The organism is Streptomyces sp. JLBJ103 (assembly GCF_058215575.1).
This window is the reverse complement of sequence record NZ_CM177089.1, coordinates 4810172-4922543: the sequence shown is the minus strand read 5'-3', so window position 1 is coordinate 4922543 and position 112372 is coordinate 4810172. Positions and strand designations below refer to the sequence as shown.

The following is a 112372-nucleotide window of genomic DNA, read 5'->3' as shown; positions in this document are numbered from 1 at the left end:
CCGCGCTGGCCGCGCCCGTCTACGCGCGTTCGCTGTTCGACACCGTACTGCGCCGCAAAAGCCGCTTCGTGGTGACCCCCAAGGGCGACTCCTCGAGCCCCGACACCCTCTTCGGCACCTTCCGGATCCATCTTTTCTTCCTGGTGGTCTTCGGCGGGTCGCTCGCCTCTTCCTTCTACTTCGGCCACAGTCATCCAGCGATGACCGTTTGGGCATCACTTGCCCTGGCTGTCTCAGCCGCGCCGATCATCGCCTGGCGGTGGACCGTCCGCCAGGAGAAACGGAAAACGCAGCCCGCCCTTGGGGGACGATAAGAAGTGAAGTACCGACCGAGTCGCCGCACCCGCCGCTTCGGGTTCGGTGCGGCGGCTGTCATCGTGGTGGCCGGGATGAACGGCCCGGCCCTCTACCGGTTCAGCTCCGAGAAGTACCACAACTACAAGATCAACCAGCCGGAGTACAAGGCCGACAACGGCCACTGGGACGTGGTGAACGTCCCCGACGAATACCGCATCAACACCATCCACGCCGCGCTGCTCCACACGGGGAAGGTGCTGCTGGTCGCGGGCTCGGGCAACAACGCCAAGAACTTCGCCGCCAAGTCCTTCCGCAGTGTGCTGTGGGACCCGGAGAAGAACACCTACAAGAACATCCCGACCCCCAAGGACCTCTTCTGCTCCGGGCACACCCAGCTTCCGGACGGAAAGCTGCTGGTGGCGGGCGGCACCCAGCGCTATGAGAAGCTCCAGGGCGATGTCGAGAAGGCGGGCGGACTGATGTTCGTCCACAACGAGAACCCGGACAAGCCCAAGACCTTCCCGGCCGGTACCCGCTTCACCGGTAAGGAGAGCGGAAAGACCTTTGTGTCCAAGGACCCGGTCCTGGTCCCGCGCGCCAAGAAGACCAAGAGCGCCAGGACCGGAAAGGTCCGTGTCACCCCCAGCACCGCACGCGTTTATGTCGAGGCGGTGCGCAAGGGCAAGAAGTACCAGACCGGCACCGAGGACAATTTCCGGATCGCCGGGCTCGAGGGCAAGGACAAGCAGAACTTCTACGGCATCGCCCAGAAGCTCTCGTTCGACAAGAAGGACTTCCAGGGAATCAAGGAAGCCTATGAATTCGACCCGGAGTCCGAGCGCTACATCTCGGTCGACCCCATGCACGAGGCCCGCTGGTACCCCACGCTGACCACCCTTCAGGACGGCAGGGTGCTCTCGGTCTCCGGTCTGGATGAGATCGGCCAGGTCGTCCCGGGCAAGAACGAGATCTACAACCCGAAGACCAAGAAGTGGAAGTACCTGCCGAAGAAGCGGTTCTTCCCGACCTACCCCGCGCTCTTCCTCACCGACAAGGGCCGCATCTTCTACACCGGCTCCAACGCCGGATACGGCCCCGACGACAAGGGCCGCACCCCCGGTGTCTGGGATCTGAAGAGCAACAAGTTCGACGTGGTGCCGGGGATCAGCGACCCTCAGCTGCTGGAGACCTCGATGTCCGTCCTGCTGCCCCCGGCACAGGACCAGCGGTACATGGTGCTCGGCGGCGGCGGGGTCGGCGAGGACTCCCGGGCCACCGCCAAGACCCGGATCGTCGATCTGCACGCCAGCGCGCCGCGCTTCAAGGACGGCCCGGACCTGTACGCCAAGGCCCGCTACCCCAGCAGTGTGATCCTCCCCGACGACACGGTGCTGACCACTAACGGCTCGGGCGACTACCGCGGCCGCGGCGACAGCAATGTGCTCAAGGCCGAGCTCTACGACCCGGGGACCAACTCCTCCCGCGGGGTGGCCGACCCGCTGGTGGGCCGTAACTACCACTCCGGTGCGCTACTGCTGCCGGACGGCCGGGTGATGACCTTCGGTTCGGACTCGCTCTTCAGCGACAAGGCCAACACCAAGCCCGGAGAGTTCCAGCAGCAGATCGACATCTACTCGCCGCCGTACCTCTACCGGGACTCGCGCCCGAAGCTCACCGACACCGGGCCCCGGACGGTCAAGCGCGGCGGCACGACGAGCTACGCCACCTCCCGGCCCTCGGCGATCGAGAAGATGCGGCTGATCCGACCCAGCTCCTTCACCCATGTCACCAATGTGGAGCAGCGGTCGATCGCACTGGACTTCAAGCGGAAGAAGGACGGCATCACGGTCCGGCTGCCCAAGGACTCCTCGCTGGTGCCGCCCGGCTGGTACATGCTCAACGCGGTCGACAAGCAGGGCACCCCGTCGGAGGCGGTGTGGGTGAAGGTGCCCGGAAAGGCCACCACGAAGTCCCGGGCCGCCGCCCAGGACTGAGCGGGACCGCTATTCGGCGTTACGGGCGAGATCGAGCGCGTACCGCGGCCACCACTGACCCGCCTTGGGGCCGCCCTTGCAGGTACCGTCCGACTCGCCCGGACGCTTGATCCACAGATAGGCGTCGACCAGCCTGTCCCCGGTGTCGGTGGTCGGCGTCTCGCCCAGCGCGCGGCCCTTCGGATTGCACCACGCCTGCGGATCGTCCTTGCCCGGGGCCGGGCCGTTTCCGTTCCGGCTGGTGTCGATCACGAAGGGCTTGCCTCCGACCAGCGCCGACAGCTTCCTGCCGTACGCCACGTTCTCCTTCGTCGTCTGGTAGTTGGAGATGTTGAGCGCGAAGCCGTCGGCCTTGGCGATGCCCGCACGCTTCAGCGGCTGTGCCATCCGGCGCGGGTCCTTGATCCAGTGCGGGTTCCCGGCGTCCAGATAGACCTTGGTGTGCGGCAGCCCCTTGAGCTTGTCGACGGCCCCGGTCAGCAGGTCGTACCGCTCCTCGTGGAACTGCTCGGGCGTACAGCCGTCCACGAGGTGCGGCAGCGCGTCGGGCTCCAGGATCACGGTCGCGGGGCGGTTGCCGATTCCGCGGACCGCCTTGTCCAGCCAGGCGCGATAGGCATTGCCGTCGGCGGCACCGCCCTTGCTGTACTGCCCGCAGTCGCGGTGCGGGATCTCGTAGAAGACCAGCAGCGCGCTGCGATTCGCCTTCGCGGCGGCCTGGGTGAAACCGCTCGCCTGCCCCTCGGGGTCGTCCAGCCCGAGCCACTCCGCGGCCGGCTGGTCGGCGATCTTCTCTATCAGCCTCGCCTGGTCCCGCTCGCCCTTCTCGCGGTACGCCGCGACCTGCTTGGCGGCGCTCCCGTCCGGGTTCACCCAGTACGGCACGGTGGCCTTGGGCCGCTGTCGGGGCCGCTCGGCCGCGGCCGCGTGATCGCCGTCGCCGCTGCTGGAAGAGCCGAAGCAGCCGGAGAGCGTCACGAGCGACAGCAGGGCTCCGGCGGTGGAGACCGCGCGGGTACGGCCACGGGCACGACGGCTGCGAAGACGGGCAACGTGCTGCCGACGGCCGGTGTAACTGCCGTACATCCACTCCCCCTTGGGTGCACGCCGCGAGGAACACGCCGTGGTCCCCCGGCGGGACAAGACCGGTCGAATCAATCCTTACACAACGCGCCGGAGGCTCGGGGCGCATCGGCGACCCCGGCTCGCGTTTTCGCCCCGCCGCACTAAGCGCTCCGCGGGAAGTGCCACGAGGTGCCGTCGTTCGTCTGCGGCTGCCCCGTGGCTGGTCGCACCACGCGGCGGAGCCGCACATCGACACAGCCCCACCGCCTCTTCGGGGCAAGAGTCCGCTCGGTCAGCGGCCCGGTGGGTGGCGGGTCTCACATCCGGCGGCACGGCGCCGAGGGGTGCCCGTCCACAGGTGAGCGCGCGTCAGCCGGAGTCGTGGCCGCTGGAGTCGTGGCGGCCGGAGTCGCCGCCCGCGGCGCCCACCGGATGCCGGGGCTGTCCGCTGGTGCCCGTCAGATACGCGGAGACGACCACATTGGCGGTGTACGACCGCGTCGCCTTGTCGAACCGTCCCCCGCAGGTGATCAGCCGCAGTTCGGCGCGGTTCGGGGCGTGTGCCCCATACACCCGCCGGGCGTCGAACCGCTCGGTGGCCACCACTTCGACGTTCTCCACGGTGAACTCCGCCGTGGTGCCGTCCGTCCGCGCGATCCGCACGGTCTCCCCGCGCTTGAGGTGGCTCAGCCCGTGGAACACCGCGGGCTTGGACCTGGTGTCGAGGTGACCCACCAGCAGCGCGGCGCCCGCGGAACCGGGTTCGGGGCCCGCGCGGTACCAACCGACCGTACCGGCCCGCTTGTACGACGGCGGCTTGAGCGCGCCCGCACTGTCCAGGCCGCTGGCGACAACCGGGGCGCGGACGCGCGCCGCCTCGATCTCGACGCTCTTCGGCCGCGCGGACGGCAGCGGGGCGTGCGCCGGGGGCAGCGGATGCGCGGGCGGGCGTCCGACCGCGGCCACATCGCCGGTCATCGGCACCGATCCGCCCGTCCCCTCCGTGCTGTCCCGGCCCCACATCCACAGGCCGAGCAGCAGCACCGCCCAGGCGACGCCCGTGGCCAGCCGCCCGGCGCCGCGGAACCTCCGGGCGCCGCCGTCCTCGTCGCCGGGCCCGTCGGCCCGGCCGCTCCCCAGTCCGTACCCGTATCCGTCCATGGCGCTCAGCTCGAACCCGCGCCGGTGGGACGGCGGCGGCGCCGGTGCACCGCGAGCCCGCCGACGGCCAGCGCCGTACCGCCCGAGAGCACCAGGCCGTACGCCTCCGCGCCGCCGAAGTCCTGGTGCATCCGCCCCTCGGCGGGTGCGCTGCCCCCGCCGCCCGCGTGGACCGGGGCGATGGGTGAGGGCGGGCTCTCGACGGCGACGAACACCTTCTCCCGCGGCTCCACGGCGCTCGCCCGGTCACCGCAGTCCACGGTCACCCGGTGGGCGCCGCTGGCCGCGGTGGAACGGATCGTGGCCTCACTGAACAGCCCGTCCCCCTCCGGTGTCAGCTCGGCGTCGTCCACGAACACGGCCGACGAGGCGGTGGCCACCTTTCCGGGGCAGCCGAAGGCCCGTACCTCCACCTCGGCGCCGGGGGGAATGGCGAACGGGCTCACGCGGATCGTGGCGGTGCCGTCGTGCCGCTGGTCGGCGAGGGCCGGAGCGGCGACGACGGGACAGAGAGTGACCGTACCCAGAGCGACAGTACAGAGAGTGAGGGCGACTGAGCGCATGGTGAACCTCCTCCATCAACGAGGCTCACGCGCCCGACCGGGGCCCGCATCCGCTGCGGACCACGACTGGGCCGATCGGGTCGCTGAGCGGAGCTCAGAGAATGCGCTCGACCAGATCGGCGATGGACTCGACCACGGTGGACGCCCGGTAGGGGAACCGGTCGACCTCCTCGCGCTGGGTGACACCGGTGAGGACGAGGAAGGTCTCCATACCCGCTTCGAGACCGGCCCGCACATCCGTGTCCATCCGGTCGCCGATCATCGCGCTGGACTCGGAGTGCGCGCCGATCGCATTCAGCCCGGCCCGCATCATCAGCGGATTGGGCTTGCCGACGAAGTACGGCTCCTGGCCGGTCGCCCGGGTGATCAGCGCGGCCACCGATCCGGTGGCGGGCAGCGCTCCCTCGGCGGAGGGGCCGATCTCATCGGGGTTGGTGGCGATGAACCGCGACCCGTTGTTGATGAGCCGGATGGCCTTGGTCAGCGACTCGAAGCTGTAGGTACGGGTCTCCCCGAGCACGACATAGTCCGGCTCCACGTCGGTGAGGACGTAGCCGATGTCGTGCAGGGCGGTGGTCAGTCCCGCCTCACCGATGACATACGCGGTGCCCTCGGGGCGCTGCTCGGCCAGGAACTGGGCGGTGGCCAGCGCCGATGTCCAGATGTTCTGCTCCGGCACATCGAGCCCGATACGGGACAGCCGGGCCTGGAGATCGCGCTGGGTGTAGATGGAGTTGTTGGTGAGCACGAGGAAGGGCGTCTCGGTCTCCCGCAGCCGCTTGATGAAGGCGTCCGCACCGGGAACCGGTATCCCCTCGTGCATCAGCACGCCATCCATGTCGGTGAGCCATGACTTGATCGGCTGGCGCTCTGCCACTGATTGCTCTCCGCTCGGTTTGACCACTGAGGGTCGGCACGACCCTGGGATCGCGCCGACCGGCTGGCGACGAGCTCAGCCTAACCGGGCAGGGCGGCGGCGGAACCAGACGTGTCACCGCAGGATGCGGCGGTCCAGCGCGACAGACCAGCACAGGTGTCCGATGCTGAGGAGAGGGTGGCTTCCGCCCCGCGGGGGCTTTCGCCCCTGGAACGAGCCGGACCGTAAGGAGACCGTCATGGGCATGATGGACAAGCTGAAGGGCGCGCTCGGCAAGCACCCGGACAAGTCACGGCAGGCGGCGCGCAAGGGGGCCGACACCGCCGACAAGAAGACCGGCGGCAAGCACTCGGAGCAGATCCAGACCGGCTCGGACAAGCTCGACGACGAGCTGCGCCGCCGGGGCGAGGGGCCCCGGGGCCAGTAACCGCCGTATCGCCGCCGCCCGCTCTCACCGCCCCGGGCGGCGGGACTTCACCAGGAGGACGGTGCCGCCGGTCAGGAGCGCGACGCTGAGCACGCCGAGCCCGGCGAGCAGGGCGTTGTGGCCCGTCTCGGCGAGCTCGCGCGGCCGGTGACCGGACTGGTGGCCGCCGTCCTCCTGCTCGCCCTTCTCCTCACCCCCGGCATCGGATCCGGGGTCGATGGTGCCGGGGTCCTCGGTGCCCGGGTCTTCCGCACCGGGGTCCTCGGTTCCGGGGTCTTCCATGCCCGGGTCCTCAGTGCCGGTGCCGGTGCCGGGGTCAGTCGTACCCGGGTCCTCGACTCCGGGGTCTTCCGTGCCGGGCTCTTCGGTACCGGGCTCTTCGGTACCGGGGTCGACGTCGACTCCGGTGTCCTCGTCGGCGCCGGTGTCCGTACCGCCGGTGTCATCCGTGCCGGTGCCGGTGCCCGTGTCCGTCTCCGGCTCCGTCTCCGTCTCCGCGCCGGAGTCCTCCGGTGTGGTCTTGAGCTGGTCCTCGGTGTCGGCGCCCGGCGGCACCGGGACGGGGCTGCTCTCCTTGAGCCCGGTGCCGGAGGACGACCGGGACGGACTCGGACTCGCACTCGGAGACGGGGGCTTGGCCCGCGGCGGGGTCAGACTCCGGGTCGACGGCGCGCTCGGGGCGGCCGTGCCGCCGGTGCCGTTGGTGTCCTTGGGGCGCGCCGTGGCGGAGGAGCCCGTGTCGTCCGTACCGCCCGCGCCCACACCGTCCGTCGCGTCCGGACCGACCGAGGCGTCCGTCTTCCCTGACGCGTCCGTACCGCCCGTCGCCGTATCCGTGGGCTCCGTCTCCGGCGTCTGTGTCCCCGCGTTGTCGATGCTGAACTCGTAGTCGTTGGACTGCCCGACCCAGTCGCCGTCGTCCTCGCGCCGCTGGACGGCGATGGCGTTGGTGGTCACCTTCCCGCGCGGCGCGTTGTCCGCGAACCGCGTCCGCAGCTGTACGTCCACGGCCTTGCCCGCGGGCACGGTGAAGCCCTCGAATTGGTCGTCGAAGACGCCGAGGTTCTCATCCTGGTCGGTCGTCTCGAAGGAGACCGGTCGCCAGGTGCCGCCGTCGGCGGCCGGGTCGAGGAACTCGAAGCGGATGTGCTCGGGCCGCAGCGCGTGGGCGCGGTCGACGAACACCGCGATGGGGTGGATGGCGCGGCAGCCGGTGTCCGTGGTGTTGCGCAGCTCCAGGTGCCAGGTGCGCCAGGCGCCGCCGCGCGCGTAGTGGTCCGGCCCGCCGTGGAGGCGGGTCGCGATCGGGAACTCCGTACTGTCCTGACTGCCGCAGACCGGTGCGGCCACCGCTGTGGACTCCGGTCTGGTGTCGGATCCGGGATCGGCCTCCGTATCGGCCGCGTCGGCATGGGGCGCGAGCCCGTAGAGAGCCGGGGCGAGCGCGATCGCGGCCGCCGGGAGGAGGGCACGCAGGGACAGTGCGGTGGACAGGCGCATGAGTGAACCTCTGGAGTGCTACGGCGTTTCCCCGAGCACTCAGCTCCCTTCCACCTCCGCACGCCGACACACCGCACAAGCCACCGATTGCCCTCGTCTGGCCCTCAACAACCCACGCGATCGGCCTAGTCCGACCCGCCTCGGCTCGCCCGCCCGCCGGTCCGCACCCGTCAGCCGCGGGCGAAGAGCGGCGCGAGCACGAGTTGGGCCGCGCCCTCGACCACCGCGCGGTTGCCTCGCTCCACGACCTCCACAGGGATGATGGGGCGGCTGGCCCGTGCGGAGTCCTCGGCCAGCATCATGGACACCCCGTGGACGTACGGCTCGGGGTCGGCGAGCACCACCCGGCCGCCGAGCAGCACCCGGTCGATGTCGAGCAGCCGCACCAGATTGGCCGCGCCGACGCCGAGCAGCCGGGCCGCCACGGCGGTCTCGCCACGTCGGACGGCGGCCAGGCACAGCGCTTCCAGACAGCCGCGGTTGCCGCAGCCGCACCGCGGGCCTTCCAGCTGGATCACCTGGTGGCCGAACTCCCCCGCGTCCGTCCGCGAGCCCCGGTACACGTCCCCGCCGAGCACGAGCCCGGCGCCCAGACCGGTGCCCAGGTGCAGATACGCGGACGACTCCGTGGTCACCAGGCCGAGCGCGGCGGCGTTGGTGTCCTTGTCGAGGACGACGGGGAGGCCGAGCCGCCGGGCGAGCGCGTCACGCAGCTGGAAGCCGTCCCACTGGGGGAAGCCGGTGACCCGGTGCAGCACCCCGGCGCTGTGGTCGAGCGGGCCGGGCGCGGCGACACCGACCCCGAGCAGTCCGCCCTGGGCCGCCTGGCCCCCGCTCTCGTCGTCCGCAGCCGCGGCCAGGTCCACGGCCGGGGCCAGCAGCTCGCCCGCGTCCTCGATCAGGGCCCTGACCTGGGTCGAGGCGGCGGTCAGCGCCCGCTCGGCGCCCGCGCCGAAGTCGAAGTCGCCCGTCCGTACGGCCACTGGGGTGCCCGCGAGGTCGACGAGGACGGCTGTCATCTCGTCGCGGTCGAGGTGGAGGCCGATGGCGTGGCGGGCGCCGGGGACCAGCCGGAGCACGGTGCGCGGCTTTCCGCCGGTGGAGGGGCGGCGCCCGGCCTCGGTGGCCAGGCCCTCCGCCCGCAGCCGGGCGGTGATCTTGCTGACGGCCTGCGGGGTGAGGCCGGTGCGGTCGGCCAGCTCCAGCCGGCTGGCGCCCTCCTCGCCCGCGTCCCGCAGCAGGCCGAGGACCAGCGCGGCGTTATGGCTGCGCAGGGCGGACAGATTGGCGCCGAGCCCGGTCGGGCCGGAAATGGAACCGTTCACTCTTCCATTGTGGCGCTCGCTTGCTCTTTCGCAACAGCGTTGTCAAAGTGGTTCCATGGACGACCACCACAACAGCGCCTTCCGCGTAGCACTGATCGGCTACGGCCTGGCGGGCTCCGTCTTCCACGCGCCCCTGATCGCGGCCACCGACGGCCTCGTCCTCGACACCGTCGTCACCTCCAGCGCCGAGCGGCAGCGACAGGCCCGCGCCGGGTACCCGGACGTCGTCCTGGCGGACTCCGCCGACGAGCTGTGGGGCCGCGCGGACGAGCTGGACCTGATCGTCATCGCCTCCCCGAACCGCACCCATGTGCCGCTCGCCCGCGCCGCCCTCGAGGCGGGGCTGCCGGTCGTGGTGGACAAGCCGCTCGCCGCGACCGCCGCCGAGGCCGAGGAGCTGGCCGCGCTCGCGGACGCGCGCGGACTGCTGCTGAGCGTCTTCCAGAACCGCCGCTGGGACAACGACTTCCGCACCCTCGGCAAACTGATCGCCGATGGCGCACTCGGCCGTGTCCAGCGCTTCGAGTCCCGCTTCGAGCGGTGGCGGCCCCAGCTCAAGGGCGGCTGGCGGGAGTCCGGCGACCCGGCCGAGGTCGGCGGACTCCTCTACGACCTGGGCAGCCATCTGGTCGACCAGGCGCTCACCCTCTTCGGCCCGGTGGTCTCCGTCTACGCCGAGGTCGACGTACGCCGCCCCGGCGCACAGACCGACGACGACACCTTCATCGCCCTCAGCCACGCGAGCGGCGTCCGCTCCCATCTGTGGGTGAGCGCCATCACGGCCCAACTCGGCCCGCGCTTCCGGGTGCTGGGCAGCGAGGCGGGCTATGTGAAGTACGGTCTGGACCCCCAGGAGGCCGCCCTTCGCGAGGGCCTGCGCCCGGCCAACGGCACCCCGTGGGGCGCCGAACCGGAGGGCGCCTGGGGCCGGCTGGGCTCGGGCGAATCGCCGCTGACCGGCGGTGGTCTCCCCGTACCGACCCTGCCCGGCGACTATCCGGCCTACTACGCGGGCGTGGCCAACGCCCTCCGCGACGGCGGCCGCCCGCCGGTCACCGCCGCCGAGGCCGCGGCGGCCCTGCACGTCCTGGAGGCGGCCCGGCTGTCGGCCGCCGAGCGCCGTACGGTCCTTCTGGAGGCCACGGCATGAGCACCGACTCCACCGTTCAACGCGCCGACGCGGCGGGCGATCTGATCGCCCGGCTGGAGGAGCAGGAGCGCCGGCTGCGGCTGCCCCGGCTGGACAACGACGACGCCTGGCGGCTCGGCTGCCTGATCGCCGACCTCGCGCGGGAGCGCGGCGCGGCCGTCACCATCTCGGTGCGCCGCGCCGGACAGCGCCTCTTCCACCGCGCGCTGCCCGGCACCAGCGTCGACAACGACGCCTGGCTGGACCGCAAGTGCCGGGTGGTGGAGCGCTACGGCGCCGCCTCGTATCTCGTCGGCGCCCGCTTCCGGGCCAAGGGCACCACCTTCGAGGAGTCCTCGCGCCTGGACCCGGACCGCTACGCGGCCCATGGCGGCGCCTTCCCGCTCCATGTGACGGGCACCGGCGTCATCGGCACGGTCGCGGTCTCGGGCCTTCCGCAGGCGGAGGACCACGCGCTGGTGGTGGAGGCGCTGGAGCGCTATCTGTCGGCGACGGCCTGAGCCCGCCACGGCCTGACCGGCGTACGGCGGGGCCGCCGCGCCCCGAAGGGGCGCGGGGCTGTGTCGATGTGCGGCTCCGCCACGTGGGCGCGACCAGCCACGACGCACCCGCAGACGACGCACCCGGAGGGACACGTGTGCCCTCACCCCGCCTCCCGCAGCGCGGTAGGCGCTACGCGTCCTTCAACTCCTGGCGCTGGCGGCCCAGTCCGTCGATCTCCAGCTCGACCACATCGCCCGCGCGCAGATACGGCTTGGGTTCGGGACGGCCCAGGGCCACCCCCGCCGGGGTGCCGGTGTTGATGATGTCGCCCGGGTAGAGGGTCATGAACTGGCTGAGATAGCGGACCACCTGGGCGACCCCGAAGATCTGGTCGGCCGTGGTGCCGTTCTGCTGGAGCTCGCCGTTGACCCACAGCCGCAGGCCCAGCGACTGCGGATCGGCGATCTCGTCGGCGGTCACCAGCCAGGGGCCGAGAGGGTTGAACGTCTCGCAGTTCTTGCCCTTGTCCCACTGGCCGCCGCGCTCGATCTGGAAGGCGCGCTCGGAGACGTCATGGGCGATGGCGTAGCCCGCGACCGCGGCGAGGGCCGCCTCGTCGGAGTCGAGATAGCGCGCGGTACGGCCGATGACCACGGCGAGTTCGACCTCCCAGTCGGTCTTCGCGCTGCCGCGCGGGACCAGCACGGTGTCCTGCGGGCCGACGACCGTGTCCGGCGCCTTCATGAAGAGGATCGGCTCCTGCGGGATGGCGGCGCCGGTCTCGGTGGCGTGGTCGTGGTAGTTCAGCCCGATGCACACGATCTTGCCGATACGGGCGACCGGCGGGCCGATCCGCACCCCGCCGTCGTCGATCGCGGGCAGCGCCCCGGCGCCCTGCGCCGACGCCGCCTCGCGGATCCGGGCGAGGGCGGCGTCATCGGCGAGCAGAGCGCCGTCGATGTCCGTGACCAGGCCGGACAGGTCGCGCAGGGTGCCCGAGGCGTCCAGCAGTGCCGGGCGTTCCGCGCCCGCCGGTCCCACACGCAGCAGCTTCATCTCACGACTCCCGTGGTCGAAGGGGCAAATCCGGGGGACGGCCTGGTCGGACGATCCTCCAAGAGCCCTGTCCACTCCGCAAGACCTTGTTCACAGACCGGACCGGAGGCTGTCGGCCCGGCCGGGCCGGGGCGTCAGCTTCCGCCGCGGTGCAGCAGCGCCCGCTCCACCGCCGTCCATGTCGTACTGGTCGCGAGGTACAGACCCGCCGCCAGCGGGACCACGGCGGCGGTGACGAGGGTGCCGAAGGACAGCAGCGGCAGCACCCGGGCCACGCCGGGCGCGCCGGGCACGACCGTCTTGCGGGCGCGCCACCAGCTCCACGTCGCCACCGCCGCGATCAGGGTGAAGAGGGCGAGGTGGACCAGCCCCTGCGAACCGTCCAGCGCCCCGTCCCACCGGCCGCCGAGCGGGGCGCCCGCCAGAGTGTGGTCCAGCAGGTCACCGGCGCCGCTGCCGGTGGAGAAGACGTGGTACATGACGAAGAAGACGGGGAGTTGGACGAGGGCCGGAAGACAGCCCGCCATCGGGGAGGCACCCTCCTTGGCCCGCAACTCGCCCAGGGCGTGCCTCATCCGCTCGGGGTCGTCCCGGTGGCGGCGGCTCACCTCGGCGAACTTCGGGGCGAGCCGGGCCCGCGCCTTCTCACCGCGCACCGCGGCGCGGGTCAGCGGATGCAGGGCGGCGCGGACGCAGAGGGTGAAGACCACGATCGCGGCGGCCGTCGCGGACGCCCCGAACAGCGGGTCGAGTTGATCGGCGAGGGTGGACAACAGGGTGCCGAAGCAGGAGAAAAGAGACATGAGAGAACTCCGCGGATCTCGTCGTGCCGGACGGCCGGGTGGCCAGATGACCGGATGACCGATGACCAGTGACCGGATGACCGGTGGCCGGACGGCCGGACGGCCGGGTGACCGGATGACCGGTGGCCGGGATGGGTGAATCGGCGTGACGAACCGCGTGGCGTGGCGGTACGGGTGGAGATGCCCCGGTGCGTAAGGCCCGTGCGGCCCTGCGCGTTACGCCTGTGCGGCCGTCGGCAGACGACGGCCCGGCGCTCGCGGCCTCGGGCGGCCCGAGGCGTCCGGATCCCGCTGGGGCAGAAAGGCGGTACGGCGCTCCCGGTCCCTGATCGCGGTGCGGATCCGGCCCGGCGGGGTGGGCACCCGGCCGTGGGAGGCCAGCAGCGCGCAGGTCAGCAGCGCTCCCGCGACGGCGGCGGTGGCGGCCGTGGTGGCGGCGAACGCGACCGCGCTCACCAGACCGGTCTGGGTCAGCAGGGCGCCGGTCAGCAGGAACAGACACACACCCAGGTGCATCCGCAGCCGCTCGAACCGGTGGGTCATCCCGACGTTCCCCCCTGCTTTCCCGTCACTCCCCCGTCACTTCGCTCCGTTCAGTGTAGGCGTCCCCGCGCCCTACTCGGCCGTGCGCGGTACCGCCGTCTTCAGCCGACCCCACACCACCAGCCGGTAGCGGGAGGTGAATTCGGGGGTGCAGGTGGTCAGGGTGAGGTAGTAGCCGGGCGCGGTGTAACGCTGCCGCGGATGGGCCGAGCTGTACGGCACCTTCGCGATCACCGTGCCGTCGGACGGCGAGGTCCGTGGCAGGGTGCGCTCGACCACATAGGTGTAGCGGGCCTCCGCGGTGTCGATGCGCACCGTGTCCCCGCGGCGCACCTCGTCGAGCTGCCGGAACGGCTCACCGTGGGTGTTGCGGTGCCCGGCGAGCGCGACGTTCCCCGCCCGGCCGGGCTGGGCGGTGCCCGGGTAGTGGCCCACGTACCCCTTGTTGAGCACGGCGGACCGGCTGACGCCCTCGGCGACCGGGGCCGTCAGGCCGATGCGCGGGATGCGCAGCACGGCGTACGACTGGTCCCGCCGCGGCGTGCGGACACCACCACCGGTCCCCGGGCCGGTGCGGGCCGTGGTGGCGCGGTCGTGGTCCGGGCCCCGCCCCGGGGAGGAGTCCCGCGGGCCCGCGTCCGGTGCGGTGGTGTCGTGGCCCCCGGTACGCCACTCCCGCTCCAGGGCCGCCACCGCGCGCTGGGCGCCCTGCCGCGCCTGACGGTTGGTCCACCACAGCTGATGGACGACGAAGAGCAGCACAACAAGCCCGAGGGTGACCGCCATTTCACCCGCGGTCCACAGCACCCGGGCGGCCACCGCACGCCGCCCTCGCCGTACCCCGCTCCGCCGTAACCGCCGCTTCCGCGGCCTCTGGCCTCGTTGACGTCGCACACCGGTCTCCCTCCGGGGAGGGGCACCATAGGCCCTGCCGCTCACACCTGCCAGAGACGCGGCCGAGGTCAACCGCCCAGCGTGCGCGAGACCGTGTAGATGACCAGCCCGGCGAGCGCGCCCACCACGGTGCCGTTGATCCGGATGAACTGGAGATCCCGCCCGATATGGGCCTCGATCTTCCGTGAGGTGTGCTCGGCGTCCCACCCCGCCACCGTCTCGGTGATCAGCGAGGTGATCTCGTCCCGATAGGTCGTCACCACATAGACGGCGGCGTCTTCCAGCCAGCCGTCGACCTTGCCGCGCAGCCGTGGGTCCGTCATCATCCGTGTGCCCAGCGACAGAATGGCCGTCCGCGCCCTGCGCCGCAGCTCACTGCGGTCGTCCTCGGCCGCCGCGACGATCATCGAACGGACCGAGGCCCAGGTCGAGGCGATCAGATCCTGCACCTCGGCGCGGCCCAGCACCTCCCTCTTCAGCCGCTCGACCCGCGCCCGGGTGTCGGTGTGCGTCTGGAGGTCCTCGGCGAAGTCGGTGAGGAAACGGTCCACGGCGCCGCGCGCCGGATGGGCCGGCATGTCACGCATCTCACTCACAAAGCGCAGCAGTTCCCGGTAGACCCGCTCGCCCACCTTGCGGTCCACGAACCGCGGCGTCCAGCCGGGGGCGCCGCCGGTCACCGCGTCCATCACCGATTCGTTGTGCTCGACCAGCCAGTCGTGGGCACGCAGACACACCAGGTCCACGGCACGGTGGTGACCGCCGTCCGCGACGATGTGCGCCAGCAGCTTGCCGAGGCCCGGCGCGATCTCCTGGGCGTCGGCCCGACGGGTGATGGCCTCGCCCACCACCGCCTGCACATCGGAGTCGCGCAGCACCGTGAGCGCACCGCGCAGCGCGGTGGCCAGCTCATCCGTCACCCGGTCGGCGTGCGGGGGTTCGGCCAGCCAGGTGCCGAGGCGTTCGGCGATGCCGACCGAGCGCAGCCGCATCCGGACGACATCGCCGGAGAGGAAGTTCTCCCCGACGAACTCGCCCAGGGCGCTCCCGAACTGGTCCTTCTTGGTGGGAATGATGGCGGTGTGCGGGATGGGCAGCCCCATCGGCCGCCGGAACAGCGCGGTGACCGCGAACCAGTCGGCCAGCGCACCGACCATGCCCGCCTCGGCGGCCGCGGCGACATATCCCGTCCAGCCGCCGACCCCGGAGGACGCTGCCCACTTGGCGAGGATGTACACCAGCGCGACGGCGAGCAGCAGACCGGTGGCGAGCGTCTTCATCCGCCGCACACCACGCCGACGCTCCTGGTCGAGCGGGGTGTCCGCGATGAGGCCGCCCGGACCGCCGCCGGGCGGTCTGTGCGCCGTATCACCCGCTGTTGTCCGGTTCATTCGCTCCACCCGGTCGCGCTGCCCCTCATGCATTGTCTCTTTCCTGTTTCGGTCCCCCACTTGTGGAACGAACGGCGAGTTCCCGTCGTCTGTCCGGGGTAGCGACCCCGCACACTGGGGAGAGGCCGACGGGCGGACCCCTAGCCCGCCGTGGGATCATGGGGGGACCGACCGGACCCTTTCGGCGCTGCTGACACACTCGCAGTTCCCGTCCACGTATCGGAGCCCCGGGCTCCGCCGCCCGAGGAGACAACCCGCCCATGAGCGTGCCCTCTATGCCCAGACGCACGGGCTATACCGTGCTCGCTGCGCTGGCGGCCGTGGTGATCCTCGTCTCGACGGCGATATTCGTCGGGCTCAGTGGTGACAAGGGCGACATGGACACCGATGCCCGGACCCGCGGTTCCGCCGACCCGGCCTCGTCCGGTTCCTGGGTCGGCACCTGGTCCACCTCGGCGGCCGCCGCCGAGCCGAGGTCCACGCTCCGCGGGCTGTCCGGCATGTCGATACGGAATGTGGTGCGCAGCAGCGTCGGCGGCTCCAGCGCCCGGATCCAGCTCTCCAACTTCTACAGCGCCCGCCCGCTGACGATCACGCATGCCTCGCTGGCGCTGGCGGCCGCCCCCAGCAACCCCACCGCCGCGGCCGGTACGATGCGCCGCCTCACCTTCGGCAACCACCCCTGGGTGACCATTCCGCCCGGCAAGGCGGCCACCAGCGACCCGGTCCGGCTCACCATCCCGGACGCCGCGGATCTGCTGGTCACCACCTACGCCCCGCAGACGTCCGGCTCGGTCACCTACCACCCGCACGCCCGCCAGACCTCCTACATGGCGCCCGGCGACCGCACGGAAGACACCGCGGGCGCGGCGTACACCGAGCAGAGCCCGTACTGGCGCTATCTGACCGGCGTGGACGTGTGGTCCAAGGAGGCGCAGGGCTCGGTCGCCGTGATCGGTGACTCCATCACCGACGGCATCACCTCCACCGCCGGGGCAAACCGCCGGTGGACCGACTTCCTCGCCCAGCGGCTGCGCACCGAGCCCGGAGCGCCCCGGCTGGGCGTGCTCAACCAGGGGATCAGCGGCAACCGCGTACTGAGCGACGGCACCCAGTACCCGCCCAACAACCCCAGCGGACTTTCCCGGTTCAACCGCGACGTACTCTCCCGCACCGGCGTGAAGGCCGTGGTCATCGAGCTGGGCATCAACGACATACTCCGTATCCCCCATCAGACCGACCCGAACAAGATCGTGGCCGGGCTGAAGCGGATGACCGAGCAGGCCCACGCCCGGGGTCTGCGGGTCGTCGGCGCCACCCTGACGCCGTTCTACGGCCACCGCGGGTACACCCCGCGGCTGGACGCCGTACGGGAGCAGATCAACGCCCAGATCCGCTCCGGCAAGGTCTTCGACGAGGTCGTGGACTTCGACAAGGCGCTGCGCGACCCGATCAGCCCGCTGCGGCTGCGGCCCGCCTACGACTCGGGCGACCATCTGCACCCGAGCGACATGGGCTACCGGGCGATGGCGCGGTCACTGAACCTGGACCACCTGAAGGGCACGGCGGCAGCGGAGCTGTAAGGCGCCCCCCTTCTTCGGGGCTCGGTTCGCCTCCGGGGCGCCAAAGCCCCTGCCGACAGTCGACCGTGCTCGACCCTTCCGCGCGGCGGTAGCCGCATATCGATTGCAGCCTCAGGGCCTCCGCGCGCTCTCCCTTACGACAGGGTCGCGCCCCTTCGGCTCACTCGCCGGGCCTCGGGAAGCGGTCTGCCGGGACGCGGGCGTACCCTGCCCCGCCGGAGCGCCTCAGCCCCTGTCAACGATCCACCGTGCTCGGCTCATTCGCCGGGCCCCGGGCCCCGGGAGGTGGTCCGGCGAAACGCGGCGTACCCTGCCCCGCCGGGCCCTCAGTCCCCGTCCTCCCGCCGCGGCCGGTCCTTCTCGAAGGACACCCGCCGCCCCTCCTTGCGCTCCCGCCGCTCGGCCCGCGCCAGTTCCTTGCGCTCGGCCTTGAGCCGGCGGTGCTCGGCCTTCAGGCGCCGCGACTCCGCCTTACGGAGCTTGCGCTCCACGCTGACCCCGCCGAAGATCGCCAGCCCGGTCACGGTCACCCGGGGCGCACCGGGGTCGCCGTCGGCCTCCCCGCTCTGGTCGAAGCCGCCCATGATGCCGATGCCGCCCACATGCGTCTCGACGTCCGGCGGGACGATGACCTGTACCCCGCCCATGAGGGCGAAGCAGCGGATCACCGTCTCGCGGTCTTCGAAACGGGCCTCGCGCAGATCGATCTCCCCGCCGCCCATCAACGTGAAGGCGGTGAAGCTGCGCGGTGCGGTCCAGTTGCCCTTGCGCTGGAAGCCACCCATGATCGCGACGGCCATGCGGGAGGTGGGCGTGCCCCCGATCCGCCCGTCCCAGTCCGCACGGCCCTCGGGCGGGGACAGCGCGCCGTGGGTGGTGCCGGGAGTGGTGCCGGGAGTGGTGCCGGGCACCGGCAGGTCGCGGACCAGCGGCTCCAGCTGGGCGTGGGTGCGCGCCTTGTAGGCCGCGTCCAGCCGCTCCTCGAACTCCTCCATGTCGAGACGGCCCTCGGCGACGGCTTCCCTGAGCACCTCGGCGATGCGCTCGCGCTCGGCGTCGGAGGCCCGCATCTGGGGTTCGCCCGGGATGTCGGGGCTCGCCCCCTGGGAAGAACCAGCGCTTGTCATACGCACAGCGTAATGGCGGCCGCCCACCCCGGTTAGGTGTCCGTGGCATCGGCCGCCGCACGGCCGGGGATCAGCATGCGCGCGATGACGTCCTCGATGTCCGGCTCTCGCAGGGACAGATCCACCAGCGGATAGCCGTCGGCCACCGCCGCGACCACGGGCGCCGCGCTGCTGGTCGCCGGGAACGCCAGCCACTGCCGAGGCCCTTCGACCCGTACCGTGCGGGCGCCGGGGATCTCGATGGGTGGCATCTCCCGCTCCAGGTCGACCACCAGCGTGCGTTCGCTCTCCCCCACCGCGTGCAGCGCGTCGAGCCCGCCGTCGTGGACCAGCCGACCGTGGTCGATCACCATCACCCGTCGGCACAGCTGTTCGATATCGGTGAGGTCATGCGTGGTCAGCAGCACGGTGGTGCCGCGCTCGGCGTTCAGATCGCGCAGGAACTCCCGTACCTTCGCCTTGCTGACCACATCGAGCCCGATCGTCGGCTCGTCGAGGTACAGCACCTCAGGATCGTGCAGCAGCGCCGCCGCGATATCACCGCGCATCCGCTGGCCGAGCGAGAGCTGACGCACCGGCACCTCCAGCAGCGCGGCGAGGTTCAGCAGTTCCACACAGCGGTCCAGGTTCTCCCGGTACCGGGCGTCCGGGATCCGGTACATCCGCCGCACCAGGGCGTAGGAGTCACGCAGCGGCAGATCCCACCACAGGGTGGTGCGCTGGCCGAAGACCACCCCGATCCGGCGGGCGAGCCGGGTCCGCTGCCGCGAGGGATCGATCCCCGCGACCCTCAGCCGCCCACCGCTGGGCAGCAGAATCCCCGTCAGCATCTTGATGGTGGTGGACTTCCCGGCGCCGTTGGGCCCGATGTAGCCGACCATCTCACCGCGCCGCACCCGGAAGCTGATGCCGTCCACGGCACGTACCTGGCGCCGCTCACGGCGCAGCAGCCCGGCGCGGCGCCGTACCTCGAAGACCTTCTCGACGCCGTCCAGCTCGATCAGGACGTCACCGGAGCCGCCCGTACCGTCCACAATGCCCGTCCCGCCCGTACCCTCCACAGCGCCCGTACCGTCCACAGCGTCCGTCCCGTTCATCGCTCAGCTCCCCGTGCTCTGATACGCCCGCAGCCCCGCCCGCCAGGCCAGCCCGGCCAGCGCACCGCACCCGGCCGCGACCAGCGGCGCGCAGAACCCGATCCAGCCGGGCAGGCCCAGTGGATCGGGGCGGCCCAGGATGTGCAGCGCGGGCAGCCAGTTGACGAAGGCCAGCGGAATGACGAAGGTGACGCCGCGCAGCAGCTCCTTGGCGAAGATCGTCGGCGGATACTGCAACAGCGTGTTCCCGCCGTACGTCACCGAGTTCTGCACCTCGCTCGCGTCCGTGGCCCAGAACTGGAAGGCGCCGCCGAGCACAAACACCGCCCCGAAGATGGCACCGCCGCTCAGCAGCATCACCGGCACCAGCAGCACCCGGTCGACCGTCCAGTCGATGTCCAGCCGGACCAGCGCCCAGCCCAGCAGCAGCGCCCCCTGGCTGATCCGGCCGAGCCTGCGCAGCGCGAACCGGTCGGCGGCGACCTGGGCCAGGATCGGCACCGGCCGCACCAGCAGGGTGTCCATCGTGCCGTCCCGCACCCGGCGGCCGATCCGCTCCATATTGCCGAGCAACAGGTCGGCGAGGCCGAAGGCGGTGCTGGTGGTGCCGTAGAGCAGGGCCACCTCCGGCAGGGTGAACCCGCCGAGGCTGCCGATGTGCGAGAACATCAGCGCGATGGCCACGAAGTCCAGTCCGGTCGCGGCGAAGTTCCCCAGCGTCATGAGGAGGAACGAGGTGCGGTACGCCATCGTCGAGCGCACCCACATCCCCACGATCAGCACATAGGCGCGTAAGCCCTGGAGCAGTACGGAGCCGTCCGCCCGGTCGGCCGTACGCTCACCCACCCTGGACCACCACCTTCCGGGTGGCGACCGACTGGAGCAGCCGCCCGGCCGCCAACAGCACTACCGCCCACGCCGTCTGGAAGCCGAAGGCCCACAGCAGCCCGGTGCCCCGGTGCCGCTCCAGGAAGACATCGGCGGGCACCTGGAGGATGGCCGACCAGGGCAGCGCGCGGGCCACTTCGCCGAGCCACCCCGGGAAGACATGCAGCGGCAGGATCATCCCGGAGAAGAACAGGCACAGCAGTCCGCTCAGCATGCTCAGCCCCGCGCCGTCGAGCAGCCAGAAGGCGGCGAGCGCCACCAGATAGCGCACCGCGAACCCCACGCACACCCCGAGCGTCACCGACACCAGGAACCACAGCCAGGTCAACGGCGAGACGGGCAAGGCAAGTCGGAAGGCCAGCGCGCCGAGGAGCATCGGCACCACACCGCGCCCGAGCAGCTGGAACAGCACCCGCCCCAGATCCCCCGCCAGCCACCACAGCTGGAGGTCGACCGGGCGGTAGAGGTCCACGGCGATGTCACCGGAGCGGATCCGCTCCTGGAGCTCGTCCTGGAAGCCGCCGCCCATCAGCGCGGTGGCCGCGACCAGCGCCTGCCCCAGCCAGACGAAGGTGAGCGCCTGGGAGAGGTCGTAGCCGCCCAGATGCGGGCGTTCTTCCCACAGCGCGGTGTAGGTGTACGCGATGATGAAGCCGAAGACGGTGTTGGTGAACACCCCGGCGACGGTGGCGATCCGGTAGGTCGAGTAGCGCTTGAAGCCGCTCACCGCGACGGCCGCGTACAGCCGCATCCGCCCGTTCCCCCTCCCTCCCTTGAGACCCCTCGAGATCCCTTGAGATCCCTTGAGATCCCTTGAGATCCCTTGAGATCCGTTGATCCCTTGAGACGCTCCCCCCGTTTTTCTGCCTGGTCCGCCCGGCACCCCCCGACTGGCCCCACCGGCACCAAAGTTCAGGAGCCTAGCCCGGCTGCCGGACAAGTGGCGAGGGATTTTTCACCGAAAGGTGTGAGGGAAACCATCCGTTCAGCCGGTCACAGACCCATCACGGGTGCGTGCCAAGGAAGCGGGCCGGAACGGATGATGCGACAGTTCTTTATGGGGCGTACAACGCGAATCGCCCGACCAGGTAGGATTCCGCCGCGGCGCAACCCTCGGCGGCGGCCGAGGAGTCTCAGGAGACATGAGCGACGAGCCCCAGCTGATCGTCGGCAGCGCAGCCCGCACGGGCGCCCCGAGTGGCAGAGGCAGTAGCAGCGGCAGATCCGGCAAGGGCGGAAAGAACCGTCCCCAGCGCACCGGATGGCGTCGGCTGATCCCCACCTGGCGGATGGTGCTGGGCGGCTTCCTGCTGATCGTTCTACTGGTCGCCGGCGGGCTCGTCACCGGCTATCTGCTCGTCGACATCCCCCCGGCCAACAAGGCCGCCCTCGCCCAGAGCAATGTGTTCACCTACTCCGACGGCACCCCGCTGGCCCGCGAGGGCAAGGTCAACCGGGAGAGCGTCCCGCTCAGCCAGGTGCCCAGGAACACCCAGCACGCCGTGCTGGCCGCCGAGGACCGGGGCTTCTACTCCGAGTCGGCGATCAACCCCGTGGCTATGGTCCGGGCCGGGTGGAACACCGCCACCGGCAAGGGCAAGCAGTCCGGCTCCACCATCACCCAGCAGTACGTGAAGAACTACTACCTGGACCAGGAGCAGACCGTCACCCGAAAGGTGAAGGAGTTCTTCATCTCGATAAAGCTGGACCGCGAGGTGAGCAAGGACAAGATCCTCGAGGGCTATCTCAACACCAGCTACTTCGGGCGCAACGCCTACGGCATCCAGGCCGCCGCCCAGGCGTACTACGGCAAGGACATCGGGCAGTTGGACACCGCCGAGGGCGCGTATCTGGCCACCCTGCTCAACGCTCCCAGCGCCTATGACGTCGTCTCCCACCCGCAGAACAAGCGACAGGCCGTGGCCCGCTGGCACTACGTCCTGGACGGCATGGTCAAGAAGGGCTGGCTGAGCCGGGCCGAGCGGCAGAAGATGACCTTCCCCGCGCCCACTGCGACCCGCGCCCCGTCCGGTCTGTCCGGGCAGCGCGGCTATCTGATCGAGGCCGTTCAGGACTACATCACCAGCAACGGGATCATCGACGAACAGACCCTGGCGCGCGGCGGTTACCGCATCACCACCACGATCGACCCCGAGCGGCAGCACGCCTTCTCCGCGGCCGTGCGCGAGCGGCTGATGAGCAAGCTCAGCAAGGACCGGAAGGTCGACTCCTACGTCCGCGCGGGCGGCGCCTCGATCGACCCGAAGACCGGCAAGGTGGTCGCGCTCTACGGCGGCATCGACTACACGAAGCAGTTCGTCAACAACGCGACCCGCCGTGACTACCAGGTGGGCTCCACCTTCAAGCCGTTTGTGTTCACCTCGGCGGTGCGCTACGGGTCCACCACCCAGGACGGCCAGACGATCACGCCGGACACGCTCTACAACGGTGACAACAAGCGCGAGGTGATCGGCCGGGACGGCCCGACCGGCTACTCCCCCGAAAACGAGGACAACGTCGACTACGGCGACATCGACGTCACCTCGGCCACCGACAACTCGGTGAACTCGGTCTACGCGCAGATGGCCGAGGACGTCGGTCCGGGCAAGGTCAAGCAGACCGCCCTCGACCTCGGCGTCCCCGAGAAGACCCCCGATCTGCACTCCTCCCCCTCCATCGCGCTGGGCCCGGCCACCGCCAGCGTGCTGGACATGACCGAGGCGTACGCGACCCTGGCCAACCACGGCAAGCACGGCCACTACTCGCTGGTCTCGGAGATCACCAAGGACGGTGAACCGGTCGGGCTCCCGTCCCGGGACACCCGGCAGGCCATTCCGCGCGTCGCCGCCGACACCACCACCCAGGTGCTCCAGAGCGTGGTCGACGGCGGCACCGGCACCGCCGCCCAGGCCGCCGAGCGCCCGGCCGCGGGCAAGACCGGCACCGCGGAGGAGGACAAGGCGGCCTGGTTCGCGGGCTACACCCCGGATCTGGCGACCGTCGTGGCCGTGATGGGCCAGGACTCCAATACGGGTGTGCAGAAGCCGCTGTACGGGGCGACCGGGCTGGAGCGGGTCGCCGGCGGCGACTACCCCGCGGAGATCTGGGCCGAGTACACCGCGAAAGCGTTGAAGGGGAAGCCGCCGACCGAGTTCGATCTGCGGCTGGAGGACGGCAGCGACACCCCGGAAGACGTCCCGACCACCCCCGAGGCGCCGGCCACCCTGCCGCCGGTGGTGACCACGCCCCCGGTGCCCACCCCGCCGGACACCTCGGTCCCGACCCTGCCCACCGACGTTCCGGACGTGCCGACCGACCTCCCGACCTTCGAGGCGCCCACGGGGCTCCCGACCGGGGAGCCATCGGTGGCGGACCCCGGTGACGGAGAGGGCGACGAGGGCGGGGGCGAAGTACCGGATCCCGGCGGCGCTCTGGACGGCGTCGGCTGAGGACCGCCGAAAACATGACGGAGGGTGGTGACGCGGTCACCACCCTCCGTCGCTGCGAGAGGTCTCCGGGCAGCGCTACAGACAGCGCTACAGACAGATGGCGCTACAGATGGCGTTACAGATACAGCCCGGTGGAGTCCTCGGCGCCCTCCAGCCGCTCGGCGGCCACCGCGTGCAGATCGCGCTCCCGCATCAGCACATAGGCGACCCCGCGCACCTCGACCTCGGCCCGGTCCTCCGGGTCGTAGAGCACCCGGTCGCCCGTCTCCACAGTCCGTACGTTCTGCCCGACCGCGACCACCTCGGCCCAGGCCAGCCGCCTGCCGACCGCCGCGGTCGCGGGGATGACGATGCCGCCGGTAGACCGGCGTTCGCCCTCCGGAATGTCGGTGCGGACCAGCACGCGGTCGTGCAGCATCCGGATGGGCAGCTTGTCATGGGTCGTGTTTGCACTCACGTCATGACCGTACCTGGCCGCAGGGCGTACCGAGGCCCCAGGGCGGTCGGAGCGCGGACCGGAGCCGGGGCGGTCAGCCGCGGCGGCGGCGCGAGGACATCGCGAGCAGCCCGACCAGTCCCACCACGACCAGCGCGACCGGCACGATCCGCTCCATCCGGGGCGCCCCGTCCTCACTCACCAGCTGGCCGCGCACGCTGGTGACCATGCGGTTCGCGGAGACGTAGGCCCGCCCGGCGGTCCGGTCCACGGCCGACGCCGCCTTCGCCTTCGCGTCCCCGACGATGGTCTTCGGGTGCAGCCGCACGCCGATCTCGTCGAGCGTCACGGCGAGCTCCTGCCGCCGGCGGGCGATATCCGCCTCGATCTGCGCAGGGGTCCTGGCATCCGACACCGCGCTGCCTCCGTCAGTCTCGATGATTCGTGATGGACAGTCTGTCAGCTCGTCCGCTTCGCCGCCCCATGGCACCCCCGGTCGCAAAGCTGGCTAATGTCGGTCTGTACCCGATGCCACGAGGAGCACCCGAACCATGAGCGAGCGACTTCAGCCCGGCGACACCGCCCCCGCCTTCACCCTCCCCGACGCGGACGGCAAGGAGGTCTCGCTCGCCGACCACGCCGGCCGCAAGGTCATCGTCTACTTCTACCCCGCCGCCCTCACCCCGGGCTGCACCAAGCAGGCGTGCGACTTCACCGACAACCTCGCCTTCCTCTCCGGCCACGGCTACGACGTCATCGGCGTCTCCCCCGACGAGCCCGCGAAGCTGGCCAAGTTCCGCGAGAAGGAGAATCTCAAGGTCACCCTCCTCGGCGACCCCTCCAAGAAGACCCTCGAGGCCTACGGCGCCTACGGCGAGAAGAAGCTCTACGGCAAGGTCGTCACCGGCGTCATCCGCTCCACCGTGATCGTCGACGAACACGGCAAGGTCGAGCGTGCCCTCTACAACGTCAAGGCCACCGGCCACGTCGCCAAAATCATCAAGGACCTGGGGCTCTGACCCCGCCCTCCCGGCAAGTCCCGCACCACATGGTGCGGGAGACGTGCACGGATACTTTCACCACTGTCGGCCCGGTAGCATGGCCTGCGATTGCGGCCGTGGCGTAACTGGCAGCCGCGCGGCGTTTAGGTCGCCGTGGGAGAAATCCCGTGTGGGTTCGAGTCCCACCGGCCGCACATGTCCAGGGGCGCCTCACCAACCCGGTGAGGCGCCCCTCAGCGGTTCAGCCCAGCAGTTCGCGCACCACCGGGGCGATGGCGCGGAAAGCCTTGCCGCGGTGGCTGATGGCGTTCTTCTCCTCGGGGGTGAGTTCGGCGCAGGTGCGGGTGTCGCCGTGGGGCTGGAGGATGGGGTCGTAGCCGAAACCGCCGCCGCCGGTGGGCTCATGACGGAGTGTTCCGGTGAGACGGCCGGAGACGACGCGTTCGGTGCCGTCGGGGAGGGCGATGGCGGCGGCGCATTCGAAGTGGGCGCCGCGGTGGTCGTCGGGGACATCGCCGATCTGGGCGAGCAGGAGCTCGAGGTTGGCGCGGTCGTCGCCGTGGCGGCCGGACCAGCGGGCGGAGAAGATGCCGGGGGCGCCGCCGAGGACGTCCACGCACAGGCCGGAGTCGTCGGCGATGGCGGGGTGTCCGGTGGCGTCGGCCAGGGCGTGAGCCTTGAGGAGGGCGTTCTCCGCGAAGGTCACGCCGGTCTCCTTGACGTCGGGGACCTCCGGATAGGCGTCGGCGCCCACGAGTTCGACGTCGAGCCCGGATTCGCCGAGGATCGAGCGCAGTTCGGTGATCTTGTAGGCGTTGCGGGAGGCGAGGATCAGACGGCGGGGGTGCGGGAGGTGTCCCTCTGAACGTTGCTGCATAGCTCTCGATTATCGAGGGACGGTCAAGGAGTGCAGACCTTCGTCAGCTCGCCCGCCGCGTCCCGGACGGGGGTCAGATCGGGGTTCTTGCCGTTGTCGACGGACTTCTGGACGTTGTCCACGGCCGTCTGGAGGTTGTCGACGGCCTTGCTGACGTCCGCGTTGTCGGTGCGGTCGTCCAGCTTGGCGATGTCCTTGTCGAGGGCGTCGAGCACCTTGTCGGCCTGGGTGGGGTCGGCCGCGGCGCCGCTCACGGCGTCCTGGAGGTTGTCCACGTCGTTGGATATCTCGACGGCGAGCTGGGCGCAGTCGAACGCCTTCTCCACGGCGCTGCATCCGACGGCCAGGGGGACCGTGAGGGCGACGGCGGCGAGGGCGAGGGTGGCGGTGGTACGGCGGCGGGGGTGGCGCGGAGCCATGGGACAGTTCCTCCCGGGAAGCGGTCCCGGGGCGCGCGGACGCGGCCCCGGGACCGTGGACGGTCGATGTGTTACATGACTACACGCCGGAGGCGGCCGGGGAGTTGCCTGGCCGATTACTCAATCTCCGGCGCCGCGTCACTCAGTTCTCGGCGCCCAGCGCCGCGCGCTGCATCCCGGCCAGTGAGTCGCAGCCAGCGACGGCGAGGTCCAGCAGGGCATTGAGCTCGTCGCGGGCGAAGGGCTCGCCCTCGGCGGTGCCCTGCACCTCGACGAAGCGGCCGTCGCCGGTGCAGACGACGTTCATATCGGTCTCGGCGCGCACATCCTCCTCGTACGCGAGGTCGAGCATCGGGACGCCGTCGATGATGCCGACGCTCACGGCGGCGACGGTGCCGGTGAGCGGCTGTCGGGACGCCTTGATCAGCTTCTTTTCGCGGGCCCACTCCACGGCGTCGGCGAGGGCCACATAGGCGCCGGTGATGGCGGCGGTGCGGGTGCCGCCGTCGGCCTGGAGGACATCGCAGTCCAGCACGATGGTGTTCTCGCCGAGCGCCTTGTAGTCGATGACGGCGCGCAGCGAGCGGCCGATGAGACGGGAGATCTCGTGGGTACGGCCGCCGATCTTGCCGCGGACCGACTCCCGGTCGCCGCGGGTGTTGGTGGCCCGGGGCAGCATCGCGTACTCGGCGGTGACCCAGCCCTCGCCGCTGCCCTTGCGCCAGCGCGGCACGCCTTCGGTGACGCTCGCGGTGCACAGCACTCGGGTGTCGCCGAAGGAGACGAGGACGGAGCCCTCGGCGTGCTTGCTCCATCCGCGTTCGATGGTGACGGGACGGAGCTGATCAGGGGTGCGGCCGTCGATACGAGACATGGGATGAGCCTATCGGGAACGCGCCGGGCCCAGGTCCGGGGCGGACCTGGGCCCTGACGCGTGGGAGCCGTGGCTCAGGGGGTGGTCACATCATGTCCTCGATGTCGGCGGCGACGGGGTCGGCGTCGGTGCCGATGACGACCTGGACCGCGCTGCCCATCTTCACCACGCCGTGGGCGCCCGCCGCCTTCAGGACGGCCTCGTCGACGAGGGAGGGGTCCTTGACCTCGGTGCGCAGCCGCGTGATGCAGCCCTCGACCTCGATGATGTTGTCGAGTCCGCCGAGCCCCGCGACGATCTTCTCAGCCTTGCTGGCCATGTCCACTCCTGTTGTCTCGGCCCTTCGGGATTCCGGGATTCCGGCGAGCGGTCCATCTACGTTACCCACGCCGGCCCACCTTCGCAGGGCCATGATTGTCCGCCCTCCCAAGTGGTCTACACCATTATGCGTGTTGATACCCCGGGCGGCACCCCGGCACCTCGGGATCCGGTGGTTCAGACCACATGAAACGATGGATTCCTTTATCGGATCCTCACGTGCTACAACAGGTCTACACCACTCAGTGGTGTAGACCACACTGCGGGCCACCCCCTATCTTCGAGCGCCCGCCTCACCAGGAGGAATCCGATGAGTACGGCCACCGCCTCGGCGGCGCCCGCCCAGAAGCGGGGTGCCGGTCTGATCAAGGGTATGCAGAAGATCGGGCGCAGCCTTCAGCTGCCCGTCGCCGCACTGCCCGCCGCGGGCATCCTGAGCCGGCTCGGCCAGGACGATGTCTTCGGCAAGGACGGCCTCGGCTGGAACAAGCTGGCCGAGATCTTCGCCCACGCCGGTGGCGCGCTCTTCGACAACCTGGCCCTGCTCTTCTGTATCGGCGTGGCCATCGGCTTCGCGAAGAAGTCGGACGGCACCACGGCGTTCGCCGGTCTCGTCGGCTTCCTCGTCTACAAGAACGTACTGACCGGCTTCGTCAGCGATGTCACCGGAAAGCCGCAGGACCCGGGCGTGCTCGGCGGCATCGTGGTCGGTATCACCGCCGCGGTGCTGTGGGAGAAGTACCACCGCACCCGGCTCCCGGACTGGCTGGGCTTCTTCAGCGGACGCCGCTTCATTCCCATCCTGATGTCCTTCGCGGGCCTGCTCTACGGGGTGGCCTTCGGCTATCTCTGGGCCCCGATCGGCGATGGCCTCAACACCTTCTCCGAGTGGCTCTCGGACAACGGCGCGGTGGGCTCCGGGATCTTCGGTGTGGTCAACCGGCTGCTGATCCCCGTCGGCATGCATATGCTGCTCAACTCGTTCGCCTGGTTCCAGTTCGGTGACTTCTCCGCCGGTGGCCAGAGCTACAAGGGCGATATCGCGCGCTACTTCCACGACGACCCGTCGGCCGGAATGTTTATGACCGGCTTCTTCCCGATCATGATGTTCGCCCTGCCCGCCGCGGGTCTGGCCATCGCCCACTGCGCCCGCCCCGAGCGCCGCAAGGCCGTGATGGGCATGATGCTCTCGGTCTCGCTGACCGCCTTCGTGACCGGTGTCACCGAGCCGATCGAGTTCTCGTTCATGTTCATCGCGCCGGTGCTGTACGGCATTCACGCGGTGCTGACCGGTGTCTCCATGGCGCTGACCTGGGCGCTGGGCATCCGCAGCGGCTTCACCTTCTCCGGCGGCCTCTTCGACTATCTGCTGGGGTGGTCGCACAGCGAGAAGGCCTGGATGATCATCCCGATCGGACTGTCCTTCGCGGTCCTCTACTACGTGGTGTTCCGCTTCGTGATCACGAAGTTCAACATACCGACCCCGGGACGGGAACCGGACGACACGGTGGACGACGCCGCCGCGGCGGTCGAGGCCGGAACGAAGCGCTAGCCGCTCCGCGGGAAGAGCCGCGCAGTGCCGCTGTTCGTCTGCGGCTGCGTCGTGGCTGGTCGCGCCCACGCGGCGGAGCCGCACATCGACACAGCCCGCGGCCCTTCGGGGCGCGACCGAACCGCACCGGAGTTCGGCGAGGCCGCTTAGGCGCTCCGCCTTCACCCCGCACAACGGCGATGCGCCGGACCGGAGAAATCCGGTCCGGCGCATCGCCGTCTGTGCGTGTCCGTGGGCCCAGGAGGGCCTACACCTCGTAGACCGCGCCCGCCTTCGCCAGTTCCACCGGGCCGCCGAAGACCGCTTGCGCGTCCCGCTGGTTGATCTGCGGATCCGTCCACGGCGGGATGTGGGTCAGCACCAGAGAGCCCACCTCGGCCCGCCGGGCGTGCTCGCCCGCCTGGCGTCCGTTGAGGTGCAACCCCGGGATGTCCTCCTTGCCGTGCGTGAAGGCCGCCTCGCACAGGAAGAGATCCGCGCCCCGGGCCAGCTCCACCAGGGCCTCACAGGGGCCGGTGTCGCCCGAGTACACCAGCGAGCGGCCGCCGTGCTCGATCCGGAAGCCGAACGCCTCCACCGGGTGGCAGACCCGCTCGGTGCGCACGGTGAACGGGCCGATCTCGAAGGTGCCCGGTGTCAGGGTGCGGAAGTCGAAGACCTCCCGCATGGCCTTCTCGTCGGGGACGTCGTCGTACGCCTGCACCAGCCGCCGCTCGGTGTCCTCCGGTCCGTATACGGGGATCGCCTCGGCGCGACCGCCGTCGTGGCGGTAGTAACGCGCCACGAAATATCCGCACATATCGATGCAGTGGTCGGCGTGCAGATGGGAGAGAAGCACGGCGTCGAGGTCGTAGAGACCGCAGTGGCGCTGCAACTCGCCGAGGGCGCCATTGCCCATGTCGAGAAGCAGCCGGAAGCCGTCGGCCTCTACGAGATAGCTCGAACAGGCCGATTCCGCGGACGGGAACGACCCAGAGCATCCGACGACGGTGAGCTTCATGGAGCAGGAACCTCCTTGAGGGGTCCCCATGCCGAAGGCCATGGGCGGGTGCGGGGGGTCATGCGGTGCCCCTGAGCGTAAGGCGCTAAAGCCCAGGTAGCTCCTCCACAGGCCCGCGTTGTGGGCGGAATCACCAGGACGGAGCCGAAACCGCCCAGGGTCTGCCGCCCCCGCGGCCCTCCTCCGCGGCCGTCGGGCGATCCGCTCCGGGACCGCCCGCCGCACCCGTGCCGCCAGAGGGCTCTACGCCCAGAGCTGGCCGTGCAGCGTCTCGATCGCCTCCTCGGTGGTGGCCGCCGTGTAGACGCCGGTGGACAGGTACTTCCAGCCGCCGTCGGCGACCACGAAGACCACATCCGCGCTCTCGCCCGCCCGGACCGCCTTACGGGCCACTCCGAGCGCGGCGTGCAGTGCGGCGCCGGTGGACACACCCGCGAAGATGCCCTCCTCGGCGAGGAGTTGACGGGTGCGGGTGACCGCGTCCTCGGAGCCGACGGAGAAGCGGGTGGTGAGGACGGACTCGTCGTACAGCTCGGGGACGAAGCCCTCGTCCAGGTTGCGCAGCCCGTAGACCAGGTCGTCGTAGCGCGGCTCGGCGGCCACGATCTGGACGTCCGGCTTGTTCTCGCGCAGGAAGCGGCCGACGCCCATCAGGGTGCCGGTGGTGCCGAGTCCTGCCACGAAGTGGGTGATCGAGGGCAGGTCGGCCAGGATCTCGGGGCCGGTGGTGGCGTAGTGGGCGCCCGCGTTGTCCGGGTTCCCGTACTGGTAGAGCATCACCCAGTCGGGGTGCTCGGCGGCCAGCTCCTTGGCCAACCGGACGGCTGTGTTGGAGCCTCCGGCGGCGGGCGAGGGGATGATCTCCGCGCCCCACATGGCGAGCAGCTGACGCCGCTCCTCGCTGGTGTTCTCCGGCATCACGCACACGATGCGGTAGCCCTTGAGCTTGGCCGCCATGGCGAGCGAGATACCGGTGTTGCCGGAGGTGGGCTCCAGGATGGTGCAGCCCGGCGTCAACCGGCCGTCCTTCTCGGCCTGTTCGATCATATGGAGCGCGGGGCGGTCCTTGATCGAGCCGGTCGGGTTGCGGTCCTCCAGCTTCGCCCAGATCCGTACCTCGGAGGAGGGCGAGAGCCGCGGCAGGCGGACGAGCGGCGTATTGCCGACCGCGGCCAGGGGACTGTCGTACCGCATCAGCGCATGCCCGCCCGTCGCCCGGCCGCCGCACCGGCAGGACGGGGCTCCGCCCCGGAAGCACCGCCGGCGACCGCCGGGAGGATCGTCACGTTGTCGCCGTCCGAGAGCTTGGTGGAGATGCCGTCCAGGAAGCGGACGTCCTCGTCGTTCAGATAGACGTTGACGAAGCGGCGCAGCTCCCCGCCGTCGATCAGGCGCTCCTGGATGCCGGTGTGCCGGGACTCGAGGTCGGCGAAGAGCTCGGCGAGGGTGGTCCCGCTGGCCTCGACCGCCTTCTGGCCGTCGGTGTAGGTGCGGAGGATGGTCGGGATGCGGACCTCGATGGCCATGTCAGGGGCTCCTGTCGGAGGGCGGAGTGGAAGGCGGGTCCCGGAAGGGCTCCGGGCGAGCGTGGCGGGTGCGCGCGAGGGCGCCGGGCAGGGCTTGGTACGGGTGCCGCGGGTCAGGCGGCCACGGCGCGGCGCGGACACATCGCGCTGGCGAGCCTGCACAGGTCGACGTGGAGCCGCGCCACGAGCAGCATGCCCGGCGTCTTGTCGCTCACATCATCGAAAACCATGAACTCATCGTATCGATTCCCGTTCGGACCCCAGGACGTCTGTCCCGGGATACGGACGCGTAGGTTCCGGTATACGGGATCGAACGGGTTCAGTACGCCTCGACGATCTCGACCTCCTCCTCGGTGACCTCGCCGTCCACGATCCGGAACGAGCGGAACTGGAACTCACCCGCGCCGTCCGCGTCGGCGGTGGAGACCAGCACGTAGTGGGCACCGGGCTCATTGGCGTAGGAGATGTCGGTACGGGAGGGGTACGCCTCGGTGGCGGTGTGCGAGTGGTAGATGACGACGGGCTCCTCGTCGCGGTCGTCCATCTCGCGGTAGAGCTTGAGCAGATCGCCCGAGTCGAACTCGTAGAACGTGGGCGAGCGGGCCGCGTTCAGCATGGGGATGAACCGCTCGGGTCGGCCGCTTCCGGCCGGTCCCGCGATCACGCCGCACGCCTCGTCGGGGTGGTCGGCGCGGGCGTGCGCGACGATCTGGTCGCGGAGGGCCTGGGTGATGGTCAGCATGGCCACAGAATAAGAAAGCCGTCCGGCGGGGTGTACGGGGCCTCGGCTCCCGGCGTCGCGGACGCACGGAAACGGGCCCCGGACCGGTGTCCGGGGCCCGTCCACGGCATGCACCGAGGGCGCCGCCGCCGTGCCGTCACTTGCGGGCGAACTCCTTCTCGCCCTCGTCGGCCTGCTCGACCCGGGGGAGGTCGGAGACGCGGCCGAGGCGCTTGAGGACCATCCAGCCGATCGCCAGGCAGACCGCCCAGCCCGCACCCACGTACAGCGAGATCCGGGCGTCCTTGTCGTACGCGATCATCCCGGTCACCAGGAACAGGAAGATCAGCGCGACCCAGCTGAAGGCGGAGCCGCCGGGGGCCGGGAAGGACGAGGCCGGAAGCCGGCCCTGGGTGACCGCGCGGCGGTACTTGATGTGGCTGACGAGGATCATCATCCACGCCCAGATACCGGCGGCGGTGGCGACCGAGGTGACGTAGGTGAACGCCTTCTCCGGAACGACGTAGTTGAGGATCACGCCGATGCCCATGAGGGCGACGGAGACGGTGATGCCCACGGCCGGGGTCTTACGGGAGTTGAGCTTGCCGAAGATCCCGGGGGCCTCGCTGTTGGAGGCGAGGTCGCGCAGCATCCGGCCGGTGGAGTACATACCGGAGTTGCAGGAGGACAGGGCCGCGGTGAGCACGACGAAGTTGACGATGCCCGCGGCGAAGGGGATGCCGATCTTCGAGAACGCGTGCACGAAGGGGCTCTCGCCCGCGGAGAACTCGGTCCAGTTGACGACGGCCAGCAGGACCAGCAGCGCACCGACGTAGAAGATCAGGATGCGCCAGGGCAGCGTGTTGATCGCCTTGGGCAGGGTCTTCTCCGGGTCCTCGGACTCACCAGCGGTGACGCCGACCAGCTCGACGGCCAGGTAGGCGAACATGACGCCCTGGAGGGTCATCAGGCTGTCGCCGATGCCGTTCGGGAAGACGCCGTGGTGGGACCAGAGGTTGGAGACGGCGGCGGTGTCACCGGCGTCGGAGAAGCCCAGGGTGAGCACACCGAGACCGATGACGATCATGCCGATGATCGCGGTAACCTTGACCATCGAGAACCAGAACTCGACTTCACCGAAGAGCTTCACCGAGATCAGGTTGACCCCGAAGAGCACCACCAGGAAGACCAGGGCGCTGACCCACTGCGGGATCGAGGGGAACCAGAAGTTGATGTAGATGGCCGCGGCGGTGAGCTCGGCCATGCCGGTCACCACCCACATCAGCCAGTACGTCCATCCGGTGACATAACCGAAGAACGGGCCGAGGAACTCACGGGCGTACTCCGCGAAGGAACCCGAGACCGGCCTATAGAGGAGCAGCTCGCCGAGCGCTCGCATGATGAAGAAGATGATCACGCCTGCGAGGGCGTACATCAGGATGATGCTGGGTCCTGCCTTGGCGATGTTCGCACCGGCACCCATGAACAGGCCGACACCGATGGCACCACCGATGGCGATCATCTGGACCTGGCGGCTGCCAAGGCCGCGCTCATAGCCCTCTTCAGGAGCCTCTGAGGTCATGTTGCTGCGCCTTTCGATCCGTGGCGGCTGGCGATCGTGAAGATTTACCACGGCCACAGCACTGATCGACTCAGGCGTTTGTGGGGCAGGACACAGGAAGAAGCGGACAAAACGTTAACCGGCGTAACAAAGTAACCGCCCGCGGTGATGCGATCGTTATCCGGACTTGAGCATCCTCTAAACGAACACTCAACGACTAGGACAGGGCCTACGACATGAGCGTCTCCACGAGACTCTCCTGAAGACCCCCCAGCCAGAAGTAGGCCATCACCATGGGCTTACGGGGGTCGGAGTCCGGCAGCTGGACCAGTTCGCCGCCGTCGTCCTCGTCGGTCACCTCCAGCCGGGTGCCGATGGCCAGCCGCAGATCGTTGAGGGCGCCGAGCCACTGCCGGGCCTTCGCCGGCTCCAGCTCCAGGACGGCCGGGTCCCGGGTGACCTCCGCGGAGGTCAGCGCGTCCAGGTCGCGCACCATCGCCAGGGCGTCATCACGCTTGCGCGCCCGCAGGTCGTTCTCGGTGAAGCGGCGGAACTCGGCGGAGGCGGCCCGCGCCTTCTTCTCCTCCTCGGCGCCGAGCTCCTCGTCCGGGGCCATATAGGCGTCCGGGAACAGCCGGGCCAGCGCCGGGTCGGCGGGCGGCTTGCTGGGCCCCTCGGCGAACAGCGCGTCCAGCGGATCGGTCGTGCCCTCCGGCTGGTCACCGGGGCCGATCAGCTCCGCGAGCTGTACGGCCAGGCTGCGCAGAATGGAGATCTCGACCTCGTCCAGGGCGAGCGCGGCACCGCCGCCGGGCAGCGGCTCGAATCGTCCCGACATCAGCGCTCCTGCTGAAGGGTCGCCCACAGGCCGTAGCCGTGCATCGCCTGCACGTCGCGTTCCATCTCCTCGCGGCTGCCGCTCGAGACGATCGCGCGGCCCTTGTGGTGGACATCGAGCATCAGTCGGTGCGCCTTGTCCTTGGAGTAGCCGAAGTAGCTCTGAAAGACGTATGTCACATAGCTCATGAGGTTGACGGGGTCGTTGTGCACCACCGTCACCCAGGGAACGTCAGGCTCCGGCACCATCGACGGCGCTTCACTGGACTCGGGACGTTCAATCTCCACTGGGACACTCACACCCCCAATGCTGCCACCCGGTATGGGCCGTCGCGCAAACCGGCACCCAGATCTCGTCACTCTGACGAGAATGCGGTAGCATCGGATCCATGGACACTGCGGACTTGGGACTGCCGGTGGACGTGCCGTCGACCGCCCTCTTCACCGACCGGTACGAACTCACCATGCTCCAGGCCGCGCTGCGGTCCGGCACCGCCGACCGCCGCGCGGTCTTCGAGGTCTTCACCCGCCGGCTGCCCGAGGGCCGCCGGTACGGAGTCGTCGGGGGCACCGGCCGCGTCCTGGACGCCGTCGAGAACTTCCGCTTCGACACCGGAATGCTCGACTTCCTCGCGCAGCACCGGATCGTGGACGCACCCACCCTCGCCTGGCTCGCCGACTACCGCTTCTCCGGGGACATCTGGGGCTATCCCGAGGGCGAGGTCTACTTCCCCGGTTCACCGGTGATGCGGGTGGAGGGCAGCTTCGCCGAGGCGGTGCTGCTGGAGACGGTCATCCTCTCCATCCTCAACCACGACTCCGCGGTGGCCGCCGCCGCGTCCCGGATGTCGGTGGCTGCGGGCGACCGCCCGCTGATCGAGATGGGCGCGCGCCGCACCCATGAACTGGCCGCCGTGGCCGCCTCGCGCGCCGCCTACGTCGGCGGCTTCGCCAGCACCTCCGATCTCGCGGCCGGATTCCGCTACAACATCCCCACCGTGGGCACCAGCGCCCATGCGTTCACCCTGCTGCACGACACCGAGCGTGACGCGTTCACCGCCCAGGTCGACGCGCTCGGCAGCGCCACCACCCTGCTGGTGGACACCTTCGACGTCGCCGAGGCGGTGCGCAGCGCGGTGGAGATCGCCGGTACGGAGCTGGGCGCGGTGCGCATCGACTCCGGCGATCTGCTACTGCTCGCCCACCGGGTGCGCCAGCAGCTGGACGACCTGGGCGCGAAGGGTACGAAGATCGTGGTCACCAGCGATCTCGACGAGTACGCCATCGCCTCGCTGGCCGCGGCCCCGGTGGACGCGTACGGGGTCGGCACCCAGCTGGTCACCGGCAGCGGCCACCCCACCTGCTCGATGGTCTACAAGCTGGTCGCGCGGGCGGATTCGGACGAACCCGGGGCGCCGCTGCTGCCGGTGGCCAAGAAGTCCATGGGCGCCAAGAGCTCGGTGGGCGGCCGCAAGTGGGCGGCGCGGCGGCTGGACGCCGACGGGGTGGCCGAGGCCGAGGTGATCGGCGGTGGCGAGATCCCGGCGGAGCTGGCCGGGCGGGAGCTGCTGGTGGAGCTGGTGCGCGGCGGCGAGATCGTCGGGCGTGAGCCACTGGACGCGGCGCGCGACCGGCACCGGGTGGCACGGGCGGGGCTGCCGCTGTCGGCGACCCAGCTCTCACGCGGTGAGCCGGTGATCGCCACGGAATATCTGCGGAGCTGAAAGGGGGCGGGGCGGACCATGCCCACTGCCGGATCCGGCGCCGAGTGTCTACCCTCGGTGACAGCCACTACCACACCACCCGCTTCGGGCCGAGGCGTTTCCCGGTCCTGTCCGTTTCCCGTCGGAAGGCATGTGTCATGCACCGGGCACTGATTGTGGTCGACCTCCAGAACGACTTCTGCGAGGGAGGCAGCCTCGCCGTGAAGGGCGGGGCCGAGGTCGCCGCCGCCATCACGGATCTGATCGGGGAGGCGACGCCCGGTTACCGCCATGTGGTGGCCACCCGTGATCACCACATCGAGCCGGGTGATCACTTCTCGGCCAGCCCGGACTACGTGGACAGCTGGCCGCCGCACTGTGTCGCGGGCACCGAGGGCATCGGATTCCACCCGAATTTCGCGCCCGTCGTCGCCTCCGGGGCGATCGACGCGGTCTTCGACAAGGGTGAGTACACCGCGGCGTACAGCGGCTTCGAGGGCAGCGACGAGCACGGCACCTCGCTGGCGCGCTGGCTGCGCGAGCGAGGGGTGACCGAGGTGGACGTGGTCGGCATCGCCACCGACCACTGTGTGGTGGCCACGGCGCTGGACGCGCGCCGTGAGGGGTTCACCACCCACGTCCTGCTGGATCTGACCGCCGGGGTCGCCGAGAAGACGACCGGGCAGGCCCTGGAGGAGATGCGGGCCGCGGGTGTGGAGCTGACCGGCACCCCGATCATCTGACGCCCGGGGGCGCGCCTCGGGGGCCCGTCGGCCGCACCGCGGCTCAAGGGGCCCCCTTGGGGCGCTTAGGGCGTATGCGCCGCCGGGGGCCTGAGCAGGGCGGCGATGGGGTGCCAGAGCTCCCCTCCGCCGTCCGGCGCGGTGCGCCAGACCAGCCCGTCCGGATGGTGCAGGACCGCCGTCACCTCATCCGGTGTCGGCGGTGCGCTGTTGCCGCGCAGATAGACGGCGCGGAGCCCGAGATTGCGCAGCCTGGTCAGGGCGCGCTGACGGTTGGCGGCGTGCACCAGGACGCGGACGCCGCCGTCGCCCAGCGGGCGCGGCAGGGTGATCGCGACCACCACATTGCCGCCGGGCAGCTTGGTGAATCCTCCATCGGCCATTGCGGTTCATGTCCCCCGTGAGACGTCGTGTCAATAAGAAGGTCGTAGGGGCATCTAAACGCGTACGGCCGCCGCCCGCTAGGGGGCGGCGGCCGCTACCGCTCTGACCTGCTAAGACGCAGATTTTGTTGATTTATGAAGCTGACGGTCCGACGCGTACGGTCATCGCCGAGCCGCCCGGGAGCTCCTTGAGGATCTTGATCCGGGTGTTGGTGTCAGCAACCTGCACACCACCGGTGGGGTTGCTCTGGTCCCAGTACGTCCCCTTACCGTCATCAAAGACCGGGATGCCCGCCTTGCGCTTCACCGTGGCGGCCTTCCCGTCCTTGTGGACGGTGTAGCCGTCGCTCGGGTACCAGCTGAAGGGCGAGTCGTATGCCTGGAACCGGTTGCGCATGAGCGAGCCGTCCGCCCACTTCTCGGCGGTCGGGTGCGCGTCGATCGGCAGGATCAGACCCTTGCCCGGGTGGGCACTGACGTTGTTGTCCGGCTGCGAGGTGTCCCACTTCCAGATCAGCAGACCGTTCTGGTAGGGGAAGTGCTCGACCCAGCTGGGCCGGGTGGAGGTCCAACCGAAGTTGTACGGACCGGTCTTGAGGGTCTTGTCGTACGACACGTACTGGCGGTTCTCGGCGAGGTAGTACTGCGGGTAGTCCTTGGTGAAGGAGGCGCCGATACGCGAGAAGCCCGTGGCCTTCCAGCCGTTGTCGTCACCCTCGGCGTTGTCCGAGAAGACCTGGGAGCCGTCCGCGGTCAGCGTGATGGCGTCGGCCGCGAAGCCCTTCCCCGCCGTCCCGCCGTCGGTCTGGTAGCGGAAGCGCAGGTCGATCTTCTTGCCCGCGTAGGCGTCCAGCGGGAAGGAGAGCTTCTTGTACGCGCCCGAGGTGCCGGTCAGGGCCGGCTGGTCGGCGGCGTCCCGCGGGATGGCCTTGCCGTCCGCGGTGCCGTCCACCGGCGTCCAGTTGGCACCGCCGTCCGTGGAGACCTCGGCGTAGAGGTAGTCGTAGTTGTCCTCGATGTCCCACCAGCCCTGGAGGTCAAGGGTGGCCTTGGACTTGCCGGTGAGGTCCACCGACCGGGTCAGGGTGTTCTTCAGGTCGTCACCCATCCCGCTCCACCACTGCTTGGCGCCCTCGGCGGGCTTGACCACTTCGGTGGTGACCGGCTTGTCGGGCAGCTGGACGAGCAGCGCCTGCTTGTTCTTGGTGTTGTACTCGGCGACGCCCAGCGTGTGCGTCGACTTCTTCCCGGCCTTGGCGGTGGCGTGGTTCAGCCAGCCCAGCTTGAGCTTGTCCCAGGCGTTCATGTCGCCGGGGAGGTCACCGATGGAGTCCTTGCCGGTGCCCAGCCAGGAACCGGAGGACATCAGCGACCAGAAGGCCACGGACGACTCGCCCTTGCCGCTGGTGTCGTACTCGTCCGGCAGACCGAGGTCATGGCCGTACTCATGGGCGAAGACCCCGAGGCCGCCGTTCTCCGGCTGCATCGTGTAGTCGCCGACCCAGATGCCGGTGTCGCCGATCTGCGTACCGCCCGACTTGTTCTCCCCGGGGCCGGTGCGACCCTTGTCGGGGCCGTACGCGTACCAGCGGTGCGCCCAGATCGCGTTCTCGCCCTGGGCGCCGCCGCCCGCGGACTCGTCCTCACCGGCGTGGACGATCTGGAAGTGGTCGATGTAGCCGTCGGGCTCGTTGAAGTTGCCGTCGTTGTCGAAGTCGTAGCGGTCCCACTGGTCGTACTTGGCCAGGTCCGCCTTGATCTGCGCGTCGGTACGGCCGGCCGCCTTCTGGTCCTTGGCCCACTGGTTGACCCCGTCGCGGACCAGGTCCCAGGCGTTGGAGCAGTTGGTGTCACCGCAGTAGTTGGAGCCGTAGCGGGCTTCGTTCCAGTCGACCTTGACCCAGTCGGAGACCTCGCCGTCGACCGAGTACCGGCCGGAGGACTGCCGCTCGTAGTACTTCTTCAGGGACTCCTTCTTCTTGTCCTTGGAGAAGTACAGGTCCTGGAAGTGCTGGCGGTTGAAGTCCTTCTGCCAGGCGGTGCTGTTGTCGTCCTTGCGGTCCGGCTCGGCGATGGTGTTGTGGGCCGGGCCCGGGTCACCGCCGTACTTCTTCACCGGGGGCTTGGGGCCGTCGCCGTCCGGGTCGACCATCGTGGTGTTGTCGACCTTGTCGCCGAACTCGGCCAGGATGGTGAAGATCTTGTCCGTCTTCTCCCGGGCCAGCTCGACGTACTTCCCCTTGCCGAGCTTCACCACCTGCGACCCACCGCGCTTGGTGGCCTTGGCTTCCCCGGAGATGACCTGACGCAGGGCCTCCTCGCGCTGCGCTTCCTGCGTCTTGCTGTAGGGGCCGTCCAGATCGTGCTTCACATCCGTCTTCGTGGGCGCCGGGTCATGACGTTCCACTCGCGTAGACGGTGCGTCTGCCTGTGCCATGCCGGTGGACAGGGCCGCAGCGCCGAGCGCGGCCACCACCGTGGCTATGGCAGCCGATCTGGCCGCCCTCCGTTGTCTCTTCACTTGTTGATTCCTCCCCTTTACGCCGGTGCGGACATTTGACCGGAGTGGCAGGAGAAAAGACAGACCTTGACTTGGGCTGGTGTGACAAGTACGTTCACCGGTTTGCGGGTTACCGGTTACCGGACGCCAACGGGCGCGTCCATCTCGCTAGTTGGACGGCGCGATGATTCCGTGCGCCCCTCATGCAACGGCACCGTGGGTGAGGTCACGCTTACCGGCGTTCCCCCTCGGGCATCCAGCACCGTAGAGTCATTTTGACGGTGCACATCAGCCTGACTCCTGCCAGACGCATAACCCCCCGCATACCGATGCCTTGAGGACGGATCCCGCCATGCCGCGTCCGACTCCTGCACAGCTCGCCTACGGTTCGGCCACCGTCGTACTCACGACCTTCGCCCTGTTGCTGCTGTCCCAGGCCACGTCAGCACTGTGGGTCGGGGGCATCGCCGTGGCCGGTCTTCTGCTCGGGCTCCTGGTGGCCGTCACCGGGCCGTTCGCCCGTGCGGCCCATGTGCCCCAGGGCTCCCGTACGGTCCGGACGAACCGGCCGCGGACGGGCACTCCGGCGCATGCCTCCGCCGAGACGGCGGGCGTCGGCGAGCACTCGTTCCACGGCTGACGCAACTGTTGCCGCTGTTGCCGCTGTTGTTCAGGCCGTCACCACAACGGTCCGCGCCGCCTTGTCGTGCAGCGCGCGCCGGTACGGCTTGTCCCACAACAGCGAGAGCGAGTTGACGACCCAGAACACCGTGCCGACCAGCACCGGCACCAGCATCCCCGGCAGTGCGTACACCGCGGCCCGCACCCAGCCCTGCCGCCCCGGGATGTCCCCGTCGGAGAGCATCGCGACCCGGATCCGCAGCACCATCTTGCCGAGCGTCTGACCGGTACGGGACAGCATCAGCCCCTCGTAGCCGAAATAGACCGCCATACTGATCACCAGTGCCAGTGTCACCTTGCCCGTATCCTGCTTGCCCGGGTGGTCCAGCGCGTACTGGAGCGCACCGGTGGCGGTCAGTGCCACCGTCCAGATGGCTCCCAGGACAACGGTGTCGATGAGCCGGGCGGCGAAGCGCTTACCGGGCGTCGCCAGCGGCGGCATCCCGGCGAACTGAGGGTTCTGCGGCGGCGTCAGCGGATCGGGGCTCATGCCCCGATTACATCAGCAGCCCTTGACGGGTCGGTAGCTCAGGGTCGGCGGAACTTCCGCGGGCACGGCCTCGGGACGCGGCGTCAGGGCACGGCGGAAACCACGACCGTCTTGGCCCCCTTGTCGTGCAGACACTGCCGGTACGGCCGGTCCCAGGTGCACCACAGGACATTGACCAGCCAGAAGACGAAGCCGCAGCAGGGCACGATCTCGGGGAGGGCGTAGATCCCGGCGCGCACCCAGCCGGGCTGACCGGCCGGCGTCTGGCCGTTCTCCAGCATCGCGACCCGGATCTTCATCGCCTTCTTTCCCACTGTCTGGCCGTAGCGGGTGAGCATCAATCCTTCGTAGATGAAGTACATCAGCACGTACACAATGGTGACGGTGGATGACCGGGCGCTTCCGTCGACCGGGTCATAACCGCCCAGGATCGCGGCCATGACCAGACCCACCGGAATGCCGATGAGCAGCGCGTCGATGATCCGGGCGATCAGACGGCGGCCCAGATGCGCCAGCGGGGGCATGCCCGCGAGCGGATCGCCTTCGTCACGGTGTTCGCCGTACGGGGTGCCGTTGGTGCCGCCGGTGCTCCCGGTACCGCCGGTGCCCTCGGCGCCGCCGGTCGGGGGGTGTTTGGCGAACGGATCGCTGCCCCGGTCCGGGGGCTCATCGGCCCCGGGGGGCGGCTGGTCGGTGCTCATGGCCCGAGTCGAACCCGGAGCCGGGGCCGCCGCATCCGGCATGCCCCGTTCGGGCGACCCGGATGGTCCATCCGCCTCAGCCGGACGCCGCCACGAAGGTGCGCGCCGCCTTGTCGTGCCAGCACTGCCGCCACGGTCGGTCGAACAGGCACCAGATCACGTTGAGCACACCGATCACCAGCAGCCCCAGCACCGAGTAGACCAGCCAGCGGCGCAGCGCGGCGCCGAACGACGGCTTGTCATGGCTCTCGATGTCCAGCACCCGTACCCCGGCCAGCTTCTTGCCCAGGGTGCGTCCCCAGACGGCGTTGGGCAGCGCTTCCAGGACGATGCCGAGCACCAGCAGCACACCGAGCACGATGCCGAGATAGCCGCCGGTGGTGCCGTCCAGCAGATAGACGGTGACGGTCTCGCCGGTCTGCTTCGCCGTCTCCACCTTCTCGTCGATGTGGTCGCTCGCCTTGTTCCACAGGGGCAGCGCGGCGGCGCCGACGATGCCGAGCAGGACGACGGTGTCGATCAGCCGGGCGATGAGACGGCGGCCGAGCGCGGCGGGCCGCCCCTGGCTCTGGGCGGCCTGGAGGAAGGGGTTGTCGACGGGCGGCTTCCAGGGGATGACGCCCTCGGGCGCACCGCCCTGCTGTCCGGCCTGCTGCCCGTGCTGCTGGGCGAGTTGGTGCACCTGCTGCTGCCAGGCCGGTCCGCTCGGTGCGCCGCCCTGCGGGGGCACACCGCCGTAGGGCTGCTGCGGCTGTTGTGGCTGCTGCGGCTGGGCCGGGGGTGTCGTACCGGCACCCTGGCGGCCGACCGCGCGGAACGCCATGGTGCCCTGGTCCCGCCCCTGGCTCTGCCCCTGCCCCTGGCTCTGGCTCTGGCCGGTCGCGGGGGCGTCCTTGCCGCTCTGCGGACGGGGGGCGCGGATCGACATCGTGCCGTCACCGGAAGCGGGCGCCAGTTCCCCGCCGTCCGCCGGGGGCAGTTCCGGGTTCCGCCGGACCGGCGGCAGCGCCTGGCTGGAACGGTCCTTCGGCGGCCGGGTCCCGCCCCCACGCATCGTCAGCGTGGAATTGTCCGGGCCGCCCGGCTGGGCGCCACCACCGGCCGGGTCCTCCGCCGCGCGCCGCGGATCGGGCACCCCGGGCAGCGGCCCGGCCGGGGCGCCGCCCGGCCCGTCGTGCTCCGAACCCCAGGAGACCCGGTGGTCCTGCTCACCGCCGAACCCGCCCTGCCGCGCGGCGTCGGCCTGCCAGGCCGTGGCGGGCTCGGGCCGGGAGCCGTGCAGCCGCCGCGGATCGTCCCAGTCCACCGGGCCCGCGGTGCCACCGGGCGGCACCGGTTGGGCCCCCGCACCGCCCACCCCGCCCGCGCCACCCGCGCCGGTGTCCCGTACATCCATCTCCCCGCGCGGCCGCAACTCGGGGAGCGCCCCGCCGGTCTCCTCCGCGGAGCTAGGCGCCGGGTCCTCGTCCAGGAACATCGGCCCGGTCTCGTCCCCCGCCGGGGCGATCACCTGGGTGTGGGTGACGCCGGGCGGCGGCGCGGGCATGGACTCGCCCTCGGCCGGTGCGGGCCTGCTGGTGCCCGGCACCCAGGCCGCGCCATTCCAGTAACGGATGTAGCCGGGGATGGACGGATCCGGATAAAAGCCAGGAATGGAGCTACCGTCCGCGGATCCCGAGGTAGAGGCGCTCATGATCTCCGATATCCCGTATCTGCTCTGCCGTGCTGTCCTGCGCTGCGCCTGTGCGGTGCCTCGCGGGTGGGGGGGCCTAAGCAGTGTGCCGTACAAGAGCCGCAGTGCAACCCGGAGCGCGCGCGTCAAGGTCTATCAGACGCGACGACGTCATGTGCCCGTCACACCACGGCACCACCCTCCCGTGCGAGCCGTCGAGCCATAACGCGGTCGTACGAACAACCGGGCGTCCGCCCGCGGCGAGCCGCCGCCCCGGTGTGTGAATCGGGCCACGATGGGGGTTTGGCCGGCCGGGGAGTTGAACACCACAGGGCGGGGTGGCGTACCTGGTTTCGGTCGGCCGTTACCGTTACGTGATACCGCGTCGGACGGTGGACCGCACCATCCGGCACGGAAACCGAGCCCGCCCCCGGGCCGATCGCCTCAGGAGGGCGGCGCGGGACGTGCCGACGACGGAAAGGCAACAGATGGACTACTGCGCCTCGTGCCGCAGGACTCTCAACGGGGTTGTGACCTGCCCGGAGTGCGGTGCGTACGACCCGCTGGCCGGACCGGCCGACCCCAAGGAGCTGAGCTCGCGGGCCATCGCCGAGCAGGTCTTCGGGGCCGACCGCGGAGCGGAGGCTTCCGTGTCCGACGCCGTCGCCCCGCTGACCGCTCAGCTCGGTGCCGTGACGCTCACGGAGCCGGACCACCGCTCACGGCGGCGGCGCGGCACCCCCGGAGGGAACCGGCGGCGGCGCGGGGCGATGGCCGTGGCAGCCCTCGCGGTGGTCGGCGGACTGGCCGCCGGTTCGCTGCTGTTGGCCCAGCGGTCGCAGAGTCCGTCGCACACGGTGTCGGAGCGGGACAACGGAAAATCCCACGAGCCCGGGGCCGATCCGTCGGAGTCCACCCCCGGCAACGCGGCGTCGTCCGCGACACGTGAGCCGGACCGGGCCAGCCGTCAGTCGCGGCCCACGTTCACCGCTCCCCCGCGTACGGCGGAACCGCCCCGGCCGTCGCCGAGCACCAGCGAACCGGAGTCCGAGAAGACCAGCGCGTCGCCGTCGGCCACCCGCAAACCGCCCAAGGAGACTCCGAGTCGGCGGCCCAGCAACACGCCCAAGCCTCCCAAGCCCTCGTCGACCAGCCACCCGAAGCCCACGGCGTCGGGGACGGCCACGCCCACACCGTCCGGCTCCGCGTCGTCCCCGGACCGCGAGGGGTGAGCGGACGCGCGGTGGTCAGAAGAGCTTGCCCGGGTTCAGCAGGCCCAGCGGGTCGAAGACGTCCTTGATGCCGCGCTGCAACTCCAGGCTCACCGGGCCGAGTTCACGGGCCAGCCACTCCCGTTTGAGCACCCCGACGCCGTGCTCACCGGTGATCGTGCCGCCCAGTTCCAGACCGAGCGCCATGATCTCGTCGAACGACTCCCGGGCCCGCCGGGACTCGTCCGGGTCGGAGGCGTCGAAGCAGACGGTGGGGTGGGTGTTGCCGTCACCTGCGTGGACGACCACACCGATGGTGAGCCGGTACTTCTCGGCGATGGCGGCGGTGCCGTCGATCATCTCGGCCAGCCGGGAGCGCGGTACGCAGACGTCGTCGATCATGGTGACGCCCTTGACCGCCTCCAGGGCGGTCAAGGTCATCCGGCGGGCCTGGAGCAGCAGATCGGACTCCGCGGCGTCCTCGGCCGGGACCACCTCGGTGGCGCCCGCCGCCGTGCACAGCTCGCCGACGGCGGCGACGTCGCGGGCCGGGTCGGGGGTGTCGAAGGCGGCCAGCAGCAGCGCCTCGGTGGTCTCCGGCAGCCCCATGTTCCCCATCGCGTTGACCGCGCGGACGCTCGTACGGTCCATCAGCTCCAGCAGCGCGGGGGTGTGTCCACGCTCCATGATCCGGCAGATGGCGTCGCACGCGGTGGCCGTGGAGGGGAACTCGGCCGCCAGCACCAGCTGTTCGGGCGGGCTGGGCTTGAGCGCGAGCACCGCCCGTACGACGATGCCGAGGCTGCCCTCGGAGCCGACGAACAGCCGGGTGAGGTCATAGCCCGCGACGCCCTTGGCGGTACGGCGGCCGGTGCGCATCAGCCGCCCGTCCGCCAGCACCACATCCAGGCCCAGTACGTATTCGGCGGTGACCCCGTACTTCACACAGCACAGCCCGCCGGACGCGGTGCCGATGTTGCCGCCGATGGTGCACTGCTCCCAGCTGGAGGGGTCCGGTGGGTAGTACAGCCCGTGCTCCATCACCGCGCGGGACAGCGTCGCGTTGACCACGCCCGGTTCCACGACCGCGATCCGGTCGACCGGGTTGATCTCCAGGATGCGGTCCATCTTGAGCAGGGACAGCACGATGCAGCCGTCGGATGCGTTGGCCGCGCCGGACAGTCCGGTGCGCGCGCCCTGGGGGACGACCGGGACGCGCAGCGCGGTGGCGGTACGGCAGATGTGCTGCACCTGCTCGACGGTGCGGGGGAGGACAACCACGGCGGGTGTGCCGGCCTCGCAGAAGCTGGCCATGTCGTGTGCGTACGACCCGGTGACATCGGGGTCGGTCAGCACCGCCTCCTCGGGGAGGCCCTCCCGCAGCAACTCGATGAGGTCGGTCATGCCTCCAGCGTCGCATCCGGCTGCCCGCCAGGGAAGATCGCCACGGTGGACGAACGGGCGGTCGTCGGCGTCAGCCGCGCGGGGCATACGACGGCCCCGGGCGGTGGGGGGTCGCCCGGGGCCGTCAGGGGGGGAGATACAGGAAAGGTCAGAGGTTTCCGCGCTTCTCCTGCTCCCGCTCGATCGCCTCGAACAGGGCCTTGAAGTTGCCCTTGCCGAAGCCCATCGAGCCATGGCGCTCGATCATCTCGAAGAAGACGGTCGGCCGGTCCTGGACCGGCTTGGTGAAGATCTGGAGCAGATAGCCGTCCTCGTCGCGGTCGGCGAGGATCTTCAGCTCGCGCAGCGTCTCGATCGGCACCCTGGTGTCGCCGACCCAGTCGCCGAGGGTGTCGTAGTACGAGTCGGGGGTGTCCAGGAACTGCACCCCGGCGGCCCGCATGGTCCGGACGGTGGCCACGATGTCGTTGGTGGCGAGCGCGATGTGCTGGACGCCGGGGCCGCCGTAGAACTCCAGGTACTCGTCGATCTGCGACTTCTTCTTCGCGACCGCGGGCTCGTTCAGCGGGAACTTCACCTTGCGGGTGCCATCGGCGACGACCTTCGACATCAGGGCGGAGTACTCGGTGGCGATGTCGTCGCCGACGAACTCCTTCATGTTGGTGAAGCCCATGACGTTGTTGTAGAAGGCCACCCACTCGTCCATACGGCCGAGTTCCACATTGCCCACGCAGTGGTCGATGGCCTGGAAGGTGCGCTTCGCGGGCGGGGCGACGATGGGCTCGGCGGCCACATAGCCGGGCAGGTAGGGGCCGTCGTAGCCGCTGCGCTCCACCAGGGTGTGGCGGGTGTTGCCGTAGGTGCGGATGGCGGCGAGCACCACGGTGCCGTGCTCGTCCTTGACGTCGTGCGGCTCCTCGATACCGGTGGCGCCGTGCTCGACGGCGTAGGCGTACGCGGCACGTACGTCCGGCACCTCGATGGCCAGGTCGATGACCCCGTCGCCGTGCTCGGCGACATGCTCGGCCAGGAAACGGCCCCAGTCGGTGCTGGGCTTGATGACGGAGGTGAACACAAAGCGGGCGCCGCCCGAGACGAGGACGTAACTGGCGGTCTCCCGGCTGCCGTTCTCCGGTCCGGAGTAGGCCACGAGCTTCATGCCGAAGGCGGTGGCGTAGTAGTGGGCCGCCTGCTTGGCATTGCCGACCGCGAAGACCACCGCGTCCATCCCCTTCACCGGGAAGGGGTCGGCCTGCCGCGCGGTGGACGGGGTGGGGTTCAGGATCTCAGTCATACAGAAAGCGTCTCCCCGTGATTCAGGGTGCGCAATAGTTCGCGAAAACGCTGGGCACTCTGTATAGCCACACGCGCAGCGGAGGCGGCATTCTGCACACAGTGACCACCATCACAGGGGTGGTCATCAAGTGACGGGAGGTGCCCATGGGGATCGACGCGCTCGACGCCCGGCTGATCGAGCTGCTCGCGCGCGAGCCGCGGATCGGCGTACTGGAGGCGTCCCGCCGCCTCGGGGTGGCGCGCGGTACGGCGCAGGCGCGGCTGGACCGGCTGCGGGCGCAGGGGGTGATCCGCGGGTTCGGTCCGGAGGTGGATCCGGCGGCGCTGGGCTATCCGGTGACCGCGTTCGCCACGCTGGAGATCAAGCAGGGCCAGGGGGCGGACGTACGGACACATCTGGCGGGCGTCCCGGAGGTGCTGGAGCTGCACACCACCACCGGCCACGGCGACATGCTGTGCCGTCTGGTCGCCCGCTCGAACGCCGATCTCCAGCGGGTGATCGACCTGGTGGTGGGGTTCGAGGGGATCGTCCGGGCCTCGACGGCGATCGTGATGGAGAACCCGGTGCCGCTGCGGATCATCCCGCTGGTGCAGCAGGCGGCGCGGGACTGATCCGGGGGCGGTGAGCGGATCCAAAGATTCCGTTGCAAAGAAGTCCTTGCAACGGAATCTTTGCATGCTTACCCTTCCCGGCATGGCAGAGAACAAGAAGCCGTTGCCCGACGACGTACGGGAGCTCGACCCGCGCTCCCTGCGCGGGCTCGCCCACCCGCTGCGGATGCGGCTGCTCGGCGCGCTGCGCGAGTACGGACCGGCGACCGCGTCCCAACTCGCCGAGCGGCTGGGCGAGTCCAGCGGTGCCACCAGCTACCACCTGCGGCAGCTGGCCGCACACGGCTTCGTCACGGACGACCCGGAGCGCGGCAAGGGCCGGGAGCGATGGTGGAAGGCGGCACAGCGGGGTACCCGCGTAGGTTCCGACGAGTTCCTCACCCATCCCGACCCGTCCGTCCGCGGGGCGATCAACACCCTGCTGCACGAGTGGGCCACGGTGCACGGGCAGGAGCTGTCGACCTGGCTCGGCACTCTCCACACCTGGTCGTCGGAATGGCGTCTCGCCTCGGACATGAGTGACTTCAACCTCCGGCTGACGCCCGAACTCGCCGAGGAAATGCGCGACAGGCTTCACGAAGTGATCGAGAACTACCGCGAGAAGGAGGTGGACCAGGACACCGAGAACTCGGCCCGGTTCCGGGTCCATCTGCACGCCTTCCCGCGCGACGAGCACTGACCGAACCCAGGGAATCAGGAAGTCCGGGGAATCCAGGGGGGATACCTGTGTACAGCGACGACATCCATCTGCGGCTGCACCGCATCCGCGCCGAACGCCTGCGACAGGAAGCCCGGGACGCGGCCACGCACCGCCCGGACGCCCGCCCGCTGCGCACCCGGCTGGGCTGGACGCTCGTGGAGGTCGGGCTGCGGCTGGCGACGCCGAGGGGACCGCGGGCGGCACTGACGGCACGGCTCGACTACTGACCGAGGCGTACAGGGGATACGTGGAATCCAGGGGGGACCATGAGCGACAACAACAGCAAGGGCGATGGCAGACCCGGCGGCAGACCCGACCGACGGCCGTTTACACTCGTTCTCACCGCCAACGCCATCTCCATCGCGGGGAATTCACTCACCCTGATCGGCGTCCCGTGGTTTGTGCTCCAGACCACGGGCAGCGCCGCCAGGGCCGGGCTCGTCGCGTTCTGCGCCACTCTCCCGGTGGTCGTCTCCGCCGTTGTCGGCGGACCGGTCATCGACCGGTTGGGGCGGCGGCGGGTCTCGATCGCCTCGGACGCGCTGTGCGGGGTGGCCGTCGCCGCGATCCCGCTGCTCCACTTCGCCGGACTGCTGCGGTTCTGGCAGCTGTGCGCGCTGATGGCGTTCTCCGGACTGCTGCACGCACCGGGTGAGACGGCCCGCGAGGTGCTGGTGCCCGCGCTGGCCGAACGGGCGGGCACCACCCTCAGCCGCGCGGCCAGCTTCTACGACGGTGCCTCGCGCGGCGCCCGGATGCTGGGCACGGCCCTCGGAGGTGTGCTGATCGCCTTACTCGGCCCCGCCTCCGTACTGCTGCTGGACGCGGTGACGTTCGGGGTCTCCGCGCTGCTGATCGCGGCGGGGCTGCGCGGACTGCCCGCGGCCGCCCCGCGCCGCGCGGCCGCGCCGGTCTCGCTCCGCGCGTACCGGGCCGAACTCCGCGAGGGGTACGCGTTCTTGCTGCGCCACCGGCTGCTGCTGGCCATCGTGCTGATGGTGATGGTCACCAACGGCCTCGACCAGGGCTACTCCTCGGTGCTGCTGCCGGTGCACGCCGAACACCACCTGGACGGTTCGGTCGATCTCGGGCTGGTGACCGCGCTGTTCGGCGGCGGGGCGCTGACGGGCGCGCTGCTGTACGGGGCGGTGGGTGACCGGTTCCCGCGGCGTACCGTCTTCGGGGTCTGCTTTCTGCTCTGCGGGCTGCCGCGGTTCGCGGTCGCCGCGTTCGTCCCCGGCCTTCCACCGCTCGCCGTGACGATGGTGGTCAGCGGGCTCGCGGCGGGCATGCTCAATCCGATCCTCACCACGGTGACGTACGAGGCGGTACCGGACGAGCTGCGCAGCCGGGTGATGGGGGCGCTCACCGCGGGGGTGTGGGTGGTGATCCCGCTGGGCGGGCTCGCGGCCGGTTATCTGGTGGAGGGCGCGGGGCTGACCACCGCGTTCCTTGTCACCGGCGGGGTGTACTTCCTGACCACGCTGAGCCCGCTGGCCTTCCCGGTCTGGCGTGGCATGGACCGCGAACCCGTGGCGACGCAGACCGTGGCGGACCCGGCGCCCCCACCGGCCCCGGCGGCGGGGGTCCCGGCCGCGCTCAGCAGCGCGGGACCGCCCCGCCCGAGCGCAGCTCCCGCAGAGCCGACACCGCGCCCTTGAGGGTGGTGACGGGGATCAGCCGGAGCCCCTTGGGGAGCTCGGCCTTCGCGTCCGCGCACTCGTCCTTGGGCACCAGGAAGACCGTCGCGCCGTCCCGCTTGGCCGCCTGGGTCTTCAGCGGAACGCCGCCCACCGCGCCGACCTTGCCCTTGGCGTCGATGGTGCCGGTGCCCGCGATCGTCCGCCCGCCGGTGAGATCGCCACCGCTGCCGTCGCCGTCCAGCTTGTTGATGATGCCGAGCGAGAACAGCAGCCCGGCGCTCGGCCCGCCCACATCGGCCAGCCGCAGGGTGACCTTGACGTCCTTCGGCGACCGGTGGAGATAGCCGAGCGCCGCGCTGGTGGCGGTGGACTGCGACTTCTCCATCTCCTCGGTGTTGTGCCGCTCGATCTCCTCGGTGGTGCCGCCCACGTAGACCGAGTCGTGCGGCATCACGGCGCGGTCGGTGTCCAGCCAGCCGTCGATCACGTCCCCCAGCCGCACGGTGGCGTCCGGTCCGGTCGCCACGATCGTGGTCATCCGCAGCTGCCCGGTGGTCTTGCGGGTGCCGGCTCCCGAGATGGTGATCACCGGCTTCCCGTGGTCGGAGCCCAGGACGTTCACGGTGGTGCCCGGCTGGGCGATGGTGAACGGCAGCGGCACGAACGCGGCGACCGCCAGCAGGGCGAGCACGATCGCGGAGCAGATCATGAGAATGCGGGCGCGGGGGGAGACGGCAGCCATGCTGTGAATCTAGTTGACGCCCGAGATGACCGTGCCGCCGCCCTGACCGTTCCTACCGGCGCCCTGACCGTTCCTGCCGCCCCGCTGACCGTTCCCTGCCCTGACCGTTCCTGAGCGCTCGGGGCCGCCACCGCACCGAGCGGGGCGACGGCCCGGCCATCACCTCAGCGCGTCGGCCACCTCCCGGGCGGCGTCCACCACCCTCGGACCGATCCGTTCCGGTACGGCGTCGCAGAGCATCACCACCCCCACACTGCCCTCTATCCCGGTCACCCCCAGCAGCGGAGCGGCCGCACCGCTCGCGCCCGCCTCCAGTTCGCCGTGGGTGAGGGCGTAGCCCGGGTCGTCGACGCGGGCCGCGCGGGCGGCCAGGATCGCCCGGCCCGCGGCGCCCCGGTCCAGCGGATGGCGGAACCCGGCCCGGTAGGCCACGTGGTAGTCGGTCCAGGTCGGCTCGACCACCGCGACCGCGAGGGCCTCGGTGCCGTCGACCAGGGTGAGGTGGGCGGTCGCGCCGATGTCCTCGGCGAGGGAGCGCAGTGCGGGCAGGGCCGCCTCCCGGACCAGCGGATGCACCTGGCGGCCGAGCTGGAGCACCCCCAGCCCGACGCGTGCCCGTCCGCCGATGTCACGGCGGACCAGGGAATGCTGCTCGAGGGTGGCCAGGAGTCGGTAGACCACGGTGCGGTTGACGCCGAGCTTGGTGGACAGCTCGGTGACGGTCAGCCCGTGGTCGGTGTCGGCGAGCAGTTTGAGGACACGCAGTCCCCGGTCGAGCGTCTGAGAGGTCTCCGCGGTCACGACGCCCCCTCCTCGGTGATGGGTCGCGACCCTTGGCGGAGGTGCACCGCCGGTCCCGACGACGGCGCGCGCAGAGGCCGCCGGTCGCGGTGGCTGGTACGGCTGGTACGCATCCGGCTGCGCTCCGAGGCGGCGCTGCCACGGGGCGTGTGCGTGCCCGAACGCTAGCGACCCGGTTCGCTGAGCGGAAGAGCCCGTCCAGAATCCGAGCAGAGCTTTCCGCTGTCACCGCCCTGCCGGGTGGCGATTCATCACGTTTAGCGCTGTACGCCCGGATATTCGGTGGCGAGTTGGCGGCGTTCCCTCAAAGGGGTTGTGAGGGGTTGTGAAAAGCGCGAGGGGTGGTGCGGACACAATCCGCACCACCCCTCGCATCACCACATGCGCGGCCATCACCACATGCGCGGCCTTCCGTCACCGCATACGTGTGGCCCACTCCTGCACCTTCTTGATCCGCTCACGGATCTGCCCGGCCGTGGCCTCCGCGCTCGGCGGCCCTCCGCACACCCGGCGCAGCTCGGTGTGGATCACCCCATGCGGTTTGCCGCTCTGGTGGACATACGCCCCCACCAGCGTGTTGAGCTGCTTGCGCAGCTCCAGCAACTCTTTGTGGGTGACCACCGGCCGCCGCTCGGCCGGGATCTCCAGCAGATCGGCCTCCGTGTCCGGCCGCTTGCGGCTGTGCGCGATCTGCTTGGCCTGCCGCCGCTGGAGCAGCATCTGCACCTGGTCGGGTTCGAGCAGCCCGGGGATGCCGAGGTAGTCCTGCTCCTCGTCGCTGCCGGGGTGCGCCTGCATCCCGAACTCGGCGCCGTCGTAGAGCACCCGGTCGAAGACCGCGTCCGACTCCAGCGCCTCGAAGGGCAGCTGGTCCTGTTCGCCGGTGTCCTCGTCCTGCTGCTTCTCGGCCTCCTCGAGGAGCTTCTCCTCCTCCGCGTACGGGTTCTCCTCCTCGCCGTCCTTCTTCGGCTTGTCCAGGACGTGGTCGCGCTCGACCTCCATCTCGCCTGCGAAGCCGAGCAGCATCGGGATGGTGGGGAGGAACACGGACGCGGTCTCACCGCGCCGCCGCGACCGTACGAAGCGGCCGACGGCCTGGGCGAAGAAGAGGGGAGTGGAGATGGTGGTGGCGTACACCCCGACCGCCAGCCGGGGCACGTCCACCCCCTCCGACACCATGCGGACCGCGACCATCCAGCGGTCGTCGGAGTGGCTGAAGTCCTCGATCCGCTGCGAGGCCGCGGCCTCGTCGGACAGCACCAGCGTGGCCTTGGTGCCGGTGATCTCACGGATCAGCTTGGCGTACGCGCGGGCCGACTCCTGATCGGCGGCGATCACCAGCGCGCCCGCGTCCGGGATGCCCTTGCGGACCTCGGTCAGCCGCTGGTCGGCGGCGCGCAGCACGTTCGGCATCCAGTCGCCGCGCGGATCGAGCGCGGTGCGCCACGCCTGCGAGACCGCGTCCTTGGTCATCGGCTCGCCCAGCCGGGCCGCGATCTCGTCGCCCGCCTTGGTGCGCCAGCGCATATTGCCGCTGTAGGAGAGGAAGATGACCGGCCGGACGACGCCGTCGGCCAGCGCGTTGCCGTAGCCGTAGGTGTAGTCGGCGGAGGAGCGGCGGATGCCGTCGTTGCCCTCTTCGTAGGTGACGAACGGGATGGGGTTGGTGTCGGACCGGAAGGGCGTACCGGTGAGCGCCAGCCGCCGGGTCGCGGGCTCGAACGCCTCCAGGCACGCCTCACCCCAGGAGCGGGAGTCACCGGCGTGGTGGATCTCGTCCAGGATCACCAGGGTCTTGCGCTGCTCGCTGCGGTTGCGGTGCAGCATCGGGCGGACGCCGACGCCCGCGTAGGTCACCGCGACCCCGTGGTACTCCTTGCCGAGCGGGCCCGCGCTGTACTCCGGGTCCAGCTTGATCCCGACCCGCGCCGCGGCCTCCGCCCACTGCTTCTTCAGGTGCTCGGTGGGCGCGACGACCGTCACCTGCTGCACCACATGGTGGTGCAGCAGCCAGGACGCGAGGGTCAGCGCGAAGGTCGTCTTGCCCGCGCCGGGCGTCGCGACCGCGAGGAAGTCCTTGGGCTGCTCCTGGATGTACCTGTCCATGGCGCCCTGCTGCCAGGCGCGCAGCTTGCTCGCGGTACCCCAGGGCGCCCGCCCCGGGAAGGCGGGCGAGAGGTGATGACTGGTGCTGGAGGCGGTAGTAGTCACGGTCTCCGTCGGGCTGGCTCGGCGGCGTGGTTCGGGAACCGCGTCAGCCTACCTGTGCCGCCATTCACGCTTCGGGCGTATGCCACGAGACCCCCCGAGGGTGGGACCAGGCTCACACCGCGGCCGCGGACCGGATCACCTTCCGGTCCACGGCCGAGTGGGGCCAGGGTCCGTCGTCAAAGGGGGCGTCCGGCCGCGAGCGGCGTCTGGTGCGGTCGATCGCAAGGCGGAGGATCGCCCTCGTACTGGGCGTACTCGGGCGCCTTTCGACAACGCGGCAAGGCGCCGTGCCAGGCGTCGGGAGCAGGGCGGCCCCTTTGACGACGGGCCCTAGAGCCCGCGGTCACACGGTCATGCGGTCACGCCGTGAGCAGCACTCCCGCGTACGACACCCCCGCGATCACCACCCACGCGCACAGCCCCAGCGCCGCCACCCGCGCCCCCGTCCGGGACAGCGAGGGGAGGTGGACCGCGCTGCCGAGCCCGAAGAGGGCGGCGGCGAGGAGGAGTTCACGGACGTCACCGGCGGTGTCCAGCGCGGCCGTGGGCAGCACGCCCGTGCTGCGCACGGCGGCCATGGCCAGGAAGCCGAGGACGAAGAGCGGAACCAGCGGCGGCCGCCGCGTCCCCGCCCGCTCCGAACCCCCGGCTTCCTCGCCCCCGTTACCCCCCGCGGCCGTGTTGGTCACCACGGCCGCCTCGGCGGCCTTCCGGCGTGCCCGTACGGACAGCGCCAGAGCCGCGACCAGTGGTGCGAGCATCGCCACTCGCACCAGCTTGACCAGCACCGCTTCGGTGAGCGCGGCATGCCCGGCGGTCTGGGCGGTCGCCACGACCTGGCCCACGTCGTGCACGCTCGCGCCCGCCCACCGGCCGAACTCCGCGTCGTTCAGCCCTAACGGGTGCTGGAGCAGCGGCAGTACGGCGATGGCGAGGGTGCCGCACAGGGTGACCAGCGCCACCGAGGTGGCCACATCGCGCTCGTCGCTCTCCGAGACCTCGCTGACCGCGCCGATCGCGGACGCGCCGCAGATGGAATAGCCGGTGGCGATCAGCAGCGGCTGGTCCCCGCGCAGCCCCATCCGGCGGCCGAGCCACCAGGTGCCGAAGAACGTGGCCGCGACCACGCCGAACACCATCGCCACGGTGGCCCAGCCGAGGCCGAGCACATCGCCGAGGCCGAGCCCGAGGCCCAGCAGCACGATGCCCAGCCGCATCAGCCGCTTCCCGGCGAAGGAGAGCCCGGCGCGGCACGCTCCGCGCACCAGGCCCCGTACACCAGGCAGATGGGCGGCCGTGATGCCCAGCACCACGGCCGCGGTGAGCAGCGGAACGGCGGGTACGAGCCAGTGGACGCACCAGGCGACCGCGACCCCGGCCGCCGCGAGGCCGAGGCCGTACGTGGGGGCGGGCAGCCGACGGCCCGGCGCGGTGGACGCGGCGGAGGGTCCGGCGGACGACCCGCTGGACGCGGCGGACGACGTGGCGGCGGAGCCGGCGTTCGCCCGCCCGGCGGCCCGCGCCCCCGTCAGCGCCACGCCGTCACCGCGCCGCGGAACGGACGGGCGGGGCGGAACGGACGGGCGGAGCGGCGCGCGCTCACAGCTCGTCCTCCGTCGGCAGCTCGTACACCCGCCGTACGCTGTTGCCCAGCCGCGCGATGTCCGCGCCGTAGACATGGATCGAGATCGCCGTGCCCTCGCAGGCGTTCCACACCCTGTGGATATCTCCCGGCGGCGCGAACCCGCATACCGACCCCTGCGGATTGACCACGTCCTTCTCCGCGACCAGCCGCGAGCTCAGCCCGTCCGGCACCAGTCGGTAGCGGCGCTCGCGCTCCTCACCCTCGTGGACACCGGTCACGCACCAGGACACATGGTCATGGATGGAGGTGCGCTGACCGGGCAGCCAGACCAAGGCGACGATCGAGAAGCTGCCGTCGGGCTCGGCGTGCAGGATGTGCTGGCGGTAGCAGTCGGGGTCGCCCTCCCGCTGCTCGGGGGTGAGCAGATCGGCCGCGCCGAGGAAGGGCGCGAGCCGTTCGCCCACGAGATAGGCGGTCACATCGGGCGGCAGTCCGCGTCCTACGGCCTCGCGTACGCCGTCGACGAACGCGCCGAGGCGCGTCGTGACGCGGGGGACGGTGGGTTCGGTCGGCGTGGTGGTCATAGCCGCAGCGTGCCGCTGCGCGCTCCATCACGTCCAACGATGATTTCTTGGCCGTCCCCTAAATTCTGCTTATGGACGGCTGGTTGGGGCGGGCGGGCCCGTGGACGGGGTCAGCAGCCGACCCGGTTGCCCGCCACCGTCTTCAGCTCCTCCAGCACCCGCGCGGTCGCCGGGATCTCCAGGTGCTCGCGCAACAGATACGCCGAGACATGGCGGCGCGACGCGGGGTCCAGGGCGCGTCCGGCGACCTTCTGGTGGCACAGGAAGGACAGCACCAGACCCGGCATCATCGCGACCCCCAGCCCCGCCGCGACCATGCTCTGCACCACCAGGTTGTCGTCGGTGGTGAAGGCGATGTCCGGGGCGAAGCCCTGCTCGGCGCATTCGTGCAGGAAGTTGGCGCGGCAGCGCAGACATCCGGCGATCCAGCGCTCCTCGCTCAGATCGGCCAGCTTGACCGCGCGCCGCCGGGCCAGCGGATGCCCGGACGGCAGCAGCACCGTCAGCTGGTCCTCCAGCAGCGGGATCTCGACCAGCTCGGCGGGAACCTCCTCGTGCAGCCCGGGATAGGTGAAGGCGAGTGTGATGTCGCATTCCCCGCGCACCACCCGCCCCAGCGACTCCGGCGGCTCGCCCTCCAGCAGCTCCACCCGCACCCCCGGGTGGGTGGCGGCGAGCCGGGCCATGACCTCGGGGATCAGGGTGGCGTTGGCGCTGGGGAAGGCACACACCCGCACCCGGCCCGAGCGCAGCCGGGTGATGGCGTTCATCTGCTGCTGGGCGGTGGAAATGCTGGACAGGATGGTGTCCGCGTGCCGGGCCAGGGTCTCCCCCGCCTCGGTGAGCCGCATCCCCCGGCCGACCCGGATGAACAGCGGGCTGCCGACGGCCCGTTCGAGGGCCTTCATCTGCTGGGTGATCGCGGGCTGGGTATAGCCGAGCGCACGGGCGGCGGCCGAATAGGAACCGGCGCTGACCACCTCGTGGAACGTCTTGATGTGCCGGGAATCGAACACCCTCGCATGATAGCCATAACATAAGCGGAATTTGGGTAGCGGGAAGACCACCCCCAGTGGTGCTTTGGAGTCACCGCTCGTCCCCGACGGCCGGTGACCTCGCTCCCCCGACGGCCGGGGGCCTCACCCCCGACGGCCGATGACGGGTGTCACACGCCTCGGTGTCTTCGGGCTGAGTCGGGGCTCTTCGGGCAAGCTGACCTTATGCCGCACTACACGTCGTACGACAACACCGAGCTGGCCTATCGCGTGCTGGAGGCCCGGGACGGCTCCGCGCGCCCGCCGCTCATCTGTCTGGCCGGCGGGCCGGGGCGGAACGCCGCCTACCTCGGCGACCTCGGCGGCCTTGACGCCCACCACACGCTGATCATCCCCGACAGCCGCGGCACCGGGGACTCCCCTCCGGCCACCGACCCCAACGGCTACTCCTTCCCCGGTCTCGCCGAGGACCTGGAGGCGCTCCGCCGCCATCTGGGGCTGAACCGCTTCCCGCTGCTGGCGCACGACGCGGCGGCGGCCACGGCACAGGCGTACGCGGCCGCACACTCCGAGCACCTCACCCATCTGGTGCTGGTCTGTCCGGGCGCCCGGCTCCAGGGCGAACTGCCCGAGGACGCCCGGGAGATCTTCGAGTCGCGCGCGAACGAGCCATGGTGGCAGGAGGCGTATGTCGCGGTGCAGCTGCTGCCGGACACCACCGACTTCGGAGAGGTGCGCCGACTGCTGCTCCAGGCCGCCCCGATGGCGTACGGCCGCTGGGACGAGCCCCAGCGGGCCCATGCGGCGGCCGAGGGCGAGCAGCTCGGCCCGGTGCCGCGCGCGGGCTTCTGGCAGGGCGTCGACGAGGCGGGGCGCCGCGCGGTGCTGGCCCGGCTGCGCGAAGTTCCTTGCCCGGTGCTTGCGGTGACCGGCGACCGGGACGCGGTGACCGGCGTACGAGCCGGGGAGCTGGTCGCGGAGTCCTTCCCCGACGGACGGGCGCAGCCGCTGCACGGTGTGGGCCACTACCCGTGGGTGGACGAGCCGGATCTGTTCCGCCCGCTGGTCGAGGACTTCCTCGCGGGCCGCCCCGGGCGGCCGTGACACCTGGGAAGGCCGGGTGCCCCGGTATGAACGCGGTGTGTCAGTCGCATGGCAGCCGTGGCCGAATCATTGAGACCCTCGAACCCCGTCCCTATCGTCGAAGCACGAGCACAACATCGGCCGTGTGCCCGAGTGGTTGAGGGGCTCGCCTGCAAAGCGAGTTACGCCGGTTCGAATCCGGTCACGGCCTCCGCTGCCTTGAACGGGCAAACGAAGAGGCGGCACCCCAGAGAGAGTGCCGCTCCGTTGTTCATCCGTGGCTGATCCGTGCCCGGGTCGGGCCCACGACTCCGATTGGACCTGCCCGACGAGCCGAATCCGATTCCAGCATCAAGACTCTGAAGCGACAGTGAAACCACCGCCGCGGAAGAGGCCGACCGTGACCTACACCAATCACCGAGCGACCGGCACCCTCCAGGAACTTTCGACCTTTCGCGCCGCCGAGTTCGTGGTGACGGACGACGCGTGGCCCGAGGTCAAGGTGGACCAATACATCGCGCCCAGCTCTCTCCTTTACCATTTGGGTTTCATCGTCAAGCCCGTAAACGGTGACGTGAACCTCACGACGAAGACAAGAACGATCAAGCAGGCTGTGTTTGTCGATGCGGCCAACCCGGCCGATACCATCGTCACACTCAGAGACTTCAAGATCTCCGCCACCAAGGCTGAGGACCCGTCGACGCACGTCCCGTTCATCTGGATTGCGATGGACTACCTCATCACCTCGCAGGGGTATCAGACCATTGAGGGATTCCCGGGCGCCGAAGGACCGATGAGGATGGATTTGCACTTCAAGAAACCTGACGGCGGCATCGTCTACGCCCAGCGCGTTCCGGGCGGCATCTCAGTCCGCTGCGATCAGAACAACGCGCACGTATTCACCTCTACCGTCGAGCGGTACTATCTGGCATGGTTCGACCACTGGCAGAAAATGGGCTGGAACGGCGGCGGAACCGTCGAAGGCTGTTGACAGCGGGGCCAGTTCACTTCCAGTCACGACCTCCATCTTCTTTCCGTTCCGTTCATCTTCGCGCTTCCCGCTTTCACATCCTCACCACTGAACGGCCTCCGGGCCGTCTCACCACGTGCGAATACATTCGGGCGCACCGTTAAGATCAAGTCAACTCCCCTGGCCATCCCGCCTTGATGCCCCGTACCCGACATGTTCGTCTCATAGGGTCACAGTGGTGCCTGCGGTCGCACGGCGGACAACGCCCCGACTGCCAGGCACCTTTGTTTCGACTTTCGACGAATTCTGTTTTCACGTGGGGGAAATGTGCAGCCCGCCGTAACGGCCGCCCGTCTGCCGTTGTCGACCGGTCAGAGCGAGATCTGGTTCATCGAGCAGTTGGAGCCGCCGGAGAGTACGACGTTCCGGGTCGGCGAGTACCTGGAGATACAGGGCCCGATAGACCAGCACATATTCGAGAGGGCGCTGCGCCGGGCCGTCACCGAGGCCGAGCCCTACAACGTGCGCGTCGGTGAGGACGACGGACTGCCCTGGCAGGCGCTGGACCCGGTGACCGACTGGGAGCTGCCGACACCCGACGTCAGCGGGGAGCCCGACCCGCGTGCGGCGGCCGAGCGGTGGATGAAGCACGACCTGGCCACCCGGCTCCGGCTCGGCGACCACCCCGCGTTCTCCTTCGCCCTGCTGAAACTGGGGCCGGAATGCTTCCTGTGGTACCAGGGCACCCATCACATCGTCTCGGACGCGGGCTCCGCCGCGCTGCTCGCCCGCCGCACCGCCGAGATCTACACGGCCCTGGTGCGAGGCACCGAACCGGTCGCCGCGGAAACCGTCTTCGGCTCACTGCGGGCGATGCTCGATCAGGACGCGGAATACCGGGCGTCGGAGGATTTCGCCAAGGACCGCGCCTACTGGATGGACCACTTCGGGGATTCCCCGCGACCGGCCCGGCTTTCCGGCCGCCCCGGCAATGAACTGTCCACCGTGCTGCGGCAGACCGCCTACCTCAGTGAAGCGGAGGCGGTCGAACTACGCGCCGCCGCCCGCGCATACGCGACCCACTGGTCTGCGATGATCATCACGGCCACCGCGGTGTATCTGCACCGGATGACCGGCGAATCCGACATCATTCTGACGCTGCCGGTCTCCGCCCGCACCGATGCCACCGCACGTTCCATTCCTGGCATGTTCGCCAATGTGGTGCCGCTGCGCATCCGGGTGCGCTCCGATATGCGAATACGGGAGCTGGTGCGCCAGGTCTCCCGGGAAGTACGGCAGGCCCTGCGGCACCAGCGCTACCGCCGTATCGATCTGGCCCGGGACCTGCGGATGCCGGACGGCGGCAATGGATTCCTCGGCCCGCACGTCAACATCATGACCTACGACTACGACTTCGACTTCGCCGGTCACCGGGTCGTGGGCCACAACCTCTCCAACGGCACCGTCGAAGACCTCTCGATCATGGGCTACGACCGGTCCGACGGCACCGGTATCCGCATCGACCTCAACGCGAACTCCAACCTCTACACCGAGGACGATCTGATCGGCCACCGTGAGCGCTATCTGCGGCTGCTGCGCTCCCTCGCCGACCCTGACGCCGCCGCGGACAAGGAACGCACGGTCGGCGGTCTCGACCTCCTCTCCGCCGAGGAGATCCACCGGATGGTCGTCGAGCCGAACGCCACGGCCCGCCCGGTCTCCACCGCCACCCTCCCCGAGCTGATCGCCGCCCAGGCCGCCCGCGCCCCTGAAGCGCCGGCCGTGGTCTTCGAGGGCACCCGGCTGAGCTACGCGGAGCTGGACACCGCCGCCGACCGGCTGGCTCGCCAGCTCCGCGCCCACGGCGCCGGACCGGGCCGCACGGTCGCCGTCGGGCTGCCCCGCTCCCCCGACCTGGTGGTCGCCCTGCTGGCGGTGCTGAAGTCCGGGGCCGCCTATGTGCCGCTCGATCCGGACTATCCGGCGCAGCGGCTGGCGTATCTGCTCGACGACACCGCGCCCGCGCTCCTCGTCACCCGCTCCGACAGCGCCGCGGCACTGCCCCCGGCGGCCGGGGTGCCACGGCTGCTGCTGGACGCCCCCGAGGAGAGCGCCACGGACAGCGGCACGGACGAGGCCGCTCCCCCGGTGGCTCCCGCCCCCGAGGACCCCGCGTACATCATCCACACCTCCGGCTCCACCGGCCGCCCCAAGGGCGTGGTGGTCCCGCACCAGGCCGTCATCAACGCCCTGGAGTGGATGCGCGATCTGTACGGCCTCACCTCCGACGACCGGATGCTCCAGAAGACCCCGGCCGGATTCGACGCCTCCGTCTGCGAGTTCTTCCTGCCGCTGATCAGCGGTGCCACCGTGGTGCTCGCCAGGCCCGGCGACCACAAGGACCCGGCCCGTCTCGCGCGCACCGTCCGCGAGGAGGAAGTCACCACGCTCCAGTTCGTGCCGTCGATGCTCCGGGCGCTGCTGGCCGACCCCGACGCCGCCGCGTCCTGCGCGAGCTCCCTGCGCCGGGCGTCCAGCGGCGGTGAGGCGCTGCCGCGCGAGACGGCCGAGCTCTTCCACACGCTGCTGCCCGGGGTGCCGCTGCACAACCTCTACGGCCCCACCGAGACCACCATCCAGGTCGCCCACCATCTGGTCCGGCCCGGCGCGGACGGACCGGTGCCGATCGGCACCCCGGTCCACAACACCCGGCTCTACGTCCTCGACACCGCCCTCAAGCCGTGCCCGGCCGGGGCGACCGGTGAGCTCTACGCGGCCGGGGCACAGCTCGCCCTCGGCTATCTCAACCAACCCGAGCTGACCGACGAGCGGTTCGTCCCCGACCCCTTCGGCCCGCTGTTCGGCGACCCCGACGCCCGGATGTACCGCACCGGCGATCTGGCCCGCCGCCTCCCCGACGGCACCCTGGAGTACCTCGGCCGCGCCGACGGCCAGGTGCAGTTGCGCGGGTTCCGGATCGAGCTGGGCGAGGTCGAGGCCGCGCTGCGGACCCTGCCGGACGTCGCGGACGCCGCAGCCGCGCTGCACACGGACGCAGACGGCGAGCAGCGGCTGATCGCGTATCTGACGCCCGGCTCCGCTATGACGCCCGGCTCCGTGCACGGACCCGACCCCGCCGCCGCCCGCGAGGCCCTGGCCCGTACCCTGCCCGAGCATCTGGTGCCCGCCGCGTTCACCGTGCTGGACGCGCTCCCGGTGGACGCCAACGGCAAGCTGGACCGCACCGCCCTGCCCGCGCCGTCCTTCGAGGCGGGCGCGTCCGGCCGGGCGCCCCGCACCCCGGTCGAGGAGACGCTCTGCGCGCTCTTCGGCGCGACCCTCGGCGTCCCCGGCGTCACCATCGACGACGATTTCTTCCTGCTGGGCGGCCATTCGCTGCTCGCCTCGAAACTGGTCGCCCAGGCCCGCCCGGTGCTCGGCGACAAGCTGTCGATGCGCGATCTGTTCGAGGCGCCGACCGTAGCCCGGCTGGTGGAGCGGCTGGCGTCCGCGCCCACGGCCGGGGTCGACGGCACGCCCGAGCGCCCGCCGCTGGACATCCTGCTGCCGCTGCGCGGCGAGGGGCAGCGCCCGCCACTGTTCTGCGTCCACCCCGGCGGCGGCCTCGGCTGGTCGTACACCGGACTGCTCCGCCATCTCGCCCCCGACCAGCCGGTCTACGCCCTCCAGGCGCGCGGGCTGACCGAGCCGGACATCCTCCCGGCCAGTGTGGAGGAGATGGCGGACGACTATCTGCGGCAGCTCCGCCGGGTGCGGCCGAGCGGCCCGTACCACCTCTTCGGCTGGTCCTTCGGCGGTCTGATCGCCCACGCCATGGCGACCCGGCTGCGGAACGAGGGCGCGGAGGTCGGCGTCCTGGCCGTGGTGGACGCCTACCCCGACAACGCCCAGGCGCTCCCGAACACCCCGGAGCTGAGCAAGCGGCAGTGGCTCGGGGTGCTGCTGGACGACATCGGCGGCGGTGACATCTTCGCCCCCGGTTGGCTGGCCGCCCACCCCGAGGGGGCCGGGACCGCCGACGATCTGGTGGCGGACCTCAGCCGGGAGACCGGGCTGCCGGAACGGCTGCTGGCGGGCGAACACAGCTTCCCGCTGCTGGACATCCTGCTCAACGACCAGGAGCTGATGCGCAAGTTCACCCCCGACCGGTTCGACGGCGACATGCTGCTCTTCATCGCCGAGGACGAGATCCCGGGCTACCGGCGCGATCCGCTGCATGTCCCCGGCGCCTGGCGGGCGCATGTCGGCGGCAGCCTCCAGGTGCACGGCGTCCCGGACCACCACTACCGGATGATGCGGGAGGATTCGCTCGCCCGGATCGGCCCGGTGCTGGCAGCGGCGCTGGACCGCGCCCGGAGCTGAGGGCACGGCGGCTCGGGGCCGCTCCGTCGGGGGCGTCCCCGGGCCGTTGATCACTTCGCTGGTCACCGAACGGATCGTGATCTACCGTCGTGGCTCATGAGCATTCGTTGCACGAGGAAAGAGTCGGCGTGACCCCGTGGGAAATGGCCGCCGTGTTCGCGGCGGGCACCGGTGCGGGCGCCATCAACACCGTCGTCGGCTCCGGGACGCTGATCACCTTCCCCGTTCTGCTGGCCACCGGTCTGCCGCCGGTCACCGCCACCGTCTCCAACGCGCTGGGCCTGGTCCCCGGCTCCATCAGCGGCGCCATCGGCTACCGCAAGGAGCTCACCGGCCAGGCCCGGCGCATCCTCAAGCTCTGCTCGGCCGCCCTCATCGGCGGTCTCATCGGCGCCACCCTGCTGCTGGCTCTGCCCAGCACGGCCTTCGAGATGATCGTTCCGGTGCTGGTGGGCCTGGCGCTGATCCTGGTCATCCTCCAGCCGCGGATCAGCCGGGCCGTACGCGAGCGCCGTGAGCGGACGGGCGGCCCCGACCACCGGGACGGCGGCCCTCTGCTGTTCGCGGGCCTGACGCTGGCCAGCGTCTACGGCGGCTACTTCGCCGCCGCCCAAGGGATCATCTATGTGTCCCTGATGGGCATGCTGCTCGATGAGCCCCTGCAACGCGTCAACGCCGCCAAGAATGTCTATGTGGCCGTGGTCAACACGGTCGCCGCGATCTTCTTTTTCTTCGCCGCCCACTTCGACTGGACGGCCGTCGCCCTGATCGCGATCGGCTCCGCGCTGGGCGGCCAGATAGGAGCCGCGGTCGGCCGCCGGTTCAGCCCGGCCGTGCTGCGCGCACTCATCGTGACGGTGGGCACGGTGGCGATCGTGCAGCTGGTGGCACGGTGAGCGCGGGCCGCCCGGCGGGGCGATCCCGAACCGTCACCGAACGCGCTGATCTCGTCACGCTTTGCTGAACGACGCACATCACATCCGCACACAGGCATCTGTCCCGCAAACGGATTTCGCCGATGGGCCGTCGCCGGTCACAATTCAGCCAGGCGACCCATCTCGTTCTCCTGCTCGCGATACGCAGATACGCAGGTGCGGCAGGGTGGGCGCTTTCTGATGTGGAGAAGGAGATGAGCTCCCAGCGAGGAGGCACGTAGTTGGAAGGAAGGCTGGCCATGACGGTGGACGCACGTGACGAGGTGGAGCGGTTCATTCTGGGGGACCGGTTCGCCTGCCTGGCGGGACGGTCCGCTTGGCGCAAGGGTGGCATCACCCATCGTCACTACGACCTGATGGGATCCGAGGATTCGGCCCGGCTGATGGCACTCGATCTCGCGGATTTCGTGGACTCGGCGGACTGGAGCGCCAAGTCGTTCACGAGCTTCATCGCGACGTTCGAGCGGCCTCGCGGGGTGGACGAGCTCCGGTTCGAGGAGCTGCTGTGGGAACAGCTCCAGCTGCTCCATGAACAGGACGCCCAGTCCTATCGCTGGGCCGAGGGGTATTCGTCCGATCCGCAAGCTCAGGAGTTCGCCTACAGCGTCGCCGGTCATCCCTTCTTCGTCATCGGCCTCCACGAGACCCACCGCCGCTGGGGCCGCCGTCCTCCCTTCCCGATGCTGGCCTTCAACTCGCATGAGCAGTTCGACCGCATCAAGGGCGCCAACATGTGGGACCGGCTCGCGGAGAAGATCCGCAAGCAGGACATCCAGCTCCAGGGCGATATAAACCCCAACCTGCTCGAGTACGAGCAGCTCTCCGAGGCCCGCCGCTACTCCGGCCGCCCGAAGCCCGCGGACTGGCAGTGCCCGTTCGCTGCCCGCGAGGGCGAGCGCGAGCCCGCACTGACGGGTCCGACCTCGGCCTGAGCCTTCCCGCTCCACGCGTACGCAGATGCCCCGGCAGCCGCGCCTGGCTGCCGGGGCATCGCGTTGGCTCAGCGGTGTGAGGCGTAGCCGAGGAAGGCGGTCCAGGCGGCCGGGGTCACGGCGAGCCGAGGCCCCTCGGGGATCTTGGAGTCGCGGATGTGGATGGTGCCGCAAGGGTCGGCGGCGACCTCTACGCAGTCGGGGCCGTCGTTGCTGCTGTAGCTGCTCTTGATCCAAGCGACCTCAACGCACTGCGGACCTTCGTTGCTGCTGTAGCTGCTCTTGATCCACTCGTCGGGCTTGAGGGTCATGTCTCTCCCCGCAGTTTCTCGATGAAGGCCAGGGACTCACGCGGTGTGAGGGCCTGCGCCCGGATAATCCCATACTGGATCTCCAGGGTCTGCACCTCACGCGGATCGGAGATGAGCCGGTTGAAGCGCTGCACCTCCACGTGACCAACCGTCTCTCCTCGCTTGAGCTTCAGCAGCAGGAGTTGGCCACCCATACCAGCGTGGTCATCTCGCTCCGTCGGCATCACCTGGATCTCGACGTTCCGCAACTTCCCTAGTTCGAGCAGGTGTTCAAGTTGGTGTTGCTGAACCATTTTGCCCCCGATGGGGCGGCGCAGCGTCACCTCTTCCTGGACAAAGCTGAAGATGGGAGCGGGCTGCTGAACGAAGATCTCCTGACGAGCCATCCGAGCGGCAACCCGCTGGTCAATCTCCTCCTCCGTGAGGAGCGGCCGCCTCATGCGGTACAGCGCGTGGGCGTACTCCTCGGTCTGCAACAAGCCATCCATGTTGTGAGTGCCATACGCGCCCAACTCGACGGCCTCGGCCTCCAACTTCGCCAGATCGCGCACCTTCTTCGGATACCGCGCCTCCGCGACGTCCTTCTTCATCGCGGCGATCTTGCCGCTCGCCCCCAGGACCTCATCCGCCTTGTCCAGGAAGCCGGGGCTGGGGATCCGCCGCGCCCGTTCGACGGCCGAGACCTGTTCCTCTCCGTAACCGATCGCGGCCCCCAGTTCGGCCTGTTTCAGCCCGGCCGCCTCGCGCCAGAGCTTGATCTGACGGCCGACGGGCCCGTAGTACAGCCGCGCTCTCCTCGTCCTCCATACCGGCCCACTCCCAACGTCATCCGGACATGGCCGGGCAACGGACGGACGGTCACCGCCCGTATCCCCGTGGCTACTTTTCAGCCTAAGCACAGACGGCCACTCTGAGTGACGTGAGCCAACAAATCACTCGAACCGACACCTCCGTTTCGCACTTCACCGTGCTGCTCTCCGCCACCCGCAAGGGCGCCCGGCTCGGTCGGTTAATGGCCTCCGAACGGCTCGTCACCTGGGGACTGCCGGTCGAGAACGCCGCGCTGATCATCGCCGAACTGACCGCGAACGCCGCGCTCCACGGCCGCGTCCCGGGACGGAACGTTCGACTGACGCTCAAGTTCGCGGGTGACACCCTCCGTATCGAGGTACGCGACCCCTGCACGGACCGGCTGCCCGCCGTGCGCCGCAAACCGGAGGACGAGGAGGCACCGGGCGAGTCAGGGCACGGGCTGCTGCTCGTCGAGGAGTTGTCCGACCGCTGGGGCGTCATCCCGGGCCTGGTCGGCAAGACGGTCTGGGCCGAACTGACCATGCCCCAATAGGCGTGCTTCAGCCGTCGGACGGGACCAGGGTGTCGGCTTCACTGTCGAGCCTCCAACCCTGACGCAGGGTCAAGGTCAGCCTCGGGCCTTGGTCGTTTCGGGTTTCGTGTGGAGGACTTCGCGGGCCTGCTCCGCGGCGCGGGCGGTGCTCTCGTTGACGAAGTCGAGGTAGCGGGCGATGTTCTCAAGGCGGGCGGCGGCCGGGGTGCCGGGGCCGAGGACGCCGACGCCCTGCCGTGCGGTCTCGGCGACCTGGGCCATGGCACGGATGCTGGCCATCATGGACTGGTGCATGATCTCGTCGTCGATGACGTAGCGCTCGCGGCGGCGTTCGTCGCGTTCCCGACGGATGAAGACCTGGCTCTCGAGGAACGCGATCGCTTTGGAGATGGACGCCGGGCTGACCTGGAGGCGCTGGACGAGTTCGGACGCGGTGAGGCTGCCCGTATCGCTGGTGCAGAGGCAGACCATCACCCGGGACATCATCTTGGGCATGCCCGATTGCATGAAGACGGTGGTGAGCAACTCCTCGTACTCGCGCACAGCTTCGGCGTCGCGCCCGTGGGGCTGCGGGGGTGTGTTCGGGCCCCGGGGAGTGGCCTGCCTGCGACGGTGGGCGCGGTGCTCGGTGGCGCGGTGGGCGAGGTCGGCGCGGTAGGCGGTGGGGCCGCCGTTACGCATGACCTCGCGGGTGATGGTCGAGGTCGGCCGGTCAAGGCGTCTGGCGACCTCCGCGTAGGCGAGGCCGTCGGCCAGCCCCAGCGCGATCTGCTGGCGTTCCTGCTGGGTGAGCCTGCCTCCGGGCATCGCGGTCTCCTCCGTGGTTCGCGGTGTCTCCAGCATAGCGTTCACCCTCATTCTATTGCAACGAACAGAGTGCAGGTTGTTGCATTAGCCTTAAGACCATTGCAACGATTTCGTGTGATTGACCTGCATAAATGTCAGACCGACGCAACGGTCTCGTTGCCACATACTTGAACGCAACGTAGCGTTTCCAGGGTCAGAAACAACGGGCCGAAGGAGCGCACGATGCAGAAGTTCGACACCCCCGCCGCAGTCACCGCCGTCCTGGACATCCCCGCCGGACGCATCCAGCTCATCGCCGCCGAGCGCGCCGACACCACCGTCGAGGTCCTGCCCGCCAACCCGGCCAAGAGCCGCGACGTCCAGACCGCCAAGCAGACCACCGTCGCCTACGCCGACGGCGTCCTGCGAATCCACACCCCCGAGCCCAAGAACCAGCTCTTCGGTCCCTCCGGATCCGTGGAGGTCACCGTCCAACTGCCCGTCGGCTCCCGCATCGAGGCCAAGACCGCCAGCTCCGAGCTCCGCGGCGTCGGCCGCCTCGGCGACGTCGTATTCGACGGCGCCTACCGCCAGATCAAGATCGACGAGGCCGCGAGCGTCCGCCTCACCGCGACCGACGGCGACGTCGAAGTCGGCCGGCTCAACGGCCCCGCGGAGATCAGCACCGCAAGGGGCGACATCCGAATCGCCGAGGCCGTGCGCGGCGCGGTCGTGCTCCGCACCCAGTCCGGCGACATCTCGGTCGCCGCCGCCGTCGGCGTCTCGGCCGCCCTGGACGCCGGCACCGGCTACGGCCGCATCAGCAACTCCCTCAAGAACGACGGCACCGCCGAACTCGACATCCGCGCCACCACCTCCCACGGCGACATCACCGCCCGCAGCCTGTAGCCGCCCGCAGCTTTCGAAGGAGCCCCCTCATGACCGACGTGGCCATCGCGGCGAACGGGCTGCGCAAGTCCTACGGCGACAAGACCGTCCTCGACGGCGTCGACCTGGCCGTCCCGGAAGGAACGATCTTCTCCCTGCTCGGCCCGAACGGTGCGGGCAAGACCACCGCCGTCAAAATCCTCTCCACCCTCGTCTCCCCCGACCCCGCCAGTGGCCAGATCCGGGTCGGCGGCCACGACCTCGCCACCGACCCGCAGGCCGTGCGCGCCGCGATCGGCGTCACCGGACAGTTCTCCGCCGTGGACGGCCTGATCACCGGCGAGGAGAACATGCTGCTCATGGCGGACCTGCACCATCTCCCCCAGCGCGAGGGGCGGCGGGTCACCGCCGAGTTGCTGGAGCGCTTCGACCTCACCGAGGCCGCGAAGAAGCCCGCCTCCACCTACTCCGGTGGCATGAAGCGCCGCCTCGACATCGCCATGACCCTGGTCGGCAGCCCACGGATCATCTTCCTCGACGAGCCGACCACCGGCCTCGACCCGCGCTCCCGGCACACCATGTGGCAGATCATCCGCGAGCTCGTCACGGGCGGCGTCACCGTCTTCCTCACCACCCAGTACCTGGAGGAGGCCGACGAACTCGCCGACCATATCGCGGTGCTGAACGACGGCAGGATCGTGGCCGAGGGGACCGCCGACGAGCTGAAGCGGATGATCCCCGGCGGACACGTCCGGCTCGGCTTCACCGACCCGGCCGCATACCAGAGCGCCGCCTCCGCCCTGCGCGAGGCCGTCCGGGACGACGCGTCCCTCGCCCTGGAGATCCCGAGCGACGGCAGCCAGCGCGAACTGCGCTCCATCCTCGACTGGCTGGACTCAGTCGGCATCGAGGCCGACCAGCTGACCGTGCACACTCCCGACCTCGACGACGTCTTCTTCGCCCTGACCGGCGGTACCGGTATCCCCAACCAGCCCAAGGAGGCTGTCCGATGAGCGCCCCGCTGGCTCCCGCCCGCCCGACCCGGATCTCCCTCGCCGTACGCGACTCCGCCATCATGCTGCGCCGCAACCTCCTGCATGCCCGGCGCTATCCGTCCCTCACGCTGAACCTGCTGCTCACCCCGATCATGATGCTGCTGCTCTTCGTCTACATCTTCGGCGACACCATGAGCGCGGGCATCGGCAGCGGCGGCCCGGACCGCTCCGAGTACATCGCCTATATCGTGCCGGGCCTGCTGCTGATGACCATCGGCAGCACCACGATCGGCACCGCGGTCTCCGTCTCCAACGACATGAGCGAGGGCATCATCGCCCGCTTCCGCACGATGGCGATCCACCGCGGCTCCGTGATCGTCGGACACGTCATCGGCAGCGTGCTGCAATCCATCATCAGCGTGGTCATCGTCGGTGCCGTCGCCGTGGCCATCGGCTTCCGGTCCACCGATGCCACCGTCCTGGAGTGGCTCGCGGCGTTCGGACTGCTTGTGCTCTTCGCCACGGCGCTCACCTGGATCGCGGTCGGCATGGGCCTGGTCAGCCCGAACGCGGAGGCCGCCAGCAACAACGCCATGCCCCTGATCCTGCTGCCGCTCCTCTCCAGCGCCTTCGTACCCCTCCACTCGTTGCCGGGCTGGATCCAGCCGATCGCCGAATACCAGCCGTTCACGCCCGCCATCGAGACCCTGCGCGGCCTGCTGCTCGGCACCGGGATCGGCAACAACGGCTGGCTCGCCGTCGGCTGGTGCGTGGGCCTCGCGGTGCTCGGCTACGTCTGGTCGACCTCGAAGTTCAACCAGGACCCGAAGTAGCCGTCGGCGTAAGCCGCCCCGTTGCCGTAGCCGCTGCTACTCGCGCATCGCCTCCACCGCCTCGCGGACGTACGGATGCGGGTCGTCGGCGAGCCCGTCCAGCAGTTCGCTGACTCCGGGGGTGGTCCAGCGGCCGACCGCCCACACCAGGTCCTCCCGGACCGAAGGGTCGGGATGGGCGGCGAGGTGGGTCAGTTGGGCGAGCGGGCCCCGCCTGCGCATGCCGAACCAGTGCAGTACCTGCCGCAGCTCGACGGCGTCCCCGGGAGTACCGGCCGCGGTGACCCGGGCCAGCAGCACCCTGGGCGGTGGCGCCGGGCCGTCCAGTGGATGCGGCAGCCGTTCAAGCAGGCGCCGCTGGCCGTATCCGCCGCGCATCCGACATCCGAAGCAGGTGCAGGGGCGGACGCCGTGCGCGTCCGGCTGGTACCGCCAGCCGACCACTTGGGGCGCGGTGCGGATCCGGTGCACCTCGCGCGGCCGGATCGCCCGGGGGACGAACACCTCCCAGCCGCGCGGATCGTCCAGCGCCGCGATCCGCCGCACCGCCTCGGCGGCGGGCACGGTGGATTGGGCGTTCCGCGCCCGGTCCCCGTAGTGGCCGACCAGGACGGGCTGGGTGTCATCCAGCCGCACATGGACGGCCACCATTCCGCCCCGGCTCCCGAACCGGGCCAGTTCGCGCAGCCATTGGTGGGTGAGGGTGTACGACGGCAGCACCGGGAAGCAGTACACCCCGCGCGCACCGCCCTGTCCGTGAGCGGCCGCGCGGATCCCGGACCGCCGGATGCGCGGTGTGTTCGCCGCCGACGTCAGGTGCACGAACATCGCCATAGAAGGGCTCCCCCGGATCAGATCGTCGCCGCGTCGAGGAGGATACGGGACAGCTCGTGGGGCTGGGAGAACATGGGCCAGTGGCCGGTGTCCATCTCGACCAGCCGCCAGCGGTCGCTGGTGAGCAGACGGGCGGCGTTGGGGGCCGGTTCGGCGCCGTCCAGCAGGCACTTGATGTACGTGGCGGGGAGGCCGCCGAGGGGGCGGGCGAGAGCGGCGGGCTCGGTGAGGGTGGCGCCGGGGTGCGGGGTGGAGCCGGTGACGATGCGGGTGATCTGTTCGTCGGTGAGGCCCTGGCCCGCGTAGTCGGCGGCGGTGAGCGGGGCCCAGAACCCGTCGTGGGCGGCGCAGGACGCCTCGACGATCGACCGGCCGTCGGGCCAGCTCATCACGAACGACTCGCCGTCCACCGGCACGTTGGCGTCGACGAAGACCATACGGGCCAGCCGGTCCCCGATCCGCTCGGCGGCCTGGCCGACCGGGATGCCCGAGTAGCTGTGGCCGACGAGGACGACGTCTCGCAGCTCGCGGCGCTCGATCTCGTCGATGATGTCCCGGACATGGGTCTGCTGTCCGGCCGGGACGCCCCGCCTCTCGGCGAGGCCGGACAGCGTCAGCGGATGCGCGCCGTGCCCGGCGGCGCGCAGCTCCGGCACCACGTCGTCCCACGCCCATGCGCCGAGCCAGGCCCCTGCCACGAGTACGAATTCAGCCATGGCGGCAACGTAGCGCGTGGGTGTGACAACGGGGGTGATCCCGGGCCGGTGACCTCGGGCCGCGTGCCGCGGGAGCGACCGGTCAGCGCACCGGGAAGCCGAAGCTGTAGCCCTGCTGCTTCAGCCACGGCAGAATCTGGCGCAGCGCCTCGACCGTCTGGCCGCGGTCGCCGCCCGCGTCGTGGAAGAGCACCGTCGGGCCGTTGGAGATCTCGTTCTTGACGGTGTTGACCATGGCGGCGGCACCCGGCTGCTTGAAGTCCTTGGAGTCCACGTTCCAGCCCAGCGGGCGCATGCCCTGCGAAGCGGCGAGCTGACGGCTGTACGGGGTGAACGCACCGCCCGGGGCACGGTAGTAGAGCGGCTTGACGCCCCCGGACGCCTTGATGATCATTCGCCGGGCGTCGAGGACCTCCTTGGACTGGTAGGCACGGGACTTGGTGGCCATCGTCGTGTCGTGCGACACGGAGTGGTCACACAGCCGATGTCCGTCCGCGACCACCGCCTTGACCAGGTCCGGGTGGGCCTGGGCCTGCGGACCGACCATGCAGAAGGTGGCCTTGACGCCGTTGGACTTGAGCACCTGGAGGACCTTGGGGGTCCAGTTCGGGTCCGGACCGTCGTCGATGGTGATGTTGACGCCCTTGGCGCCCTTGTCGGAGGCGTGCGCGATGTCCATGTTGACCGTGGGGTCGGGCAGTTTGGGGTCCGGCTTGGAGGTCTGACCCACGATCGGCTTCGGCTTCGGGGACGCACCCGGCTCCGCGTCGGTGGATCCGGCCTGGGCGGTCCACACCGCGGCCATGGCGGTCACTCCCGCCACACCGATGGCCGCCACCAGCATCCGGCCGTTCGTCCCGAGTATCCGGTGCCGTCCCATTGCCCGCCTCGCTCCCATTGTCTTCTGTGCCGCTATCGCACCCAGGTAGACGGAAACGAGGGGAGAAGGGATCCCTTTGTTACGCATCTCGCACATTCCCGTGCCGGGGATGGAGACTTGGCGATCGGAAACGTTCGCGCCCGCGACCCTGCCGGGTCGCGGGCGTCGCGGAGTCCCGGGCTGTCAGCCCGGGTTGACCACCGCGGACTGCGGCCGGATCGGGAGGCGGTTGACCGGGCGGCCGGTGGCGGCGCGGACGGCGGCGGCCACGGCGGCCGGGGAGGTGACGATGGGGATCGCACTGGCGGGCTTGGCGCCGAAGGGGGCCACCACATCGCGTTCCTCGACCAGTTTGACGATGCGGATGTCGGGAGCGTCCAGGGCGGTCGGCAGGGCGTAGCCGGTGAGGTCCGGGTGGCGGACGACACCGCGGGAGGTGCGGAGGTTCTCGGTGAGGGCCGTGCCGAGGCCGAAGGTGATGCCGGACTCGATCCGGGCGCGCAGCTGGCGGGGGTTGAGCACCCGGCCGACGTCCTGGGCGACCGTCATGTCGACGACGCGGACGGCGCCGATCTCGATGTCCACGTCCACGACGCAGCGCACCGCGCAGAAGGCGAGGCCGACGAAGGCGTCGCCCTGGCCGGTCTCGTCGAGGGGTTCGGTGGGGTGGGGGCGGCACTGGGCGGTGGCCCAGAGCTCCTTGCCCTCCAGGGCCTCTTCGACGGTGGTGCTGAGCACGCCGTCGTAGGAGGTGATCTTGCCGTCGGCGATGGTCAGCAGCTCGGTGGACATACCGAACGTGTGGGCCAGCGGCTGGAGCAGCTGGGTGCGGACCATCTTGGCGGCGCGCTCGACGGCTCCGCCGGAGACCCAGGTATGGCGGCCGCGCGAGGCGGGACCCGCGGAGGGCTGGTCGGTGTCGACGGGGGCGACGTGGACCTCTTCGATACCGAGGACGTCCTGCACGATCTGGCGGGCCAGGGTGGTGAAGCCCTGACCGGTCTCGACGGCCGCGCAGATGACGGTGGCGACGGATCCGGTGACCTTGACGGTGGCGGTGGACACCTCGTCGGTGCCCTCGGCGCCGAGCATATGGACCATGCCGAGCGCGTAGCCGACACCGCGGCGCACCGCGGCCGGGTCGCCCGCACCCTCGGGGCCACCGGGCAGCAGCCACTCCTCCTCGGGGTCGTCCTTGGGGAGCGGCGGCAGCGGGGCGTCCCGTACGGCTTGCAGCAGTTCGGCGACCGGGGCCGGGCAGGTGACGGTCTGTCCGGTGGGCAGCAGATCGCCGGTGGCCAGGGCGTTGCGCAGCCGGATCTCGGCGGGGTCGATACCGAGTTTGGCGGCCAGCTTGTCCATCTGGCCCTCGTACGCGGCGCACACCTGCATGGCGCCCTCGCCGCGGACATGGCCGGAGGGCGGGTTGTTGGTACGCACGGCCCAGCCCTCGATGAAGGCGTGCGGGACGACGTAGGGGCCGCAGGCGAAGGAGACGGCGGCGGCGAGCGAGTCGGCGGAGGAGTCCGCGTACGCGCCCGCGTCCAGCAGCAGCTGAGCCTCGATCTTCACCAGCTTGCCCTGGGCGTCCGCGTGGTGGCGGTAGCGCAGCAGGGTGGGGTGGCGGTGCGGGTGGCCGAGGAAGGACTCCTCGCGGGTGGCGGCCAGTTTGACGGGGTGACCGGTGCGCAGCGCGAGCAGCCCGAGCGGGAGCTGCATCCCGGGGTCCTCGCGCTCGCCCATCGCGCCGGGCACACCGGTGACGACGACCTTGACGCGCTCGGGCTCCAGGCCGAAGCAGGCGGCGGCGAGGTCGCGGTCGGCGTGCGGGTCGGTGGAGGCGGTGTAGATCTCCACCCCGCCGTCGGGGCGCGGTACGGCGAGGCCCGCCTCGGCGCCGATGGGGGCAGGGTCCTGGCGGCCGATGCGGTACAGGCCCTCGACGATGACCTCGCCGACGACCTCGGGGTCGCCGAAGCTCAGCGGGATGTGGCGGACGAGATTGCCGTCGGGGTGCAGCGGTTCGGCGGCGAACGCCTGCTCGGGGTCGGTGACCGGATCCAGCACCTCGTACTCGACGGCGATGGCGGCCGCGGCGAGCCGGGCGGTGTCGGGGTGGTCGGCGGCGACGGCGGCGATCGGCTCGCCGTGGTGGCGGACCACGTCCTTGGCGAAGACGGGGCGGTCGGCGATCCGGCGGCCGTGGGCGGCGTCACCGGGCACGTCGTCATGGGTGACCACCGCGTGCACACCGGGCATCCGGGCGGCCTGGGCGGTGTCGACGGAGACGATGCGGGCGTGCGGATGCGGGGAACGCAGCACGGCGGCCCACAGCAGCCCCTCGGCCCACAGGTCGGCCGCGTACGGGAAGGTGCCCGAGGTCTTGGCCACCGCGTCGGCGGCGGGCAAGGAGATGCCCAGGCCCATGGTGGGCGGCGGAGGCGAGACGGGGGTACCGGTGGCGGGGGTGGCGGTGACGGCTCCGGCGCCGTCCGCGATTCCGGTCATGATGCCCTTTCGCTCCCCGTTCCGTTCGCACTCCCGTTGCCGCTGAACCCGTGCGCGCCGGCCGGGCCCGCCTGGTGCGGAATGCGGGCTCCGTCCTGATGGGCGGCAGCCCCGTCCTCGGCGCCCTCGGCGGCGGCCGCGGTCTCCTCGGCCGCCGCGCGGGCGGCGACGACCTCGCGGACGGCGTCGACGACCGGGCGGTAGCCGGAGCAGCGGCAGAGGTTGCCGCAGATGGCCTGGCGGGTCTCCTGCTCGGTGGGGGCGTGGTTGCCCTCCAGCAGGTCGTGCACGGTCATCGCGAGGCCGGGTACGCAGAACCCGCACTGCACCGCGCCGCAGTCGGCCAGGGCGCGCTGTACATCGGAGGGCCGGCCGTCCACGGACAGGCCCTCGACGGTGCGGACCTCGGAGCCCGCGGCGGTGGCGGCGGGCACCAGGCAGGAGGCGACCAGGCGGCCGTCGACCTGGACCGAGCAGGCGCCGCACTCGCCCTGCGAGCAGCCGTCCTTGGCCCCGGCGAGACCGAGCCGCTCGCGCAGCACGTAGAGCAGTGACTCACCGATCCAGGAGTCGGTGACGGGGCGGTCCGCGCCGTTGACGTGCAGCACGTACGAGGCCGCCGGATGCTCGATGTGGTCCGGATCCGCGTCGGCCTCGGTCGCCTCGGCCACCTCCGCCGCCTCGGCCGCGTCCGCCGCCGGGGTGTCCTGTTCCGCGGCCTCGGCCGCGGGGCCGGACGGGGCGTCGGCCGGGCCCTCGGCGGGCGCGGCCGTCTCAAGCGCCTCGGGCTCTGGAGCCTGCGGAGCCTCGGGGGACTCTGGAGCCTCGGTGAACTCGTCCTCGACCGTGGTCTGTTCACGACCGTCGGCTTCGGGGTCGTGGTGCTGCGGGGTGTCGTCACCGGCGGGCGTGCCGGGGCCGTCCTCGGGGGCCGGGTGCGGGGTGTGGCCCGAGACCTCCCGGACAGGGCCTAGGGCGTCCCGCCCATGGCTGTCCCCGGCGTGGGTGTCCCCGGTGAACTCGGCCTGTCGGCCGGGATGTTGGGGAAGGCCGGGTGCCAGGCTGCCGTGCGGCGGCGTCCGGCGGCCCCCGTGCTGGGGCTCCATCGGGTACTCGCCGGAGTCACCGGGCGCCGCGGGCCCTCCCGGGACGGGGCTGCCGTGGGGCGGTGTACGCAGCCCGGTGTGCGCGCCCTCGGCCGGGAACTCGCCCGAGTCCCCGGCGGAGCCGTGCCAGGTCCGGTCGGCGCCCGGGGCGGTCCCCGGGTGCGTCCCCGGGTGCACGCCGGGGGCTCCCGGCGCCGCGCGGTCGCCGGGTCCGGGCATCCGCAGCGGACGGCGGGCGGGGGCCGGACGCGGCGCGGCCGCGGTACGGCCCTCGCCCACGTACTCGCCGGACTCCTCCGAGCCCTCGACGGTGGTCGGGATCGACCACTGGCCGGTCTGCCCCGGCTGCTGATGCCCCTGCTGGTGGCCCTGCTGATGGCCCTGCCGCTGTGCCTGCTGATGGTCCGGCCGCGGCTGTTCGGGCGCGGCGTCGGCGAACGGCATCCGCCACTCGGCGGTCGTCTGCTGGTCCCGGAGGCCGCCCTGGGCGCCGCCGCCGAACGGCGGGGCGGCGGGGCCGGGGTGGTCGTCGACCCGGTACTCGCCGGTCTCGTCCACCTCGTCGCCCGCGACCGGGATCGTCCACTGGCTGGTGTGCACCGGCGCGCCGGTGCCGTCGTCGGAGGAGGCGGGCACCGGCCAGTCGTCCACCGGCTCGGCACCCCGCACCGGCTCGGCACCCCGCACCGGCTCGGCACTCCGCACCGGCCAGTCGTCCACCGGTTCGGCAGCCTGCACCGGCCAGTCGTCCACCGGCTCCGCGCCGCGCACCGGCCAGTGACCGGTCTGCGGGGCCTGCGGGTCCTGGGCGGGCGTGGGCCACTGGTTCGCGTGCTGCGCGCCGTACGGATCGGGGTGGCCCCCGTAGCCGTAGCCGGAGCCGTCGGTGTCGGCACGGACGTCCGCGGGCACAGTCCACTGCCCGGTCGCACCGGGGTCATGAGCGCCCGGGGCGTGCGCCGCCGGGTCGTGGGCGGGCCGGCCCTGGCCCGGCTGACCGTGCGCGGGCTGCCACTGGCCGCCCTGCGACGGCGTGCCGTGACCGCCCTGACCACCGTGGCCGCCCTGTCCGCCGGTCATCGGCGGCGGGGTGTAGCCCCTGCCGGGTGCGGCGAGCGGATCCCAGCTGCCGGAGGGGTCGGCCGGGTCCGGAAAGGCGAAGTCGGGCGGCAGCTGCACAAAGGCCGTCGAGTCGGCGTCCCAGTCGGAGCCGTGCGGCATCGGCTGCCAACCGCTCCCCGGTTCCGGTTGGTGCGGCTGCTGTTCGTCACTCACGCGAGTGCCCTCCCCAGTGCTCGGCGGGCCAGGGCTGCCACCGTACGCCTCAGGTGGAGCGCGGCGGGCGGCAGGGTGGCCGGCTCGCCGCCGTCCTCCGGCGGTGCCGGGTCGGGGATGCACGCGGCGGCGACGTACTCGCCGAAGGCCGTGCTGACCTGCGGGTCGAGAGAGCCGCGTGCGCCGTCCCAGTCGATCAGCGAGGCGACCCAGCGCTCGGCCTCCAGCGGGCGCAGCGGCATCGGCGCGACCGCCCCGACCGCGCAGCGCACTCCGCGCCGGGCCGGGTCGAGCACGACCGCGACCGAGGCGGTGGCCCGGCCGGGGCCGGTGCGGCCGGTGGCCTTGAGGAAGGTCTGCGGGGCGTGCAGCAGCGGAACCCGGACGAATCCGACGAGTTCACCGGGGCCCAGCATGTCGACTCCGGCCAGCAGATGGCTGACCGGGATCTCCCGGCGGGAGCCCTCCGGCCCGGCGATGATGACGGTGGCCTCCAGGGCGGCCAGCACCGGCAGCGCGTCGCCGGTGGGGGCGGCGCTGACGATGTTGCCTCCGAGGGTGCCCGCGTTGCGGATCTGCGGTGGTCCGGCGGCCCGCGCGGCCGCGGCCAGCGCCGGGATCAGCGCGGCGAAGTCGGGGCGGCCCATACGGGCGTGAGTGAGCCCGGCGCCGAGCAGGGCGTGTCCGTCCAGATAGCGCCAGCCGCGGATCTCGCTGATCCGGCCGAGGCCGACGAGCGCGGCGGGCCGCAGCAGGCCGGAGTTGACCGCGGCCATCAGATCGGTACCGCCCGCGACGGGCACGGCGGCAGGCATGGCGGTCAGCGCCGCCACGGCCTCATCGAGCGAGCCCGGCAACGTCACCGTGTGCGCCGCCTGCGGTGCGTGCGTGGTCAACCCAGCTGCCCCTTCCCCGGTGTCCCGGCTGTTGCGCCGTACGGTACGTGCTGACAGCCCGGACGTGGCAACTCTGGCACATCTTCGGAGCCCGCCGTCACGGGGGTCCGAGATCCATGGATCCGTCCCTGACCTGGGGGATGGTACGGGTTTATGGCGACGTCTCCGGCCAGTGTGGATTGCCACGTTTCAGGGACCCTTGTACGACTTGGGCTTGCGCGGGGTCCCACGGTGGCAGGGGCGGGGCGCCGGGGTACACCGCTTGCGGGCGGCTCACACGATCGGGGGCGATCCGTCGAGCGGACGTCCGAGGATGCCGGGGCGCCGCTGCCAGGGGCGCGGACCGGCAGGCGGCCGGTAGCTCACGCCCAGCGCGTCCAGGCGCGCGTAATGCGCCTCCATGCGCCCCTGGAACTCCGCGAAGTCCCGCTCGGGCGGCGGCGGAAGGGTGGACCAGACGACCTCGGCGAAGGCGGCGAGCCGGGGAAAGGTCTGGTAGTCGACGCGGCGGCGGTCCTCCATCACCTCGGTCCAGACATTGGCCTGGGCGCCCAGCACCCGGTCCGCTTCGGCCTCTTCGAGCTGCGGGGGAACTGGATCGAAGCGGTAGACGTCTTCCAGGGTGCGGACATAGCCGATGGGCACCGGCTCGTCGTCGCCCGCCGCTTGCCGGTGGTCGAAGTAGACCTGTTGTTCGGGGCACATGACCACGTCATGACCGGCGCGGGCCGCGGCGATCCCGCCCGCGTAGCCGCGCCAGGAGGCCACCGCGGCCCCGGGCGCGAGGCCGCTGCCGCGCTCGGTGCCGTCCGCCGCGCCGCCCCCCTCGAGGATCTCGTCCCAGCCGATCAGCCGGCGGCCGCGCTCCCGGAGCCAGAGCCCGAAGTGCCGGATGAACCAGCTCTGGAGCTCGTCCTCGTCCGCCAGACCGAGGTCGCGGATGCGCGCCTGGGCGGCCGGGGACGCCTTCCACTGGTCCTTGGGGCACTCGTCGCCGCCGAGGTGGACGAAGGTGCCGGGGAACAGTTCGAGCACCTCCTCCAGCACATTCTCGTAGAAGCGGAGCGTGTTGTCGGTGGGGGAGAGTACGTTCGGATTGGTACGCCAGGTGGTGAGCACGCCGAGCGAGGAGGTGTCGACGACATCGGAGTTGCCCAGTTCCGGATAGGCGGCGATGGCGGCGCCCGAGTGCCCGGGGATGTCGATCTCGGGTACGACGGTGATGTGCCGCTCGGCGGCGTAGGCCACGATCTCGCGGATGTCGTCCTGGGTGTAGTGACCGCCGTGCGGGCGCGGATCCCACAGCGGTGAGGCGCGATGGCCCAGTTTGGTGCGCGGACGCCAGCCGCCGACCTCGGTGAGCCTGGGGTAGCGGCGGATCTCCAGCCGCCAGCCCTGGTCGTCGGTGAGATGCAGATGGAGCACATTGAGCTTGTGCGCGGCGAGCAGGTCGATATAGGCGAGCACACCGTCCTTGGGCATGAAGTGCCGCGCCACGTCGAGCATCAGACCGCGCCAGCCGAAGCGGGGTGCGTCCTCGAAGCCGAGGGCGGGCAGCCGCCACTGGCGCCGGGCGGGGTCGACCGGGGCCCGGCGGAAGGTGTCCGGGCCGAGGAGCTGACGGAAGGTCTGGGCGCCCCAGAAGACACCGGTCTCGCTGCCGCCCTCCACGACGGCTCCCCGGTCGTCGACCACGACCCGATGGCCCTCGGGGCCGAGCGTGCGCTCCAGTTCGGGGTCCAGGCGCAGCAGGACGCGCCCGCCGTCGCTGTCGGGGGTGCGCGGTTCCAGGGGCAGCCCGGTGGCCGCCCCGACGGTGGCGCGCAGCCAGCGGGCCACACGTTCGGTGCCGGGGCGGGCCTCGATCCGGGTGTGCTCGTCGAGCACCGGCCCCTCACCGCCGGACGAGGTGACCCAGGTCTTCAGCGGGGCCGGGATCAGCGCGTGGGCCGGGCCGGGAGCGGGGCCGGGATCGGGGCGGGGAGCGCAATCGACGGGTCCGGGCATGGGGTTCGCGTCCTCAATCCTTCACCGCGCCGCCCAGTCCGGAGACCAGTCGGCGCTGTACGAGTACGAAGAAGACCAGCACGGGGATGGTCATGACGGTGGACCCGGCCATGATCCCTCCCCAGTCGTTGCCCTCGTCCTTGAAGAAGACCAGCAGCGCCATCGGGAGCGTGGAGTTCTCGGTCGCGCTGATGATGAAGGACTTGGCGAAGAGGAAGTCGTTCCAGGCGGAGATGAAGGAGAAGACGCTCGTCGCGACAAGTCCGGGGAAGACCAGGGGGAAGAGGATCTGCCACAGGAAGCGGGAGCGGCTGGCGCCGTCGAGATAGGCCGCCTCCTCCAGCGACTCGGGCACGGCCTTGACGAAGCCGCGCAGCATCCAGATCGCGAACGGCAGCGAGAAGGCGATATGCGGCACGATCAGCGAGCCCAGGGTGTTGAGCCCGATACCCGGCACCGACTCCCCCAGGTCGCGCATCAGGAAGAACATGGGGATGGTCAGCGCCTCGATCGGCACCATCTGGGCGACCAGGAACATGATCAGCAGCGTGGTGCGGAACCGGAAGCGGAAGCGGGTGACCGCGGTCGCCGCGAGAAAGGCGATCAGTGCGGAGGCGACCACCACCACGGCGGCCACGAACAGGCTGTTGAGGAAGTAGCGCCCGAAGTCCTGCTGTTCGAAGACGCGCCGGAAGGAGTCCAGCGAGGGCGAGGTGGTCCAGGGGCGGGGCTCGGTGGACTGGATCTCGCCTTCGGGCTTGAAGGCGGAGAGCACCATCCAGTAGAGCGGGAAGGCGACCACGGCGGCCACCAGCAGGGCCGTGGCCTCGGCCAGCAGCCGCCAGGGGCGGCGTACCCGGAGAGAGATACGGGAACGGCTCACAGTTCTTCTCCCTGACGTCGCAGCAGCCGCAGATAGACCAGGGTGATCACCAGCAGGATCAGCAGCATCACCACGCCGATCGCCGAGCCCAGGCTGTACTGCGAGGACGCGAACGCCTTCTGGTACGCGTACACATTGAGCGTGAGGTTCTGGCCGGCGATCCCGCCGCCGTCGGTCATCACATAGATCTGGGTGAAGATCTTGAAGTCCCAGATGATCGACTGGATGGTGACGACGATCAGGATCGGCCGGAGCATGGGCGCCATGACCGAGCGCCAGGTCCGCCAGTTGGAGGCGCCGTCGAGGGAGGCGGCCTCCAGCACCTCTCCCGGGATGGCCTTGATGCCCGCGTAGACGGTGACCATGACGAACGGGAACGAGCACCAGACCACTTCGAACAGCACCAGCGCGAAGGCGCTGTAGCGGTCGTAGGTCCAGGAGTAGTCCTCGAACCCGGAGAGCCCGAGCCACACCAGGGCCTTGTTGACCGGGCCGTAGTCGGGGTCGAAGAGGAAGACCCAGACGGTGGAGCCGGTGATGCCCGGGGTGGCCCAGGCGCCCATCGCGGCCAGCATCAGCGCCAGCCGCGGCAGGGCCCGTACGCGGGTCAGCAGCACCGCCAGCGCACAGCCGACCGTGAGGGTGGAGATCACACAGGCCGCGGCGAAGACCAGGGTGGTGGTCGCGACCTCCCAGAACTGGCTGTCGCCGAAGAGCTGTGAGTAGTTGGCGAAGCCCTGGAAGGTGGTCGGCTCACCACCGCTCACCTGCGCCTGGGTGTACTCCAGGAAGGAGATCAGCCCGAGCTGGTAGATGGGGTAGACGAGCAGTCCGCCCAGAACGACCAGGGCCGGGGCGAGGTAGAGCCAGGGAGTCCAGGCCCCCCGCCGCCTGGCTCCCTTGAGGGCCTCCCCGCCCGGCCCGCCGCGGCGGTGGGCGGGTGCCGCCGCCCGCGGCCCGCTGTGTTTGGTGGTGGTGCCGGGAGTCATTGTGCGAATGCCTCGTCCATCTTCTTCGCCGCGTCGGAGGCCGCCTGGTCGACGTTCTTACGGCCGCTGATGACCTCCTGGAACATGGTGGGCAGCACCAGCTGGGAGTCGATCGATGCCCAGCCGGGGCTGGCGGGGACGAACTTGGCGCTGTCCGAGAGGGTCTTGACGAACGGCTTGATGAACGGCGCCTTCTGCGCGACCGCGCCCCGGACGTCCGTGAAGGTGGGCAGGAAGCCCATCGCGTTGAACAGCTTCTCCTGTGTCTTCTTCCCGGCGAGAGCCTTCAGCAGCTCCACCGAGAGGGTGCGGTGGCGGGTGCTCTTGAGGATGCCCAGATTGTTTCCACCTGCGAATGCAGGGGCCACCTGTCCCTTCTTCACACCCGGCAGCGGGATCACCGCGTACTTGCCCTTGGCCGCGCCCGCCTCGATGGCCTGGTGGTTGAAGTCACCGGCGATCGCCATGGCCGCCTTGCCCGAGGCGAACGCCTGGACGGTGTCGTTGCCGCCCCACTGGGCGCATTTGGCCGCCGGGCAGTTGTCGTCGCCGAAGAGCGAGGTGTACGCCGTGATGCCCTTTTTGGCGCCGGGGCTGTTGATGGCCGCGTCGTACTCGTTGGAGCCGAACTTGCCCTTTTCCGTCGCGATGTCGCCGCCGTTGGCCCAGATAAAGGGCATCGCGGCATAGGTGGAGGCGCCACCCACCGCGAGACCGTACATATCCGGACGCTTGGCGCGGATCTTCTTGGCGGTGGAAATCAGCTCGTGCTGGGTGGTCGGCGGCTTGAGGCCGAGCTCCTTGAAGACGTCCTTACGGTAATAGAGGGCCCGCACGCCGACGAAGAGCGGCGCACCGTACACCCTGCCGCCGATGGTGACCGAGTACTCCGTGGTCGGGTCGGTGTTCATCGCCTCGTCCCAGGCGCCGAACTCCTTGCTGATGTCCAGCAGTCCGCCGTCCTTCACATAACCGGCGGTGTCGGTGTTGCCGTACTCGATCAGGTCGGGGGCGCTCTTGGGATCGTTGAAGGCTGCCTTGATCTTCTGTGCCCGGGTGTTGACGGGAATGTAGCTGACCTCGACCTTTACGCCCTCATGGTCCTTTTTGAACTCATCGATGGCGTCGTTGGCCACTTCCTCTTTCGGCTTGTTGTTGACCTCACGGAAGAGCCATACCCGCATGGTGCCGGTCTTCTCGTCCTTGTCGGAGCTGTTGTCGGACGTGGACGGCGCACACGCGGTGGCGGTCAGCCCCGCGAGGACCAGCGCCGCCGCGGGCGCGGTGATACGTCGGGAGAGCATGGGGGGCTTGGACAGCTTCATGGACACCCTTAGCAACAGGGCGTTGCACATAACGCAACGCGCGTTTCGCTCAGCACAATATGCGTGAGGCTAAGGAACGTTGGGTGTCCGCCACAAGAGGTCTCAACCACTCCGTGACACAGCAAGTTTGCCGTTACCGGTTCGGCAACTCTTCGCCGGGGTAGGACGGTTCGGGATACGGGACCGCCTCCACGCGTGCGCCAGAGGCTTTCAGACGGTCCGTCACCTTGCTCCAGTCCGGCCAGGAACTCTCGATCCGCGCCAGCACACGGGCGCTCGCGACGAGGACGACCTCGCATCCCGGATCGTCCGCCCACTCCAGCAGACGCGCCGGGGCCGGCTGCGACGCCGACACCACACAGCTGCCCGCGGGCGCGTAGCCGCGCTCCTCGGCCAGCCGCCGGCATCGCTCCAGCTGGGCATCCCAGTCCTTCTCGAACTGGCAGTAGACGCCCGCGGCTTCCGCGCCGGGCTCGTCGACCTCCCGCGCCCCGAACACCAGACAGACCGCCCGCGACGCCGATCCGTTCTCCGCACGCCCGCTCATGGGGGCGACACTAGTGGGCACGCACCGCGGCACGGCCGGGAACGCGTCAACCACCACCCGTCGGCATACGCCTCGCACAGCGGACAGCAGAGCGCGGCACGTCCGGCCCGCGTCCCCGTGGTGGGGACGCGGGCCGGACGTGCCGCGCGCGAGGCTGTGGAGCGGGAGGGGTGGCGCCGGTCAGTGCGCCGGGTGGCTACTTCTGGCCGCCGCCCTTGCCGCCGTCCTTGCCCTTGTCGTCGCCGCCGGAGCCCATGCCCTCGAAGATCTCCTTGCACATCGGGCACACCGGGTACTTCTTGGGGTCCCGGCCCGGGACCCACACCTTGCCGCAGAGTGCGACCACCGGAGATCCGGAGAGCGCGCTCTCCATGATCTTGTCTTTCTGTACATAGTGGGCATAGCGCTCGTGGTCGCCGTCACCGTGCGACACCTGCGGTGTCGGCTCAACGAGGGTCCCCGTGCCTGCCCCGCGCTCGGGCTCAAGAGTGCTCATACAGCCCTAGGGTACTCATGCCCGTCCGGTGCGGCGGATGTGCGACCGGCCACGTTCCCGCCGGTGACCCGCTCAGGATCGCCCCGGGCCGCGCCCAGTTCACCGGTCCGGTGCGAAGAGGGATCGACTCCGGTGTCACCTCTGGTGGCGTCCCTAGTTCAGATCTGGCGTCGTCCCTAGTTCAGAGAAGGATCGTCCGGATAGGTGGCGACCATCGCCAGCTCGCTGCGCTGGCGCCGCAGCACCGCCCGCCACAGCCGCTCCGGAGCCGGTGAAGAGACGTCCCCCGGCTCGGACTCCACCACGTACCAGGCGCCCTCGGACAGCTCGTCCTCCAGCTGGCCCGGCCCCCAGCCCGCGTACCCCGCGAAGATCCGCAGACTGCCCACGGCCGCCGCCAGCAGCTCCGGCGGCGCCTCCAGATCGACCAGCCCGATCGCACCGTGGACTCTGCGCCATCCGAGTGGTCCGTCCTCGGTGCGCGCCGACTCCCGGCCGCCCTCGCCCGGGACCACGGCCACGCCCAGCGCGGAGTCCAGCGACACCGGACCGCCCTGGAAGACCACACCCGGCTCGCCGGCCAGCGAGGCCCAGGACTCGAGGATGTCACCGACCCCCACCGGGGTGGGTCGGTTCAGCACCACTCCGAGGGAGCCCTCCTCGTCGTGGTCGAGAAGCAGCACCACCGCGCGGTCGAAGTTCGGGTCAGCAAGCGCCGGCGTCGCGACAAGCAGCCGTCCTGTGAGCGAGGACACCTCGGTCATGGCCACATGATCCCGCAAATCCGCTCCGGACGGGGAGTGGAATCCGACTCCCGTATGAGAGCAGGTCGGGGCGTACGACAGCAGGAGCGGCGCACATGACTGTCGGCTCCCGGAAACAAACGGAACGTGTTCTCTCCGATTCATGACGTCACAAGCGGCGCACGAGGCTTACGGAGGCGGTCTCCGCGGCTATTACTCTTGCCCTTTGGCCCTTGTCCGTCACAGGAACGCGAGACCAGATGACCCGCTCGAACGATGTCCTGCTCGTCCATGGCGGCACCCCGCTCGAAGGCGAGATCCGTGTCCGCGGCGCGAAGAACCTCGTGCCGAAGGCCATGGTCGCCGCCCTCCTCGGCAGTTCGCCGAGCCGGCTGCGCAACGTGCCCGACATCCGTGATGTCCGGGTCGTCCGCGGTCTGCTCCAGCTGCACGGCGTCACCGTGCGCCCCGGCGACGAGCCCGGTGAGCTGGTGCTCGACCCCACACATGTGGAGAGCGCCAACGTCGCCGACATCGACGCGCACGCCGGTTCCTCGCGCATCCCGATCCTGTTCTGCGGTCCGCTGCTGCACCGCCTCGGCCACGCCTTCATCCCCGGCCTCGGCGGCTGCGACATCGGCGGCCGCCCGATCGACTTCCACTTCGATGTGCTCCGCCAGTTCGGCGCGACCATCGAGAAGCGGGCGGACGGCCAGTACCTCGAGGCACCGCACCGGCTGCGCGGCACCAAGATCCGTCTGCCGTACCCGTCGGTGGGCTCCACCGAGCAGGTGCTGCTGACCGCGGTGCTCGCCGAGGGTGTGACGGAACTCTCCAACGCCGCCGTCGAACCGGAGATCGAGGATCTCATCTGCGTCCTCCAGAAGATGGGCGCCATCATCTCCATGGACACCGACCGGACCATCCGGATCACCGGTGTCGACAAACTGGGCGGCTACAACCACCGCGCCCTGCCGGACCGCCTGGAGGCCGCCTCCTGGGCGAGCGCGGCGCTGGCGACCGAGGGCAGCATCTTCGTCCGCGGCGCCCGCCAGCGCGAGATGATGGCCTTCCTCAACACCTTCCGCAAGGTCGGCGGCGCGTTCGACATCGGTGACGACGGCATACGGTTCTGGCACCCGGGCGGCAAGCTCAACGCCATCGCGCTGGAGACCGACGTCCACCCCGGTTTCCAGACCGACTGGCAGCAGCCGCTGGTGGTCGCGCTGACCCAGGCGTCCGGCCTGTCGATCGTGCACGAGACGGTGTACGAGTCCCGGCTGGGCTTCACCTCCGCGCTCAACCAGATGGGCGCACACATCCAGCTCTACCGGGAGTGCCTGGGCGGCTCCGCCTGCCGCTTCGGCCAGCGCAACTTCCTCCATTCGGCGGTTGTCTCCGGCCCCACCAAGCTCCAGGGCTCCGATCTGGTCATCCCCGACCTGCGCGGCGGCTTCTCCTACCTGATCGCGGCACTGGCCGCGCAGGGCACCTCGCGGGTGCACGGCATCGACCTGATCAACCGCGGCTACGAGAACTTCATGGCGAAGCTGGTGGAGCTGGGCGCCAAGGTCGAGCTGCCCGGCGGCGGCGACACCGCCTGACCGAACCACGACACTTCGGGCATTTCACTCCGTGATCAGCCCCTGAGCCCGCGCCGGGCCGCTCCAGCGGCCCGGCGCGCGGCGTGAACGGGGCGAGAACGGCGCCAGAAGGCGGCTCAGCGGCCCGGGAACAACGCGAAAGGGCGGCCACCCCACATGGGTGGCCGCCCCTTCGTACAGGCGCTTACTTGCCCTTGGCGGCTTCCTTGAGCTTGGAGCCCGCGGAGACCTTCACGCTGTAGCCGGCCGGGATCTCGATCGGCTCACCGGTCTGCGGGTTGCGGGCGGTACGAGCGGCACGGTGGGTGCGCTCGAAGGTCAGGAAGCCGGGGATGGTGACCTTCTCGTCGCCCTTGGCGACAATCTCGCCGGTCACCTCTGCGAGGGCGGCCAGAACGGCGTCGGCGTCCTTGCGGGTCACCTCGGCGCGCTCGGACAGAGCGGCCACCAGCTCACTGCGGTTCATGTTGTACTCCCGTGTTCATCTTGCCAATGAGGCGTGAGATCGAAGCCGATGCTGCCAGGGCCCTCGGACAGTCCCCGGACCCGGGTCTGCTGTTCAGACCCTCGCGCCCGGAACGCATCCTGCCCCCACCTGTGGCGGGAAAGCCAATCCGGAACCCCGGAGAGTCACACGAAAAGCGCCAGGGCGGTCGTTTTTCTGCCCGCCACCCTATGGGTGCTCCGTGGACCCCACAGCACGCGACGCGCCGTGCCCGGCCTAGACCGCCGTGGTCCCGGTCACAGCCCTGGCCGCGTCCCGGACCGCTCCGGCGACCGCGCCCGCCACCTTGTCGTTGAAGACGCTCGGGATGATGTAGTTCGCGTTGAGCTCGTCGTCGTGGACCACATCCGCCAGCGCGCGGGCCGCCGCCAGCATCATCTCGGTGTTCACCGTACGGGACTGGGCGTCCAGGAGCCCACGGAAGACACCCGGGAAGACCAGCACGTTGTTGATCTGGTTGGGGAAGTCGGACCGGCCGGTGGCGACCACGGCCGCGGTCTGGCGGGCGATCGCCGGGTCCACCTCCGGGTCGGGGTTGGCCAGCGCGAACACGATCGCGTCATCGGCCATGGCGGCCACGTCCTGGCCGGACAGCACGTTCGGGGCGGACACCCCGATGAAGACATCGGCGTCCCGCACCGCGTCGCGCAGGGTGCCGGTGACGCCCTCCGGGTTGGTGTTGTCCGCGATCCAGCGCAGCGGGGACTCCGGATCGGCGGAGACCAGGTCCTGGCGCCCGGCGTGCACCACGCCGTGGATGTCGGCGACGACCGCGTGCCGGACGCCCGCGGCGGTCAGCAGCCGCAGAATGGCGGTGCCCGCGGCGCCCGCGCCAGACATCACCACCCGCACGTCGCCGATCTTCTTGTCGACCACACGCAGCGCGTTGGTCAGGGCCGCCAGCACCACGATCGCGGTGCCGTGCTGGTCGTCGTGGAAGACCGGGATGTCCAGGGCCTCGCGCAGCCGGGCCTCGATCTCGAAGCAGCGGGGGGCGGAGATGTCCTCCAGGTTGATCCCGGCGAAGCCCGGCGCGATGGCCTTCACAATCGCGACGATCTCGTCGCTGTCCTGGGTGTCCAGGCAGATCGGCCAGGCGTCGATGCCCGCGAACCGCTTGAACAGGGCCGCCTTGCCCTCCATGACCGGCAGCGCGGCCTTGGGCCCGATGTTGCCCAGGCCCAGCACCGCGGAGCCGTCGGTGACGACCGCGACGCTGTTGCGCTTGATGGTCAGCCGCCGGGCGTCCTCGGGGTTGTCGGCGATCGCCTGGCAGACCCGGGCGACACCGGGCGTGTAGACCATGGAGAGGTCGTCACGGTTGCGGATCGGGTGTTTCGACGACATCTCGATCTTGCCGCCGAGGTGCATCAGGAACGTACGGTCGGAGACCTTGCCGAGGGTGACCCCGTCGATGCCCCGCAGCTTCTCGACGATCTCGTCGGCGTGGGCGGTGGAGGTCGCGGCGATGGTGACGTCGATACGGAGCTTCTCGTGACCGGAGGCGGTCACGTCGAGGCCGGTGACGGAGCCACCGGAGGACTCCACGGCCGTGGTCAGCTGGCTGACCGCGGTACCACTCGCGGGCACCTCCAGCCGGACCGTCATCGAGTACGAGACGCTGGGCGCCGTTGCCATGGCCGTCTTCCTCTGCTTTCCCTATTTCAGTCTCCGGCCCCGGGGTAGCGGCCGCGTGCTTCAGATGGTTACACCTACCTTCCGGTACCAGGTAACCCGGCCCGACTTTCGGACATATTGTTCTGACATACGAGAGTGGGGTCAGCGGAGTGGAAAGCCCCACTCCTTCGCGCGAACGCCCCGCGAGGCGGGCCGTCCGCCGACCGGGCCGCTCTAGGCTCTGCCGCGCACAGCGTCGAGGGACAGCGAGGAGCGCCGGCATGGCTCAGGGCACCGTCAAGTGGTTCAACGCCGAGAAGGGCTACGGATTCATCGCCCAGGAGGGCGGCGGGCCGGACGTCTTCGTCCACTACAGCTCGATCGACGGCAGCGGCTACCGCAGCCTCACCGACGACCAGCGGGTGGAGTTCCAGATCGTCCAGGGCCGCAAGGGCCCGCAAGCCGAAGAGGTCCGCGTCCTGGGCTAGGACACAGACCTCTTTCGATGTGCGAAGGGTGGCACCGGCCCGCCATGCTCGCCTCGCGGCAAGTGGTCGCTCGAAGCGACGAAGGTTGGGCCCGGGGGCTTGGATCGGGCCGGTGCCACAGCAAGGCTAACAAACCGTCCCCGGAAGCGATTCCCCGCTGAGGGGTTGATTTCCGGGGCCCCGGACGAGCCGGTTCCGTCAGTCCCGGAGCAGATCCGGGACGCCGTGGGCGTCCGGCTCGTCGCGCTCCCCCGACACCACCGTCAGCCGTTGGGTGGCACGGGTCAGCGCCACGTACAGCACCCGTAGCCCGGCCGGGGACTCATCGGCGATCTCGGCCGGGGAGACCACGACCGTCGCGTCGTACTCGAGCCCCTTGGCCTCCAGACTGCCCAGCGCCACCACCCGGCCGCCGAGTCCGTCCAGCCATCCGCGCGCCTGCTGACGCCGGTTCATGGCGACGACAACGCCGACCGTGCCGTCCACCTCCCCCAGCAGCCGGACCGCCTCCGCGCGCGCCGCCGCGCCGAGGTCGCCGTTCTCCCCCGGGGCGAACCGTGGTGCGACCCCGGTGGAGCGGACCGCCTCGGGGGACGGGGTGCCGGGCATGGCCAGTGCCAGGACCCTGGCGGCCAGTTCGGCGATCTCCGCCGGATTGCGGTAGTTGACGGTCAGGGTGAAGCGGCGGCGCGGCCGGGTGCCCAGCGCCTCGTCGCGCGCGGCCCCGGCCTCGTCCGGGTCGGACCAGGAGCTCTGCGCGGGGTCGCCGACCACCGTCCAGGTGGCGTGACGGCCGCGCCGCCCCACCATCCGCCACTGCATGGGCGTCAGATCCTGTGCCTCGTCCACGATGACGTGGGCGTAGTCGGCGCGCTCGCGCTCCAGGCGGTCGGCGCGGCTACGGCGCCCGCCGGTCCGGTCGGCGTGGGTGGTCAGCTCGTCAAGGCCGGTGAGCTGGTCCAGCGGATCGGCCTCGCGGGGCGCGGCGGGCCGGGCGGGTGCGCCCAGCACCGTCTGGAGCTCGTCCAGCAGCGCCACGTCGTGGACGGACAGCGGGCCCTGTCCGTCGTCCCCCAGCCGGGTGAGGGAACGGGCCATCAGACGGGTCTCGCGCGGATTGAGCACCCGCCGGGACCAGCGTCCGAGCCGCCTCTCGTCGGCCATCGCGGCGAGCACCGCGCGGGGGGTCAACTCGGGCCACCAGGCGTCCAGGAACTCCTGGAAGGCGTCCTCGGAGGAGATGTCCTCGTCGAACCCCTCCCGGGCCTCGGCGGCCAGTTCGGGGTCGGTGTAGCGGCGCTGGGCACCGGAGCGGGCCCACAGCGCGTCCAGCAGCAGCCGGCGGGCGCGGGGGCGCAGCAGATTGACGGGGGCGGTGCCGCCCAGCGCCTGCTGGCGGATCCGGTGCAGCTCGTCGGCCTCCAGCTCCACACGGGCGCCGAAGGCGACCACCCGCAGCCGCTCGGGCGGGCCGTCGGGTCTCTCCCCGGGGCCCGCGCCGGGTCTGCCCCCGCGCGGCAGCTCCAGGGCGCCGCGGGCCGCCTTGCGCAGCATCTTGTGCATCCGCGAGGAGCCCTTGATCCGGGCCACGGCGGGATCGTCGTAGGTGGTGGCCTCGGCGCCGTCCACCAGGGAGCCCACCGCGCGGATGGCGACCTGCCCCTCCTCGCCCAGCGAGGGCAGCACGCCCTCGGTGTAGGCGACCAGCAGCGGGGTGGGGCTGACGACCAGGATGCCGCCCGCGTACCGCCGCCGGTCCTGGTAGAGCAGATACGCGGCGCGGTGCAGCGCGACGGCGGTCTTGCCGGTGCCGGGGCCGCCCTCGACCTCGGTGACGGAAGCGGCGGGGGCCCGGATCACCAGATCCTGTTCGGCCTGGATGGAGGCGACGATGTCGCGCATGGTGTGGCCGCGGGCCTGGCCGAGCGCGGCCATCAGCGCCCCGTCCCCGACCACCGGCAGCGCGCCGCCGTCGAGGGTCGCCGACAGCTCCGGGCGCAGCAGGTCGTCCTCGACGCCGAGCACCCGGCGGCCCTTGCTGCGGATGACCCGGCGGCGGACCACCCGGCCGGGGGCGACCGGGGTGGAGCGGTAGAACGGCGCGGCGGCGGGCGCCCGCCAGTCGATCACCAGCGGGGCGTAGTCGGCGTCCAGGACGCCGATACGGCCGATGTGCAGGGTTTCGGCGATCTCGGCACGGTCGCCGTCCTCCCCGGAGCGGATGGCGTCGTCCGCGGGCTCCACGGAGGTGTAGGCACCGTCCGGGCCGCGTGCACCGTCCTTGCCGAGCAGCAGATCGATCCGGCCGAAGAGGAAGTCCTCGAATTCGCTGTTCAGCCGGTTGAGGTGGACCCCGGCGCGGAACACCTGGGCGTCCCGCTCGGCGAGCGCACCGGGCGTACCGACCTGGCCGCGCTTGGCGGCGTCGTCCATGAGGAACTCCGCCTCGTGGATCTTCTCCTCGAGGCGCCGGTACACCCGGTCCAGATGTGCCTGCTCGGTCCGGATCTCGCGATCCCGGATCCCGTCCCCGCCGTCCGGCGGCGGAACCGTGCGGCTGTCATGCGTGGCGTTCTGCGCGGCCACCCAAGCCCCCTTCTGTCTCCCTAGGGCAGCCGTCAACCGTACACCCCTTTTGCGCCACGTCGAGGGTCTCGGGCGCAGGTCGGGCAGGTCACCGCCAAGATCGGCAGTGGCCAGTGGACGGTGGCCTCTGGACGGTGGCCGGTGGCCGGTGGCCCGCGACCGGTCTAGAGATCGACCTTGGCCAGCCGCTGCCCGTCGAGGGTGCGGATCTCGAACCGGGCGATGTCCTCCTGGTTCATGGCGGCGCCGCCCTGGGCGTACAGCGGCTCCTTGCTCCAGCGCGAGCCGTCGCCGTCCTTGACGCCGTAGCCCGAGGTGGGCACGGCCCAGGTGGTCACGGTCTCCTCGTGGCCGTCCTTGCCGACGGCGACCAGCTCACAGGCGCGCGGCCCCTTCACATTGCCCAGCTTGAGGGCGATGCCGGTGCCCCAGCCCTTCTGTTCGAGGGAGACGGAGGCGTCCACCTTGGTGACGGGGTCGACCGCGGTGAACTTCTTCTGTCCCTGCTCGTAGATCTGCTGGGCGGCGACCACCGGCTTCCCGCCGCCATCGTCCCCGGAGGAGGACGAGGTGAGGGCCGCACCCGCGAGCGGGCCGCCGACGATGAGGACGGCGGCCGCGGCGACGAGGAAGAGCCGCCGTCTGCCGGACGCCTTGCGACTGGCGGTGACATCGCCCAGCAGCCGGTCGAGCAGTTCCGGCCCGGGGCGGGCGGTGAGCCCGGCCGGATCCGGCAGCGGCCGGCCGTCGGGGGCGGTGGCGAACTCGGCCAGCAGCGGCGGGATGCCCATCAGCTCGTCGAGTTCGGCGGCGCACCGGTCGCAGCCGATGAGGTGCTCCTCGAAGCGCGCCGCGTCCGCGGGGTCGAGCACACCGAGCGCGTAGGCGCCGACGGCGGTGTGCTGCTGGTCGTCCGCTGCCGGCATCATGCCGTCACCCCCCTTTCCTCGAGCGAGAGCTTCAGGGAGCGCAGCGCGTAGAAGACCCGGGACCGCACCGTCCCCGGCGGTACGCGCAGCACCTCGGCCGCCTCACTCACCGTCCGTCCCTTGAAGTATGTCTCCACGAGCGCCTGTCTGTGCGCATCGGTGAGATCGGCGAGGGCGTCGGAGAGGGTCATCTGACGCAGGGCGCGGTCGATGTCGTCCGCGGCGGGCATGGCCTCGAGGGGCGAGGCATCGACTTCACGGGGGCGCGCGCGGCGCTGGCGGTGGCCGTCGATGACGATGCGGCGGGCCACGGTCACCAGCCAGGGGCGTACCGACCCTCCCGCGCGCTGGAGTTGATCAGCGTTGCGCCAGGCCCGCAGCAGCGTCTCCTGAACCACGTCCTCGGCGCGGTGCCGGTCGCCGGCCACCAGGCGCAGGACGAAGGCGAGAAGCGGGCCCGCGTGCTCCGCGTAGAGCGCGCGCATCAGCGCGTCGTCCGGTGTCGTCCTCTCGGTCACGAGGGCATCTTTGCGCATGCAAGCCGTCGGGTCGAGGGGGGTACGGACGGGAATGGCACAGCGTTCACCGGGATTCCTGTGATGTTCGCCGCAATTCCGGACTGAACGCTTCCGGGAGTGCGGCACGTACTGGAGTCCGAGAAGCCGGCACCGGGCGGGTGCCGGTCGCCAGGAAGGGCTCCCCTCCCCATCTCCGCCCCGCAGGCCCCGGTCCCCCCATCCGGGGCCTGCGTCATGTCCGGTGCCGGACAGTCGAGTTACGGGCTTGGGGGTGCGGGGTCCCGGCTTCGCATCTGCGCAACTGCCCCGCGCGACGGGGCCGGTGGCCCCCCGGGCAGCCCGGTTCAGTGCTCGTCGGCTCCGGGGCCGTCGGTGTACTTGGTGTCGGCGGCGGGGTCCAGTGCCAGCCGGTAGCCGCGTTTGACCACGGTCTGGATGAGCTTCGGGGCACCCAGCGCCGTCCGCAGCCGGGCCATCGCCGTCTCCACCGCATGCTCGTCGCGCCCGGAGCCCGGCAGCGCGCGCAGCAGCTCGGCGCGGGAGACCACCCAGCCGGGGCGGCGGGCCAGGGTGCGCAGCAGGGCCATCCCCGCGGGCGGCACGGTGCGCAGCTCACCGTCGACGACCGCGGCATGGCCACGGATCTCCAGCCGCCGCCCGGCCACCGGCAACGGCCTTATACGGCCGGGAAGTTCATGGCACAGCAGCTGAACGAGCGGGCCGAGCCGGAACCGTTCGGGCTGACGGGTGGGGATGCCGTGGGCCTCCAGCGGCAGCGCGGTCACCGGGCCGACGCACGCGGGCAGCACATCGTGGCGCAGCGCGTCGAGCAACTCCTCGCGCATTCCCAGCTGTTCGGCCCGGTCCAGCAGGCTCGCGGCGGCGGGGGCGCTGGTGAACGTGACGGCGTCCAGGGCACGGGCGACGGTGGCGTACAGCAGCCGGTCCACGGGGCCGATGTCCTCCGGCGGCATCCAGCGGTAGACCGGCACCCCGACCACCTCCGCTCCCCCGGCGCGCAGCGACTCCACGAAGCCGGGCAGCGGTTCGCCGTGCAGCTGGACGGCGATCCGGCGGCCGTCGACGCCCTCCTCCAGCAGCCGGTCCAGTACCTCGGCCATCGACTCCGAGGCCGGTGACCACTCCTCGGTGAGCCCGGCGGCGCGGATCGCGCCGCGCACCTTGGGCCCGCGGGCCAGCAGCCGGACCCCGCGCAGCCGGTCGAGCAGGGCCTCCCCAAGACCCCAGCCGTCGGCCGCCTCGACCCAGCCGCGGAAGCCGATGGCGGTGGTCGCCACGACCACGTCGGGGGCGTGGTCGAGCAGGTGCTTGGTGGCCGCGAGCAGCTCGGAGTCGTCGGCGAGCGGCACGATGCGCAGCGCGGGCGCGTGCATCACCTCGGCACCGCGGCGCCGCAGCAGGGCGCCGAGTTCGTCCGCCCGGCGGGCCGCGGTGACACCGACGGTGAACCCGGCCAGCGGGCCCGCGGGGGCGTCCCCGGCGGTCCCGCCGGGGGCCGGAGGACGGCGGACGGTGGTGCCGCCCGCCGCGGTGGTCTGGTCTCGGTGCATGCCTCGTCCCGATTCACTGTCGTATGCGCGCCTCCGGAATCCGCATCCTGCCGCCGTCGCATGACGGTCGCGGTTCGCGGAGGTTACCCAGGTGTAACGGGGTGTACGACCGGTGGCTTCCCACCGGCCGCACACCCTCCCCCACGCGGGCCGTGGGCCCTTGGGGCCGTGGACCGTGGGCCCGCGGCTCAGATGTCCGCGTAGGCGGGTTGCCGCTGAGCCTGCGGATCATGCGTCCCGGCCGGCTGCGCACCGTCCCCGGCGGTGCCGTCCGCAGCGGTGCCGTCCCCCGCCGCGGCGGACGGGACCGCCACGCGGCTGCCGCGCAGGTATACGGCCCAGGTGACCGCGGAGCACAGGGCGTAGAAGGCGAGGAAGGATACGAAGGCGGGGGTGCCGGAGTGGCCGGTCAGGAACGCCTCCCGGAAGGCGAGGTTGATCCCCAGCCCGCCGATGGCGCCGACCGCCCCGATCAGCCCCATCGCCGCGCCGGACAGCCGCCGCCCGTAGGTCGCGGCCCGCTCCCCCGCCAGACCGCGGGCGACGGCCTTCGCCTGGAAGATGCCCGGGATCATCTTGTAGGTGGAGCCGTTGCCCAGACCGCTGAGGACGAACAGGGCGATGAACCCGGTGAGGAAGATCCCCAACGAGCGCTGGGCGGAGGCGTAGACGACCACGAGGGTCGCGGCGGCCATGGCGGCGAAGTTCACCAGCGTGATCCGCGCCCCGCCGTAGGTGTCGGCGAGCCGCCCGCCGATCGGGCGGATGAGCGAGCCGAGCAGCGGGCCGATGAAGGTGAGCGAGGCGGCCTGGAGCGGGGTGCGGTCGAACTGGTTCTGGAGCACCAGACCGAAGGCGAAGCTGTAGCCGATGAACGAGCCGAAGCTGCCGACGTAGAGCAGCGCCATGATCCAGGTGTGCGGGTCGCGGGCCGCCTCCCGGACCGCCCCGGTGTCATTGCGCACCGGCGCCAGGTTGTCCATGAACAGCGCCGCGAGCACCGCCGCCAGCACGACGAGCGGGATGTAGACGGCGAGCACGATCCGCGGATGGGCGGCCCCGGCCGTACCGATGACCAACAGGCCGACGAGCTGGATCACCGGAACGCCGATGTTGCCGCCCCCGGCGTTGAGGCCGAGCGCCCAGCCCTTCTTGCGCAGCGGGTAGAAGGAGTTGATGTTGGTCATGGAGGAGGCGAAGTTCCCGCCGCCCACCCCGGTGAGCGCCGCGACCACCATGAACGTGGTGTACGAGGTGCCGGGCTCCATCACCACGGCGGCGGCGACGGCCGGGACGAGCAGCAGCGCGGCGCTCACCACCGTCCAGTTGCGCCCGCCGAAGCGGGCCACGGCGAAGGTGTACGGCACCCTCAGCACCCCGCCGACCAGGGTCGGCACCGCGACCAGGAAGAACTTCCCGGCCGGGTCCACGCCGTACTCGGGGCCCATGAACAGGACCATCACCGACCACAGGCTCCACAGGGAGAAGCCGATGTGCTCGGAGAGGATGGAGAAGACCAGATTGCGGGTGGCGGTGCGGCGGCCGGTCTCCCGCCAGAAGGTCTCGTCCTCCGGGTCCCACCGCTCGATCCAGCGGCCCCCCTTGCGTGCGGCGGTGATGGTGGTCGGGGCAGTCATCGCGGCGCCTCCACGGTGCTCGGTGTCACTGCCCGACGCTAGGGACGGCGCATTACCGACCTGTGGCGGCAGGTGACACCGGCGAAACCTTGCTCTCACCCGGCGGGGCGGGGAGCGGTGAGGGCGCGCGGGCGGAAGCGTTCCGGGGTCGCCCGGGGCGGTGGCACCTAAGCCGTCCCGTACGCGGCGCGGGGCCGCACCCGGTAGCGTGCCTGTGCACCACCCGCCCCGGCCGCCCCTCCGGAGGACCGTATGAGCACACAGCCGGAAGATCTGCACGGCCCCGTTCTGCCGCAGCCTCCGATGACCAGAGACGCCCTTCGGGAAGCCGTGAAGCGCCTCGACCTCGCCCGCATCGCCGAATTCGACCGCGAGATGGGCGAGGCGTTCGACCGTGCCGTGCAGACCGCGTCGACCACCCCCATGCGGCTGTTCCTGGAGAAGTGGGCGACCGTCGTCGCCATCGAGCGTCATCCCGGCAGGTATCGCGCCCTTCGCGAGGCGGAACGGGTCACGGGCGACCCGAACGCCACTGAAGCGGAATTCCGGGCGGCACAGGCCACCGTCACCCGGATCCTCGGCGAGGCCGCGGCCGAAGCCGGGGTCGCCCCGTGATCGCACGGGCCGAGGGGGTCGAGGACGGCAACGGATGGGCCTGGGAGTACAACCCCGACGCCCAATGGGTCGTCGGCGCCCTCAAGGACGCCGACCGGGAGGCGGTCGAGCTGATCGCCACCGCCCTCGCCGATCTCGCCGCCCAGGGGCTGGGCCCGGACGGCAGCCTCGACGACGATCCGGAGCCGCATCGCCTGCGCACGTACAGCGTCGACACGATGCTCGTCTGGTATCAGGTGATCCCGCACCGCGGACGGGTCTACGTGCACCGCGTAAACCTCTGACCCAGTGTCAGTGGGCTGCCTCCGGCCGCGGGAGCCAGGCGTTGCGGGGGTGGTCCAGCCAGCGGTGGCGGGCGCCGAGGTCGTGGGCGGCGGTGAGCAGGGCGGTCAGGCCGGGGTGGCGCAGGCCCTTGCGCCAGACGATGGAGACCGGTGAGAGCGGCACCGGGTCGATGAGCGGGCGCAGCACCGTACCGGGCAGATCGATGAACACCTCGCTCGCCAGCACCGACCAGCGCCGTTTGGTCACCACCCGGATGAACTCCGCGTCGCCCTCGATCTCCGGGAACGGTTCGGCCATCGCGATCCCCCGCCCCGCGAACAACTGCCCGGCCAGATCGGTCCACTCGGCGGTGGCGGCGTTGCCCGCCGCGGCGTAGAGGGTCTCACCCACGAGCGCGGCCAGCGGGATCCGCTCCCGGTGGGCGAGCGGATGGTCCTCGCGCAGCAGGACGGCGATCCGCTCGTAGCGCACCGGGCGGTGCTCGAGACCGGCCAGCACGGCCGGGTCCAGGCCCCGGGCTCGGCCGAAGGAGACGTCCAGGCGCCCGTCGAGCAGTTCGACGGCGGCGCCGGTCAGCCCGCTGTGGTAGCGGGCCACCAGTTCGGTGTCGGCGGTGAGCCGCCGCCGCGCCTCGTCCAGCACCCGGCTGCCGGTGCTGACCGGCGCGCCCACGTCCACCAGCAGCGGACGGCCGGTTCCGCCGCCCACGGCGGCGGCCAGCTCGTCCTGCGCCGCCAGTACCCGCCGCGCGTACGGCAGCAGCCGCTCGCCCTCCGCGGTCAGCGCGACCTGACGGGTGGTACGGACGAACAGCTCCGCGCCGAGCTCCCGTTCCAGCCGCCGGATGTCGCGGCTCAGCGCCTGCTGTGCCACGTAGAGGCGGGCGGCGGCACGCGTGAAGTGCAGCTCGTCGGCGACGGCGGCGAAGGCCCGCAGCAGCCGCGGTTCGATGTCCCGGTTCACTCCTCCATATTGACAACCCATATGCGTCAATGGGGCCCGATCAGGTGTTGGACGGGGCACAGGGGCGGCCGGGACCGTACAGGGGTGATCCTTTTCCTTGCCTCCCGGCCCGTCGTCCGCCCTGTTCCGCCGCCGCCCCGGCGCCGGGCCCGGCGTCGTCGCCCGGCCCGTGCCCCGGCGTTCCTCGCCCCGTACGGACGGCTCTTCGCCGTCCCCGGTGCCCTGGCCTTCACGCTGGCGGCGTTCGTCGGACGGCTGCCGGGGGCGATGCTCGGCGTCGCCCAGGTGCTCATGGTCGCCATGGCGCGGGATTCCTACGCGCTGGCGGGCGCCGTCTCGGCGACCGGGGTGGCGGTCACGGCGCTGACCGGACCGCTGCTCGGGCGGCTGGTGGACCGGTACGGACAGGCGCGGGTCGCGGTGCCCGCCGTGGGGGTGTTCGCGCTGGGCGCCACCGCGATGGTGCTGTGCGTCCACCACGACGCCCCGGCCTGGGCGCTGTTCCTGTGCGCGGCGGGCTCCTCCGGCGTCCCCAGCCTCGGTTCGATGACCCGCGCCCGCTGGGCCGCGCTGCACCACGACAACGCGGCCGCCCGGCACACGGCCGCCTCGTTCGAGCAGGTCGTGGACGAGGTGTGCTTCATGGCGGGCCCGGCACTGGCCATGGTGCTGTGCACGGCGGTCTTCCCGGAGGCCGGGCTGCTCACGGCGGCGGTGCTGCTGGTGACCGGCACCCTGCTGTTCGCCGCCCAGCGCCGCACCGAGCCGCCGCCGCACCCGCGGCCCACCGCCGGGGAGCGCGCCGTCCCGCTGACGCGCACCCCGGGGGTGCGGGCCCTGCTGCTCACCTTCCTGGCGACGGGCGCGGTGTTCGGCTCCATGGAGGTCGCGACGGTCGCCACCGTACGGTCCCTCGGCGGCGCCTCCATGAGCGGCGCCGTCCTCGCCCTCCAGGCGGCCGGATCGTGCGTGGCGGGGCTGGTCTTCGGCGCGCTTCCGCTGCGGGGTTCACTGTCCGCCCGCTTGGTGGCGGGCGTGGCCGCCATGGCCGTGGCCGTCCTTCCGCTGCTGGCGGCGGACAGCCTGGTGGCCCTGGCCCCGCTGCTCTTCCTGGCGGGTATGGCCACGGCGCCCACGATGATCACCGGGATGTCCCTGGTCCACCGGCTGGTCCCGGCCGCCCGTCTCAACGAGGGGATGACCACGGTCTACACCGGCCTGCTCATCGGCATCTCCGCGGGCGCGGCGGCAGGCGGCTGGACCGCCGACCACCTGGGCGCCGTCTCCGCGTACGCAACCCCCGCCACAGCCGCCGCCCTGGCCCTGACCGCGGCCCTGGCGGGCCGACGCACCACCCGCCGCCGGGCCGGGGCGGTGGTCTGACGCGCCGTTGCCCCGGCGGCACCAAGGGCCGCCCGCCGGGTGCCCGGCGCCGGTGTCCGCCCGGGGGACGGCGCCCGGGGCGTCCCCTCAGCCCCGGCCGGGAGGCCCCACCGCTGGGCCGATGGGGGCAACGCGCGAGCGTGGGCAGCGCGGGTGGGTAGTGGGCGGCGCTACGGTGCGGTTTTCGCGCCCGGACGTCGAACCGCCGCTACCCGAGGGGACGTACGTGTTCGTGACAGGCACCGCCGCCCGGCCACCCCGCCGCCGCGCGGCCCTCCGCGTACTCGCCGCATCCGCCCTGGCCGCCGCCCTGTTGACCGGCTTACCACCCGCAGGCCCGACCCCGGCCGGGGCGCACGCCGGCCTTCCGTTCCGCGATCCGCGGCTGCCGCTCCGCGAGCGCGTGGACGATCTGCTGGACCGGCTCACGCCGGACGAGAAGATCTCCCTGCTGCACCAGTACCAGCCCGCCATCCCCCGCCTCGGCATCCGGTCGTTCAAGACCGGCACCGAGGCCCTGCACGGAGTGGCCTGGCTGGGCGAGGCCACCGTCTTTCCGCAGGCGATCGGGCTCGCCTCGGCCTGGGACCCCGCGCTGATGCGGCGGGTCGGCTCGGCCGTGGGCGACGAGACCCGCGGCTTCCAGCGGGAGCGCCCGCCGGGCTGGGGGCTCAACGTGTGGGCGCCGGTGGTCAATCTGCTGCGCGATCCGCGCTGGGGCCGCAATGAGGAGGGCTACTCCGAGGACCCGTTCCTGACCGGCGCCATCTCCACCGCGTACGGCAAGGGGCTGGAGGGCGACGACCCCGGCCATCTCAAGACCGCCCCCACCCTCAAGCACTACCTCGCCAACAACAACGAGGTGAACCGCACCACCACCTCCTCCGACCTCCGCCCCCGCGTGCGGCACGAGTACGACGAGGAGGCGTTCCGGCCCGCGATCGCCGCCGATGCCGCGACCGGGGTGATGTCGGCGTACAACCTGGTCAACGGCCGCCCCAACACGGTCAATCCGGGTCTGAACCACACCGTGCGCCGCTGGACCGGGCGCGATCTGTTCCATGTCACCGACGCCCAGGCGCCGGGCAATCTGCTGCCCGGGGTGCAGAACTACTACGCCACCCCCGCCGAGGCGGACGCCGCCGCGCTGAAGGCGGGCATCGACAGCTTCACCAACGACAACACCGACTCCGGCCCCACCCGGGCCGCGCTCCACAGCGCGCTGGACCAGGGGCTGATCACCGTCGCGGAGGTGGACCGCGCCGTCCGCCACGTCCTCTCCCTCCGCATCCGGCTGGGCGAGTTCGACCCCGGCGGCGGTCCCTACGGCGGCATCGGCCCGTCGGTCATCAACAGCCCGGCCCACCGCGCGCTGGCGCGGGAGACGGCGGCCAAGGCGATGGTGCTGCTGAAGAACCACAACAGGACCCTGCCGCTGGATCCGGCGCGCACCCGGCGGGTCGCGGTCGTCGGCCCGCTGGCCGACACCCTCTACACCGACTGGTACTCCGGCACCCTGCCCTACAAGGTCACACCGACGAAGGGCATCGCCGAGCGGCTGGCGAAGTCCGGTTCCGGCACCGTCACCAGCCGCGAGGGCGTGGACCGCATCGCGCTGCGGAACACGGCGAACGGCCGCTACATCACCGCGGGCCGCGGCGCCGCCGGGGCCCCGCTCAAGGAGAGCGCGACCCCGTCCGGGGCGGCCGAGCAGTTCGACGCCTTCGACTGGGGCGGCGGGGTGGTGGCCCTGCGGGCCATCGTCAACGGCCGGTACGTCGGCCTGCGCGAAGGAGGCACCTTCGGCAACGACCAGACCGAGCCCAACGGCTGGTTCGTCCAGCAGCAGTTCCGGCTGGAGCGGCAGCCCGACGGCAGGTATCTGCTGCGCTACGCGGGCTATGACGCACAGGAGAGCTGGTTCGGCGACAAGAAGTACCTCGCGGCGCGCGAGGACGGCACCCTCGCTCTCGTCACCGCCGAGAACGCCAGCCGCTACACGCGGGAGGTCCGGCGCGACGGGGCGCGGGAGGCGGCCGAGGCGGCGCGCGGCGCGGACGCCGCGGTCGTGGTGGTCGGTTCGATGCCGCTCATCAACGGCAAGGAGGACCACGACCGCACCGACATGGGGCTCGCCCGGCAGCAGGAGAAGATGGTCAGGGCGGTCAGGCGGGCCAACCCGCGCACCGTCGTGGTGGTCGAGAACAGCTACCCCACCACCCTCGACTGGGAGAAGCAGCACGCCCCGGCGCTGCTGTGGACCACCCACGCGGGCCAGGAGACCGGCCATGGCCTCGCCGACGTCCTCTTCGGCGGGGTGAACCCGGCCGGGCGGCTCACCCAGACCTGGTACCGCTCGCAGCGGGACCTGCCGGGCATCCTCAACTACGACATCATCCGCTCCGACCGCACCTACCAGTACTTCCACGGCCGCCCGCTCTACCCCTTCGGCCACGGCCTGTCGTACACCGACTTCCGCTACGGCCAGGTGAAGCGGGTCCCGGGCGGGGTCGAGGTCCCGGTCACCAACTCCGGGTCCCGGGCGGGCGACGAGGTCGTCCAGCTCTACACCCGCCAGCGGGTCTCCCGGGACAAGCAGCCGCGGCTGCGGCTGCGGGCGTTCCGCCGGGTGTCGCTGGAGCCCGGCCGGACGAAGACGGTCCGGCTGCCGCTGCGCACCGCCGATCTGGCGCACTGGGATGTCACCCGGGGCCGCTGGGTCGTGGAGAGCGGTGTCTACGACCTGATGGTGGGCGCCTCCTCGGCCGATATCCGCACCCGCACGGCGTGGACCGTACGGGGCGAGACGATCCCGGCCCGCGATCTGTCACGCCGCACCCGGGCGGCCGACTTCGACGACTACACGGGCACCCGGCTGGTCGACGCCGCCAAGGTGCGCGGTGACGCGGTCGCCTCGGGCCCGGACGGCGGACGCCTCGTCTTCCGCGACGCGGACCTGGGCGGCGGTGCGTCGGCCTTCACCGTACGGGCGGCGAAGGAGACCCCGGGCGCGTCCACGGTGCAGGTCCGCCTCGGCTCCCCGACCGGCCCGCTCGCCGCCACGGCCCGCGTTCCGAGCACGGGCTCCCGCTACACCTACCGCACGGTGACCGCCCGTCTGACCGCCGTCGCGGGCCACCGCGATGTCCATCTGATCCTCGGCAGGGGGCTGCGCCTCAGCACGTTCTCGCTCCGCTGAGGAAGCGGGGCAGCCCGCGTCCGGGGCCGCGGCCCCTGACGCGGCACCTGCCGGGACCGCGGCCGCCCGGCCCCGCCTCGGCCAGTGGTGAGCCCCGGCCCGGCTAGGCCCTGTCCTGCCGATCTTCGCGGGCCCGCGACGCCTGGCACCGCGTCTCGCCGCGTTGTCGGGATCCTCCGAGTACGCCCAGTACGCGGACGACCCTCCTGCGATCCTCCCCCAGCTACCGCTGGGAGGTGCCCCCTCACCAGACGCCGCGGGCTGATCCACGAAATCGACAGGACAGGACCTAAGCGCTCCGCGGGAAGTGGCGCGAGGTGCCGTCATTCATCCGCGGCTGCGTCGTGGCTGGTCGCCCATGCGGCGGAGCCGCACATCGACACAGCCCCGCGCCCCTTCGGGGCGCCCAGCGCGCCTCAGCAGGGGTGCGGTTTGGCCCAGGCGCATTCCAGGCTCTGGGACGCGCCCGAGCGGACGGCGCGGGGGCGGGTCGCCGACGCGCCGTCCTTGCCGGACTTCGCCAGCGTGACCACGATCGCGTCCTCCAGGCTCTTCACCGACGGCGCGAGGAAGTTGTTGAGCACCACGCTGTAGACCAGCTCCCTGCCGTCCGCGTCGGTGACGTATCCGGAGAGCGCGGAGGCACCGGTCAGGGTGCCGGTCTTGCCGCGCGCGTTGCCCGCGGCCGGGGTGCCGCACATCCGTGAGCGCAGGGTGCCGCCCACGAGGCGGTCGGGGGCGCAGGCCACCGGCAGCGCGGCGTACCAGTCGGCGTACCAGGGCTGGTGCCGTACCGCGAGCAGCAGTTCGCTGAAGTGCCCGGCCGCCACGTTGTCCATCCGGGACAGCCCCGAACCGTCGACCTGGCGCAGTGTGCCGACGTCCACGCCCTGCTTCTTCAGCCAGTCGGAGACGCCGGCCAGACCGGCGGTCCAGGTGCCGCGCCCCGCCGTCTTGTCGCCGATGGCCTTGGTGAGCACCTCGGCGTGGATGTTGTTGGACAGCTTCATGAACGGGATCAGCAGCCGCTTCAGCGGCATGGAGCGGTGGGCGGCGAGCGGCCGGGCGCCGTCCGGGGTGGCCCGGCCCAGCCGGGTGCCCCCCGCGACACGCACCCCGTGCCGTTCCAGCGCGTCGGCGAAGACGGCGGCGGCGTAGCCGGTGGGCTCCCAGACGCTGACCCACTCCTTGGCGGGCGCCGCCCCGGCGGGGACGCTGCCGCTGAGGGTGATGGTGTTGGAGCCGTGGCCCCGCTCGACGGTGAGGGTGCTGCCGCTGCCCGCGGCACCGGTGGTGGCGCGGTTCACCACGCGTACGTACGAGGTCTTCGGGGTGAGCGTGACCGTCGGCCGGGAGCCGGGCCGGGCGCCCGGGGAGGTCTCGACGATGACGCTGCCCGCGTCGTAGTCGGTGTCCGGCGCCACGCTCAAGGCCGAGATCTGGGCCGCGTAGTACGACGACTCGTCGTCGGCGGCCCAGGAGCGGCCGACCCGCTGGGCGTCGAACCGGGTGTCGTCGGCGAGCAGTTGCCCGGTCACCCGGCGGATCCCGGCGTCCGCGACCGACCTGGCCAGCCGCTCGTAGTCGGCGGTGAGCAGCGTCGGATCGCCGCTGCCGCGCAGATACAGATCGCCGCGGAGCACCCGGCCGTGGCGGGTGCCGTCGGTCAGCACATCGGTGCGGAAGCGGTATTCGGGGCCGAGCACCCCCATGGCGGCGGCGGAGGTGAGCAGCTTGGTGTTGGAGGCGGGCATCAGCCGGTCGTCGGGCCGGTGGCGGTAGAGCACGGTGCCGCTCTCGGCGTCGGCGACCACCACTCCGGCGGCGCCGCCCTTCATCACCGGATCGTCGAGGATGGTGTCGATGGCCCCGCCGAGTCCGGGGCGGGAGGTATCCGCACCGGCCGGGGAGCTCCAACTGAGCGTGCAGGCCAGCCCGATGACAACGGGCCAGATCCAGGCGCGCGTACGGCGGTTCACGCGACTCTCGGGTCTCCTCATGCCATGGGAGGATCCCGTACCGCGGACCGCGGCGACAGTGCGCCCACAGCCGCCGCGGGTCAGTCCCGGCGCAGCAGCGTGGCGATGACCGACTCCAGATGGCGGGTCCAGCCCTCGTCGACCGGAAGCGCCTGCGGTACCGCGTGGACCAGCTGGGTGTGCCCGAGGAAGGCGGCGTAGGCCAGCAGGCCCCGGCGGCGCGCGTCGTCCGGCGGAAAGCCCAGTTCGGTGAAGAGCTGTGCCAGATAGCCGATCCTGCGCTCGCTCACCCGCTCCAGCACCGCGGCGACCTGCGGATGGGCGGCGGTGGCCAGCAGCGAGACCTCGAGCGGGTCCCGCGAGACGGCCTCGGTCGCCTCCGCGAACAGCCTGCGCAGCCGTCGCTCGGGATCCGGTTCGCTCGCCAGCCTGGCGATGATCGCCTCGGTGGAGATCTCCTCCCAGCGGGCGAGCGCGGCCTCGATCAGCGCCTCCCGGTGGGGGAAGTGCCAGTAGAAGCTGCCTTTGGTGGCTCCCAGCCGGGCGGCCAGCGGTTCCACCGCGACGGCCGCGAGCCCGCCTTCGCCGATCGCGGTGAGCGCCGCGTCCGCCCAGTCCCCCACGCTCAACCGCCGCTTCGCGCCGCCGCTTCGGGGGGCCCTCGCTCGCCGCTCCACCATGACCATACGGTACCGTACGGTAAAACATACGGCAGCGTATGGAGGTGCACGGTACCCATGCGTACGGTCCGCAACATCCACGAACGCACCATCAATGCTCCAGCGGAAGCGGTCGGAACCCTGCTCGACCTGCTCTCCTCCGAGCACGATCCGATCTGGCCGACCCCGGCCTGGCCGCCGATGCGCTTCGACCGCCCGCTCAGCGTCGGCGCCGAGGGCGGCCACGGCTTCGTCCGCTACACGGTCACCGCCTACGAGCCGGGCCGACGGATCCGGTTCGACTTCCCGTCGGACGAGGGCGGCTTCCATGAACTGACCGTGGAGCCGCTGGATCCCGGCCGCTGCCGGGTCCGCCATGTACTGGAACAGCGGCAGCGCGGCGCGCAGCGAGTGGTGTGGGCGCTGGCCATCCGCTGGGCGCACGACATCGTGGTGGAGGAGATCTTCGACAACATCGAGCGGGTGGCGGCCGGAACGCACCGGGCTCCCCTCCTCTGGTCGCCGTATGTCCGCCTGCTCCACCGGCTGCTGTGGGACCGGCCCGTCGCGGCACCGGTCCCGCCCGGTGCCCGGCTGGCCCGCTCGGCCTTCGAGCGGACCGACTTCTCCGACGCCTGGCGGATGGAGCTCCACCCGGGGATGGAGCGGGACCCGGAGGCATGGCGGGGTGTGCTGCGCGGCGCCTCCTTCCCCGTCAAGGGCCGCGCGGACGGCGAGGTGCTGCTGGGCGAGGACGCCGGGCATCTGGATTTCCGGGCGTCCATCCTCGTCGAGTCCGGCCATGTCACGCTCAGCACGGTCGTACGGACGCACAACGCACGCGGGCGCCTCTACTTCGGCGTGGTCAGACACATACACCCGGTCATGGCCCGCATGATGCTCCGCCGCACCCACCGCAGACTGGCGCTGGCCGCGCCGAGCGCCGGAGAACGCGCGCTGCGAGTGGGTCGGTGAGGCTGTTCAAAACGACGAAGGCGACGTGGCCCGCTGTGCGGGCACACGTCGCCTGTCGTCTTCGTGGAGATGGCGGGAATCGAACCCGCGTCCACCGGTGCGGAAACAGGGCTTCTCCGAGCGCAGTCCGCTGTGCTTTTCTCGGCCCCGGAGATCACACGGACAAGTCTCCGACGGGCTCAGTCACTGTTTGTTTTCCCGCTACGCCCCGTGACCGGGCTTAGCGGTTTAGTTCCCTAGCTGATGCCAGGATCCGGGTCGGGAACATCCCCGGGCTGACACTTCGCAAGTCGCTACTTAGGCAGCGAGGGCGAAGGAATCGCTCTTGGTGTTGGCGATTATTGGTTGCGACATATGGTTTACGAGATCATTGCCGCTTCCTCGGCTCGCTTCCCCTGCTTCGACAGCCGCTGTCGAAACCGATCATCCCCATGTGGTGTTTTCAAGGTGACACCCACCCCGCAGGGGGTGTGCGTGCAGCCATCATAGGTGAACAACGCGCGACGCGGCCACATCATTCCCGCCGTGGCAGCAGCTGTGGCAGCACGGGTCAGGCCCGCTGGCGGCGGCGGGCGGCGGAGATCGCGCGGTCCGCCTCGCGGCGGTCCTGCTTCTCGCGGAGGGTCTGGCGCTTGTCGTAGTCCTTCTTGCCCTTGGCGAGGGCGATCTCGACCTTGGCCCGGCCGTCCTTGAAGTACAGGGCCAGCGGGACGAGGGTGTGCCCGGTCTCCTGGGTCTTGCCGATCAGCTTGTCGATCTCCGCCCGGTGCAGCAGCAGCTTCCGCCTGCGCCGCGCGGCGTGGTTGGTCCAGGTCCCCTGGCTGTATTCGGGGATGTGCACGTTGTGCAGCCATGCCTCGCCGCCGTCGAGCTGGGCGAAGCCGTCCGCGAGCGAGGCCCGCCCCTGGCGCAGCGACTTCACCTCGGTCCCGGTGAGCACCAGACCGCACTCGTACGTGTCCAGGATGTGGTAGTCGTGCCGCGCCTTCTTGTTCTGCGCGATCAGCTTGCGACCCGTCTCTTTAGCCATAGCGAAGACATTGTCGCACTAGGACCCGCCCCCGAGGCCACTCAATACCGTGCGCGCCCGCGCCTCGGCGCCCGGTCCGTCGTCGCCCTTGACCGCCAGGTCCGGGGAGATGCCCGCCCCGTCCACATTGCGACCGGCCGGAGTGCGGTAGTGACCGACGGTGAGCTCGGCGACCGAGCCGTCCGGCAGCTCGCTGGGCATCTGCACCGAGCCCTTGCCGAAGGTCCGGGAGCCGACGACCACGGCGCGGCCACGGTCCTGGAGGGCGCCGGTGAGCAGCTCGGCGGCGCTCATGGTGCCGCCGTCGACCAGGACCACCAGCGGGCTGGCGGTGTCCCCGCCCGGTCGGGCGTCGAGAACGCGCTGGTCACCGCGGACGTCATAGGTGGCGACCAGACCACCGTCGAGGAAGGAGGAAGCGGCGGTCACCGCCTCGGTGACCAGCCCGCCGGAGTTGCCGCGGAGGTCGAGCAGGATGCCCTCGCCCGCCGGGGTCTGCCGTACGGCGCGCCGGACCCGCTCGCCCGAGCCGCGGGTGAAGGAGTCGACCTTGATGCGTACGGCGCCGGCGTCCGGGCCGCCCATGCGGTCCACGGTCACCGGCTCGGTGGCCAGTTTGGCCCGGTGCAGGGTCTCCTGCCAGCTGTGTCCGTCGCGCCGCAGTCCGAGGGTCACGGGCGTGCCCACGGCCCGCCCGTCCGCCCGGCCGCGCAGCCGGGCCACCACATCGGTGACGGGACGCCCGGTGGCCCGCACGCCGTCGATGGTCAACAGCCGGTCGCCGGCCCGGATCCCGGCCTCGCGGGCGGGGCTGCCGGGCTGGACCCGGTCGACCTCGATCCGGCCCTCGCGGCCCAGGCGGGCGGAGATCCCGGTGCCCACGTAGGCACCGTTGAGGTTGCGCCGGAATCCCTCGTACTCACGGGCGCTGTAGACGGCGCCCCATCGGTCGCCGCTGCGGCTCACCACCTCACGGGCGGCCTGGGAGCCGGACTTGCCGTCCTGTTGGGCGGCGGCCGCGGCCGCCTTCACCTCGTCGCTCTCCACGGAGCCGACGACCGCCTGCGCCGGTATCCGGTCCGCCGCGGGGCCATGTCCGTTCTCCGCCTCGGCGTCCCAGGAGCCGACGGCAGCGCCGGTGGCCAGCACGCTCACGAAGATCAATGTCAGGGCTGCCCCGCGGCGAACGCGGCGGGGTTGGACGAACAAAGACGGGCCCGACATGCCGGTGAGTGTAGGCCACCCATGGGCGCCGTACGGCGGGTTGTCCGGTACGGCGCCCTGGGCGAATGTCACACCTTGAGGTACTTGCGGAGCGCGAAGAAGGCGGCGAGAGCGGGCATCAGCAGCCCAATCGCCAGCACCAGCGGCAACTTGGCGAGCACCGCGTCCCAGCCGATGAAGTTGATCACGTCGATCTTGTTCACCAGCCAGTTGTTGACCAGGAAGTACTGCCCGCTGACCAGCAGTACGCAGGCGAAGCCCGCGCCCAGCAGCCCCGCGATGGCGGCCTCCATGATGAACGGCATCTGGATGTAGAAGCTGGACGCGCCGACCAGTCGCATGATCCCGGTCTCCCGGCGGCGGCTGAACGCCGACACCCGGACCGTATTGACGATCAGCATCAGCGCGACGACCAGCATCAGCGTCATCACCGCAAGCGCCGCGAAGTTCATGCCGTTGAGCAGGTTGAAGAGGTCGTCGACCAGCTTCTTCTGGTCCTGCACCTCCTGCACCCCTGGTCGGGCGGCGAAGGCGGTGGAGATCACGTCATAGCGCTCGGGGTCCTTCAGCTTGACCCGGAAGGACTCCTGCATCTGATCCGGGGTCAGCGAGTCGGCGAGCGGCGAGTCCCCGAACTGCTCCTTGTAGTGCTTGTACGCCTCCTCACTCGTCTCGAAGTGCACCGACTCCACGACGTTCATCTGCTTGAGCTCGGAGCGGATCTCCTTCTTCTGGGCCTCCGTTACGGCCCCCTTGGCGCAGTTGGCCGAGGACGACTCCTTGTCGTTCTTGTTGCAGAGGAAGATCGAGACGTTGACCTTGTCGTACCAGTAGCCCTTCATCGTGCTCACCTGCTCGCGCATGAGCAGGGACCCGCCGAACAGGGCGAGCGAGAGGGCGACGGAGACGATCACCGCGAAGGTCATCGTGAGATTACGGCGGAGACCGACGCCGATCTCCGACAGGACGAACTGGGCGCGCATGGCGTCCTTTCAGTGCTGGTAGCCGTAGACGCCGCGGGACTGGTCGCGGACGAGACGGCCCTTCTCAAGTTCGATCACGCGCTTGCGCATCTGGTCCACGATCTGCTGGTCGTGCGTGGCCATCACGACGGTGGTACCGGTCCGGTTGATCCGGTCCAGCAGCTTCATGATCCCGACGGAGGTCTGCGGGTCCAGGTTGCCGGTCGGCTCGTCGGCGATCAGCAGCATCGGACGGTTGACGAACGCGCGCGCGATGGCCACACGCTGCTGCTCACCGCCGGAGAGCTCACCGGGCATCCGGTCGTCCTTGCCCCCCAGGCCCACCAGGTCGAGCACCTCGGGCACGGTCTTGCGGATGGCGGCACGCGGCTTGCCGATCACCTCGAGCGCGAAGGCCACGTTCTCGCCGACCGTCTTGTTGGGGAGCAGCCGGAAGTCCTGGAAGACCGTCCCCAGCTGGCGGCGCATATGCGGCACCTTCCAGTTGGACAGCCGCGCGAGATCCTTGCCCAGCACATGGACCGCGCCATGGCTGGCCCGCTCCTCTCGGAGAAGGAGCCGCAGAAAGGTGGACTTTCCCGACCCCGAGGAGCCCACCAGGAAGACGAACTCGCCCTTCTCGATCTCGAGCGAAACGTCCCGGAGTGCGGGACGGGTCTGCTTGGGGTAGGTCTTGGATACGTTGTCGAATCGGATCACTGAAGCACCACGGTCGACCTGGGTAGCGGTACGGGCAGCTGCCTGAGCGGCTCCCGTCGGTGAGCGTGACCATACGCGAACCGCGTGCGAGCGCGCAGCGCCCATCCGTCTTGGTGCGTTTATTCACGGCACTATTGGGGGCAAACGGTTGACAAACTGACCGCTGGGCCATCCGATCTGGCCACGGAACCGGTACGGATGCGGCACGGAATCGTGCGGGACGCGCCGAACCGGGCGGAAGCTGGCACAGTGGAAGGGGAACCAACCGATTTCCCTGAGCGTTGGGCCCGTGTCTACTGCGGCACCGCCGTGCGGGAGGAGAAAGCGCATGACGTATGACAGGCTCGTCTGCGCCAACTGCGCGAGCCCGGTCAGCGAGGGCCGCTGCCCGGTCTGCCGGGCAAGCAGGGAGCGCCTGGCGCAGCAGGACGGCCTTTTCGGCGGACTGACGCCGGCCGCCCTGGTGGCGCTGCTGGTGGCGCTGATCGCGGTGGCCCTGCTGGCCCATGAGGTGGCCACCGCCGCGGCGTGACGTTCGGTCGCCGCCCGCGCACCCGGATATACCGCGACATACCGAGGGGCCCGGAGTTCTGTAGCGCTCCGGGCCCCTCGCCGTACTTACGGACCGTGAGTATCAGGTCCGAGTGTGCCTACGGTCTGTGATCAGGCCACGTTGTTGCGGTTGACCAGCCGCGGCATCAAGCGGAAACCGATACCGCCCGCGATCATCGTCGCGGCGCCGACCAGCAGGAACGTGGTCTCACCGGCACCGGTCTCGGCCAGCTGCTCCTTGGCCTTGCCCTGC

At 70.8% G+C, this 112372-nt stretch carries 107 protein-coding genes, 2 tRNA genes and 1 other RNA gene (2 of these 110 cut by a window edge); 36 read left to right on the top strand and 74 right to left on the bottom strand.

The genetic code is table 11. The annotated features are described in order from the left end of the window. Positions 1-314, top strand: the final stretch of a protein-coding gene (locus AC4BEG_RS21670; RefSeq protein ID WP_490701404.1) for a glycosyltransferase family 2 protein. It extends 1606 nt beyond the left edge of the window; only the last 314 of its 1920 coding nucleotides appear in the window; its start codon lies off the left edge, out of view; it ends in the stop codon at positions 312-314. 3 nt (positions 315-317) lie between these two features. Beyond that, positions 318-2291 (top strand): radical copper oxidase GlxA, encoded by a 1974-nt coding sequence (gene glxA, locus AC4BEG_RS21665; RefSeq protein ID WP_490701403.1) that lies wholly within the window; start codon positions 318-320, stop codon positions 2289-2291. A 9-nt stretch (positions 2292-2300) separates the two neighbouring features. Here glxA and AC4BEG_RS21660 read toward each other — a convergent pair whose 3' ends face one another. The 4 genes from AC4BEG_RS21660 to AC4BEG_RS21645 all read right to left on the bottom strand — a co-directional run bounded on the left by AC4BEG_RS21660 (position 2301) and on the right by AC4BEG_RS21645 (position 5957). Next, the gene (locus tag AC4BEG_RS21660) at positions 2301-3377 is read right to left on the bottom strand and encodes a glycoside hydrolase family 6 protein (protein ID WP_490701402.1); all 1077 of its coding nucleotides are present in this window, start codon (positions 3375-3377) and stop codon (positions 2301-2303) included. Positions 3378-3725: 348 nt separating this feature from the next. Beyond that, positions 3726-4517 carry a class F sortase gene (locus tag AC4BEG_RS21655; protein WP_490701401.1) on the bottom strand — a complete coding sequence of 264 codons (792 nt, stop codon included), beginning with the start codon at positions 4515-4517 and terminating at the stop codon, positions 3726-3728. Positions 4518-4522: 5 nt separating this feature from the next. Beyond that, positions 4523-5080, bottom strand: a complete 558-nt coding sequence (locus AC4BEG_RS21650) for a hypothetical protein (protein ID WP_490701400.1) — start codon at positions 5078-5080, stop codon at positions 4523-4525. A 94-nt stretch (positions 5081-5174) separates the two neighbouring features. Continuing rightward, on the bottom strand, positions 5175-5957 hold the full coding sequence (locus AC4BEG_RS21645) for an HAD-IIA family hydrolase (RefSeq protein ID WP_490701399.1): 783 nt from the start codon (positions 5955-5957) through the stop codon (positions 5175-5177). 238 nt (positions 5958-6195) lie between these two features. On the opposite strand from AC4BEG_RS21645, the gene AC4BEG_RS21640 reads away from it, so the two are divergent. Further along, the gene (locus AC4BEG_RS21640; RefSeq protein ID WP_490701398.1) at positions 6196-6384 is read left to right on the top strand and encodes an antitoxin; all 189 of its coding nucleotides are present in this window, start codon (positions 6196-6198) and stop codon (positions 6382-6384) included. 24 nt (positions 6385-6408) lie between these two features. Here the strand turns inward: AC4BEG_RS21640 and AC4BEG_RS21635 are convergent, their stop codons facing one another. Together AC4BEG_RS21635 and AC4BEG_RS21630 are read right to left on the bottom strand one after the other, a co-directional pair. Further along, complete coding sequence (locus tag AC4BEG_RS21635) at positions 6409-7884, bottom strand: hypothetical protein (RefSeq protein ID WP_490701397.1); 1476 nt, start codon at positions 7882-7884, stop codon at positions 6409-6411. A 170-nt stretch (positions 7885-8054) separates the two neighbouring features. Further along, positions 8055-9209 (bottom strand): ROK family transcriptional regulator, encoded by a 1155-nt coding sequence (locus AC4BEG_RS21630; RefSeq protein ID WP_490701396.1) that lies wholly within the window; start codon positions 9207-9209, stop codon positions 8055-8057. Between the two features lie 55 nt (positions 9210-9264). Between AC4BEG_RS21630 and AC4BEG_RS21625 the strand changes: the two genes are divergently transcribed. Both AC4BEG_RS21625 and AC4BEG_RS21620 read left to right on the top strand, forming a co-directional pair. Next, entirely contained in the window at positions 9265-10359 is a 1095-nt protein-coding gene (locus AC4BEG_RS21625) for a Gfo/Idh/MocA family protein (RefSeq protein WP_490701395.1), read from the top strand. Continuing rightward, positions 10356-10859 carry a heme-degrading domain-containing protein gene (locus tag AC4BEG_RS21620; RefSeq protein ID WP_490701394.1) on the top strand — a complete coding sequence of 168 codons (504 nt, stop codon included), beginning with the start codon at positions 10356-10358 and terminating at the stop codon, positions 10857-10859. Before AC4BEG_RS21625 ends, AC4BEG_RS21620 begins: the two co-directional genes overlap by 4 nt. A gap of 172 nt (positions 10860-11031) precedes the next feature. On the opposite strand, the gene AC4BEG_RS21615 is transcribed toward AC4BEG_RS21620, so the two are convergent. The 5 genes from AC4BEG_RS21615 to AC4BEG_RS21595 form a co-directional block, all read right to left on the bottom strand. Next, complete coding sequence (locus AC4BEG_RS21615) at positions 11032-11898, bottom strand: fumarylacetoacetate hydrolase family protein (RefSeq protein WP_490701393.1); 867 nt, start codon at positions 11896-11898, stop codon at positions 11032-11034. 134 nt (positions 11899-12032) lie between these two features. After that, positions 12033-12701, bottom strand: coding sequence for a YidC/Oxa1 family membrane protein insertase (locus AC4BEG_RS21610; protein ID WP_490701392.1), 669 nt, complete (start codon positions 12699-12701; stop codon positions 12033-12035). A 216-nt stretch (positions 12702-12917) separates the two neighbouring features. Next, positions 12918-13244: a DUF6412 domain-containing protein gene (locus tag AC4BEG_RS21605; RefSeq protein ID WP_490701391.1), complete on the bottom strand. Its 327-nt coding sequence runs from the start codon at positions 13242-13244 to the stop codon at positions 12918-12920. Between the two features lie 72 nt (positions 13245-13316). Next, the gene (locus AC4BEG_RS21600) at positions 13317-14138 is read right to left on the bottom strand and encodes a class E sortase (protein WP_490701390.1); all 822 of its coding nucleotides are present in this window, start codon (positions 14136-14138) and stop codon (positions 13317-13319) included. A 68-nt stretch (positions 14139-14206) separates the two neighbouring features. Next, a complete protein-coding gene (locus AC4BEG_RS21595; protein WP_490701389.1) occupies positions 14207-15529 on the bottom strand; it encodes a DUF445 domain-containing protein in 1323 nt (440 codons plus the stop codon). Positions 15530-15804: 275 nt separating this feature from the next. On the opposite strand from AC4BEG_RS21595, the gene AC4BEG_RS21590 reads away from it, so the two are divergent. Beyond that, on the top strand, positions 15805-17112 hold the full coding sequence (locus AC4BEG_RS21590) for an SGNH/GDSL hydrolase family protein (RefSeq protein ID WP_490701388.1): 1308 nt from the start codon (positions 15805-15807) through the stop codon (positions 17110-17112). Positions 17113-17438: 326 nt separating this feature from the next. Here the strand turns inward: AC4BEG_RS21590 and AC4BEG_RS21585 are convergent, their stop codons facing one another. The 4 genes from AC4BEG_RS21585 to AC4BEG_RS21570 all read right to left on the bottom strand — a co-directional run bounded on the left by AC4BEG_RS21585 (position 17439) and on the right by AC4BEG_RS21570 (position 20975). Continuing rightward, complete coding sequence (locus tag AC4BEG_RS21585; RefSeq protein ID WP_490701387.1) at positions 17439-18239, bottom strand: DUF1707 SHOCT-like domain-containing protein; 801 nt, start codon at positions 18237-18239, stop codon at positions 17439-17441. Between the two features lie 32 nt (positions 18240-18271). Continuing rightward, positions 18272-19336: an ABC transporter ATP-binding protein gene (locus AC4BEG_RS21580; protein WP_490701386.1), complete on the bottom strand. Its 1065-nt coding sequence runs from the start codon at positions 19334-19336 to the stop codon at positions 18272-18274. A 3-nt stretch (positions 19337-19339) separates the two neighbouring features. Further along, positions 19340-20104, bottom strand: a complete 765-nt coding sequence (locus AC4BEG_RS21575; RefSeq protein ID WP_490707154.1) for an ABC transporter permease — start codon at positions 20102-20104, stop codon at positions 19340-19342. A 70-nt stretch (positions 20105-20174) separates the two neighbouring features. Beyond that, positions 20175-20975 (bottom strand): ABC transporter permease, encoded by an 801-nt coding sequence (locus AC4BEG_RS21570; protein WP_490701385.1) that lies wholly within the window; start codon positions 20973-20975, stop codon positions 20175-20177. Positions 20976-21366: 391 nt separating this feature from the next. Here AC4BEG_RS21570 and AC4BEG_RS21565 point away from each other — a divergent pair, with 391 nt between their 5' ends. After that, positions 21367-23673 carry a transglycosylase domain-containing protein gene (locus AC4BEG_RS21565; RefSeq protein ID WP_490701384.1) on the top strand — a complete coding sequence of 769 codons (2307 nt, stop codon included), beginning with the start codon at positions 21367-21369 and terminating at the stop codon, positions 23671-23673. A gap of 115 nt (positions 23674-23788) precedes the next feature. Here the strand turns inward: AC4BEG_RS21565 and AC4BEG_RS21560 are convergent, their stop codons facing one another. Both AC4BEG_RS21560 and AC4BEG_RS21555 read right to left on the bottom strand, forming a co-directional pair. Further along, the gene (locus AC4BEG_RS21560; protein WP_490707153.1) at positions 23789-24091 is read right to left on the bottom strand and encodes a GroES family chaperonin; all 303 of its coding nucleotides are present in this window, start codon (positions 24089-24091) and stop codon (positions 23789-23791) included. Between the two features lie 112 nt (positions 24092-24203). Then, positions 24204-24524 (bottom strand): DUF3618 domain-containing protein, encoded by a 321-nt coding sequence (locus AC4BEG_RS21555; RefSeq protein WP_490701383.1) that lies wholly within the window; start codon positions 24522-24524, stop codon positions 24204-24206. Positions 24525-24660: 136 nt separating this feature from the next. On the opposite strand from AC4BEG_RS21555, the gene bcp reads away from it, so the two are divergent. Together bcp and AC4BEG_RS21545 are read left to right on the top strand one after the other, a co-directional pair. Then, positions 24661-25128, top strand: a complete 468-nt coding sequence (gene bcp, locus AC4BEG_RS21550) for a thioredoxin-dependent thiol peroxidase (RefSeq protein WP_490701382.1) — start codon at positions 24661-24663, stop codon at positions 25126-25128. A gap of 92 nt (positions 25129-25220) precedes the next feature. Further along, positions 25221-25304, top strand: a tRNA-Leu gene (locus AC4BEG_RS21545). Positions 25305-25351: 47 nt separating this feature from the next. Here the strand turns inward: AC4BEG_RS21545 and rdgB are convergent. The 4 genes from rdgB to AC4BEG_RS21525 form a co-directional block, all read right to left on the bottom strand. Further along, on the bottom strand, positions 25352-25987 hold the full coding sequence (gene rdgB, locus AC4BEG_RS21540) for an RdgB/HAM1 family non-canonical purine NTP pyrophosphatase (protein ID WP_490701381.1): 636 nt from the start codon (positions 25985-25987) through the stop codon (positions 25352-25354). 23 nt (positions 25988-26010) lie between these two features. Beyond that, positions 26011-26406: a hypothetical protein gene (locus AC4BEG_RS21535; RefSeq protein ID WP_490701380.1), complete on the bottom strand. Its 396-nt coding sequence runs from the start codon at positions 26404-26406 to the stop codon at positions 26011-26013. A gap of 142 nt (positions 26407-26548) precedes the next feature. Beyond that, the gene (gene rph, locus AC4BEG_RS21530; protein ID WP_490701379.1) at positions 26549-27280 is read right to left on the bottom strand and encodes a ribonuclease PH; all 732 of its coding nucleotides are present in this window, start codon (positions 27278-27280) and stop codon (positions 26549-26551) included. A gap of 85 nt (positions 27281-27365) precedes the next feature. Continuing rightward, the gene (locus tag AC4BEG_RS21525; RefSeq protein ID WP_490701378.1) at positions 27366-27599 is read right to left on the bottom strand and encodes a PTS sugar transporter subunit IIB; all 234 of its coding nucleotides are present in this window, start codon (positions 27597-27599) and stop codon (positions 27366-27368) included. Between the two features lie 309 nt (positions 27600-27908). Between AC4BEG_RS21525 and AC4BEG_RS21520 the strand changes: the two genes are divergently transcribed. Then, complete coding sequence (locus AC4BEG_RS21520) at positions 27909-29150, top strand: PTS transporter subunit EIIC (RefSeq protein ID WP_490701377.1); 1242 nt, start codon at positions 27909-27911, stop codon at positions 29148-29150. 247 nt (positions 29151-29397) lie between these two features. Here AC4BEG_RS21520 and AC4BEG_RS21515 read toward each other — a convergent pair whose 3' ends face one another. The 8 genes from AC4BEG_RS21515 to clpS form a co-directional block, all read right to left on the bottom strand. Then, positions 29398-30150: an MBL fold metallo-hydrolase gene (locus AC4BEG_RS21515; protein WP_490701376.1), complete on the bottom strand. Its 753-nt coding sequence runs from the start codon at positions 30148-30150 to the stop codon at positions 29398-29400. 243 nt (positions 30151-30393) lie between these two features. Beyond that, positions 30394-31344, bottom strand: coding sequence for a PLP-dependent cysteine synthase family protein (locus AC4BEG_RS21510; RefSeq protein WP_490701375.1), 951 nt, complete (start codon positions 31342-31344; stop codon positions 30394-30396). After that, positions 31344-31676, bottom strand: coding sequence for a MoaD/ThiS family protein (locus tag AC4BEG_RS21505; protein ID WP_490701374.1), 333 nt, complete (start codon positions 31674-31676; stop codon positions 31344-31346). The genes AC4BEG_RS21510 and AC4BEG_RS21505 overlap by 1 nt, the downstream gene beginning before the upstream one ends. 113 nt (positions 31677-31789) lie before the next feature. Beyond that, a complete protein-coding gene (locus tag AC4BEG_RS21500; RefSeq protein ID WP_355857429.1) occupies positions 31790-31906 on the bottom strand; it encodes a putative leader peptide in 117 nt (38 codons plus the stop codon). A gap of 89 nt (positions 31907-31995) precedes the next feature. Beyond that, positions 31996-32418 carry a M67 family metallopeptidase gene (locus AC4BEG_RS21495; protein WP_201877096.1) on the bottom strand — a complete coding sequence of 141 codons (423 nt, stop codon included), beginning with the start codon at positions 32416-32418 and terminating at the stop codon, positions 31996-31998. A gap of 136 nt (positions 32419-32554) precedes the next feature. Continuing rightward, positions 32555-33979 (bottom strand): amino acid permease, encoded by a 1425-nt coding sequence (locus AC4BEG_RS21490; RefSeq protein ID WP_490701373.1) that lies wholly within the window; start codon positions 33977-33979, stop codon positions 32555-32557. Between the two features lie 208 nt (positions 33980-34187). Next, complete coding sequence (locus AC4BEG_RS21485; RefSeq protein WP_490701372.1) at positions 34188-34796, bottom strand: DUF2017 domain-containing protein; 609 nt, start codon at positions 34794-34796, stop codon at positions 34188-34190. After that, the gene (gene clpS / locus AC4BEG_RS21480; protein WP_254751341.1) at positions 34796-35104 is read right to left on the bottom strand and encodes an ATP-dependent Clp protease adapter ClpS; all 309 of its coding nucleotides are present in this window, start codon (positions 35102-35104) and stop codon (positions 34796-34798) included. The genes AC4BEG_RS21485 and clpS overlap by 1 nt, the downstream gene beginning before the upstream one ends. 80 nt (positions 35105-35184) lie before the next feature. On the opposite strand from clpS, the gene AC4BEG_RS21475 reads away from it, so the two are divergent. Then, positions 35185-36519 (top strand): nicotinate phosphoribosyltransferase, encoded by a 1335-nt coding sequence (locus AC4BEG_RS21475; protein ID WP_490701371.1) that lies wholly within the window; start codon positions 35185-35187, stop codon positions 36517-36519. Positions 36520-36656: 137 nt separating this feature from the next. Then, on the top strand, positions 36657-37241 hold the full coding sequence (locus tag AC4BEG_RS21470) for a nicotinamidase (RefSeq protein ID WP_490701370.1): 585 nt from the start codon (positions 36657-36659) through the stop codon (positions 37239-37241). A gap of 65 nt (positions 37242-37306) precedes the next feature. On the opposite strand, the gene AC4BEG_RS21465 is transcribed toward AC4BEG_RS21470, so the two are convergent. Both AC4BEG_RS21465 and AC4BEG_RS21460 read right to left on the bottom strand, forming a co-directional pair. After that, a complete protein-coding gene (locus tag AC4BEG_RS21465; protein ID WP_490701369.1) occupies positions 37307-37624 on the bottom strand; it encodes a hypothetical protein in 318 nt (105 codons plus the stop codon). 133 nt (positions 37625-37757) lie between these two features. Next, entirely contained in the window at positions 37758-40145 is a 2388-nt protein-coding gene (locus tag AC4BEG_RS21460; RefSeq protein ID WP_490701368.1) for an immune inhibitor A domain-containing protein, read from the bottom strand. A gap of 331 nt (positions 40146-40476) precedes the next feature. Between AC4BEG_RS21460 and AC4BEG_RS21455 the strand changes: the two genes are divergently transcribed. Further along, entirely contained in the window at positions 40477-40764 is a 288-nt protein-coding gene (locus AC4BEG_RS21455; RefSeq protein WP_490701367.1) for a hypothetical protein, read from the top strand. A 30-nt stretch (positions 40765-40794) separates the two neighbouring features. Here the strand turns inward: AC4BEG_RS21455 and AC4BEG_RS21450 are convergent, their stop codons facing one another. The 3 genes from AC4BEG_RS21450 to AC4BEG_RS21440 all read right to left on the bottom strand — a co-directional run bounded on the left by AC4BEG_RS21450 (position 40795) and on the right by AC4BEG_RS21440 (position 43689). Further along, on the bottom strand, positions 40795-41295 hold the full coding sequence (locus AC4BEG_RS21450; RefSeq protein ID WP_490701366.1) for an RDD family protein: 501 nt from the start codon (positions 41293-41295) through the stop codon (positions 40795-40797). A gap of 83 nt (positions 41296-41378) precedes the next feature. After that, a complete protein-coding gene (locus AC4BEG_RS21445) occupies positions 41379-41996 on the bottom strand; it encodes an RDD family protein (RefSeq protein WP_490701365.1) in 618 nt (205 codons plus the stop codon). 76 nt (positions 41997-42072) lie between these two features. After that, entirely contained in the window at positions 42073-43689 is a 1617-nt protein-coding gene (locus AC4BEG_RS21440; protein ID WP_490701364.1) for an RDD family protein, read from the bottom strand. A 443-nt stretch (positions 43690-44132) separates the two neighbouring features. Between AC4BEG_RS21440 and AC4BEG_RS21435 the strand changes: the two genes are divergently transcribed. After that, a complete protein-coding gene (locus AC4BEG_RS21435) occupies positions 44133-44900 on the top strand; it encodes an SCO2400 family protein (protein WP_490701363.1) in 768 nt (255 codons plus the stop codon). A 15-nt stretch (positions 44901-44915) separates the two neighbouring features. Here AC4BEG_RS21435 and AC4BEG_RS21430 read toward each other — a convergent pair whose 3' ends face one another. Next, positions 44916-46283: an FAD-binding oxidoreductase gene (locus AC4BEG_RS21430; RefSeq protein WP_490701362.1), complete on the bottom strand. Its 1368-nt coding sequence runs from the start codon at positions 46281-46283 to the stop codon at positions 44916-44918. A 148-nt stretch (positions 46284-46431) separates the two neighbouring features. Then, positions 46432-47577: a 4-hydroxyphenylpyruvate dioxygenase gene (gene hppD / locus AC4BEG_RS21425; RefSeq protein WP_490701361.1), complete on the bottom strand. Its 1146-nt coding sequence runs from the start codon at positions 47575-47577 to the stop codon at positions 46432-46434. A gap of 146 nt (positions 47578-47723) precedes the next feature. Here hppD and AC4BEG_RS21420 point away from each other — a divergent pair, with 146 nt between their 5' ends. The 4 genes from AC4BEG_RS21420 (at position 47724) to AC4BEG_RS21405 (ending at position 50552) form a co-directional block, all read left to right on the top strand. Beyond that, a complete protein-coding gene (locus AC4BEG_RS21420) occupies positions 47724-48191 on the top strand; it encodes an Lrp/AsnC family transcriptional regulator (RefSeq protein WP_490701360.1) in 468 nt (155 codons plus the stop codon). Positions 48192-48273: 82 nt separating this feature from the next. Beyond that, positions 48274-48870 carry an ArsR/SmtB family transcription factor gene (locus AC4BEG_RS21415; RefSeq protein ID WP_490701359.1) on the top strand — a complete coding sequence of 199 codons (597 nt, stop codon included), beginning with the start codon at positions 48274-48276 and terminating at the stop codon, positions 48868-48870. 47 nt (positions 48871-48917) lie between these two features. After that, positions 48918-49118, top strand: coding sequence for a hypothetical protein (locus AC4BEG_RS21410; protein ID WP_490701358.1), 201 nt, complete (start codon positions 48918-48920; stop codon positions 49116-49118). 39 nt (positions 49119-49157) lie between these two features. After that, positions 49158-50552: an MFS transporter gene (locus AC4BEG_RS21405; protein WP_490701357.1), complete on the top strand. Its 1395-nt coding sequence runs from the start codon at positions 49158-49160 to the stop codon at positions 50550-50552. Here AC4BEG_RS21405 and AC4BEG_RS21400 read toward each other — a convergent pair. From AC4BEG_RS21400 to AC4BEG_RS21375, 6 genes are all read right to left on the bottom strand, one after another. Further along, positions 50491-51276, bottom strand: coding sequence for a S16 family serine protease (locus AC4BEG_RS21400; RefSeq protein WP_490701356.1), 786 nt, complete (start codon positions 51274-51276; stop codon positions 50491-50493). The two genes, AC4BEG_RS21405 and AC4BEG_RS21400, sit on opposite strands and share 62 nt — an antisense overlap. Positions 51277-51435: 159 nt before the next feature. Continuing rightward, positions 51436-52077 carry an IclR family transcriptional regulator gene (locus tag AC4BEG_RS21395; protein WP_490701355.1) on the bottom strand — a complete coding sequence of 214 codons (642 nt, stop codon included), beginning with the start codon at positions 52075-52077 and terminating at the stop codon, positions 51436-51438. A 414-nt stretch (positions 52078-52491) separates the two neighbouring features. Then, entirely contained in the window at positions 52492-54288 is a 1797-nt protein-coding gene (locus tag AC4BEG_RS21390) for a DEAD/DEAH box helicase (RefSeq protein WP_490701354.1), read from the bottom strand. A 359-nt stretch (positions 54289-54647) separates the two neighbouring features. Then, entirely contained in the window at positions 54648-55826 is a 1179-nt protein-coding gene (locus AC4BEG_RS21385) for a YeiH family protein (RefSeq protein ID WP_490701353.1), read from the bottom strand. Positions 55827-55887: 61 nt separating this feature from the next. Further along, positions 55888-56457, bottom strand: a complete 570-nt coding sequence (locus AC4BEG_RS21380) for a cysteine dioxygenase family protein (protein WP_490701352.1) — start codon at positions 56455-56457, stop codon at positions 55888-55890. A 110-nt stretch (positions 56458-56567) separates the two neighbouring features. Next, a complete protein-coding gene (locus tag AC4BEG_RS21375) occupies positions 56568-57473 on the bottom strand; it encodes a LysR family transcriptional regulator (protein ID WP_490701351.1) in 906 nt (301 codons plus the stop codon). A gap of 204 nt (positions 57474-57677) precedes the next feature. On the opposite strand from AC4BEG_RS21375, the gene AC4BEG_RS21370 reads away from it, so the two are divergent. From AC4BEG_RS21370 to gntA, 6 genes are all read left to right on the top strand, one after another. Then, the gene (locus AC4BEG_RS21370; RefSeq protein WP_490701350.1) at positions 57678-58556 is read left to right on the top strand and encodes an alpha/beta fold hydrolase; all 879 of its coding nucleotides are present in this window, start codon (positions 57678-57680) and stop codon (positions 58554-58556) included. 118 nt (positions 58557-58674) lie between these two features. Next, positions 58675-58746: transfer RNA gene (locus AC4BEG_RS21365), tRNA-Cys, on the top strand. Between the two features lie 189 nt (positions 58747-58935). Continuing rightward, positions 58936-59526 carry a hypothetical protein gene (locus AC4BEG_RS21360; RefSeq protein ID WP_490701349.1) on the top strand — a complete coding sequence of 197 codons (591 nt, stop codon included), beginning with the start codon at positions 58936-58938 and terminating at the stop codon, positions 59524-59526. A gap of 306 nt (positions 59527-59832) precedes the next feature. Beyond that, on the top strand, positions 59833-63888 hold the full coding sequence (locus tag AC4BEG_RS21355; protein ID WP_490701348.1) for an amino acid adenylation domain-containing protein: 4056 nt from the start codon (positions 59833-59835) through the stop codon (positions 63886-63888). 128 nt (positions 63889-64016) lie between these two features. Continuing rightward, positions 64017-64784 carry a sulfite exporter TauE/SafE family protein gene (locus AC4BEG_RS21350; protein WP_490701347.1) on the top strand — a complete coding sequence of 256 codons (768 nt, stop codon included), beginning with the start codon at positions 64017-64019 and terminating at the stop codon, positions 64782-64784. A 278-nt stretch (positions 64785-65062) separates the two neighbouring features. Continuing rightward, positions 65063-65755: a guanitoxin biosynthesis heme-dependent pre-guanitoxin N-hydroxylase GntA gene (gntA, locus tag AC4BEG_RS21345; protein ID WP_490701346.1), complete on the top strand. Its 693-nt coding sequence runs from the start codon at positions 65063-65065 to the stop codon at positions 65753-65755. A gap of 68 nt (positions 65756-65823) precedes the next feature. Here the strand turns inward: gntA and AC4BEG_RS21340 are convergent, their stop codons facing one another. Next, positions 65824-66066, bottom strand: a complete 243-nt coding sequence (locus AC4BEG_RS21340) for a DUF397 domain-containing protein (RefSeq protein WP_490701345.1) — start codon at positions 66064-66066, stop codon at positions 65824-65826. Next, the gene (locus AC4BEG_RS21335; protein WP_490701344.1) at positions 66063-66965 is read right to left on the bottom strand and encodes a helix-turn-helix domain-containing protein; all 903 of its coding nucleotides are present in this window, start codon (positions 66963-66965) and stop codon (positions 66063-66065) included. The genes AC4BEG_RS21340 and AC4BEG_RS21335 overlap by 4 nt, the downstream gene beginning before the upstream one ends. Positions 66966-66985: 20 nt before the next feature. Between AC4BEG_RS21335 and AC4BEG_RS21330 the strand changes: the two genes are divergently transcribed. Continuing rightward, positions 66986-67411 (top strand): ATP-binding protein, encoded by a 426-nt coding sequence (locus AC4BEG_RS21330; protein ID WP_490701343.1) that lies wholly within the window; start codon positions 66986-66988, stop codon positions 67409-67411. Between the two features lie 75 nt (positions 67412-67486). Here AC4BEG_RS21330 and AC4BEG_RS21325 read toward each other — a convergent pair whose 3' ends face one another. Continuing rightward, positions 67487-68218: a helix-turn-helix domain-containing protein gene (locus tag AC4BEG_RS21325; RefSeq protein ID WP_490707152.1), complete on the bottom strand. Its 732-nt coding sequence runs from the start codon at positions 68216-68218 to the stop codon at positions 67487-67489. 222 nt (positions 68219-68440) lie between these two features. On the opposite strand from AC4BEG_RS21325, the gene AC4BEG_RS21320 reads away from it, so the two are divergent. The 3 genes from AC4BEG_RS21320 to AC4BEG_RS21310 are packed head-to-tail and all read left to right on the top strand — an operon-like array spanning position 68441 to position 70913. Then, positions 68441-69106 (top strand): DUF4097 family beta strand repeat-containing protein, encoded by a 666-nt coding sequence (locus AC4BEG_RS21320; protein ID WP_490701342.1) that lies wholly within the window; start codon positions 68441-68443, stop codon positions 69104-69106. Positions 69107-69135: 29 nt separating this feature from the next. Further along, positions 69136-70098, top strand: coding sequence for an ATP-binding cassette domain-containing protein (locus tag AC4BEG_RS21315; protein WP_490701341.1), 963 nt, complete (start codon positions 69136-69138; stop codon positions 70096-70098). Next, positions 70095-70913, top strand: coding sequence for an ABC transporter permease (locus AC4BEG_RS21310; RefSeq protein ID WP_490701340.1), 819 nt, complete (start codon positions 70095-70097; stop codon positions 70911-70913). Before AC4BEG_RS21315 ends, AC4BEG_RS21310 begins: the two co-directional genes overlap by 4 nt. Before the next feature lie 36 nt (positions 70914-70949). Here the strand turns inward: AC4BEG_RS21310 and AC4BEG_RS21305 are convergent, their stop codons facing one another. From AC4BEG_RS21305 to AC4BEG_RS21245, 13 genes are all read right to left on the bottom strand, one after another. Next, complete coding sequence (locus AC4BEG_RS21305; RefSeq protein WP_490701339.1) at positions 70950-71747, bottom strand: HEAT repeat domain-containing protein; 798 nt, start codon at positions 71745-71747, stop codon at positions 70950-70952. A 17-nt stretch (positions 71748-71764) separates the two neighbouring features. Next, complete coding sequence (locus AC4BEG_RS21300) at positions 71765-72463, bottom strand: alpha/beta fold hydrolase (RefSeq protein WP_490701338.1); 699 nt, start codon at positions 72461-72463, stop codon at positions 71765-71767. An 82-nt stretch (positions 72464-72545) separates the two neighbouring features. Next, positions 72546-73343 (bottom strand): polysaccharide deacetylase family protein, encoded by a 798-nt coding sequence (locus AC4BEG_RS21295; protein WP_490701337.1) that lies wholly within the window; start codon positions 73341-73343, stop codon positions 72546-72548. Positions 73344-73526: 183 nt separating this feature from the next. Further along, positions 73527-75851, bottom strand: coding sequence for a xanthine dehydrogenase family protein molybdopterin-binding subunit (locus tag AC4BEG_RS21290; protein ID WP_490701336.1), 2325 nt, complete (start codon positions 75849-75851; stop codon positions 73527-73529). Then, complete coding sequence (locus AC4BEG_RS21285; protein WP_490701335.1) at positions 75848-78232, bottom strand: (2Fe-2S)-binding protein; 2385 nt, start codon at positions 78230-78232, stop codon at positions 75848-75850. Before AC4BEG_RS21285 ends, AC4BEG_RS21290 begins: the two co-directional genes overlap by 4 nt. Further along, the gene (locus tag AC4BEG_RS21280) at positions 78229-79128 is read right to left on the bottom strand and encodes an FAD binding domain-containing protein (RefSeq protein ID WP_490701334.1); all 900 of its coding nucleotides are present in this window, start codon (positions 79126-79128) and stop codon (positions 78229-78231) included. The genes AC4BEG_RS21285 and AC4BEG_RS21280 overlap by 4 nt, the downstream gene beginning before the upstream one ends. A gap of 273 nt (positions 79129-79401) precedes the next feature. Then, positions 79402-81135 carry a beta-N-acetylhexosaminidase gene (locus tag AC4BEG_RS21275; protein WP_490701333.1) on the bottom strand — a complete coding sequence of 578 codons (1734 nt, stop codon included), beginning with the start codon at positions 81133-81135 and terminating at the stop codon, positions 79402-79404. A 13-nt stretch (positions 81136-81148) separates the two neighbouring features. After that, the gene (locus AC4BEG_RS21270; RefSeq protein ID WP_490701332.1) at positions 81149-82018 is read right to left on the bottom strand and encodes a carbohydrate ABC transporter permease; all 870 of its coding nucleotides are present in this window, start codon (positions 82016-82018) and stop codon (positions 81149-81151) included. Then, positions 82015-83007 carry a carbohydrate ABC transporter permease gene (locus tag AC4BEG_RS21265; RefSeq protein WP_490701331.1) on the bottom strand — a complete coding sequence of 331 codons (993 nt, stop codon included), beginning with the start codon at positions 83005-83007 and terminating at the stop codon, positions 82015-82017. The genes AC4BEG_RS21270 and AC4BEG_RS21265 overlap by 4 nt, the downstream gene beginning before the upstream one ends. Further along, positions 83004-84332, bottom strand: coding sequence for an extracellular solute-binding protein (locus tag AC4BEG_RS21260; protein WP_490701330.1), 1329 nt, complete (start codon positions 84330-84332; stop codon positions 83004-83006). The genes AC4BEG_RS21265 and AC4BEG_RS21260 overlap by 4 nt, the downstream gene beginning before the upstream one ends. 133 nt (positions 84333-84465) lie before the next feature. Next, a complete protein-coding gene (locus AC4BEG_RS21255) occupies positions 84466-84879 on the bottom strand; it encodes a recombinase family protein (RefSeq protein WP_490701329.1) in 414 nt (137 codons plus the stop codon). 196 nt (positions 84880-85075) lie between these two features. After that, positions 85076-85375, bottom strand: a complete 300-nt coding sequence (locus AC4BEG_RS21250) for a DUF3039 domain-containing protein (RefSeq protein WP_201877026.1) — start codon at positions 85373-85375, stop codon at positions 85076-85078. A 176-nt stretch (positions 85376-85551) separates the two neighbouring features. After that, positions 85552-86139 carry a YqgE/AlgH family protein gene (locus AC4BEG_RS21245; protein ID WP_490701328.1) on the bottom strand — a complete coding sequence of 196 codons (588 nt, stop codon included), beginning with the start codon at positions 86137-86139 and terminating at the stop codon, positions 85552-85554. A 239-nt stretch (positions 86140-86378) separates the two neighbouring features. Here AC4BEG_RS21245 and murA point away from each other — a divergent pair, with 239 nt between their 5' ends. Continuing rightward, positions 86379-87722 carry a UDP-N-acetylglucosamine 1-carboxyvinyltransferase gene (murA, locus tag AC4BEG_RS21240; RefSeq protein ID WP_490701327.1) on the top strand — a complete coding sequence of 448 codons (1344 nt, stop codon included), beginning with the start codon at positions 86379-86381 and terminating at the stop codon, positions 87720-87722. A 184-nt stretch (positions 87723-87906) separates the two neighbouring features. Here murA and AC4BEG_RS21235 read toward each other — a convergent pair whose 3' ends face one another. Then, a complete protein-coding gene (locus AC4BEG_RS21235) occupies positions 87907-88188 on the bottom strand; it encodes an HU family DNA-binding protein (protein WP_014179130.1) in 282 nt (93 codons plus the stop codon). Between the two features lie 255 nt (positions 88189-88443). Then, positions 88444-89865: an NAD-dependent malic enzyme gene (locus tag AC4BEG_RS21230; RefSeq protein ID WP_490701326.1), complete on the bottom strand. Its 1422-nt coding sequence runs from the start codon at positions 89863-89865 to the stop codon at positions 88444-88446. A 260-nt stretch (positions 89866-90125) separates the two neighbouring features. On the opposite strand from AC4BEG_RS21230, the gene AC4BEG_RS21225 reads away from it, so the two are divergent. After that, positions 90126-90332: a cold-shock protein gene (locus AC4BEG_RS21225; RefSeq protein WP_201877020.1), complete on the top strand. Its 207-nt coding sequence runs from the start codon at positions 90126-90128 to the stop codon at positions 90330-90332. Positions 90333-90530: 198 nt separating this feature from the next. Here AC4BEG_RS21225 and AC4BEG_RS21220 read toward each other — a convergent pair whose 3' ends face one another. The 5 genes from AC4BEG_RS21220 to AC4BEG_RS21200 all read right to left on the bottom strand — a co-directional run bounded on the left by AC4BEG_RS21220 (position 90531) and on the right by AC4BEG_RS21200 (position 97573). Further along, complete coding sequence (locus AC4BEG_RS21220; RefSeq protein ID WP_490701325.1) at positions 90531-92918, bottom strand: HelD family protein; 2388 nt, start codon at positions 92916-92918, stop codon at positions 90531-90533. 164 nt (positions 92919-93082) lie between these two features. Continuing rightward, positions 93083-93847, bottom strand: coding sequence for an anti-sigma factor family protein (locus tag AC4BEG_RS21215; RefSeq protein WP_490701324.1), 765 nt, complete (start codon positions 93845-93847; stop codon positions 93083-93085). Further along, positions 93844-94383, bottom strand: a complete 540-nt coding sequence (locus AC4BEG_RS21210) for a sigma-70 family RNA polymerase sigma factor (protein WP_490701323.1) — start codon at positions 94381-94383, stop codon at positions 93844-93846. The genes AC4BEG_RS21215 and AC4BEG_RS21210 overlap by 4 nt, the downstream gene beginning before the upstream one ends. 326 nt (positions 94384-94709) lie before the next feature. Continuing rightward, on the bottom strand, positions 94710-95936 hold the full coding sequence (locus tag AC4BEG_RS21205) for a uroporphyrinogen-III synthase (protein ID WP_490701322.1): 1227 nt from the start codon (positions 95934-95936) through the stop codon (positions 94710-94712). 188 nt (positions 95937-96124) lie between these two features. Continuing rightward, positions 96125-97573: a nitrate/nitrite transporter gene (locus AC4BEG_RS21200; protein ID WP_490701321.1), complete on the bottom strand. Its 1449-nt coding sequence runs from the start codon at positions 97571-97573 to the stop codon at positions 96125-96127. Between the two features lie 252 nt (positions 97574-97825). On the opposite strand from AC4BEG_RS21200, the gene AC4BEG_RS21195 reads away from it, so the two are divergent. Together AC4BEG_RS21195 and AC4BEG_RS21190 are read left to right on the top strand one after the other, a co-directional pair. Next, on the top strand, positions 97826-98188 hold the full coding sequence (locus tag AC4BEG_RS21195; protein ID WP_490701320.1) for a DUF6247 family protein: 363 nt from the start codon (positions 97826-97828) through the stop codon (positions 98186-98188). Continuing rightward, on the top strand, positions 98185-98472 hold the full coding sequence (locus AC4BEG_RS21190) for a hypothetical protein (RefSeq protein ID WP_490701319.1): 288 nt from the start codon (positions 98185-98187) through the stop codon (positions 98470-98472). Before AC4BEG_RS21195 ends, AC4BEG_RS21190 begins: the two co-directional genes overlap by 4 nt. A 7-nt stretch (positions 98473-98479) precedes the next feature. On the opposite strand, the gene AC4BEG_RS21185 is transcribed toward AC4BEG_RS21190, so the two are convergent. Continuing rightward, the gene (locus AC4BEG_RS21185; RefSeq protein ID WP_490701318.1) at positions 98480-99457 is read right to left on the bottom strand and encodes a LysR family transcriptional regulator; all 978 of its coding nucleotides are present in this window, start codon (positions 99455-99457) and stop codon (positions 98480-98482) included. Positions 99458-99520: 63 nt separating this feature from the next. Between AC4BEG_RS21185 and AC4BEG_RS21180 the strand changes: the two genes are divergently transcribed. Continuing rightward, entirely contained in the window at positions 99521-100819 is a 1299-nt protein-coding gene (locus AC4BEG_RS21180) for an MFS transporter (protein WP_490701317.1), read from the top strand. Between the two features lie 226 nt (positions 100820-101045). Beyond that, the gene (locus tag AC4BEG_RS21175) at positions 101046-104018 is read left to right on the top strand and encodes a glycoside hydrolase family 3 C-terminal domain-containing protein (protein WP_490701316.1); all 2973 of its coding nucleotides are present in this window, start codon (positions 101046-101048) and stop codon (positions 104016-104018) included. 416 nt (positions 104019-104434) lie between these two features. Here the strand turns inward: AC4BEG_RS21175 and dacB are convergent, their stop codons facing one another. Both dacB and AC4BEG_RS21165 read right to left on the bottom strand, forming a co-directional pair. Continuing rightward, on the bottom strand, positions 104435-106018 hold the full coding sequence (gene dacB, locus AC4BEG_RS21170) for a D-alanyl-D-alanine carboxypeptidase/D-alanyl-D-alanine endopeptidase (RefSeq protein ID WP_490701315.1): 1584 nt from the start codon (positions 106016-106018) through the stop codon (positions 104435-104437). Between the two features lie 59 nt (positions 106019-106077). Next, positions 106078-106683, bottom strand: coding sequence for a TetR/AcrR family transcriptional regulator (locus tag AC4BEG_RS21165; protein WP_490701314.1), 606 nt, complete (start codon positions 106681-106683; stop codon positions 106078-106080). Between the two features lie 51 nt (positions 106684-106734). Here AC4BEG_RS21165 and AC4BEG_RS21160 point away from each other — a divergent pair, with 51 nt between their 5' ends. Further along, complete coding sequence (locus AC4BEG_RS21160; protein WP_490701313.1) at positions 106735-107631, top strand: DUF2867 domain-containing protein; 897 nt, start codon at positions 106735-106737, stop codon at positions 107629-107631. A gap of 61 nt (positions 107632-107692) precedes the next feature. On the opposite strand, the gene ssrA is transcribed toward AC4BEG_RS21160, so the two are convergent. From ssrA to ftsE, 5 genes are all read right to left on the bottom strand, one after another. After that, positions 107693-108062, bottom strand: a transfer-messenger RNA (tmRNA) gene (ssrA, locus tag AC4BEG_RS21155). Between the two features lie 119 nt (positions 108063-108181). Continuing rightward, positions 108182-108661: an SsrA-binding protein SmpB gene (gene smpB, locus AC4BEG_RS21150; RefSeq protein ID WP_490701312.1), complete on the bottom strand. Its 480-nt coding sequence runs from the start codon at positions 108659-108661 to the stop codon at positions 108182-108184. An 18-nt stretch (positions 108662-108679) separates the two neighbouring features. Next, positions 108680-109885 (bottom strand): S41 family peptidase, encoded by a 1206-nt coding sequence (locus AC4BEG_RS21145; RefSeq protein WP_490701311.1) that lies wholly within the window; start codon positions 109883-109885, stop codon positions 108680-108682. Positions 109886-109953: 68 nt separating this feature from the next. Continuing rightward, positions 109954-110868 carry a permease-like cell division protein FtsX gene (ftsX, locus tag AC4BEG_RS21140; RefSeq protein ID WP_201876999.1) on the bottom strand — a complete coding sequence of 305 codons (915 nt, stop codon included), beginning with the start codon at positions 110866-110868 and terminating at the stop codon, positions 109954-109956. Between the two features lie 9 nt (positions 110869-110877). Next, on the bottom strand, positions 110878-111567 hold the full coding sequence (ftsE, locus tag AC4BEG_RS21135; protein ID WP_176182652.1) for a cell division ATP-binding protein FtsE: 690 nt from the start codon (positions 111565-111567) through the stop codon (positions 110878-110880). A 328-nt stretch (positions 111568-111895) separates the two neighbouring features. On the opposite strand from ftsE, the gene AC4BEG_RS21130 reads away from it, so the two are divergent. Further along, positions 111896-112099, top strand: a complete 204-nt coding sequence (locus AC4BEG_RS21130) for a hypothetical protein (RefSeq protein WP_490701310.1) — start codon at positions 111896-111898, stop codon at positions 112097-112099. 131 nt (positions 112100-112230) lie between these two features. Here the strand turns inward: AC4BEG_RS21130 and AC4BEG_RS21125 are convergent, their stop codons facing one another. After that, a protein-coding gene (locus tag AC4BEG_RS21125) for a hypothetical protein (protein WP_490701309.1) crosses the window boundary here: on the bottom strand, positions 112231-112372 show its final stretch. The gene runs 587 nt beyond the window's last position; the window shows 142 of its 729 coding nt (coding positions 588-729); the start codon falls outside the window, past its right edge — the gene reads right to left on this strand; it ends in the stop codon at positions 112231-112233.

Bases quoted from the DNA above. Each gene is read 5' to 3' on its own strand.
- AC4BEG_RS21510 (WP_490701375.1), bottom strand. From the start codon at position 31,344: ATGCGGTACGACAGTCCCCTGGCCGCGGTCGGCAATACGCCGCTCGTC.
- AC4BEG_RS21245 (WP_490701328.1), bottom strand. From the start codon at position 86,139: ATGACCGAGGTGTCCTCGCTCACAGGACGGCTGCTTGTCGCGACGCCG.
- AC4BEG_RS21515 (WP_490701376.1), bottom strand. From the start codon at position 30,150: ATGAAGCTCACCGTCGTCGGATGCTCTGGGTCGTTCCCGTCCGCGGAA.
- AC4BEG_RS21610 (WP_490701392.1), bottom strand. From the start codon at position 12,701: ATGTCTCTTTTCTCCTGCTTCGGCACCCTGTTGTCCACCCTCGCCGAT.
- AC4BEG_RS21485 (WP_490701372.1), bottom strand. From the start codon at position 34,796: ATGTCGGGACGATTCGAGCCGCTGCCCGGCGGCGGTGCCGCGCTCGCC.
- AC4BEG_RS21160 (WP_490701313.1), top strand. From the start codon at position 106,735: ATGCGTACGGTCCGCAACATCCACGAACGCACCATCAATGCTCCAGCG.
- AC4BEG_RS21655 (WP_490701401.1), bottom strand. From the start codon at position 4,517: ATGGACGGATACGGGTACGGACTGGGGAGCGGCCGGGCCGACGGGCCC.
- bcp (WP_490701382.1), top strand. From the start codon at position 24,661: ATGAGCGAGCGACTTCAGCCCGGCGACACCGCCCCCGCCTTCACCCTC.
- murA (WP_490701327.1), top strand. From the start codon at position 86,379: ATGACCCGCTCGAACGATGTCCTGCTCGTCCATGGCGGCACCCCGCTC.
- AC4BEG_RS21605 (WP_490701391.1), bottom strand. From the start codon at position 13,244: ATGACCCACCGGTTCGAGCGGCTGCGGATGCACCTGGGTGTGTGTCTG.
- AC4BEG_RS21625 (WP_490701395.1), top strand. From the start codon at position 9,265: ATGGACGACCACCACAACAGCGCCTTCCGCGTAGCACTGATCGGCTAC.
- AC4BEG_RS21295 (WP_490701337.1), bottom strand. From the start codon at position 73,343: ATGGGACGGCACCGGATACTCGGGACGAACGGCCGGATGCTGGTGGCG.
- AC4BEG_RS21520 (WP_490701377.1), top strand. From the start codon at position 27,909: ATGAGTACGGCCACCGCCTCGGCGGCGCCCGCCCAGAAGCGGGGTGCC.
- AC4BEG_RS21580 (WP_490701386.1), bottom strand. From the start codon at position 19,336: ATGAACGGGACGGACGCTGTGGACGGTACGGGCGCTGTGGAGGGTACG.
- AC4BEG_RS21225 (WP_201877020.1), top strand. From the start codon at position 90,126: ATGGCTCAGGGCACCGTCAAGTGGTTCAACGCCGAGAAGGGCTACGGA.
- AC4BEG_RS21260 (WP_490701330.1), bottom strand. From the start codon at position 84,332: ATGAAGCTGTCCAAGCCCCCCATGCTCTCCCGACGTATCACCGCGCCC.
- ftsX (WP_201876999.1), bottom strand. From the start codon at position 110,868: ATGCGCGCCCAGTTCGTCCTGTCGGAGATCGGCGTCGGTCTCCGCCGT.
- AC4BEG_RS21275 (WP_490701333.1), bottom strand. From the start codon at position 81,135: ATGCCCGGACCCGTCGATTGCGCTCCCCGCCCCGATCCCGGCCCCGCT.
- AC4BEG_RS21660 (WP_490701402.1), bottom strand. From the start codon at position 3,377: ATGTACGGCAGTTACACCGGCCGTCGGCAGCACGTTGCCCGTCTTCGC.
- AC4BEG_RS21595 (WP_490701389.1), bottom strand. From the start codon at position 15,529: ATGAACCGGACAACAGCGGGTGATACGGCGCACAGACCGCCCGGCGGC.
- rdgB (WP_490701381.1), bottom strand. From the start codon at position 25,987: ATGCAGCAACGTTCAGAGGGACACCTCCCGCACCCCCGCCGTCTGATC.
- AC4BEG_RS21195 (WP_490701320.1), top strand. From the start codon at position 97,826: ATGAGCACACAGCCGGAAGATCTGCACGGCCCCGTTCTGCCGCAGCCT.
- AC4BEG_RS21185 (WP_490701318.1), bottom strand. From the start codon at position 99,457: ATGGGTTGTCAATATGGAGGAGTGAACCGGGACATCGAACCGCGGCTG.
- AC4BEG_RS21585 (WP_490701387.1), bottom strand. From the start codon at position 18,239: ATGACAAGCGCTGGTTCTTCCCAGGGGGCGAGCCCCGACATCCCGGGC.
- AC4BEG_RS21420 (WP_490701360.1), top strand. From the start codon at position 47,724: ATGGGGATCGACGCGCTCGACGCCCGGCTGATCGAGCTGCTCGCGCGC.
- AC4BEG_RS21445 (WP_490701365.1), bottom strand. From the start codon at position 41,996: ATGAGCACCGACCAGCCGCCCCCCGGGGCCGATGAGCCCCCGGACCGG.
- rph (WP_490701379.1), bottom strand. From the start codon at position 27,280: ATGTCTCGTATCGACGGCCGCACCCCTGATCAGCTCCGTCCCGTCACC.
- AC4BEG_RS21205 (WP_490701322.1), bottom strand. From the start codon at position 95,936: ATGCACCGAGACCAGACCACCGCGGCGGGCGGCACCACCGTCCGCCGT.
- AC4BEG_RS21505 (WP_490701374.1), bottom strand. From the start codon at position 31,676: ATGGCCATCGAGGTCCGCATCCCGACCATCCTCCGCACCTACACCGAC.
- AC4BEG_RS21560 (WP_490707153.1), bottom strand. From the start codon at position 24,091: ATGCTGCACGACCGCGTGCTGGTCCGCACCGACATTCCGGAGGGCGAA.
- AC4BEG_RS21635 (WP_490701397.1), bottom strand. From the start codon at position 7,884: ATGCGCCTGTCCACCGCACTGTCCCTGCGTGCCCTCCTCCCGGCGGCC.
- AC4BEG_RS21325 (WP_490707152.1), bottom strand. From the start codon at position 68,218: ATGCCCGGAGGCAGGCTCACCCAGCAGGAACGCCAGCAGATCGCGCTG.
- AC4BEG_RS21500 (WP_355857429.1), bottom strand. From the start codon at position 31,906: ATGGTTTTCGATGATGTGAGCGACAAGACGCCGGGCATGCTGCTCGTG.
- AC4BEG_RS21380 (WP_490701352.1), bottom strand. From the start codon at position 56,457: ATGACCACCACGCCGACCGAACCCACCGTCCCCCGCGTCACGACGCGC.
- AC4BEG_RS21465 (WP_490701369.1), bottom strand. From the start codon at position 37,624: ATGGCCGATGGAGGATTCACCAAGCTGCCCGGCGGCAATGTGGTGGTC.
- AC4BEG_RS21250 (WP_201877026.1), bottom strand. From the start codon at position 85,375: ATGAGCACTCTTGAGCCCGAGCGCGGGGCAGGCACGGGGACCCTCGTT.
- AC4BEG_RS21230 (WP_490701326.1), bottom strand. From the start codon at position 89,865: ATGGCAACGGCGCCCAGCGTCTCGTACTCGATGACGGTCCGGCTGGAG.
- AC4BEG_RS21235 (WP_014179130.1), bottom strand. From the start codon at position 88,188: ATGAACCGCAGTGAGCTGGTGGCCGCTCTGTCCGAGCGCGCCGAGGTG.
- gntA (WP_490701346.1), top strand. From the start codon at position 65,063: ATGACGGTGGACGCACGTGACGAGGTGGAGCGGTTCATTCTGGGGGAC.
- AC4BEG_RS21535 (WP_490701380.1), bottom strand. From the start codon at position 26,406: ATGGCTCCGCGCCACCCCCGCCGCCGTACCACCGCCACCCTCGCCCTC.
- AC4BEG_RS21400 (WP_490701356.1), bottom strand. From the start codon at position 51,276: ATGGCTGCCGTCTCCCCCCGCGCCCGCATTCTCATGATCTGCTCCGCG.
- AC4BEG_RS21620 (WP_490701394.1), top strand. From the start codon at position 10,356: ATGAGCACCGACTCCACCGTTCAACGCGCCGACGCGGCGGGCGATCTG.
- AC4BEG_RS21455 (WP_490701367.1), top strand. From the start codon at position 40,477: ATGCCGCGTCCGACTCCTGCACAGCTCGCCTACGGTTCGGCCACCGTC.
- AC4BEG_RS21320 (WP_490701342.1), top strand. From the start codon at position 68,441: ATGCAGAAGTTCGACACCCCCGCCGCAGTCACCGCCGTCCTGGACATC.
- dacB (WP_490701315.1), bottom strand. From the start codon at position 106,018: ATGAGGAGACCCGAGAGTCGCGTGAACCGCCGTACGCGCGCCTGGATC.
- AC4BEG_RS21570 (WP_490701385.1), bottom strand. From the start codon at position 20,975: ATGCGGCTGTACGCGGCCGTCGCGGTGAGCGGCTTCAAGCGCTACTCG.
- AC4BEG_RS21430 (WP_490701362.1), bottom strand. From the start codon at position 46,283: ATGACCGACCTCATCGAGTTGCTGCGGGAGGGCCTCCCCGAGGAGGCG.
- AC4BEG_RS21470 (WP_490701370.1), top strand. From the start codon at position 36,657: ATGCACCGGGCACTGATTGTGGTCGACCTCCAGAACGACTTCTGCGAG.
- AC4BEG_RS21525 (WP_490701378.1), bottom strand. From the start codon at position 27,599: ATGGCCAGCAAGGCTGAGAAGATCGTCGCGGGGCTCGGCGGACTCGAC.
- AC4BEG_RS21590 (WP_490701388.1), top strand. From the start codon at position 15,805: ATGCCCAGACGCACGGGCTATACCGTGCTCGCTGCGCTGGCGGCCGTG.
- AC4BEG_RS21405 (WP_490701357.1), top strand. From the start codon at position 49,158: ATGAGCGACAACAACAGCAAGGGCGATGGCAGACCCGGCGGCAGACCC.
- AC4BEG_RS21130 (WP_490701310.1), top strand. From the start codon at position 111,896: ATGACGTATGACAGGCTCGTCTGCGCCAACTGCGCGAGCCCGGTCAGC.
- AC4BEG_RS21340 (WP_490701345.1), bottom strand. From the start codon at position 66,066: ATGACCCTCAAGCCCGACGAGTGGATCAAGAGCAGCTACAGCAGCAAC.
- smpB (WP_490701312.1), bottom strand. From the start codon at position 108,661: ATGGCTAAAGAGACGGGTCGCAAGCTGATCGCGCAGAACAAGAAGGCG.
- AC4BEG_RS21615 (WP_490701393.1), bottom strand. From the start codon at position 11,898: ATGAAGCTGCTGCGTGTGGGACCGGCGGGCGCGGAACGCCCGGCACTG.
- AC4BEG_RS21565 (WP_490701384.1), top strand. From the start codon at position 21,367: ATGAGCGACGAGCCCCAGCTGATCGTCGGCAGCGCAGCCCGCACGGGC.
- AC4BEG_RS21415 (WP_490701359.1), top strand. From the start codon at position 48,274: ATGGCAGAGAACAAGAAGCCGTTGCCCGACGACGTACGGGAGCTCGAC.
- AC4BEG_RS21575 (WP_490707154.1), bottom strand. From the start codon at position 20,104: ATGTGGGTGCGCTCGACGATGGCGTACCGCACCTCGTTCCTCCTCATG.
- AC4BEG_RS21300 (WP_490701338.1), bottom strand. From the start codon at position 72,463: ATGGCTGAATTCGTACTCGTGGCAGGGGCCTGGCTCGGCGCATGGGCG.
- AC4BEG_RS21490 (WP_490701373.1), bottom strand. From the start codon at position 33,979: ATGACCTCAGAGGCTCCTGAAGAGGGCTATGAGCGCGGCCTTGGCAGC.
- AC4BEG_RS21210 (WP_490701323.1), bottom strand. From the start codon at position 94,383: ATGCGCAAAGATGCCCTCGTGACCGAGAGGACGACACCGGACGACGCG.
- AC4BEG_RS21165 (WP_490701314.1), bottom strand. From the start codon at position 106,683: ATGGTCATGGTGGAGCGGCGAGCGAGGGCCCCCCGAAGCGGCGGCGCG.
- AC4BEG_RS21495 (WP_201877096.1), bottom strand. From the start codon at position 32,418: ATGCTGACCATCACCCAGGCCCTCCGCGACCAGATCGTCGCGCACGCC.
- AC4BEG_RS21650 (WP_490701400.1), bottom strand. From the start codon at position 5,080: ATGCGCTCAGTCGCCCTCACTCTCTGTACTGTCGCTCTGGGTACGGTC.
- AC4BEG_RS21640 (WP_490701398.1), top strand. From the start codon at position 6,196: ATGGGCATGATGGACAAGCTGAAGGGCGCGCTCGGCAAGCACCCGGAC.
- AC4BEG_RS21315 (WP_490701341.1), top strand. From the start codon at position 69,136: ATGACCGACGTGGCCATCGCGGCGAACGGGCTGCGCAAGTCCTACGGC.
- AC4BEG_RS21305 (WP_490701339.1), bottom strand. From the start codon at position 71,747: ATGGCGATGTTCGTGCACCTGACGTCGGCGGCGAACACACCGCGCATC.
- AC4BEG_RS21145 (WP_490701311.1), bottom strand. From the start codon at position 109,885: ATGTCGGGCCCGTCTTTGTTCGTCCAACCCCGCCGCGTTCGCCGCGGG.
- hppD (WP_490701361.1), bottom strand. From the start codon at position 47,577: ATGACTGAGATCCTGAACCCCACCCCGTCCACCGCGCGGCAGGCCGAC.
- AC4BEG_RS21475 (WP_490701371.1), top strand. From the start codon at position 35,185: ATGGACACTGCGGACTTGGGACTGCCGGTGGACGTGCCGTCGACCGCC.
- AC4BEG_RS21370 (WP_490701350.1), top strand. From the start codon at position 57,678: ATGCCGCACTACACGTCGTACGACAACACCGAGCTGGCCTATCGCGTG.
- AC4BEG_RS21215 (WP_490701324.1), bottom strand. From the start codon at position 93,847: ATGATGCCGGCAGCGGACGACCAGCAGCACACCGCCGTCGGCGCCTAC.
- AC4BEG_RS21255 (WP_490701329.1), bottom strand. From the start codon at position 84,879: ATGAGCGGGCGTGCGGAGAACGGATCGGCGTCGCGGGCGGTCTGTCTG.
- AC4BEG_RS21200 (WP_490701321.1), bottom strand. From the start codon at position 97,573: ATGACTGCCCCGACCACCATCACCGCCGCACGCAAGGGGGGCCGCTGG.
- AC4BEG_RS21265 (WP_490701331.1), bottom strand. From the start codon at position 83,007: ATGACTCCCGGCACCACCACCAAACACAGCGGGCCGCGGGCGGCGGCA.
- AC4BEG_RS21310 (WP_490701340.1), top strand. From the start codon at position 70,095: ATGAGCGCCCCGCTGGCTCCCGCCCGCCCGACCCGGATCTCCCTCGCC.
- AC4BEG_RS21450 (WP_490701366.1), bottom strand. From the start codon at position 41,295: ATGAGCCCCGATCCGCTGACGCCGCCGCAGAACCCTCAGTTCGCCGGG.
- AC4BEG_RS21440 (WP_490701364.1), bottom strand. From the start codon at position 43,689: ATGAGCGCCTCTACCTCGGGATCCGCGGACGGTAGCTCCATTCCTGGC.
- AC4BEG_RS21290 (WP_490701336.1), bottom strand. From the start codon at position 75,851: ATGACCGGAATCGCGGACGGCGCCGGAGCCGTCACCGCCACCCCCGCC.